The sequence below is a fragment of the Ignavibacteriota bacterium genome (assembly GCA_016218045.1).
Lineage (GTDB): Bacteria > Bacteroidota > Ignavibacteria > SZUA-365 > SZUA-365 > JACRFB01.
In genome coordinates this window covers 1-115,343 of sequence record JACRFB010000056.1, presented here as the reverse complement: position 1 = coordinate 115,343, position 115,343 = coordinate 1, and the positions used below count along the sequence as shown (strand labels likewise).

Genomic DNA, 115,343 nt, shown 5'->3' with positions numbered 1-115,343 from the left:
GTTACACGTGAACACGTAGCAAGGTAGCAAAGTAGAAAGGTCGCGACGCGAACGCTGTCCCGCTCTCCCGCGTCCCGCTCTCCCGCTCTCCCGCTGTCCCGCTCTCCCGCTGTCCCGCTCTCCCGCTGTCCCGCTCTCCCGCTGTCCTGCTAGACCATGCCGGACTGTTTCCGCAGGTACCATTCGGCGGCGAAGAGAAGGACGGCCGCGGCGAGGAGCCATGCGAGATTCCAGAGCTGTATGTCCGATTTAATGTCGCGCAGGCGCGGGACAAAGGCCGGGTCGGCGGAGATGGCCGCCGGGAGGGCGCGCGCATCGGCGGCGGAGAAGTAGCGGCCCCTGCTGCGCGAGGCAATTTGGCGGAGCAGTGTGCTGTTGAGCCGCGTGTCGAGATATTCGAGCGCCGTTTCACCGACGGTGAAACGTCCCTCGTCGGTGCCGAGCTGCGCTCCCTCGCGCCGCGCGCTGCCGGTGAAGCTGTACTCCCCTTCCCGCGCGCCGTCGAAGTCGCCGCTGTAGCGGCCTGAACCAAGCGGTCCGAGCGCAAGCTCGCGCACGCCGCCGGGTCCCCTCACGGTCACCGTCACTTCGGCGTCGTCCACCGGCTCGTTGCTTTCGTTGTACACCTGCGCGGCCAGCGCGATGTTGTCGCCGCTGTCGAAAAACTCCTTCACAGGGCGGATGCGCACACGTTTGTTGTCGTCCCGTGTCGTAAGCCAGCGGACGCTGTTGGCGACGAGCAGCTCGGGCAGTGCGCCGCCCAGCACGTCGTCGGCGAGCTGCCAGCGCCATAAGCCGTAGCCGGTGAACGCGAGCACTTTGCTGCGGTTCAGCGAACGCGAAACGAGCAGCGGCTCGTTGAACGCCACGGTGTTGATGCGCATGGTCGCGAGCGTGCGCGCGCCGGGGCGGGCCTTCAGACTCGATTCCGTGCGGAAGAGCGGCGGCAGTTTCGGCCAGCTCTCGGTGGGAATGCCCGACGAGACCACCGGATCGAGACGCGCATCGCGCGCCAGTTCAAAAAAGACTTGTGTCTCCTCTTTTCGCGTCTGCACCACATCAAAAGGCAGCCACGCGTCGAGCACACTCTTGAGTTTCGCAAAATCCAGATCGCGGCTCGGGACGAGCAGCAGCGGCACGGCGCGTTTCTCGATCGCCTCGCGCACAAATCGCAGTTGCTCGTTGCCGGACTGCGGAAGCGGATACCCCGCAAGCACAATTGCGTCGGCATCGGCGAAGGACTGCTGCGTCGGCGCGTTTCCGTACCACGACGCGCCCTGCTTCTGCACGTACGACACCACCTCGGCGTTTTTATCGCGGCGGAACGCCTGCTCGAGGAAAGACACGTCGGGACTCGGCGCGCCCGCCACCAGCACGATCTTCATCTTGCTCTTTAAAATCTTGATGAACGATGTTGCGCGATTGTTCTTGGTGGTGCTCTCGCCGGGAAGAGTGGTGACCGCAACGGTCAGTTTTTTCACGCCGTCGGATTTCGGCACATACTGGAATTGGATCTGCTGCTCTGTGCCCGCGGCCAGGCGCACTTCCTTGCCCCCGACCGTCGAGGTCCCGTCGGACAGTGTCACACGCACTGTCTCATCGCCGTATCCCGCGCTACGGAGCCACACATCGACCGGTATGCTGCTCTCGACATATCCGATGGCGTTCACGAGCATCCGCGAAACAAGCAGATCCTTCTTCTCCGTCGAGTCGCCCACGCCGATCACGTACACTGGCAGGCCGAGCGCCTCGGCCGCGTGCAGCGGATTGCGCCCGTTTGTCACCACACCATCGGTCACGAGCACCACGGCGCGGAGATTTTTCTCGACAAGGTCGCGCTGCACCTGCTGCAGGGCGAGGGCGATGTCGGTCTCGCCGCCCGCAAAGGTGAGCGAATCGGGATGCAGCGCCTGCAGCGGCGAGGGCCGTCCGGCAAAGAGGTAAGGCGAGACATCGCCGACGCCGGAGAGTCCGCCTATTGCGTCGGAGGCGACAAGCGCGCGCACCACAGCGGCGCGCTCGCTCTCGCCGTCGCGCACGGTGAGCGAACGCGAATTGTCCACAAGCACCGCGATGCGCGGCGCCACCGTCTCCTCGCTGCGGAGGTTCAGCACGGGTTCGAAGATCAGGAACAGCAGCAGCGATAGCGCGGTTGCGCGCAGGGCCACAAGCACCACACGCCTGCGCGGATCTATCTCGGGCACCGTGTGCCGATACACAAAGATGCTGATGCCAACTGCCGCCAGCACCAGGACGACAAGCAGCGCTAGACTTGCCCCGAAGGACAGCGCGAAAGACGACATCGCGAGTGTGTACACGCGGACGGCCTGCCTTCTTCCTCAGCGCGTGATCAAGAGCGACCGCGACAGGAACATGTCGCCGGAACGGAGAGAATAGAAATACAGCCCCGACGACAACGCCGAGGGTGCAAACGGAACGCTGTACATGCCGGGCGCGCGCCATCCGTCGGCCACCGTCGCGAGACGGCGTCCAAGCATGTCGTACACCTCGATGGTGACGGACGCGCCGGGGGCGGGCACGCCGAACCGTATCACCGCCGCGCCGGAGCGCGACACGATCGGATTCGGATACGAGGCATCCAGCGTGAACGATTTCAAAAAGATGTGCTCCGCACCCGCGGCACGCTGTTCGCCCACGCGGAAGCTGTGACGGTTGGCCGGAGCACCGTACGGGCTGCTGCGCCGCTCGCGGCTGTCGTAGGCCGTGATGTCGAACTTCACGATCTGATCCGCCGGCAGCGCGGGAAGGTCGGCCACATAGAGGCCGGAACCGCTGCCGAGTCCGGCGTAAGACGTGTTCAGCGACATGGTAAGCGGGGTGGACGCGCCGTCGTGTACCGAATAATTGAGCGTGACCGACGACACATCGACGGGATTCGGGGAGAGTACATAGGCGGCGATGCGGTGCCGCGCGCCGTCCCAGAAAATCTTCGGGTTGGTGCTGATGACCATGCCGTGATACAGCAGCGCGCGCCAGGCATCGAGACGGCCCCAGCCGCGCGAGTTGTCGGGCGCGGTGGCATTGTCGGCCGTGCTGCGCATCGACTCGCGCACCTGCAGCGGCGTGAGTTCGGGGCGCGCGGAGCGCACAAGCGCCGCAACTCCCGAGGCAAGCGGGGTCGCGAGCGATGTGCCGTTGGCGCGTGTATAGGTGCTGTCGCCGTTCTTGGTGGCGCAATAGACGGCGACACCCGGTGCAACAAAGTCGGGCTTCGTGCGTCCGTCGTTTGTGGGACCGTTGGAACTAAAACTCGCGACGGCGTTCTGGAAGTTGATTGCGCCGATCGAGAGAATGCTGTCGGCGTCCGACGGCGCGATGAGGGTGCCTGTGAAATTTCCCTCGTTGCCCATCGCCGTGCTGATGACGACGCCGAGGCGCGCAGCGCGCGCGGCGGCGCGCGACGTGGTCGCGGTCTTTCCGTCGAAGTCGCCCTGGTCGTAATGGTATCCGGTGCTGTCGTCAAAAGTTGCATACCCGAGCGAGGAACTGACCACGGCGGCGCCTTTCGACTCGAGCCACTCGACACCCGCCACCCAGTTGTCCTCTTCGACGGGAATTTCCATGTCGTGGATTTCTGTCTTCGCAAGATAAAACGAGGCGTTGAATGCGGGGCCGATGGTCGTGCCAGGGAGGAATGCCGCAAGCGTCGAGAAGGTGACGGTGCCATGGCTGTCCTGGCTCCACGTGTCGCCGTCCTGATTCTCGGTCACCGTGTCCTTCTGGATAAAATCGTATTCGCCCAGCACACGCGTGTTGCGCATCGCGACATGTGTGCGCCAGCGATAGCCGTCGTCGACCATGCCCACAAGTATGCCCGTGCCGTCGATCCACACGTCATGCACCGCGGGCACGTTGATGACCTCGAGTTGTGTCAGAGCGTTGCCGTAATCGAAGCCGTAGCTGCGCGGAAGCGGTGAATCCAGGACCCCGGACGATTTTGTCATCGCCGTCTCCGACGCGTCGCGCCTCCAGCGACGCACGTTTTCGACGCGCGCCACAAAGGGCAGACGCGCAATCTCGCGGGCCTGCGTTTCGGTACACGACACACTCGCGGCGTTGAACCAGCGCGAGGTGACCCGCAGCGCTGCGCCCGCGCGCTCGAGAGCGCGCAGATAGGGTTCATGAACGGGCAGGTCCTCGATGTCGAGCAGCGCGGCTACGGTGGCGGGAGCCGCGGCCTTGGTCAGGACCGATCCCGGCGGCACGGCGATACCTCGCGCGCGCGCGCGGCGTTCGAGCGCGTCCTGCGACAGTCCCAGCGCGCCCGGATTGGCAGCGGCCAGGCGGACGGCTGCGCTGGGCCCCTTGTCGGTGAAATACACCCACCGCGCGGAGCGCTGTGCGGAGGCCCCGGCGGCGAGCAGCAACGCCGCGCACGCGGCGTTCAGGATAATGCGCGATGCAGTCATGGCGCCTCTTCCAGCGTTCAGGATGCGGACAACAGTTTATCGACGATTTCGACGGTGGTGACACCCTCGGCCTCGGCGCTGAAATTTGTCACAAGCCGGTGTCGCAGCACGGGACGCGCGACCACGCGCACGTCGTCGATGTCGGGCGTCGGACGTCCGGTCATGATCGCGCGCGCCTTCGCACCGAGGATCAGATACTGCGACGCGCGAGGACCCGCGCCCCATCGTATCCACTCGCGGATGAACTGCGGCGCGGAGGGCGACTTCGGGCGCGTGCGCATGGCAAGCTCCACCGCAAAAGAGATCACGTTGTCCGAAACCGGGACGCGGCGCACGAGGTCCTGGTACGCGCAGATGTCCTCGGCCGACAGCGCCGGCGTGATCGTGGCGGTGGTCGGACTCGTGGTCGTCTTCACGATCGCGATCTCCTCCTCGCGCGACGGATAGTCGAGCCAGAGGTTGAACATGAAGCGGTCGAGCTGGGCTTCGGGCAGCGGATACGTGCCCTCCTGCTCGATGGGATTCTGCGTCGCGAGCACGAAGAAGGGCTCCTGCAGAATGTAGCGCGTCCCGGCGGCCGTGACACTGTGTTCCTGCATGGCTTCAAGAAGCGCGGCCTGCGTCTTGGGCGGCGTGCGGTTGATCTCGTCGGCGAGCACGATGTTCGAGAACACGGGTCCGCGCACAAATCGGAAACTCTTGTGCCCTGTGTTCATGTCCTCCTCGATGATCTCGGTGCCGGTGATGTCGCTGGGCATGAGGTCGGGGGTGAACTGTATGCGGTTGAAGGCGAGTTCGAGCGCCTCGGAGAGTGTGCGGATGAGCAGCGTCTTTGCAAGTCCCGGCACGCCGACAAGCAGGCAGTGGCCGCGCGACAGCAGCGCGATGAAGATCTGTTCGATGATCTCGTGCTGGCCGATGATCACCTTGCCGATTTCGCCGCGCAGGGTGTCGAAGGTCTTGTGCAGGGTAGCGACGGCCTCTACGTCGTTGAGGGCGCGTGTATTCGTGGCCATGGCGTGCCTAGTCTCCTTTGATGTCGTGAGTCGGAAGCGGGTGTCCGTCGGCGTGAAACACATCGACGGTCCCGAATCGTGCCAGGGTGTTTTGCAGCAGCGAGCCGCGTCCGGCGGCAACGATACGCGCGTTGTCCGGATGCAGGTAGGTGCGCGCGACGCGGCGGATGTCGTCGGGTGTGACGGCCATGACGCGGCTGTTGTACGTGTTGTAGTAGGTTTTTCCGAGCTGGAACATCTCGATCGACACGATGCGCTGCGCAACGTGCAGGGGTGTTTCGATCTGCAGCGGGAAACTGCCGGTGATGTAGCGCTGCACATTCGCGAGTTCCTCGGTTGACACGTCCTCGTCGCGCAGGCGCTGCATCTCTTTGAGGATTTCCTCGATGGCCGCGTCGGTCACGTCGTTGCGCACATCGGCGCCGGCCGAGAACGGGCCCGCCGCCATGCGTCCGTCGAAGCGCGAGTGTGCCCCGTACGTGTAGCCCTTCTGTTCGCGCAGGTTCATGTTGAGGCGCGCGCCGAAATACCCGCCGAACAGGGTGTTCATGACAGTCACTGGGATGTAGTCGGGATTGCGCCGGTCGATGCCGACATGCCCGACGACGATGGACGACTGCACCGCGCTGGGTCTGTCGACGACGTGGACGGCGATGCCCTCGTTCATCGCGGGAGCGGGGACGGCATCCGGCACGGGCACATCATTGGACCAGTCGCCGTAGAGCCGCGTGCACATGTCGGTCATCCATGCCGGATCGGTGTCGCCGACGGCGATGAGAAACGTGTTCGCGGGCTGGAAGATTGTGTGATGGAAAGCCGCCATTGCGTCGCTTTCGAGGGCGCGGATCGAGTCCTCGGTGCCTTCCTGCGGCGAGGCATAGGGGTGCTTCCCGTACACGGCCTGATGGAAACGGTTGAGCGCGAGTGTCGACGGATTGGCCTTCCGCTGCATGATGGCGGCGATGCGCTTCTCGCGCGCGGCGTCGAGTTCGTCCGCGGGGAAGGTCGGCCTGCGCACGACGTCCGCGAGGATGTCCATGGCCTCGCCGAAGTGGCGGCTGAGAATGGTGACACCCGCGTTGCTGCTGTCCCACCCCGCGCCCGCCGCGAGTGATCCGCCGAGCGATTCGATGTCCTCCGCGAGGCGCACCGCGTCGCGGCCGCCCGCGCCCTTGGTGAGCAGTTCCGAGGTCATCGAAGCGAGTCCGGGTGTTGCGCCGTCGCAGGCGGTGCCGCCGCGCGCCACGAGACTCACGGTGACGGTGGGAAATTCGTGCCTTTCGTACACGATGAGCTTCATGCCGTTCGGCAGCACGGTTTCAAAGTAGTCGGGAAAGGCGACGTCCTTCGGGGGGCCGGGCTGCGGCGGTCGTGTCCTGTCGATCGTGTCCATATGGTGTTCCGTGCTGATTTTTGTCGTCGGAAAGGCGCCGCTACTCGGCCGCCTCGCGCGTGTCGGGGATGAAGTGGAGCGCGACGTCGCGCCCCGCGTCGTGCAAGGCGCGCGCGGCCTCGCGGATCTTCGCGGCATCCACGTCGAGGTAGCGTTGAAGCTGCGCGTTGACGGCCGCGGGATCGTTGTCGAACAGCGCGTGATGCGCGATGCGGTCGGCGCAGGAATGCAGCGACTGAAGCTGCTGGCTCGTGAGCGCCTCGACGCGGTTGCGCAATTTACGGATTTCAAGATCCGTTACTCCCTTGTCGGCGAGTCGCGCGATTTCGCCGCGCAGGGCGTCCTCCAGCGTCGGGGCGTCGACCCCCTGCGTGGCGCTGGCGTAGGCGACGAGCATGCTGTCGCCGCGGCGCGCGTCGACGAAGGCCGAGGCCTGGTCGGCGATGCGCCGCTCGTGGACGAGCACGTTGTGCAGGCGCGACGTGTCGCCGCTGCCGAGCACGTCCGAGACCAGATCGGCCGCGGGGAAGGCGTCGTCGCGCTCGGGGGGGATGCGCCAGCCGAGAAAGACGCCGGGCAGGGGCACGGCGTCGGGAGTCGTCTCGCGCGCGCGTTCCGCGGGTGCGCCGCCGTTCAGGGGGATGCGCTCGCGCCCCGCGCCGGATGGAATGGGACCGAACCAGCGCTCCACCTGCCGCGCGATGTGATCGGTGTCGAAGTCGCCCGCGAGCACCAGCGCGGCGTTGTCGGGCCGGTAATACGCGCGATGGAAGTCCGCGACATCCTCGATGGTCGCCGCCGCGAGATCCTCCATCGAACCGATGACGGGATGCCCGTACGGGTGTCCGGGGTACAACAGTTCCGACATGCGCGTCTCCCATGCGCCGTAGGGCTGATTGTCGACACGCTGCAGCTTCTCCTCCATCACCACGCTGCGCTGCGTCTCGAAGCCCTCCTCGGTCAAACCGAGCGCGAGCAGCCGGTCCGATTCGAGCCACAAACCGAGTTCGGCCTGATGCGCGGGAAGCATCATGTAGTAGACGGTTTTGTCCTCGTGGGTGTAGGCGTTGTTGTGTCCGCCCGCGGCTTCGCAGAGCCGGTCGAACTGTCCGCGCGGCACATTCGCCGAGCCGTCGAACATGAGATGTTCGAAGAGGTGCGCAAATCCCGTGCGGCCGGGTGTCTCGTCCTTCGAGCCCACGTTGTAGGCGATGGTCAGGCACACGATGGGCAGGTCGCGCCGCGGATGCAGCGCAACGCGCAGGCCGTTCGCGAGCGTGAACGATTCGAGGGCGAGCGGCTTCACGCGGGAACCTCGCCCGGCCAGGGAAGGTAGTGCAGGACGGTCGAATTCTCCTCGACCAGATATGCGTTCGCGACACGCTGCACCTCGTCGGCCGTTACGGCCTGCAGGCGCGGCAGATCGCTGTTGACATGCGAGGCGTCACCGAGAAGTATCCGTGCGGAATTCAGTCCGTCGGCCCGCGACTGCACCGACGCGAGGTCGCTGATGGTCATTGCCTCGAGGCCGTTTTTTGCCTTCTCGAGTTCGGCCTCGGTAACACCCTGTTCACGCACCTTGGCGAGTGTGTCGAAGATCGCGTCCTCGATTTCGTCGAGATCCACACCCTGCTGCGCGCCGGCGCGGATCATGAAAAGGCCGGGCAGTTCGAGGCCGAGCGCGCCGGAATAGACCGTCTGCGCGATACACTCGTCGTGCACGAGCCGCCGGTACAGGCGCGAACTCGCCCCGTGCGTGAGGATGGTGGCGAGCAGGTACAGCGCCGGAAACTCGTCACCCGCCAGGGGCGGGATGTGCATGGCCGCGAGAAAGGCCGGCAACGGCACCGCGTCGTACACAAAATCGCGGACCTGAAAATGCTGGCGCTGTTCATGCACCCAAGGCCGATAGATGTCACCGTCGTTCGAGGGGATGTCCGCAAAATGCCGCTCCACAAGGCGCCGCGCCGTGTCGAAATCGATATCGCCCGCGATGCACAGGCTCGCGTTGCGCGGCTGATAATACATGGCGTGGAACGCGCGCACGTCGTCGAGCGTCGCGTTGCGGATGTCGGTCATGCTGCCGATGGTGGGCCAACGGTACGGCTGCAGTTTGTACGCGCGCGTGAGCAGTTCCTCGAACATCGTGCCGTAGGGCTGATTGTCGTACCTGCTGCGGCGCTCCTCCATCACGACGTTGCGCTGTGTTTCGAGCGTCTGTTCGTCGAGGCGCAGACTGCGCATGCGGTCGGCCTCGAGCCAGAGCCCGAGTTCCAGTTGATGGGCGGGCAGCGTCTCGTAATAATTCGTGCGGTCGAAGGTGGTTGATCCGTTCAGCGTGCCGCCGGCCTGTTGCACGTACTGGAAATGTCCGTTGGGAGGCACGTTGGCGGATCCCTGAAACATCATGTGTTCGAACAGATGCGCAAAACCGGTCTTGCCCTCGCGCTCGTTTTTCGATCCGACATGATACCACACGTTCACCGCGACTATCGGCAGCGACGTGTCGCGATGCAGTATCACATGGAGTCCGTTGTCGAGGTCGTATTCTTCGAAGACGATGTGATACGGCGACCGGATCGGATCGGGGCTCACGCTCATGCGGCGCGCTTCCCTTCCGTCGGACCGGACGTACGAGCCGATCCCTGCGTGCGGCGCACGCGGTTCACAGATTGACTTTCCATGTGACGGATCCCTTGATGCTCTCGATCCAGTCGGTGTACAGTTTGTTCTGTTTGAAGATGCGCGCATAGCCCGCGATGCGCGAATAATCGTCCTTCAGCGTCGGCGCGTGCGGCGGAATGCGCGATTCGAGACGCACGATCAAAAAGGCGTATTCGGTGCCGACGGTGACGCGGGTCGGTTCACACATCTGACCCGGCTCGAGATTCTGCTGAATGACGCGCATCTCGTCGCCGAGCTGGCCCACTTCAAGCAGACCCATGTCGCCCCCGGCGGAGCGCGAGTTCGCGTCCTGAGAATGTTCCTTGGCGACTGCCGCAAAATCCTCGCCCGCGAGAATACGCGCGCGCAGATCCTTCAACACCAGCTTGGCGGCATCGTCGGACTCGCCCGTCTTCTGCACACGCACGAGAATGTGCGCGGGGCGCACCAGCTCTCCGCGGCGTTCGAGCAGCCGTATGATATGGAAACCGAATTCCGTTTCGACAATGCCCGAGGTTTCACCCGGTTTCAGGGCGAAGACCGCCTCCTCGAAATCACGGACAAAAAATCCGCGCCGCGCCTCGCCGAGATCGCCACCCTTGACGGCCGATCCGGGGTCGTCGCTGTTGCGGCGCGCGAGTTCGGCAAAATCGGCTCCGCCCGTCAGACTGTCGAGTATCGACACCGCCTTGGCGCGCGCCGCATCCTTGAACACGTCGAGCACACGGGGAAACACGGTGATCTGTCGCAGTTGCACCTGCTCGGGCACCTGCGGCAGCGAATCCTTGTACACCCGGAAAAACTCCTCGACCTCGCGGTTGGTGACGGATACCGGACCGATGCGTTCGCGCTGCAGATTCTCGATCATGAGATTCTTGCGGATGTCGTCGCGGAACTCGCGTTTCATCTGCGCGACGGTCATGCCCGCCGCCTCCTCGAGTTTTTGCACGGATCCGTAGTTCTGCGTGTACATGCGGATCTGTTCCTCGAGCTGCGCGGTGACCTGCTCCTCCGACACGGTGACACTGTCGAGTTCGGCCTGCGCGAGGATGAGCTTGCGGCTGATCATGTCGTCGAGAACGCGGCGCCGGAGCTCCTTGTCGTTCACATCGATGCGGCTGCGCAGCGCGAGGCGGATCATCTGCATATCGAGTTCGGACAGCGTGATGATTTCGCCTCCGACCCACGCGACGATGCCGTCGATACGCTTGCCGGATTGCGCCTGCGCGGGAGCGGGGGTGAACGCGAGCAGGGCGGCGGCAATCGCTGTGAGCGCCGCACAAACGATGATTCGATTCTGGAGTTTCATGAGTACTGCCTCGTGGATGCGCGGCCGGCGGCGGTCACGATGCCTCGCCGACACGCGCGAACGCGTTCTTGAGATGATCGGGGAACTGGCGCACGCCGTATTTCGCGCGGAGCGACTGCAGCCACTCGCGCATGCGGCGCGACGACTGTTCCTCGCGGAGCTTGGCGGCTGCTTCACTGCGCGCCTCGTCAAACGTTTTTTCGCGCGCGACATCCTTGCCGTCGACCTTGAGAATCGAAGCGCCGGGGGCTTCCGTGATCACCCCGGAGACGGCTCCGACGGGCAGCTTCGCGGCCTCCTTCGACAGATCGTTTTTATCGACGGGCACCATGCCCCAGGAGCCCCTGCTGCCGAACATACCCGTGCGTTTGGTGTGTCGCGCGGCCAGTTCGTTGAAATCGATTCCGGCGCGCACGCTGTCGAGCAGTTGCGCCGCCACCTTCTCGTTGTACGAGTGGATCTCCGAGAACGCGACACGGGCGGGCCAGCGGTACGAGGCGCGTGTCTTTTCCCAGTACGCGCGCAGTTCCTGCTCGTCGAGCGGAGCGCCGGTGCCGAGCACGCGCTGTTCGATGCCCGAGATGTAGGCGCTCTGGCGGTACTCCTCGACCAGGCGGCGGAAGTCGGGATACAGATCCTCGAATGCGCGGGTCTCGGCCACGAGCACATTGCGCGCAGCGAGCAGGCGCGCGATGGTGTCGAGACTGCTCACGGTGAAACGGCGCATCTGCAGGGTCGGATCCGATTTGATCATCGGAATCGCCTCGCGTATCGTCATCTGCCGGCCGAGGACGCGGAAAAGAAATCCCTCGCGCTCCTGCGTCGAAAGGCGTGTTTCCCAACCCGCCGTGGAGGTGGACCACGACGAATCCATCCGTCCGGCGATAAAACGCAGCACGCCCGCGTTGCTTTCAAAGCCGCGCATGGCAAGCAGGTCGTTCACGAACTTTTCGTATTCGGTGCGGAAACGCTCGCGCTGATACACTGCACGGAGTTCGGTGCGGATCTCGTCGATAGGCCGCGGATCCTCCTCGCCCGTCAGTCGGATGATGTGCATGCCGAGTGGCGAGCGCTCGACGCTCGACGTCTGTCCGAGCTGCAGGTTGAACAGCGCCTCCTCGAAATGCGGTTCGAGTCCGACACCACGCTCCATCCATCCGAGATCACCACCGAGCGCGCCCGACACGGGATCGTGCGAATTGCGCCGCGCGAGATCCTCGAAGCCGGCCTTGCCCGAACGGAGCGAATCGAGCACCAGCGACAGGCGCGCGTAGGCGTCGGACGTGTCGCCCGGATTGTTGATGTCGAGCCGGTACAATATCTGACTGGCGCGCACGCGCAGGCGGGCCTTCTGGCGGCCGGTCACCTTCACGATGTGATACCCGAACTGTGTGGCCATCAGCTTCGGATGCACCGCGCCCACGGCTTCGTTGTACACGATATCGTCGACCTGCGGGAGCGTTGTGCCGGCGATGACCCAGCCGATGCTGCCGCGGTTCGACACTTTCATGGGATCCTCGCTGTATCGCATGATCAGCGAATCGAACGGCTCGGCGCCCTTGAGCGCGCGCTCGAGCAGCGCGTTGGCCTCGAGACGTGTCGCGGCGGAATCGATCGTGTTGTCCGGGTATCGTTTCCATCGCACGATGATGTGCGAGAAACGCACCTCCTGCCGCCGGCGGTCGTAGAGCTGCCGCACGCCCGGTTCGATGAGGCGTTTGTCGAGCAGGTAGTTCACCGCGATCTGGTCGCGGTATGTGGAGATCTCCTCGGCGAGAGCGGGATCGGTCTCGATCCCCGACGCGCGCGCCTCGGCGAGTTTCACCCGGTAGTCGACCAGAAGATCGAGGAAATCGGCCTTGGCGCGTTCCGACACCGGAGCCGCCTGCCGCATGCCGTTCCACGACCGCTCGAATTCCGCCACCGTCACGGTGTCGCTCTCGCCGACGATCGCCAATGTTGTTTCAGGAACGCCGGCGCAGCCGGTGATAACCGCTGCCGCGAAGGCGCATAGGAGGAAGGTGAATGTTGTACGCATTCCCGTTCGGTAATTAACGATGCAGGACGCCGGATCGGAGGATCCGGCGCCGTGAAGGAGATGATGTTACGATTTTTTTCTCACATCGCGGAAGGCATTTCGCACTGACTCTTCCGATACTGTGAGGCCGAATTTCCGCGTGAGCAATTCGATCCAATCACGCTCGATGCGTTTGTGCTCGAATTCCTGGAAGCGGCTCGACACTTCCGACTGCGCCTCTTCAAAGGTCTTGTCGCGCGCGGGTTCGCGGCCCTCGAGCTTGACGATGGAGTAGCCGTACTGGTGTTTGAACGGACCTTCGATCCAGCCGACCTGCAGTCCCTGCACCTTGCGCGCAAGCTCTTCCTTTTCCGGAACGAGCAGACCCCAGTCGCCCTTCTTCTCCTTGTACCCCGCGCGCTGCGTGTGCCGCGCCGCGAGTTCGCCGAAGTCGACGCCGTTGTTCAGACTGTCGCGCAGCACGTTGGCGAGCGAGTCGCTCGTCACAAAGATTTCGCGCACCGCATAGCGGTCGGGCCAGCGGTATTCGGAGGCGCGTTCACCCCAGAACAGGCGCAGGGCGCTGTCCTTCACCGCCACCTTGTTCCACACGAACTCCTGCTCGGCGCGGAACAACAGCACGCCCTCGCGGTATTCCTGCATGAGTTCGGCGAATTCAGGATAACGGGTCTCGAGATCCTGCGTCTCGCGCTCAAGCGCCGACTTCTGGCCCAGCGTGCGCGCGAGTTCGCGCAGACTGTTGCGGTTGAGCGGACGCGACTGATAATCGCGGTTCTTCTCGACGATCCGCACCGCCTCGTCGACGGTGAAAGCCGAACCGGTGAACGTGACCAGCGGCAGCGCCTTGGTCGCGTCGGTCATTTTCGAGTACCAGCCCGCGACCGAGGTGGTCGAGGCCGTGTCCACTTCGAGGGCGATGCGCTCGATTGCCGGTTCCGACACGGTCATGCCGTATTTCTTCTCGACGCCGGCGACAAACGCCGCGTTGTCTTCCTCGAAGCCGTATCGCTGATAGATCTGTTTCAATTCCTGCTTCGATTCGTCGAAGGCCTTCGCCGCGCGCTCGTCGGTGACGAGGATGATGTGATAACCGAACGGCGTCTTGACGGGTCCGCTCACCACACCTTTCGGCAGATCGAAGGCGGCGCTCTCAAACTCGGGAACGGTGCGGCGGCGCGCGATCCAGCCGAGGTCTCCGCCCTTTGCTCCCGAAACCGGATCTTCGGAATTGCGCATGGCGAGATCCTGGAAGGAGACGCCGTTGCGAAGCGAGTCCGAGATCAGGCGGATTTTTGCATAGGCCGCCGCCGTGTCCGTCGGATTCTCGACCGGGAAACGGGTCAGGATATGGCTCACCTGCAGTTCGCCGCGGGCGGGACGCTTGTCGAGCACCTTGATGAGGTGATACCCGAACATGGTGCGCACGGGATGGCCGAGCAATTCTCCGACCTTCATGTTGTACACGGCGTCGTCGAACACGGGTACGGTCATTCCTGCCGAGAAGTACATCAGGTCGCCGCCGTTTTTCGACGAACCGGGATCCTCGGAAAAACGCGCCGCCAGCGAGTCGAAACGCTCACCACCGCGGGCCAGCGCGAGTATGCGCTGCGCCTCGTTCCACGCCTTCAACGTGTCGATCACTCCCGTCGAATCGGGCTGCACACGGATCAGGATGTGCGCCGCGCGTACTTCGGTCTTGCGACGCTCGTGGAGCACACGGAGCTGCGGATCGATCACCACACGCTCCGTGAGGAACGGCACGGCCAGACTGTTGCGGTATTCCTGCAACTCGCGCTGAATGTCGGGATCTTTCTCATACCCCTGATCGCGCGCCTCGAGAACCTTGAGGCGGTACTTGATCAGCAACTGGAGGAAATCCATACGGCCGGGGAAAGTGGACGTGTCGGCGGCTGCCTGACCGCCGTTATTCTTCAGATACTGGCGCTCGTATTCCGGAAGCGTAAGCGAATACGAACCGATTTTCGCGACAACATCACCTCCGCTCGACGAGCATCCGCCCGTCAGCAGGGCGGTACACAGTGACAGAGCCGTGAGGGCGAACAGAATCGGGGAACGACGGTTCACATGCGTGATCATAACGGACAACCGGGTCTTTGAATTGGTGAAAATCATTTGATTCAGTCGATAATAATACTCACCGGGGGGTGGAAAAACAAGGAATAGAACGCCCCCCATGCCGCGGCGCATCCGGTGCGGAAAGCCCGGGGCGGACCCTTTGTGTCGAAAGCCGCCAGCCACGATCTTGCTCCCATGCGCATCATACCGTTCCCTCTCGTACACCTTTCCGCGGCCTTATGCCTGCTCATGCCTTTCATCTCCCCCTCCCCGGGAGTGTTGAACGCACAGACGCGCCACCACGACAACAGCCGCGCCCTGGCCGACTTTCTGCGCCATTGTTTCGAAACACATCCCGAAAGTGGTGTGCAGGACATCTATAAGACGCTGTATCAGGAAGAATTTGGTGTCGGCCACCTTATCAGCTCCCGGGAAGCCGCGCTGCAGTACCTGCAGCGAGAACGCGCGTCGCTCGACACGACGGTGCTCGGCGAGACACTGCTCGAGCCGTGCGGACCCGATTCGATGCAGTGGCGTGTGAATCTGCGCCCCTATTTCCGCGCGGGCGGAGCGGACTCGGCCCTCGTCGACGCGATGATCGCATCGGCCCAATCCGCAACAGGCCGGCGCGCGCGATTTCTGAAGACGTGGGAAAAAACCGGCCGGCTGCTTGCGCGCGAGGGATGGCAGGCACTCGCCGCGTCGTACCGCGACTTCACGCGCCGTATGCGTGCCGCGAACTGGCCCGCGGTGCATCACAGCCCCGAGTACGCCCGCTCCTACAAGCCCGCATACCGCGTGCTTGCCAGGTCCATGCTGGGACGTATCGGCGTGGCCACTCCACACAAGGCGATGTAGGCCCCGGCACGCCGGGCAGGACGATTACGTGCCGCAGGGATCCGGCGGCTGCACGATGTCCATCCCGAGCACCTCCATGTGCATCCGTTTGCGCACGAGACTGAAGGGGATACGTCCGCTGAGCATGGTGAAGATCGATTCCGCGCCGTCGCCTACCACCAGGCCGAGCGGACGCGCGAGCCAGAATTCCGCATCGTCGCGGACGATGATGGGATTGAGGATGTCTTGCGGATTCTGCGGATTCGGGAAGCGCATGTTGAGCGAGATGCGGATGCGGGCGCATTCGCGGTAGGTATGCGAATCCGTCTGAATCGTCTCGCGGCCGAGATACGCCGCGGTGACATAATAATAGATCTGCACAAACGGTATGGGCGTAAAGTCGAAGCGGATGATGTCCCAATTTGCCTGCGTGGCCGGATCGGCCGGCATCACGAGGAATTCCTTCGGGAAACCCGGGAAGCCGGGAATGCCCGCAAACACCGAGAGCTGCCTCAATGTCGGACTCGAAAGCCACACGCCCGCGGCGTCCTTGCGGATGTACACCGTGTCGTAGCGCGAATCGACACCCGCCACTATTTCAGTTTCCTGCACCGTGTACACGGTGCTGTCGATCGTGACAGTGCGGCCGATACGCACGGTGCGTCGTTCGACATCACGCACGGTGCGGCCGTCGGCGCCGGTCGTATCGACGCGGTAGCGCCAGAAGGTGCCGGACGTAGTGGGATAGAACTGCGCGTCGTGCAGAAGCGGCTCCGTCGAAGTGACGGGCACGGGATCGTCGCCAGTGCAGGAAAGACCGCCCCAGAGAGCGAGACAGGCGAGAGCAAGAAGGATGTATGGTCTGTTACGCATGATTATTTTCCGTTTACGTCCTCGAGATACCGCGCGAAGGCCGACACGGCGCGCGCGCGATGGCTGATCGCATTTTTTTCCGCGTCGCTCATTTCGGCATAGCTGAGGGTGTCGCCCGCGGGATAAAACACCGGATCGTAGCCGAAGCCGTTTGTGCCGCGGCGCTCGATGCCTATATGGCCGTCGATCGCGCCCTCGAAGGTCCGGGCCTCGCCTTTATACACGAAGGCGACAACACAACGGAAGCGCGCGTCGCGTTTGCGCGCGGGCACCTGCTTCATGGCGTCGAGCAGTTTCCGGTTGTTGTCGTCATAGGTGGCCTGTTCCCCCGCGTAGCGGGCGGAGTACACGCCGGGTGCGCCGAGCAGGTAGAAGACCTCGAGTCCCGTATCATCCGCGAGGGCCGGGAGTCCGGTATGGGCATGGGCCGAACGCGCCTTCTTGAGCGCGTTCGCCTCGAGCGTCTCCCCGTCCTCCTCCACTTCGGGTGCGTCGGGAAATTCGCTGAGGTCGCGCACACGCACGGGCAGATGCGCGAGCAGCGCCGCGATTTCGCGGGTCTTGTGTCGGTTGCGGGTGGCGATGACGAGCGAATCGATGATCATGGTCGCTGGGGCCGGGGTGGTGACGGTGCTGGAAGAGGCGGAAGATACGTATTAGCCCGCACTGTTCCACGGCTCGCAGACCAGCAGTTCGGGAGCGCCGCGCGGATCGGCCATGATTTCGCGCGCGAGTTTCCTGCCCGCGGGCGACGCCATTGAACGCGTCATCGACTCCTCGTCCGCAAACACCACCTCGACGATGCCCGCCGCGGGGATGTTGCCGAAGGGCCGTTCCACGACGGTGGAGACATCCATCGACAGCACGCCGGGAAGATCCTTGAGCAGGGACAGCCAGCCGCCGAACACGGACGCCTGGGAATCGGCTGCGGCGGGTGATGGTTGGAACATGAACAACGCACGACGCATGGCGGCACCTTCCATAGTGGACATGCGTCGATGATACAACATTCGGCTCCGAGTCGGAAGCAGGGGCCGCCCGACCTCGGAGTTTCGCCGGTATCCCTGGTCCTCTAATCCGGACATGGCGGGTTTTTGTTTCGGATGCGGGAAAGCCGTAAAATGCAGGTCTGGCATTTCGGGCAGTTAGCTCAGCCGGTTCAGAGCGTCTGGTTTACACCCAGAAGGTCGGGGGTTCGAATCCCTCACTGCCCACACTCCGTGCCGCGCATGGAGCTGCCCCGCGCCGGCCGTGTCGCGAATGCACCACTCTCTCTACACACTCATGAGGAAATGAATGAAACGCACTGCTCTTCCCCTGTTCGCCGTCGCGCTGGTGGCGTTCGCGTGCCTGGCCGGTTGCGGCAAGGACACGGGCCTGAAGGAAACCGCGCCCGAAGTGAAGCTGTACAGCATCCCGAACGCGCGCATCACCTACACCTACTCCGGCGACGCAAAGGGAACGAAGGTGATCTCCTTCGCAAACTACGGCATGTATGAATCCGACAGCGACGATTTCACGATCGCGATGAACGGACAGAACACGCCGATCAAGACGCTGACCCTGCGCTGCGACACCGTGAACTACTCGGTGGATCTCGCGAAGAAAATCGCGCAGAAGTCGCCCTTCGATTGGAAGGGTCTGAAGGAATTGACCGCCTCGTTCACCGCCGAGCAGAAGGAAAACGTGGGCGGCGAGATGATTCAGCGCATGATGGGCGGCAAGAAGGCCGGCAAGGAAACCATCCTGGGCAAGGAATGTGAAGCGTACGAACTTCCCGGCGGCGGCAAGATCTGTATGTGGAAGGGCATCGTGATGAAGCAGGACATGCCGATGGGCGGGATGAAGTTTGCCCTCGTCGCGACAAAATTTGAAGAGGATGTGGACCTCGCGATTGCGGACTTCACGCCCGCGCAGGACATCAAGATCGAGGAACCGACGGCTGCTCCCGGCATGCCCGCGGGTCATCCCCCGGTCGACGGCGGCAAATAAGCCCCCCCTCTTCCCGACACAGGGCGCTTCGGCGCCCTTTTTTTTTACCCGACGCGGGAACCGCCGCGCAGCGCCGCGCGTACAAGGGACGGGAGACACGTCACAGGGAGGGACAGCGTGGCACACACATACTTTCCGGGAATAGGCGCCGTCGTGTTTTGCGCCGCATTGGCGAGCGCCGCCGCGCAGAGCGACGAGCGCCTCGTGGAAGACGTCATCGAGCGCACGGCCTTCGACGCGGGCGGCGAGCAGCAGGCGCGTGAATACATCGACGCGCTCGAACGCGCCGAGGCCGCGCCGCTGAACTTGAACACCGCGCGCGAAACAGAGATCCTCGCGCTGCCCTGCCTGTCGGAGCAGCAGGCCCGCGCCGTAGTGCGTCTGCGCCGACGATTGGGGGAATTCGCGCGATGGGAGCAGCTCGAGCTACTTGCGGGACTTGACCGCGAAACCCTCGCAGCACTGCGTCGCTGCGTCTGGCTGCGTCCGGGCGACGAGGCCGCGCCCGCCTTCGCGGGCTGGGACGCGCGTCTGCGCACTCGCCTCGAACACGACGAGCAGGAAAAAGCCGGCTTCACACGCGGCGCCTGGACCGGTCCGCCCGGACGCAGTTCGATACGTGTCACCGCACAGTCCCCACATACATTCGGCGGCGGAGCACTTATCGCGCGTGATCCCGGCGAACTGTCGTGGGCCGACCATGCCGCCTGGTACCTCCGCGCGGAACCCGACGGCGACATAGAGGATATCGTGCTCGGATGTTTCCGTATTGGGGCGGGAACGGGACTGGTTCTCGGATCGCCGGGCCGGGGCACATCCGCGCTGGATACGCGTGGCGCGGCCACGTCCGCCGCCCTCGCCCTGTCGCCCTCTCTGCCGGGTGGCGGCGCGCCGCCCGAGACGGGGCTCGCGGCGCGACTGCGGAGTGGCTCCATGCAGATGCTCGTTTTTGCGGCGCGCGCGCCGTTGGACGGGCGCGTCGATTCGCTGGACGGGTCGCTCGCGGGCACGTACGAGACAGGACTGCATCGCAGCGCATCCGAGCAGGCCGCGCGCGCCTCGGCCGAGCGCTGGCGCGCGGGATGCGCTGCGGAGCTGGACTTCGAGAACGAGGCGCTGCGTATGTCCCTGGGCGCGGTCCTCGTGGGTACACGTTTCAGCCGCTTCGTCGCGGCGTCGAGTCCGTGGGACTACCGCGGGAGCTCGGCGGCGGCGGGTTCGGTGTATGCGCGGGCGGAGGGGCGGCGCTGGTGGGCCGCCGCTGAATGCGCGGCGAACGCCGGAGGCGGAGCCGCCTGTGCCGCGGGCGCGGAGTATGCCGTCGATCGCGCGTTGCGCGCGGGGGTCGGCATCCGCGCCTGCAGCCCGCGCTTCCAGTCGCTGTACGGATCGATCGCGGGGACGGGCGCTTCGGCCCGCAACGAATACGGCTGGCGTTTCGGACTCGCGGCTCCGATTTTACCGGAGCTGGAATTCGCGCTCGGCGTCGAAGCCTATCGCCGTCCGGTGCCGACCGCCACAGTGGACCTGCCCGTCAGCGCGTCGGAATTGCGCGTTGAAACACTATGGCGCATTTCGTCGCGCGCACGGCTCGAGCTGCGCTGGACGCGCCGCAGCGGCGACGACACACGCGCCGGTGTTGATGCACAGGGGCGCGAGCTACGCGCCCTCGTGCCTCGGCGCCACGAGAGCGGGCGCGTCGAACTGCGCTTCGAAGACGCCGAGGGATCTGGCCTGCGGCTGCGCTGCGACGCCGTCTCGGCGCGGTGGACGCTGCCGCGCGCCGCCGAAAGCGGCTACCTGCTCGCTGCCGATGCGGCCCTTGCGCCGGCGGACTGGCTGCGCCTGCGTGGACGCGTCTGCCTCCACGAGACGGGGTCGTACGACACGCGCCTGTACATGGCGGAGTCGACGCTGCCCGGAGCCGTGAGTAGTGCCGCGCTGTACGGCCGCGGCGCGCGCTGTGTGCTCTCGGCGCAATTGCGCTGGCCCTGGGGTGCCTGCGCGCTGGCCTGGTCACAATCGCTGCGTCCCGGGGCGGTCGCAATCGGCAGCGGCGACGACGCGATCGCGGGCGACGAGACGGGGCGCCTCTCGATGCAGCTCGATCTGCGTCCGTGACAGGCCGCGCGTATTAATGCTCCTCGCTCTCGAGTATCTGCAGGTAATTGCGGTATCGAAGCGGGTGAATCGCGCCCTCTTCGACCGCGCGGACCACGGCACAGTCGGGCTCGTGCGTGTGTGTACACGAGGGGAAGCGGCAGCCGTCGGCGACACGCACAAATTCGGGATAATAGGATCGCAGTTCGTCGCGGTCGAAGAAAAAGAGTCCGAACTCCCGTATTCCCGGCGTATCGGCGATAAAGCCGCCGTTGGGAAGCTCGCACAGCAGGCTCTTTGTCGTGGTATGCGCGCCGCGCTGGCTCTGCATGCTCAGATGCTGCACCTTCTCCACCGAGCCGGGCACGAGGCGGTTCAGCAGCGAGGTTTTTCCGACGCCCGAGTGGCCGGAAAACGCGGCGATCTTGTCGCGCAGCAAATCGGCGAGCGCCGTGATGCCCTCGCCGGTGACACAACTCGTGTAGATGACCGGATAGCCGAGGTCGCGGTACACATCCGCAATCTCGTCGACGATGGCGCAGTCCTCGTCGTCGGGCAGGTCCATCTTGTTGATACACAGGGCGGCTTCGATGCCGCCCATCGCCGCGGCGATGAGATAGCGGTCGATGAGTCCCGGACGCAGCAGCTCGGTGGACGCCGCGGCGACAACCACGAGCAGATCCACATTGGCGACAATCACCGCCGCGGTTTTGGCATCACCGATCGACGAGCGCGACAGCGCGGTGCGCCGCGCGTAGATATGCGTCACGACGCCGTCGCCCTCCAGCGCGGGCACGTATCGGACGCGGTCGCCGATGACAAGCAGGCTGGCGCGCGGATTTTCGGTGGTGGTCGAGCGCCGCGGCCGCGACCGCACCTCCTCCTCGCCGTCGAGGAGGATGACCGCGGGTCCGCCCGTCTCGATCACGAGCGCATCGCGCTCGTTCTCGGGTCTTGCGAGCTGGTGCATGCGCGGCGACGTGCGTTTGCGCGTCTCGGTGTCGGCGTCGCTCTCCCCGTCGCCCTCGTAACGCCAGCGCGTCTCGCCCTTGCGCCAGAGCTTCTCGACGCTCTTGCGCTTGTCGATTTTTCGGGGCTGCTGTTCCTGATCTTCGTCGCGTGTCATGATTGCGGAGAAACCGGAAATATCGCCCTTCGCCGCCGCATTTGCGAATGGTCCCGCTGGTGCGCCATCACGATTTGTCCTATCTTTTTTTTCCTTCACAGAGGCCGGACCGCATGAACTTCAAGAGAAATCCGCTCAACCACGACGAGACCTTCCGCAGGCGCCGCGGCATCAACTGGCTGACGCTCGGCTTCACCTACGCGGTGATGTACATGGCGCGCTACAATTTGAGTTTCGCCAACAAGGCCCTCTCCGACAACTATGGATGGGACAAAACGGAGATCGGCGCCATCATCACCGCGGCCCTGACCTTGTACGGATTCTCGGCGCTCTTCAACGGCCCCATCGCCGACCGTATCGGCGGCCGGCGCGCGATGCTGATCGGATCCATCGGCGCGGCGGTATTCAATCTGCTTTTCGGCCTCGGCGCTTATCTCAATTTCCTCGGCACGGGTTCCTTCCTGCTCGGGTATTTCACCGTCACCTGGGCGCTGAACAACTACTTCCAGTCGTACAGCGCGCTCTCTCTCATCAAGGTGAACAGCGGCTGGTTCCATGTGCGCGAGCGCGGCGTGTTCTCGGCCATCTTCGGATCGATGATACAGAGCGGCCGCGCGCTGATCTTTTTTCTCGGCGGCATCATCGTGACCGTGCTTCCCTGGCAGTGGGTCTTTTTTATCCCTGCGGTCATCGTGTCGATCATGTCGTTCCTGACCTGGATGTTTGTGCGCGACAAGCCCGAGGATGCGGGGCTCCCGCCGCTCGACACTGCCGACGCCACCAGCGGCTACACCGGCAAGGTCGATTTCCGTTTTGTGTTCCGGAAGGTGTTCACAAATCCCGTCACCATCACGATTGCGGCGGCGGAATTCTGCACCGGCTTCGTTCGGCACGGCTTCGAGCAGTGGTTCCCGCGTTACATGCAGGAGGCGCAGCATCTGCCGCTCGATTCGCCCGTATTCCAAAAGGGCGCGATAGCCGTCGTGCTCGCAGGCATACTCGGCGCCTTTATGGCCGGCACCATTTCGGACTGGTTCTTCAACTCGCGGCGGACCCCCGTGGCATTCATCGGATACGCGCTGCAGATCGCCGCGCTCGCCGTGGTGTGGCAGACAACAAACACCGATTTCATCATCGCCGCCTTCATCGTCAATTCCATGGCGATCAGTATCGTGCACTCGATGCTCTCGGGCACGGCGTCGATGGACTTCGGCGGCCAGAAGGCCGCGGCCACCGCTGCGGGCATGTTCGACGGCATGCAGTACATCGGCGGCGCCGCCGTGGGTCTCGGCATGGGCTGGCTGCTGGAAAACTTCGGGTGGACCGTCTGGGGTCCCAGCATGATCGGCTTCTCGCTCATAGGCGCGGTGCTCATGCTGGTGCTCTGGAACGCGCGACCCAGCTCGAGCGGAGCGCACTGAGGCGCGTTGCCCGTGTTCCGTCCGTCATTCACTGTTCCATACTCATTCATTCGAGTTCCGGCATGATTTCACACAAATTCGATGTCATTATCCTGATAGGCCGCCCCGCCGCGGGCAAATCCGAAGTGATCGATTATCTGAAGAAGACTCCCGTCGAAGACCGGCTGCGCCGATTCGGCATCGGGGAATTCGACGAGATCGACGATTTCCCCATGCTCTGGACCTGGTTCGAAGAAGACGCCATTCTGGAAAAACGCCTCGGGAAACCGCGCATACACACCGACGCCGACGGCTACTTCCTCCACCAGTACCAGTGGGACCTGCTCATCGAGCGCATCGGCCTTGAGTACGACAAACATCTGCGCGACGAAAACTACCACACGACACGCACGGCAGTCATCGAATTCTCGCGCGGCACCGAACACGGCGGATACGCCTCGGCCTTTGCGCATCTCACGGATCGTATCCTCGAGCGCGCCGTCATCGTTTTTATCGACGTCACCTACGAGGAATCGCTGCGGAAAAACCGCAAGCGCTACAATCCCGCGCGCCCCGACAGCATCCTCGAGCACGGCCTTCCCGACGAGAAACTCGAGCGCCTCTATCGCCACATCGATTGGGACGAGGTCTCGGCTGCCTCACCCACCCACATCGAGATCAAGGGACGCGCGGTGCCCTACGTCGTGTTCCACAATGTGCCGAGCAAGACCGACGATCCCGCGCTGCTCGGGCCCGCTCTCGAAGACGTGTTCGAACGCGCCGCGGCGATAGTGCAACACAGCGTCTGAGTTTTGCAGCCGCGGCGGGTCGAGCGGCGTTCCGGTCGCGGCAATCCAGGCCTTGAGACTCAGCGCCCCTGCGCCCATGCGGCGAGAAGTGTGAGAACCTCTTCCGTCACATGCCCCATCGCGGCGGCTTCGGCGGTGTCGTTCAACAGATGCGAGCAATTCTCGCAGAAGTGCAGGCGCACGTTCTTTTTCGCGCCGAGCGTGCGCGCCCAGATGTCGCGGTCGACGGCGCCCACCTGCGTGTCGCGGCCCGCCGTGACAAGGAGCATGGGAATGTCGAGCACCGACGCGCTCACGACCTGATCGCGGCCGCGGAGGTCGTAGAAGTATGAGGCAGGAACACCCATGACAATATCGGTCGCGGACGCGCCGCCTTTGCGCACACGCGCAAGCGCGGCAAGCGACTGTTCGATGCGCGTCCGCTCGTCCTGCGCGGAGGAATCCATCTGCGCGAGGCGCTCGTGCAACTGCGCGTCGAGCACGTCCTCGAGCGGACGCCCCGGCACGGAGAGGAGCGCGATGCCGCGCACGGCGCTGTCGGCCCGCGCAAGATCGGGCAGGGTCATGCCGCCGAGACCGTAGCCCGCGACGAGTATCTTCGACGGGTCCACGTCGCGGCGGGCGGCGAGCAGGCGCACCGCAGCGCGCACATCGTCGGTGATTTCCTGTTTCACCGTCGCGCCGCGCATGTCGAAAGCGCGGCCGAGCACGCGGGTCCGCTTCTCGTAGCGCAGCGTGACGACACCGCGCGAGGCCAATCCCCAGGCGATGTCGCGCAGGGGTTTCAGGCCGCCGGTGGTCATGTCCATGTCGTGTGGTCCCGCGTCATGCACAAGCACCACGGCCGGGAAACGTCCCTTGCCCTTGGGCACGGCGATACGGGCAGGCAGGCGCGCGCTGTCGACGGCCAGTGTGAGTTTCTTTTCCGTGAAGCGCGACCGTGACGCGTGGGGCGGCGCGGGGTAGCTGAAGGTCTGTTCGATGACCTCGGCCGAAAAGGACTCCACCAGATTCAGGGAATCGATTGAGACGAGAAACTCGAGCGAATCACGCGCGAACGTGACGCGGTACACCAGCGTCGTCACATCGTGTTTCCGCGAGGATCGGTGATATCGATGCCCGAGGTATTTGCCTCCCATGTTCAGCACCTGCTGCCGGAACGACTTCCACATGTCGATGGGCCGGAGCTGCAGCAGCCCGGGATGCAGCAGCGCCGCAAGCCGCTCGGGCTGCCACTGCATGAAGGACGTGACACACGCATCTGCCGCGACGCGCTTCGGATCGTTGCCCGCGCGCGACTGCGCGTTGAGCAGCAGCGGTGTGAGAGTAAGAAGCAGGATGATCGCGGAACGGAGTGGTGCCATCTTTTTAGGAATCGCTTGTGGAATGTCGGTGTGAATCGCGCGGCGCGTCCGCGGACGGCGATGCGGAAGCCTCGCGCATATCCGCCTCGTACCGCGTGATGCTCTCGACCGAGCCGAGGTCGCGCCAGCGTCCGCCGTGCGGCCGCGCCACGAGGTACAGGCCGCTATCGAGGCCCAGGCGGTATATGTCGAAAATGTCGGAAAAACCCTCGGCATGGCCGAGAGAAAAAATACGCGGATGGATGGCGTGTACGCCGCAGAATCCGAAACGGCGGGTGGCCGACGCGGGTGCATCCGCAAACCACACCTCCTTGCCGAGGAAGCGCAGGTCCGCGTCGAAGAGCACGCCGCGGGAGGTTTCGCGCGTATTCACCGCGAGAGCGGCGAGGCAGTGATCCGCCTCCGCGGCATGCACGAGCCCGCGCAGGTCGATGTCGGATACGATGTCGGCATTGTGCACGAGGAAGGGTTCGCCGTCGTCGAGCCAGCGCCGCGCCGCAAGAATGCCACCGCCGGTACCGAGTATCACCTCCTCGACTGACACCACAACGGGCGCGCCGTACTCGGTCTCGCGCACATGCCGCACGAGCTGGTCGGCGTGATGGTGCGCGTTCACGACGATGGTGTCGCAACCGGCCATAATGCAATGATCGATTGCGTGCGCGATCATCGGGCGGCCCGCGACGGGAACAAGCGCCTTCGGTGTGCTTTCCGTCAGGGGTGCAAGACGTGTGCCGTATCCGGCCGCGAGTACGAGCGCCTTCACCAGTAGGCACCCTCCTCGGCGTGGTGAAGCGCGACGGTGATGCCGCGCGCTCGCAGATGCGCCGTGAGGCGCTCGGCGCAATACACGGATCGGTGTTGTCCGCCGGTGCAGCCGAAGGCCACCTGAAGATCCTCGTAGCCGCGCTCGAGGTACGAATCGACCGCGGAGTCGATCATGGCCGTGACACGGTCCACAAACTGCAGCGCGGTTTCCTGCTGCGCGAAGTATTCGACCACCGCGTCGTCCTTGCCCGATAGCGGCGCGAGATGCGGCACATACACCGGATTCGGGAGAAAACGGCAGTCGAAGACAAATCCGCCCCCGTTGCCGTGCCTGTCGCGTGGAAGTCCGCTGCGGCTGAATCCGAACGAGAATATGGTGACGTGAAGAGCCATGTATTTGAACTGTTTCGGAGTGTGTATTCTGTTTATACCCGTCCCGCCCGCGGTCCCGGATACAGGGACAATTTTCAAGATGAGGCCCGCGTACTCGGGAAACAACACGTCGCACCCGAACGCACGGGTCCGTGGGTGTCGGACGGGCGGGCCTGCGGTCAGGGTTCAGAAAAATCATGGTCCGACAGCATGTCGGGAAGCGCCTGAAAAAGAGTGCGCAGGGCGGGCAGAGCGCGGAACACCTCGGCGTGTTCAGCCAGGCCGCGCAGATTTTCGAGCGCGGGAGGGATGGATGAGCGGAAGCCGGGTTTGCCGAGATACAGGCCGAGTTTTCCGAAGGCCCCGAGTGCCTGCATCACCCGCGCCACGGCATACGCGTCGAAGAGCGGGTAAAACTCCGCAGTGTCGACGGGCAGGCGCCTGGACACCGCCGCAAGATATTCGTCAAGCAGCGCGCGACGGGTTTCCGTGCCGATCCGCGCCTTGGCATCGTAGAGCAACGAGGCGGCATCGTAGTGCAGGGCGCCCCGCCTGCCGGACTGATAGTCGATGTAGCGCGGCATGCCGCCGCACACCAGCACATTGCGCGACTGGAAGTCGCGGTACAGGAAATGGGTGCGGTCCGCGCGCAGGAGATAGGTTATGAGGCGGCCGCAGTCCTCGTCGTACGCCGCGCGGTCGAAGCGTGCGCCGCTGCGTTCGAGAAACTGCTCGCGGAAATACTGCATGTCGAACGTCAGCGCTTCGAGGCCGAATTCCGGCCATTGGTAACAGAGGCCGTAGTCCACCGCCTCCGCTGCGTCGATCTGGAAGCGTACGAGATCACGCAGCACCTCGGCATACATGTCGAAGGCCTCCGCATTGAGGTCGCCCTCCACGCGGCGCGTCCGCGCCCAGTCGAAGAGCAGATCGTCGCCGAGATCCTCCTCGATGTAGGCGCGCTCGTCGGAGGCAACGGCATGGATACGCGGCACGGGCAGGCCGCAGCGGAGGAAGGACGCGGTGAAGCCCAGGAAGGCGCGGTTCTCGGGAACATTGTCGCCCCAGATGCCGATGACCGAATGTCCGTCGCCGCGCAGCCGGTAGATGCGGCGTTCGGAACCGTCGCCGCGCAGCGCAAGTATGCCGGACGGATCGGACGAGAAGACCTCGCGGTACAGCGCCGCGAGCCGCTCCCGCCGCGCCTCCTCCGGCACCTGATCCGTGTACGCGTCCCGTGTTTCCATGCCCGCAAAGTATCCGACGCGGCGAACATTTGAAACCGGCAGTATTTCGGACTATCAGCTCCTATTTTTTCCCTGTTCCGCCGCGCCGTATTTTTCCCCTGCCGCGACACCCTGCCCGCTCCCACGATGCGCGCATTTCCCTCTTCACCGATCAACACATCACGCACCTCATGCCTGTCCACAATCTCGACCCCATTTTCCAGCCGAAACGCATCGCCGTTGTCGGCGTCACCCCCAACCCGCAGAGCGTCGGGGGAAAGATACTCAGCAATCTCGTCGGCGGCGGTTTCCGCGGCGTTGTGTACCCGGTCAGCGCCACGAGCGAGGCGGTGCTGGGCATCCCCTGTTATCCCGACGTGCGCTCGCTGCCGAAAACGCCCGACCTGGGCATCATCTGCACCGCAGCGGCGCAGGTGCCCGCGGCGGTGATCGAATGCGGCGAGGCCGGTGTCGGCGGACTCATCGTCAACTCGGCCGGCTTCCGTGAAGTCGGACCCGAAGGCCGGCAGCTCGAGGACGAGGTTCGCGCCGCCCTCGCGCGTTTCCCCTCGATGCGCGCGCTCGGGCCGAACTGCCTCGGCGTCATCGCTCCCGGTTTTGGTCTCAACGCCAGCTTCGCGAACGGCATGCCGCGCGACGGCCATGTCGCCTTTATCTCACAGTCCGGCGCGCTCTGTTCCTCGGTGCTCGACTGGGCCATCGACGAGAAACTCGGCTTCTCGTATTTCGTCTCGATCGGCAACGCGATGGATGTGGACGTGGGCGACCTCATCGATTATTTCGGCGAGGACGAAAAAACGAAGGCGATAATTCTGTACGTCGAATCGATCAACCGCGCGCGCGAGTTTATGTCGGCCGCGCGATCGTTCGCGCGCACCAAGCCGATCCTCGCCTACAAGGCGGGCCGCTTCGGCGAATCGGCCGCCGCCGCCGCGTCGCACACGGGCGCGATGGCCTCGGAAGACGCCGTGTACGACGCGGCCTTCCGGCGCGTCGGCGTCACCCGCGTGTACGACATCGGCGAGATCTTCGACTGCGCGGAACTGCTCGGACGGCAGAAGACGCCGCATGGTCCGCGCCTCGCGATCCTGACCAACGCGGGCGGACCCGGCGTCATGGCAAGCGACGCCTTGCTCGAGGCCGGCGGCTCGCTTGCGCCGCTGTCGGACGCGACACTTACGCGGCTCAACGAGTGCCTGCCGCCGATCTGGTCGCACGGAAATCCCGTCGACGTCCTGGGTGACGCGCGCTCGAAACGTTTCGAAAAGGCGCTCGCCATTCTGCTCGACGACACGGGTATCGACGCCGTGCTCGTGATCCTCACGCCGCAGGCGATGACCAATCCCACATCGATCGCCAAGGTCGTCGCCGACATCGCGCAAAAATCCTCGAAGCCCGTGCTCGCGGCCTGGCTCGGCGGAGCCAGCATGCGCGATGGCGTGCGTTTCCTCAACGACGCGGGCGTGCCCACCTACACCACGCCCGAACAGGGTGTGCGCGCGTTCATGACACTGGTCTCGCACGCGCGCAATCTCGAGACGTTGTACGAGACGCCGAAAGACGTGCCCGTGCACATCCCGTACGACCGCGCGCAGGTGAAAACACAGTTCGCGTCGATGATCGGGCAGGAGGGGCCGGTGCTCCCCGAACACGTCTCCAAGATGCTGCTCGAGGCCTACGGCATCCCGTCCACCCGGCCCTGGCCCGCGGCCGACGCCCATGCAGCGGCCGACATCGCCGACCGTATCGGCTACCCTGTCGTGCTGAAAATTCTCTCGCCCGACATCTCGCACAAAACCGAGGTGGGAGGCGTGATACTCAACCTTCTCGACCGCGACAGCGTGATAGAGGCCTTCGACACGCTGCAGTCGCGCGCGCGCGCGGCGATGCCCGAGGCCCGTCTCGAGGGCGCAACGGTGCAGCGCATGGTGCGCACGTCGGGCGCGGTTGAGATGATACTCGGATTCAAGAAGGACCCCGTCTTCGGAACGGTCATCATGGCGGGCATGGGCGGCATCACGGCTGAATTATTCAAGGACCGCGCTCTCGGCTTCCCGCCGCTCAACGAGCGGCTCGCGCGCAACATGCTTTCGTCACTCAAGATCTGGCCGCTGCTCGAAGGGTACCGCGGGCAGCAGCCCATGGATGTCGATCGGCTGATCGAGATCCTGATCCGGCTCTCCTACCTCGCGGCCGACTATCCGGAGATCGAGGAACTCGACATCAATCCGCTGCTCGTCCGTCCCGACGACGCCATCGCGCTCGACGCGCGCATCGTGATGTCGCGCGAGCCCGTGGCCCATGGAACGTACGCGCATCTCGCGCTGCGGCCCTACCCCGAGGAGTACGTGCGGGAGACCGCGCTCGAGGACGGCACACGCATTCTGCTGCGCCCCATCAAACCCGAGGACGAGCCGCTGTGGTTCGATCTGTTGCGCAGTTGTTCTCGCGAATCCATCTACACACGTTTCCGCTCCTTCTTCCATTGGGAATCACATCAGGCCGCGGTGCACTACTGCTACATCGACTATGAACGCGAGATCGCCATCGTGGCGGAACACGAAGAGGACGGCGTCAGACGCCTGCTCGGCGTGGGACGGCTCATCGCGTCGCCCGATTTCACCGACGCCGAGTACGCGGTGCTGGTCGCCGATGCGTGGCAGAACCGCGGTCTTGGCGGACTGCTCACGGACTACTGCCTCGACATCGCGCGCGACCTCGGCGTCCGCGAAGTGGTGGCGCAGACCACGGCCGACAATCCGCGCATGGTCAACGTGTTCCGCAGCCGCGACTTTGCGGTCACCCCCGACGTGGGCAGCTCGCTCGTCGAAGTGACCAAACGTCTGGACTGACACGGACGCGCGGCCTGCAACCTCGGCGGGTCGATAAAAAAAATGACGGAGCACGAAGGAGCGCATTGTCGCTCCCGTGCTCCGTCGCTATTTCAGGCGGAGTATGCCGGTCTAGAAAAACGCGGCCAGTGTTGTGACACGCGAACCGCCCTGGATTTCGATCCTCCAGGTTCCGCCGCTGAACACCGTGCGGTTGCCCTCGCCTTCGGTCATGGTCATGCCCGTCTTGGCCTGCAGCGCCTTTTTCAGCGCCGTGATAAAGGCCTCGCGCTTCCCGGCTCCGTACACAAGGCATTCGACGGAAAGCGAACGCAGCAGCGCGCCCGGATTTTCGTACACCGTGCTCGCGAAGGTGTAACGCATCGATCCGATCGTGAGGCCGGACGTCACATTTCGCCGCCGGTCGATAAGGACTTCGACCTGCTCCGGCTGCGGATCCGCGATGTTTGTGTGTAATGCGCGCACATCCGCGAAGGTGGTGGCGCCGTTCACACCGAGGAAGGCCTCGGCGCTTGTTTTCTTCAACACACCTTCGGCCGCGGCCTTGGCGTCGAAATAGTCGGTGGTGACGACGAAGTATTCGCCGATGTCCATGATGCCTTCATTGAGCGCCTGCAGGTACGACAAGTCGAAACGCTCGTAGCGCGGTTCCACGACATAGGCGCCCTTGCTGTCGATGAGGCCGTATTTCCCGTTCGATCCGGCGATGGCGACGGAACCGATGAAGGGCAGAGCGACCGGGAAACGCGGCGTGATGACCATCTCGCCCTTCTCGTCGATGTACCCTGTGGAGTCGCCGACACGCACCGCCGCGAGTCCGTTGGTGAACGGCGCCGCAACCGTGTACGCGGGCGCGATAACCATGGAGCCGCTCTTGTCGATCGCGCCGAATTTCCCCTCGAGCGACACAAAGGCCAGATCGCCTACGAAGTCCTGCGCGTTTTCATATTTGTGTTCTATGACGAGTTTGCCCGTCTTGTCGATGTAGCCCCAACGATCTTTCGCATCCTGCACCGCTGCAAGTCCGTTGCGGAAATACTGCGTACGGCGGTACGCGGGCGCGACGACAACCTTGCCGTCCTTGTCGATGAAGCCCCAGTTCTGCTTGTCGTCCTTCACCGCGGCGAGTCCGTCCGAGAAGAACCGGACTTCCTCGTACGTTGCCGGGATCTTGACAGTACCGTCGGGCGCCACAAATCCCCACTTGTCGTCCTTCATACGCGCCGGTGCCAGGCCTTCCACGACGAGTCCGGCCGATTCAGCATCCTTCATCGTCGCGATGGTCTCGCCTTTTTCATTGATGAACTCGGGGAAGCCGTTCTCCTTCACCACGCAGGCATATCCTTCCGAGAACCACGTGGCGCGCACGTATTTGGCCTCGATCGCGTAGGCGCCCTTGGTGTCGATAAAGCCCCACTTGCCGTCTTTCATGACGCGGGCGAGGCCGTTGGAAAAGACCGAGGCGGCGTCGAACTGCGGCGCGATCATGACCTGGCCGGTCGGATCGATATAGCCGAATTTTCCGTCGATGACGACGGGAATCAGTTCGCTCGAGTACTCCCCTTCTTTGGAACAGGATGAGAGGAGAAGGCAGAACAAACCGAGGAGGCACAAGGTGCTCGCGCGTTTCATGGTGAAAACTCCGGGGGCTGTGGGAGAGCGATCAGGGGAGCAGTACGCGGGATGCGGACTGACCCGGCAACATACAAAACACCCGGCGCCGCGCAAAACAAGCGGCCACGCGTTCAGTCGGCGGGTTTTTCGTAGACAAGTCCCGGGGCCTCGTCCTCCCACGCAATCGAGAGTATGCGGAAGTCGCGTCCTTCGCGCACGAGCTGGAAGCTGTTCACGCCACGCCAGGTCCGCGCGCCCTGCGGACCGTCGGCATTCACTTCGTAGGCCGACCACACATGGACGAGATCGCCGAAGCGTTCGTATTGCCGATGAATCTCCTTCTCCGCAAAACCGAAACGCCGCGATGAAGCCGTCGCGCGCTCGATAAAGTCCTGCAGGGTCATGGAACGTGTCACGACGGTGTCGATGTGGCGGCGGCGTATCGAGACAAGGCGCGCATCCGGATGAAAGAGCGTCGTGAAGCGCGTCCAGTCGCGTTCCTGTCCGGCCGGACCCGACACGATTTCGTACACGGCCCCGATGCTGCGGTCGAGTGCGGCGCGCAGTGAATCCGCAGAGGCCGCAGCACTTTGCGCTGCGACGTCTGCGCAGGGCAGGATCAACAGACCGAGCGCGAGCGCGCGGATGTATCGTGATGCGTTCATTCGATGCCTCCTCATGTGCCGCGCGACGTCCGTGTCGCGGCGGATTTTCTGTACACGATGTAGTAGTCGTTTCGCAGCACTTCGTCGTAGGCGGATTGGAGCAGTGCGGCGTTGGCCTGCCAGTGTTTCGCGATCACTTCGCCGTCGGGACTGGGTGCGAGTCCGACAACCACCCATTCGTACGACGACGTGACAAAGGCGAGGTCCAGATTCCGCGTGTCGAAATTGAGTCCGGTGACAAGCGATCTCGTCGGGATGCCGCTGGGCTGCAGTATTCGATGCGACTGCCCCGAACCAGTGGCGCAGAACAGGACGCCTCCGCGGTACTGCGCGCGCAGATGTTCGGCCACGGCCGTTGCGTGCGGGGTTTGCATGTAATAGAATCCGCCTGCCGCATCGGCGACGGTCACCACGTTGCCTTTCTGCAAGGACATCTGCAGTCCCGCCGTGAGAGCAAACAGAATCGCCGCCGCCGTTACCAGAGCGCGTGTACCGCCGCCGCGGCCTTTCCACCACGCGCATGCCGTCGCAACGGCGAGCGACACAAACGGCGACGCGAGCAGCACGTATCGCGAGTTCCACCACTCGGTCATTTCCGCGACACCGCGGAACAGCGAAAGCAGCGTGAAGAAGGGCATCACCAGCAACAGCAGCGCGAGAGCGATACTGTGGGCGCGGCCGCGCGCGCGCAGCATCAGCACCGTGCCCGCGGCGGCGACGGCCAGGAAGCCGTACCCGAAAATGGCTGCGGCCGTCACACCGTAAATCGAAAGCACGTTGCGGAACTGCAGGTAATATTGGGCGCGGACGGGCCTGTGCGCGGCCTGCCACGCGGCCGAGTAGTACTCGGCATGATTGAAGTAGAACGCGTCGCCGAACTGCACGTGATTCCAAAGCAGCCAGAAGGCCGCGCCCGTCCACATAAGCAGCGACAGCGCGACCGAAACACCCGCGCGGGCGAGGGGTGCGCGGCGACGGAGGAGGACGACGAGTGTGAAGGCAAACAACACCGCGGTGAACATCCAGGCCTCGTACCGGCAGAGCGTGGCGGCAGCCGCGGAAAGCGACGCCAGAAGGAGTGGCAGCGCACGCCCGGCGCGCGGGCCGCGCAACCAGACCATCCATTGCTGCACCGAGGCGATAAAGAAGAACAGGGTGACCGTCTCGGTCATGGCCGTCATGCTGATGTACAGCATGTTGGGATTCAGCGCGAAAAACAGCGCGCCGATCGCCGCGGCGATCGGCTCGTCCGTGACATCGCGCAACAGACGGTACATGAGCACCGCGCTCCACCCGAGCAGCGGCATACACACAACAAACCCCGCGAGCCCGGTGCGGAACAGCGGATCAATCAGCGAGAACGGGAGGAAGAGCAACTGCGGCAACGGCAGCCACACGGAACCAATCCAGTGCAGGCCGGGGCTGGTGGAGTCGATGATCATGCGCGTCTGCACCAGACGCGAGTTGGCATCGCCGTAAAACTGGAAGAAATACGGCTCCACAAAAAGCGCAAGCAGCGCGATGCACGAGCCGAGTCCGACGGTAACGGCAAATATTATCCGGGGGAGACGGTCTGCGGATTCAGTGTGTGACATGGACGGGTATCAGACTCCGAAGAGGAGGAAATAGGTCAGTGTGCAGGCAAAACCGAATCGCAGCGTGCCGTGCAAGGCGGGATTATCGCGTTCGGCGCGGGCGGTCACGATGCCGACGGTGAAGCTGAAGACGATGGCCGCGGCGGCCATCAGCACTCCCTGCCAGATGTGCAGCGAGCCCGCAAATGCGCGGCCGAATCCCCACACCCATGTGTTTCCGAAGATGAAGAGGATATGCGCGACGTAAATGTGAATCGTCTTTTTGCTCAACAACGAATACGTGGGGGCCCAACGGCGGGTCAGATGGAAAAAGACCGAATACAGCGAGATGAGCATGAACGACAGCCCGATCTTCTCGCCGAAGATAAAAGGACTCGAGATGAAGAAGTCGTGTTTCGGGAGGAGGACGGGCGCGAAGAGTTCCACACCGAGCATGACCATCACAAGCGCAAACCCGAGTTCGACCATGCGGATGGTGAACTTCCAGCGGTTCGGATCACGCAGCAGATGCAGCACATACCCGCCCATGCCCGCACCCACGAGCATGAAGCCGGTATGCGGGAAAATCGAGAAGAAGCTCCCGCCTTTGTACGTCAGATAATGCGCAAAAAACGCGGGGATGTGCGCGAACCAGTCCACATTGTGCACCCAGGGAGTCACACCCGCGATGGTTATACCCGTACCGAGACAGAGGATCGCGAACGATTGGTCCGACCTCGTGATCCGCATGAACAAAACGACGATGAGCAGCGACACGCCGATGATGTTGAGCGTCCCGACATGGAGGAAGCGGCCCCATTCATCGGGTGTCAGGACGGCGAGGCCCCAGACCCTGCCGCTCGGAAACACCAGCATGTAATCGATGAGGATCAACATCAGGGCGCGCCTGATGCGCTTGCGCAGCACGCGCGGCAGCACGCGCCCCGCTTCGTCGCGGCGCAGGCCGACAAAATTGACCATGCCCGAGATGAGCAGGAAGGTGGGTGACGTGAGTCCGCGCAGCCAGGTGTATATCGTGCCCCAGAAGCCCTCGTACGGCGGGATCTCGGAGGGAATCACGAAGGTCCCGATCGCGTGCCCCTGTATCATCATGAACACGGCCGCCAGGCGCGCAAAATCGAGCACCGAATATCGGGCGGAACCGGGGGACGGGAGTGTTGTGGTTGTCGGGGAGGATTCACCCATGGGGCATCATCGTGCGGGCAACGGAAACACAAGATACGAGGAATTGTTGCCCTCCGCACCCTCCGCCGCCTAGAGCGATGCCTCGAGCACGAGCATCCCCTGATGGGTGTGGTAGTCGTGATACTCGTCCCGCGACTGGTTCCGCAGGTAGCGGTACGCGAGTCCCGCCGCGAAGCGCGTGCTGCCGTCCGCCGCGCGCGCGATAGGCAGCATCACCCGCGCCTCCAGGGTCCCGCGCGCATCGATGCGCTGCGGAAAGGCCTCGAGCGCTTCGCCTGCGAGTGTGGTGGCAGGACGCGGATAGATGCGCCTCTCGAAGCCCGCCTCGACAGTCACGGTGGTGGACCACGGTCCGCTGCTTTCGAGCAGACACAGCGCTTCGTCACCCTGATAGCCGTACACATCCTCGAACACGTCGTCTTCCGAGGCGCCGATGATGCCGCGCGGATCGAGATACCGCGCGGTATTCGAGGGATTGATGCGCCGCAGGTACGAAAGTGTCAGGCGTGTACCGGCGCCCGCGCTCCAGACGGTGCCGAGCCCGAGTGTGATCTGTGATGCGGAAGGCGTCGAGTATTGCGATATGATGGTCTTCTTCGGCTTCACTCCCCCCTTGCCCTTGCCGCTGTTCCCGTTGCTCAAAAAGACGGTGTCGCTCACCTTTTCGGTGTAAATCTTGTATCCGAGCGAGACCGATCCGAACAGCTCGAAGGCAGGTGCGAGCCGTGTGTTCAAGGTCACCACGCCCGCCTGTTCGACATGGGTGAATTGCGTGAAGGAAGGATAGGATTTGAATCCGGCCTCGTACTGAAGACGGCCCATGAGCGGACCCACGATATGACGACGCAGCGTGGCCGAAAGTGCAACCTTTCCAAAATCGTAGAACGCATACTCGGCTTTGTCGAATCGTCCGCTGACGGCGGGTTTGAGTATGAGGTACGTGACAAGACTGTCATTGAACGCGGGTTCGTCCGCCGGTGCAAACGCCATCCACTGTGGCGCGGGCCGGCCGCTGCGGACGTTCCTCGTCACAGTCCCGCTCGAGTCCGTGCCGGTTTCTTCGTCTCCTCCATCTTCCTCGTCGCCGGTATCGAGAGAGTCCTCGTCCTCGCCGGTCTCTTCATCCGAAGCGCCTTCATCGAGGGAATCGGCGGCGGCTTCATCGGAACTCTCCTCCTCCTCGTCGTCGCCGCGGTAATCGAGCTGCCACGACGAGTAGAGGCCGGCCATGTGCTGATGGTAGGTCCGCCCCGAGTACGTGCGGAAGGCCACGAGCGCGCCGTAGTAAAAGGCCTGATGGAACGAGTAGTCGGTGGAAAAATCGCGGGAGAGCGAGAGGAATACCTGATGATACACATCGGCGCGTTTGTCGCGGAACGAGAACGAATTGTCGTCGTAGGTGCTCATCGTCTGTATCGACGCGCCGTACTGCGCATACAGCGCGCCCGGAAGCAGCGCGCAGAATACCACCGCGGTGAGACACAGACGCCGAGTCATTTGCCACCTCCGCGCGGTGCCGGGGTGAAGCGGACCGTTTTCGCCCACGTGTGTTTCCGCCTTTTGATTTTGTCGAGATAGAACGCGCGCATCACCACGATGATCCAAAGCTGACAGTACGTCAGATACATCAGCCCGATGACGAACGTGGCACTGAAGGAATCCTCGCCATCGTAAGACAGGGCCAGCAGTATCTCCGCAAAAAAGAGCACCACGGCCACGCCCCAGACCAGCGAGTAGGGTCCGGGCAGGGTGATTGCCACGGTGTTGGTTGCGGCGAGAATGAACAGCGCGTCCGACACGAGTATGGCGATGAAGAAGACGTAGTAGAGCGCGAGCGAGTAGGCGATTTCGAGTCGCAGCTTCCGGCTGCGGATCGAGGAGCGCTGTTTGAAGAACTTCCGCGCGACGTAGTTGTTGCCCTGCACCCAGCGTGTACGCTGCCGCATCCATACTGCCCAGCTCTCCGGTTCCTGCTCCCAGGTCACGCTGTACGGGATGAACTTGATCTTCCACCCCTCGAGGTACATACGGATACTGAGTTCCGAATCCTCGGTGATGGCGTCCTCGTCCCACCCTTTCAGGCGCTCGATCACGGCGCGCCGAACCACAAAATTTGTTCCGGGCAGAGTCGCAATCTCGAGCATCTGCCAGCGCCCCGCCTGCAGTATCGACTGGAAGCTCAGCGTCTCGATGTTGATGAATCGTGTCAGCAGATTCCGCCGTTTGTTCACGGTGCGGAATTTGCCGAGCACCGCGCCGAGTTCCGGATGCAGAAGGAGCTGCGCGACGAGATAACGGAGCGCGTCGGGTTCCGGCGTGTTGTCGGCATCGTAGATTGCGATGACGTCGTGTTTCGCCACGCGCAGCGCCAGATTCAGCGCGCGCGATTTGCCCTTGCCGCCCTGCCCCGCGGGCACGGTGAAGGGAACGACGCGCGCGTCTCGCGCGGCGTACTCGGCCACAATCTCGCCGGTCCGGTCGGTCGAGCCGTCGTTGATGACGATGATTTCGAGCTTGTCGGCGGGATAGGCCAGCGCCAGCATCGCATCGAGCGTGTCGGCGATCACCACGTCCTCGTTGTGCGCAGGGATGAGAATGGAGACGGCGGGATAGTCGAACGACTGCGCGTCGACGTCGCGTTGCTCCTTGCGCGAGCGGATGTAATGGAAAAATCCGGCGAGTGTCAACACGAGCTGATACCCGATCATGAACCAGATCAGGATCACCGCCACAAGGAAGAGAATGCTCAGATCGAGGTCGAGAACGGATTCGAACATGATCACACCCCTCGTGGCACGGCGGATGCGCCGCGGCGCCGCGTGTATCGAACGATGAAGTAAAAGACGGCCATCACACAGACGGCCAGTGCGCCGAACACGACGATGAGTGACGACGACCAGATGCTGGTCAGGTCCACACCCCATGCGACGGTGCTCTGCGTCACGATGCGGACGGTATGGTCACCCGGAGGCAACACGATGGTGAACCGTCCGCTGCCCTTGCGCACCTCGAACGGCGTGGAACGACCGTCGACGAACAGATCCACCGGCGACTTGTTCAGCGAGGCATAACACCGTCCGCGCGCGCTGTAGAGGAACTCGACGCTGCGCTCGCCCTCGTCGATCGAGAGCAGCGTGCCCGTGAACGACAGGAGCGACGCGTGAAGCAGGTCGGAGGAAAAGAGGGTATTTCCCTCTTCTTCTGTGACAATTTCGTGTCTGCCTGCAGGCACAAGCAGCCGGCCGTCGTGCGCGGCGGTGCGCACCTTGCCGTCCATCAGCACGATGCGGCGGTTCCGCCCCAGCAGAAGCGTGGTTTCGACAGGCGACTCGATTCTGTATCCGGAGGGCAGGCGCGTCAGGCGGGCCGGACTCGCGGCGGCATTCGCGAGATAGGGCACGTCCTGCGGATTCACGCTGGATTCCGAGTAGAGTATGACCCGGTCGGCGCTGCGGCTTGCGATGGAGATGAGATGAAACGCCTCGGTGCCCGTCTGCAGCAGCGTGGGGAACATCGTGGGTGTCTCTGGCGACCGGAACGACAGGATGTTGAGATCGAGCGCGACATCCCTGCCGAGCAATGCGCGATAGCGGCGTCCGATCTCTTCGTAGCGGGAAGGATCCTCCGACCAGCGCGAGAGCGGGTCCTGCACATTCAACGTGAACGGATATTTCGCATGCAACGCCAGGATGCGTTCGATGTCCACACCCTGCGTACTCCGCAGCTCCGGCGAACCGAGATTGTCGTGCACCGTCAGCACAACATCGAAACCGCTGCGCGAGACGCGCAGTTTCGCGGCCAGCTCGAGCAGGCGTTCATGTACACGCACCATGACATCGACGCGGTAGTCCTCGAACTTCTTGAGGGCGCCCGGATTTTTTTTCCAGAAATACGGGCTCGCCGGATTCAGAAGAAGCGCCGGATCAAAACCGTGCAACGTGCGGAATTCGAGCCGCGCGGAGGGATGCATGGGTGTAAACGACTCGGGATCCGCGACGCCGCGCGGACCCGATTCGAAATACAACTCGGCAAAATTCACGCCGTCGAAATCCACCCGGTGCAGCAGCGTTTCGTACGAGCGCAGCATCGCGTCGAGGCAGCGTGGATCGGTGAGTGCAATCGGATAGCGCCACGAGGGCCGCGCGTCCTTGCCCGCCGCGTTTTTTTCGCGCCATTCCGGATGCTCGAGCCAGAATTTGTGGCTGATCTGCGGCGGCTCGAGCCAGGCGTACACGAGAATGCCGTTGTCGTGGCACAGGTCCACGAGTTTTGCGTAGTCGTACGTGTATTTCGGATACTCGTGCCAGCCGGCCGCGTGTACCGCGCGCACGCCCGCCGCCACCCATTGCTTCACGAGGTCCTCCGCGCTTATCGTGTTCCGGTACCCCGGATCGAAGAACACCTCGAGCGCGTCCCGGCGCAGCACGGGCATGAGTTCCAACGACCTGTGCATGTACTGCGCGAGGAAGGGGAAGCGGCTGTACCCCATGCCGCTGTTGGGATCGAAGCGGCATCCGAAATACAGGATGCGCCCGTCGCCGAAGGGCCTGCTGATGACAAGCGGCGCTTCCGACACCTCGTCTTGCGCCAGCACGTCGTCGTCGTCTCCCAGTTCGAACTTCGCGAAGGTCTCGGGCGTCTGCCAGTCGATCTGCTCTTCGGGGAAGAGGCGATCGCGCACTTTTTCCACGCGCAACACGGCGCCGGTAAACACGATGCCGAGTTCCTTGCTGAATTCCGTGCGCCCGTCGGTGATGCACCGGCCCCCTGCACGCACCCATTCGACGATGCGGCTGAATTCGCGATCCCGCATTGCATCGACGCAGCCATAGGGCACGACGACAAGATTGTGCCGCGCGAGGGAAAACTCCGCGCGCGCATGTAATGTGTCGAAGGGCACGCCAATCGCACCGAGAGCGTTCGCAAAACTCTGTTGATCGCGCAACGCTCCCCCGGTGGCCGCGGTGTCCCACACGATGGCGGCGCGCGCCTCGTCCCGCGTCGTGCGCGGGGGGAAGACGTACTCGACCAGGTCGCGCGCGGCGCGCTCGATGGACTCGAAAAAGCCCTGCTCACGCGCGCGGATCTCCGTCGGTGTGGCGACATAGGTTTCGCCGTCGCGCGTCTGAATGCGGCGCGACACGGCGCCGCTGCTCCGCTTCGGCTGCACTATCGTGCGCGCGATTTTCCCGTCGCGGGCGATGTAATACTCGCGCAGAAATTGATCGTGCAATTGCACGGTGGCCGTGCCCCTGCCGGTGAGGATGGCCTTGTCGCCCATCGAGACGAGGGCGTTCATGTCCTTGACGTCCACATAGGTGTAGCCGCGCTGTTTGACGCCGCGGACAAGCCGCTGCAGATTTTCGAGCGGCACGAAGGAATGATAGAAACACGAGGCCCAGCCGTCGCGCACCGCGAGATGGGCGTCGGCACCACGCAACACCCTGTCGACATTGGCCGACGAGACGCCCGCCGAATCGGGATCAAAGGGGATGAAGCCCAGGTTCTCGGGCAGAATGCGCTGGCCGAAGAGATCCCGCTGTATGAGATACGGGAAGAATTGGCTGTAGTCCTCGTTGTCGATCGCGAGCCGCTGCTCCATCGCCGTGCTGAAGATCGACGCCACGGCCTCGTAGGTTTTCAGCGATCCGGTGTAATGCGGGGTTTCCCATAAGACGGGATAGAACCCGTTCCGCACGAACTCCTCGAGTCCCAGCAGAATTTTCTTGCGATGACCGTCCACCGTCTCGCCCCGTATGGGGGCGTTTTTTGCGTCGTCCCAGAATTCATAATCGGCGGCCGTCACTCCCTTGTATTGATGCGTGCTGCCGTGCATCGCGATGGTGCCGCCGTTGCGCACCATGTACCGTAGCGCATCGGCAAAGTCGGGCTTGTCGGAAATGGACACACGCAAACCCTGGCCGGGGTCCACGAAGAATGGAACCACCGACACGATAAACGGCACGTGTTCGGCCGCCAGGATGTCGGCCACTGCGCGGAGGCGGTCCGGATCCTCGAGGGGATGCACGTCCTCAATGCGCAGCAGCGCGCGGTGTGATGTCGCGTGCGGCTGCCCGAGAATGTCGTGAAGGATGTCCGCGAAGAGGAGATAGCGGTCGGTCTCCGTCGCCGATGCAAAGGGCGAATCGGCGACATACCAGAAAGCGCCGCTGCGCAGTATGTACGGAATCGTGCTTCCACGTCCCGAGGCCGTCGCAAGCACGCTGCAGCGCGATGGATCGGTGACACGGCACACGGTGATGTTAGGTTCCTCCTTGGTGAAGGTCTGATTCCCCCGCCGCACCACCGAGTAGCCGGTGGACGTATCGACTGCGACCGGCATGAAGCCGTAACGCGACGGACTGGGCACAACACGATTGTACGCGATCATCCCCGTGTGCAGCCAGACGAGGGTGCGTGTGCGCGCGGCCGCGTCGCGCAGAAACGCCTCGGGCGCTTCGCAGCGGAGTGTAAAGCCGAGCCAAAACACGGCATCGTAGGCTTGCATCGCGCCAGGCTTGTAATCGGCTCCCGCCGTGATCGTGATGCGTGTGTCGAAATGCCCGAGCAGCGCGCCGAGCTGACGCGCGTCACCCTTGGCATAGTTGCTCGTCTGGTCGGCCCCCTCGTACACGATCAATACTGTACGGGCCGGCGCGGCGTGCAGCAGCGCCGGGATAAAAAGGCAGAGCAGAAGCAGCGCCAATTTGTGTGTCATGGCTTCAGGACGATGATGCGGCGGTAGGCGGTATTGCCGTTGTCGTGCATCGAGAGAAAATACAGCCCCGATCCGGGAAAGTCCGCATGAAAAATCGTGAGCACGGCTTCACCGTCCCCGTCGATCACCCGGGCCGATATGTCGGCCACCAGTCGCCCGGATGCATCCAGCACCCGCACGGACGGCGGCGAAGCGCCGCCTGCTCTCCGCGTGTACCTCATCGTCACACGTGCCATATCACGTACCGGATGCGGCACGGGTGCACCCAATACAATATCCGTCGCTCCGGCGGCTCCATCAGCAAGTGTCACCACCGGCGAGTATTCCCAGCGTCCGTCGGTGTCGATCATACGAAGGCGGTAGTTTCGCGTCGTTCCCGGTGTGTAGAGGGCGTTGTCGATCCATGTGTATGCGGTCCCCGCGCCCGCGCCGCGTGCAGGCACGTACCCTGCCACGTTCCACTGCCCGTCCGTGCGTCGCTGTACCTCGAAGCCGTCGGTGCCGCTTTCGCCGGACGTCCGCCAGTCGAGCCGCGCAAGACCATCGATCAACCGCGCGTCCAAATGTGTGAGGGTGACGGGCGTCGGGTAGGAGGAGTTGAACAGCACCTGTCCGTAGTCCCCCGCGATTCGCAGCACACCGCCGGCCATCGTTGCGCCGTACAGCGCATACATTGCGTGGCTGATGTCGGGCGTCCAGGTGAGTCCGGCGTCGCTCGAGTGCAATACGATGCCGCTGTCGCCCACCGCGGCCAGATCCGACGATGATGTCTGCACGACGCGGTACAGCGCCGCTGTCACGTTCGATGGCGCGTCGTCCCATGTCTGTCCGTCGTCGGTGGTGTAGAGGATGGTGCCCATGTCCCCGACCACCCAGCCGTTGCTTCCCGAGAGTGTGACGCTGAACAGTGCGTCCTGCGTGAAACTCGTCTGCCTCTGCCAGGTCGCGCCGCCGTTGCTGGTGTGAAGGATCAGTCCGCCTGCGCCCACGACGCTGCCCGTCGAGGCATCGAGCATATCGATGGCGTAGAGCGCATCGAGTGTGCCGCTCGCGACGCCGCTCCACGACGCGCCGCCGTTGGTGGTGCGCAGGATGCGGCCCGACAGGCCCACGGCGAAACCGTTTTGCGCGTCGATGAAGTCGAGGCCATTGAGTGTCACCGAGGTCCCGCTTGTCTGCGCCGTCCACGACGCGCCGCCGTTGCTGCTGTGCAGCATCGTTCCCGCATTGCCGCAGGCCCACACATGCTGCGCGTCGGACGCGCTGACGGCGTACAGTGCCGACGAGGTGCCGCTGTTCACGCCGTTCCACGTGCTACCGCCGTCGGTCGTGCGCAACACCGCGCCGCCGTCACCCACCGCCCACGCGGCGCTTCCGTCGGCGGCTGTAATGGCGTTGATGGTGCTGCGTGTGCCCGCGAGCAGATTCGAAAAGTTCTGGCCGTTGGTCGAACGCAGCAGATCACCAAAGACACCCGCGGTAATCACGGCGGTGCCCGAAAGACCGAGCCCTTCGAGACCCCACTGCGTTCCCGAGGTCAGGGCGCTCCACGCCAGTCCGCCATTGGTGCTGCGCAGCAGCGTGCCCGCTTCGCCGCAGGCATATCCGATATTCTGATCCGCAAACACAACTTTATTGACATCTTGCGATGTCGGGACACCCGCAATACGCGTCCATGTGGTTCCCCCGTTTGTTGTTCGCAGTATGGTGCCGCCTGTGCCGGCCGCCCATCCGCGGCTCGCATCGAGGAAGAAGACGCCGATGAGATCGAATCCGGTGCCCATCACCGACTGCGTGGTCCAGGTCGTGCCGCCATTGGTTGTCTTCCGGATGGTCTTGGACGCCCCCACGGTCCAGCCGGTGCTGGTATCGATGAACATGACGTCGTTGAGATTCGCAGTCGCGGCGCTGTTCTGGCTGCTCCACGTCGCTCCGCCGTTGCGTGTGACGTACACCATGCCCGCATCACCCACCGCCCAGGCATGATCCGCGTCCGGCGCGGAGACCTGGTTAAAACCCGCGCCGGTGGACGCGCTTTGCGGCGACCAGCTCGCTCCGCCGTCGGCGCTGTGCAGTATCGTGCCGTAGTCACCCACTGCCCACGCGTGCTGCGACGACGTAAGCGCGACGCCGCGAAGAAAGTGATTCGTACCGCTTTCAACAAAACTCCATGTCGCGCCGTTGTCCCCGCTGCGCAGTATGCTCCCCGCCGCGCCGACGGCCAGACCTTCCGCGGCGCCCGGAGCGAAGGACAGATTCCAGAGGTCGTTGCCTTGCGGCAGCGGATGCTGCCAGGCCCACTGAGCATGTGCCGTTGCGTACAAGGCACACAGCATCGATACACCGGCGGCCAGCATCAGCAGGCGGCGGCCGCTGTATCGCGTTTCAACGAGTGGTTCTCTCTGAGCTTCTGACGGCCAATGAAGTTTCGTGTATGTCACAAGTGTCTCCGTGCCGTGTCGTTGTGGTCGTGAGGGGTATTCAAAGTAGGATGCGAGCGCCGGACCGAGGATTCGTGCCGGTGTGTCACCGAAGAGCCATGATGGTTCTGGAGACAACGCGTCTGCCGATTCGTACAACAAGGACATACGTGCCTGCGGCGGGGAGCAGAGAGCGGTGCAAAAGAAGCTCGCCGCGTCCCGTGTCGTCGGCTATGGCGCGTGCAAGCTCGGCATCGGCATTGGCCACCTCGCGCCCAAGCAGGTCGTACACACGCAGCGTGCCACCAGAGCCGGGAGTAATGCCGTGAAGCGGAACGCGGGTCTCGCCCGTAAAGGGATTCGGGTAATTCGCACCGATCGACAGGGCGGTCGGTTGCGCTGCGCCGTGCATGGCGCTGGTCCCATTCCCGAGGCGCAGCATGGTGCCGAAGTCGCCGGAAATCATGCCTGTTTCCGCGTCGGGAAAATGGACGCAGTAGAGACTTGCCGCCGCGGGGGAATAGACACGATTCCATGTCACGCCTGCATCGGGACTCGTGAGGATGATGCCGCTGTCGCCAACAGCCCAGAGCGCCGCGCGCGACGGTGCGGCGACCACGTACAACGAGGCGCCAACACCCGAGGTCTGCCGGCTCCATGTCGCTCCGCCGTCGCTGGTGTGCACGATTGTACCTTCGTCACCACACGCCCATCCTTCGTCGGGATCGACGAAGCGCGTCCAGTACAGCGTCTGTTGTGTGCCCGTGTTTCCGCGCGTCCAGGTGGCTCCCCCGTCGGAGCTGCGGAGTGTTATGCCCGCTTCACCCACGGCCACGACCCGCTCGCGCGAGATGGCGTGCAGGCCGTACAGGTATTCCTGCCTCCCGGTGTTCTGGCGCGACCAACTTCGTCCGCCGTCGTCGCTGCGCAACACGAGTCCGAGTTCTCCCACGGCCCAGCCGCGCGCGCTGTCGGCAAAGTCGACTGCGAGCAGGATGTTGGTGAACGCGTTCGGTTGTTGTATCCAATGTGCTCCGCCGTCGGACGTCCGCAGTATCACACCGCTTTCGCCCACTGTCACCGCCTGATCGGCGCCGAGGGCAAAACCGCCGAAGAGTGAATTGCCCACGGGAGGCGCCTGCACTGTCCAGTGCGCCCCGCCGTCCGCCGTGTGTACCACCACGCCGTCCTCACCGAAGCCCCAACCGCGCTGCGCATCGATGAAGCTCGTCCAGTTCAGACTTTTTCTCGTGCCTGTGCTTGTATCCACCCACAGCGCGCCGCCGTCGCTGCTGCGAAGCAGATGCCCCAGATCTCCCACCGCGAAGTACAGCGTTCCGAGACCACACACGGCCTCGAGAACCTCGTCGCCGAGTCCGGATGCAACCGTCGTCCACTGCGCTCCCGCGTTTGTGGTGTGCAGCAGTATGCCGCCGTCGCAGACCGCCCAGAGTTCGGCGTCCGTTGCCGCGTGAAGGTCGTTCACGTTTCGGGCGGTGGGGACGGATTGCTGATCCCAGCGCGCGCCGCCTGTGTTTGTCGTGTACACCGTTCCGCCGCTGCCGCATACCCACGCGGCGCCTGAACCAGTCACCGACACCGCGAAAAGATCCGGACTCCTTGGTATTTTTTTCAGCACCCAGCTCGCGCCGCCGTCGCTGCTGCGCAGCACGGTGCCCGCGGCCCCGACGATGTATCCGTCGCCGGCATTCACAAACTGCACCGCGTTCAGGGAGACCGACACACCGGACGTCTGCCGCGTCCAGTTCGCGCCGCCGTCGGAGGTGTGCAGCACGATCCCGTTGTCGCCGCAGATCCAGCCGCGCTGCGCGTCGATGAAACAGACGGCGTTATACCCGTCCGTCGCACCTGTCGACAATTCTCTCCATTCCGTTCCGCCGTTTGTCGTGCGCAGACACGCGCCGTTATCACCCACCGCAAAGGCGGTGACGGCGTCCACCGCGCTGAGACCCAGCAGATTGTCGGTCAGGCCGTCCATCTCATGGAGCCAGTTCGAACCGCCGTCAAAACTGTGGAGGATCGTGCCGTTGTGACCCACGATCCAGATCGACTGTGGATCCGGCATCGCCACGGCTGTCAGGGTGTTGCCCGTGGGGGACGGCGAGGACCAGCGCCAGCGGGTCGGTGCCTGTGTCGTGCCTTGAACATGGATCTGTGCGTGCATGTGTCCGGCACACACGAGCACAGCGAGGATGGTGATACGGACTTTATTCATGGAGGATCGACTTCGGCGTTTTTGGGAAAGTTACACGTTCCCGCCGAACTTTCGATCCGTTTGGGCCGGATTCTTGAAAAATGTGCAGGCGCCCTGAATCGGCCACAGACCTCAGGCGGTCTTCACCACTACCAATGTCATGTCGTCGTGCTGCACCGCCTCGCCTTTGAAGCGCATCGCCTCGGCCACAATCGAATCCTGCAGGGATGCCGCGTCGATCTCCGACGCCGACCGTACGTGTGCGCGGAGGCGGTCCTCGCCGAATTCCTGCCTCGACGCGTCCATCATTTCGGTCAGGCCGTCGCTGTACAACACGAACACGGTGCCCGGTTCGTAGCGCAGCTCCAGTTCCTGCAATTGGCTGTCGAACAGCTCGCCCTTCTCGAGACCCATGCCGATGCCGTCGGCATCGACGTAGCGCGCCTCGCCGTTGTGCGCGAGCAGAGGCAGCGTATGTCCCGCGCGGCAAATCCGCACCGTGCGTGTGGCGGGATCGAACAGGGCGAGGATCATGGTGATGAAGGAATTTTTCTCCATGCCCTCGACCATGCGCCTGTTCACCTGCGTGAGGATTTCGCGAGGCGAACCGTGCATCTGCGCGGCGAGCTGTATCATGCCCTGCACCTTCGACATGTACAGGGCCGCGGGCATCCCCTTGCCCGAGACGTCGCCGATCGCGACAAGCATCTGTGTGCCGTTCACCGGGATGAAGTCGAAATAGTCGCCGCCGACCGACTGCGCGGGGAGCGAGATTCCGCTGATGTCGAGTCCGTCGATACGCGGACGCGACTTGGGCAGCAGCCCTTCCTGTATGCGGCGCGCGAGCAGGAGCTGATGCTCCATCTTCTGCTTCTCGATCTCGCTCAGGTGCAGGCGCGCGTTCTCGATTGCGATGGCGGCCTGGCTCGCGACAGTGGCGAGCAGATCCGCGTCCTCCTGCGAATAGAGCTTGCCGGATTTTTTTGCGCCGACATGTATCACGCCTATCAGTCGCTGCTGTATCAGCAGAGGCACGCTGAGCATGACGCCGGCGTCCACCAGCGCCCGTTTCTCGGCCGCGGGCAGCGCCAGCGCCTCGAGTTCCTCGGCGCGCAGCGCAAACGACTGCGCGGCGCGTGTGGCAAGGAAATGTGCGGGCAGACCGCTGTCCTTTTTTTCGGCGGGCAGGGCGTCCTCGGCAAATCCGCGCGTCACAATTCCGCACCCCGTGCTGTCTTCGCAGATCACCACGGCGACCTTCTCGATGTGCATGGTCGACGAGATGCGCGAGACGATCAGTTCAAGTATCTGCTCGAGATTTATCATGCTCGGCAGTTCGCTACTGAATTCGAGCAGTGCGCGCTGGTAGTTGTAGCGCTCTTGATAGAAAATCCTGTCCACCCATTCCTGCACACGCCGTTTCACGGGATCGAACAGAAAGGCGATCACCAGAAACGCGACGACGGCGAGAATCTGATTTTCCTCGCGTCCGATGATAAAACCGACGATGCTGCCGAAGCCGAATACCACCAGCACGTACACACCCGCGATGGCCGCCGTGATGATGCCGTAGATGATGCTGCGTTTCACGACAAAACCGACGTCCATCAATCGTGATCGGATGATGGCGTACCCGAACGCGGGAGGCACACCGGCCATCAGCACGACCGGGATCAACAGCTCGGGATTAAAGTACGCGGCAAAAGGGTGCAGCGTCGAAAGGATGAGCAGGTACATCACGGCCGCGACACCGATAAGCACGGCCTGCACGATGGGCCTCAACGGCGGCCGCTCCTCTTTCGGGATGTGCCGGAAGTAGCTGTGCGCGAATATCACGAGTCCCGCGATGTAGAATCCGTTCAGGGCCGTCAATCCGTACCCGACAAGCCGGTACGGAACCATGCTGCCGGAAAACACCTGGTACAGCAGCGGCGCGCTGCACAGCAGGGCGCCTGCGTAGAGAAGCGGGAGCAGCCACTTCCTGTCGGCGATGCGTCGGCGAATGGGGAAACGCAGGAAAAAATGCACAAAGACCGGCGGCGCCAGCACGCGCGAGAGCATAAAGCCATAGCCGAGCAGGAAAATTTTCCAGCGCGGATCCACGGCAGGATCGGGACTCACGTTCACGAGTCCGAAATAGAGCATCGACAGAATGCCGTAGCGGCCGAACTGCCGCTGCAACCGTCCTTCGGGTTTGAGATAGACCACGAACAGGCCGACGACCAGAAAGCCGAGACCGAGCAGGAAAAAACCAATGTAGGGAAACTCGATGAGTTTGATGATCTCGATCTTCGTCTCGAAAGTGCGGCCGTCGCGCTCCACCCTGTACGTCGCGTACTCACCCGGCGCGTGACGATTGATCAGCATGTTCGGATCGCGCACCGACATCACGGGCACGCCGTCGATGGCGAGCAGCCAGTCGCCGTTGCGCAGCCCCGCGCGGTCGGCCACTCCGTCGGGCACGATGTCGGTGATCAGAAGACGGCCCGGCCGGTCCTCGATCGGCAGCCACGCGCACTGGTCGTTGGTCCGCACCTTCAACACCATGACGTCGGCAAAATTGATGGAACACGTCGCCAGCACTCCGAGTGCAAAAACCGTGTACAGAATTCGTATCTGCCGCGGAGACAGTCTGTCGAACGGATTTTTCATATGCGCGTCTGAAAGCTACACGGGCGAGGAAAGGAAACGGATGTGTGACACGGTCCGCCTGGAAGGAGAAACATTGTTGTGCGAGGGAAAATACAAAAAGTTTCACCCGTCCTGTCAGGGGAGAATCCCGTCGCTGTTCGCGATTCTCTGCATGGACTGCTACCTTTGTCACGAACCGTCCTTCGCGCGCAGCCGCGCGCAATCACCGTGGAGCGTTCAGAATCGTATGAAAACCGCGCGTTCCCTGCTGTTGCCGCTCTGTATTCTCGCTGCGGCCCTGGCGATTATCGTCTGGCTGTATCCCGTTGCACATCCGTTCGGAGGTCTCGTCGCACCCGTTCCGCGTGGCCGGATCGAGTCCGAGGCGCTCGCTCTGCTGCGCGAGGCGGCGGGCAACGAGCGGACGCCGGGAGTTGTGATCGCTCAACTGTCGCGTGATGCGGACGCGCTGCGCGCGGCGCACGCCAAGACCGGCATCGAGGAGGCCAATCGCGCGGCGCGCACAGGATTCCCGATGTACCGATGGACGGTGCGATTCACCGCGCTGAGCGACGTCCGCATCAGCACGCGCGGCATGAACGACGACGAGCGCGCGTTTCGGCGCGCGTCGCGCATCGTGACCGGCGATGCGCAGGTGCGATTTGATGTGTGGGGACGGCTGCTTCATCTCGCCACGCCTCTCAGTGACAGCACCTCCTTTCATCCGACCGCGCGCCGTGTAGCGGCGGAACAGGCGCGGTCTTTTCTCGAGAAGCGCTGCATCCTCGAAGGCATGGATGCCTCGGTACCGCCCATAACCACTCGCGAGCTGCTGCGCGACGCCTTCGAGCGGTCGCTCCAGCCCGTGGGCGACACCGCCCTCGCGGCGCTGCACGTGTTTCAATGCGTCGTGTGGTCGGATATTCTGGCCGACAGCGCGCGGTTCTCCGTCACGGTGCAGGACAATGCCGTGACGCGCTACGAGATGAGTCACGGCGTGCCGCCCGATTCGGAAGAAATCCCGTGGATGCGTCTCGTCTCGAACGTATTGCTTTTCGGACTCGTGATCGTCGCGATGATCGTGGTGTTCCTGCGCCGCATCCGCGCCTACGAAATCGGCTGGCGGAGGGCATTGGTGCTCGGTATTCTCGGCGCCGTCTGCTTCATCACCACACTGGTGTTGCAGATGGAAGGACAGCAGACCTGGGAGCTGTTGGTGGCGCTGCTCGTAGCCCCGACCTTTTTCGGCGCGGCGGTGGTGTTTGTCTGGGCCGTCGGTGAAACGGTGTCGCGGGAAGGCGGCTCCAACAGATTCTTCGCCTTCGATCTGCTTGGGAAAGGCCATGTATTACACTCCGAAATCGGGCGCGCCATACTGGCCGGCATTGCGGGGGGCGCATCGGCCTTCGCCGCGTGGCTGCTGGTCGCACGTATCATCGCCGCGGTGTCGGATCTGTCACTCATGCCCGGCGATGGATCTCTCGAGACCGCCTTCTCCTCGTCGCTGCCCGGCGTTCTGATCTTCGCCCGCGAGGTGCAGGGCGCGCTGTTCCTCACCGCGGCCATTTTCCTCTTCCTGCTTCCGATCATCGAGAAGCGCATTCACTCCCGCGCGCTTCTTGTTGCTATCGGCGCCCTCGCGTACGCAGTGGCGGTGCAGAAGAACACCGAACCGTTTGCCGCGGGACTGCTGATCGATGCGGCCGCCGGCGCCGTGTTTTCGTACATCGCCCTTCGACGCGGCGTACTTGCGGTGCTGCTCGCGCTCGTGTGCAGCGGCGTGCTCGAGTCGGGAACCGCGCTGTTCGGCATGCACAGCGCGGGACATCTCGGGTGGGCATGGGGACTGGCCGCCGCCGGAGTCGCCGCCTGCGTACTCGCCGCCACGGCGCTGCTGCTGCGCGACAGCGATGTGAGGCCCGACGACATCGCCCCATCCTTCGCCGCGCGTATCACGGAACGGCAGCGGCTGAAACGCGAACTCGACGTGGCCCGCGACGTGCAGATGAGTTTTCTGCCGAAGGAAGGTCCGGCACTGCCCGGGTATGTCATCGCCGCTCGCTGCCTCCCGGCCTACGAAGTGGGCGGCGATTATTACGACTTTGTCGATCTTGGGCGCGGCCGCCTCGGTGTCGCCATCGGCGACGTGTCGGGCAAGGGCACGCAGGCCGCCTTTTACATGACGCTCACAAAGGGTTTCCTCCGCGCTCTCGCACACAGATGTTCCTCGCCCGCCGATGTGCTGCGCGAAATGAACGGCCTGTTCCAGCACAATGTCGAACGCGGCCATTTTGTGAGCATGGTCTATGCGGTGTTCGACCGTGAACATGGCACCGTGACACTCGCGCGCGCGGGCCACAATCCGGTGGTGCATATACGCGCCGACGAAACGGTGCTGCTGCGCCCGCGCGGATCCGCACTGGGCCTGCACGGCAGCGACATGGAGATCGAGGACCTGGTGCTCCCCTTCACGCCGGGCGACACGTTTGTCTTTTACACGGACGGTTTTACGGAGGCCATGACTCGCGCGCGCGAGGAATTCGGCGACGATCGCTTCCTCGAGGCCATCGGCAGGCATCCGCACGACGATCCGCACACACTGCTCACCGCGCTCGTTTCCGAGGTGCGGGAATTTGTGGGTCGCGCGGCGCAACACGACGACATGACCATGGTGGTGGTGCATCTCGACGCCGTAGAACGTGTGGAAGATGTGCGGACTTCCCCGGGCTCCATCCCCTGAACGGACAACGCGCCCTCGTGAGGCGCGTCGTCCGGAAACAGAGATCTATGTGAACGTTTACCGTGTGATGTGTATCATCTGCGAACCGAGGATGATATCACGCGAGGTCAGGACCACGAGGTAACTTCCCGCGGCGGAGGCCCCGGCCCCGAACCACTGTATGATGTGTGCGCCCGCGCCGAGCTGTCCGCGCTCGATACGGCTCACAAGTTCCCCTGCCTGTGTGTACACGGAGATAAACACGGGTGCGGGATCCTCGAGCTGAAAGCGGATGTCGATGGGACCGGTCCCGCGCATGTAGGGATTCGGCGACACGACCACCGGGCTCGCCGGCGCGGAGGATTCGTTGCGCACTTCCACGATGGTGGAGATGGTGGCGCGGCCATCTCGATCTATTTCTTTGAGACGATAGTAGAACGGACCGGCCGCCTCGCGCGAGTCGACGTCGGTGAACTCGTACGAGCCGGGTGTGTTGCTGCTTCCGCGGCCGGACACGAAGCCGATGCGGATCCACTCGCGGCGGTCGCCCGATCGTTCGATGTCAAAGCCGAGGCAGTTCGATTCCGATACCGTGGTCCATGCAAGTTCGGTGCCCTCGCGGCTGCGGCGTGCCGAAAATGCGGTGAGTTGGACGGGAAGGGATCCGTTCTGAATATTCGAGAACGTTGCGGTGGAGAGTGTCGCAAAATCCACCGTACAATTGCTGCCGGCACATGCTGCAAAGTCCTTGTTGATGCTCTGCGAGCTGGTGGATGTGCCGTAGCTGAGTTTGATGGGTGTGTTGTCCGTGATCGGCGGCTGCTGCGGATTCAGTGACGCACCGTAGATACACGTGACGTAGGTGAGGACGCAGATCGGAACCTGGAAGTCCACATAATAGTGTGTCGTACCGGCCACCGCGCCGTAGCGCATGCCGGTGGGATGCGGCGCATACACGTTGATATGTTGCGCACCGTCGGGAGAGTTGACAAAGACGTAGTCGTCGGCACCGCCCGAGGGCATACCGTTGATACCCACGCTGCACATGTGCACGTTGGAGGCGTTGTACACTTCCACTATCCACATGTACTGTGCAAATCCGCGCTGCCCTGAGGGATCACCCTCCACCTGCATGCGGAAATACGCGTTGGTTCCATCGCTGGCGACAAGCACGGAGGGTGGTGCGTTGGTGGCGTCGAAGATAAGGTCGGTCGATGTTGGATTTTCGTCCGACCCGTCCTGGATGTAGGTCCCCGCGGAATAGCGGTACCCCACCCAGCTCGCGTTGATCCAGTTGCCCGCCGTCCATCCCGTACACATCGTCCCGCATTGGGCGTGCATACGGGCGGTCGGAACACAACCGGTAAGTATGTATGTGAACACAAAAATGGTAGCCAATTTTATCTTCATCGAAAACTCCTGCATTGGAATGTTTCTGCAAGAGTCTTCGGTAGCAATCCACGTGCCGACATTTCAGGGCACTGTGAATGCAAGACTTAGACCACAGGAATATTCGGCACGAGCGGCTATGCGGCAAAAACTGCATACCGCGGCACTCCCTTCTTCAAAGTGTGCAGAACGGAAATATCCATCCGACGGCGGACCCGGCAGTGCCCGTGCCGCGCGTTGCGGAATGCGCTGGCCGAGCGTTCCGAGTGGAACGACGGCGATGGGACGGAAGAGCGCAAAGCAAAGCGACCCCCTAGCCGCCGTCGGGACTGGATACGTTCAAATGTGTACGAGTGGGTGATTGGGCGCTGATGCCCGGCGTCGGGCGCACTTCCCACAGGCGAAAGTCGAGGCACCGACTCGCGAGTGTATCACGGGGAAAGCACCAATACGGAAAGACGCAATCAGGCGCTGAAATGTACAGCAATTATTCCCGAAAAGCGAATCGTTATTCTTTTTCATAACTTTTTGCAGGGTCGATGCGGAAGGCGGGTCTGGATTCTGAATCCGTTCTTGTCCATTTTAGAACCCATCCATTCATCAACGGGAAACACAATGCCCGCACGATCATCCGAACCATCCGCGCATGAATTTCGGCGCGAACTCGGCCTGACCGCCTCGACGATGCTTGTTATCGGGTCGATGGTGGGATCGGGCATCTTTATTGTCAGCGCGGATATTGCCCGCACAGTCGGCAGTCCGGGGTTGCTGCTGCTTGTCTGGATCATCACCGGCGTGGTCACGCTTATTGCCGCGCTGAGCTATGGCGAGCTGGCGGGCATGATGCCGCGCGCGGGCGGACAGTACGTGTACCTGCGCGAGGCCTACAATCCGTTTGTGGGTTTCCTGTACGGGTGGACGCTGTTTATGGTGATCCAATCCGGCACCATCGCCGCGGTGGCTGTGGCCTTTGCGAAGTTCACGGCGGTCTTTTTCCCGGGTCTCGGCGAGAAGGTTGTTGTCCTCACTCTTTGGGGCCGCGGCATTACGGCGGCGCAGCTTGTCGCCGTGGCGAGTGTGCTCGTTCTCACATGGATCAACATGCGCGGTGTACACGAGGGCAAGCTTGTGCAGGTGGTCTTTACCGTTGCGAAAGTTGCGGCGCTTTTTGTGCTCATCGTGCTCGGTTTGACCGTGGCCGTGAATGCCGACGCCCTGGCCGCAAACCTCTCCGGATTCTGGGACGGCGTGCAGGTGACGGTGGGCGCGGACGGCCTGACCCACGTGCCTCTCAGCGGTGCCGCGGTCATTGCCGCGATGGGTGTGGCGATGGTGGGATCGTTGTTTTCGTCGGATGCGTGGAACAACATCACCTTCACCGCGGGCGAGGTCATCAATCCCAAACGCACGATCCCCCTGAGTTTGGCTATGGGCACGGCCGTTGTGACGCTGCTGTATCTGCTCGCCAACGTCGCCTATCTCGCCCTGCTCCCGCTTGCGGGCAGTCCCGACGCCGCGGATGCGGCGGGGCGCGGCATACAGTTTGCGCTGTCGGACCGTGTAGGCACCGCCGCCGCAAGCATCATCTTCGGCGCGCCCGCCGAATATCTCATGGCCGCACTCATCATGGTCTCGACGTTCGGCTGCAATAACGGACTCATACTCGCCGGAGCGCGCGTGTCGTACGCCATGGCGCGCGACGGACTCTTTTTCCGCGGCGCGAGCCGGCTCAACGACAGGGGTGTCCCCTCGGCAGCGCTGTTGGTGCAGGCGGTGTGGACCAGTCTGCTCTGCCTCTCCGGCTCGTACGGTGAACTGCTCGATTACGTCGTTTTTGCCGTGCTGCTGTTCTACATGCTCACCATCGGGGGCATCTTCATCCTTCGGCGCACGCGGCCTGATGCCGAGCGTCCCTATCGCGCCTTCGGCTATCCCGTGCTCCCCATCCTGTATATCGTCATCGCCGGCGCCATTTCCATCGATCTGCTCGTGTATAAGCCCGATTATACCTGGCCCGGACTGCTGATCGTCCTCCTCGGCGTCCCCGTCTATTTTCTCTGGACCCGTTTCAACCGGCCCGCCCCCGAAAACCACTGAGTCCGGCTCCTCCCGGGAATTTTCCTCGCCCGTGTGTGGTTCTTGATGATACAATCTTGACTCTTTTGTACAGATTGTTTTACGTTGCATGTATCATAGAGCGACCACATCCCCGAACGGCCTTTGATGAGCACCGACGAACAGACTTTGGAAGAACTAACCGGATCCGAATACAAGTACGGATTCGTGACGGACATCGATTCGGATGTCATCCCGAAAGGGCTCAACGAGGATGTCGTCCGTCTGATATCCCGGAAGAAACAGGAACCGGAATGGCTGCTCGAATGGCGTCTGAAGGCCTTCTGCCGTTGGCAGGAGATGGTGGAGCCGACCTGGCCCAACGTCACCTATCCTCCGATCGACTATCAGGACATCAGCTACTACTCGGCGCCGAAGGAGAAGGATCGCCCGAAAAGTCTCGACGAAGTCGACTCCGAAATCCTGAAGACCTACGAGAAACTGGGCATCCCTTTGCGCGAGCAGGAAATGCTTGCGGGTGTGGCGGTGGACGCGGTGTTCGACAGCGTGTCCGTGGGCACAACGTTCAAGGAAAAGCTCGGCGAGCTGGGCATCGTGTTCTGTTCGTTTTCGGAAGCCGTGCGTGAACATCCCGAATTGATACGCCGTTTTCTCGGCTCCGTCGTGCCCGCGTCGGACAATTACTTCGCGGCCCTGAACTCGGCGGTGTTCAGCGACGGTTCCTTTGTGTACATCCCGAAGGGTGTGCGCTGTCCGATGGAACTCTCCACATACTTCCGCATCAACAGCGCCGAGACCGGCCAGTTCGAGCGCACGCTCATCGTGGCCGACGAAGGCGCGTATGTGAGTTATCTCGAGGGCTGCACCGCGCCGATCCGCGACGAGAACCAGTTGCACGCGGCGGTGGTGGAACTCGTGGCACTCGACGACGCCGAGATCAAATACTCGACCGTGCAGAACTGGTATCCCGGCGACAAGGACGGCAAGGGCGGCATCTACAACTTCGTGACCAAACGCGGCAAGTGCGCGGGCATCAACTCGAAGATCTCGTGGACGCAGGTCGAAACCGGCTCGTCGATCACGTGGAAATATCCGAGCTGCATCCTGCAGGGCGATAATTCCGTGGGCGAATTCTATTCGGTGGCCGTGACAAACAACCGTCAGCAGGCCGATACCGGATCGAAGATGATACACATCGGAAAAAACACACGCTCGACCATCGTCTCGAAAGGCATCTCGGCCGGACGGAGCCAGAACACGTACCGCGGACAGGTGAAGATCATGAAAAGCGCCGAGGGCGCGCGCAACTTCTCGCAGTGCGACTCGATGCTCATGGGCGACGCCTGCGGCGCGCACACCTTCCCCTATATCGAAGTGATGAACCACACCGCGCAGATGGAGCACGAGGCCACAACCTCAAAAATCGGCGAGGATCAGATCTTTTACTGCAACCAGCGCGGCATCTCGACCGAAGACGCCGTGAACATGATCGTCAACGGCTTCTGCAAGGAAGTGTTCCGTGAACTGCCCATGGAATTTGCCGTCGAAGCGCAGAAGCTGCTCGGCATCAGTCTGGAAGGCAGCGTCGGATAGCGGGACGAGGAGATAGGAGATAGGAATTAGGAACTAGGAGCTAGGAACGCAGAACGTAGAATGTAGAATGTAGAAAGTAGAAACTCAGATACACCGATACACCGATAGACCGACAAACCGACACCTTGAACAAAAAAGACATCATGCTTCTCGAAATCAGAAATCTCCACGCCTCGGTTGAGGGCAAGAACATTCTCAAGGGCATCAATCTCTCCGTGAACGCGGGCGAGGTACACGCCATCATGGGACCGAACGGATCCGGCAAAAGCACACTGGCGAATGTTCTCGCGGGCCGCGAAAACTACGAGGTGACGGAGGGCGAGATTCTCTTCCGCGGCCAGAATCTGCTGGACATGGCTCCCGAGGACCGCGCGCGCGCGGGCGTGTTTCTCGCCTTTCAGTATCCGGTCGAAATTCCCGGCGTCAGCAACACGTATTTCCTGAAGGCCGCGCTGAACGCGGTGCGCAAGGCGCGCGGACTCGAGGAATACGACGCGGTGGATTTCCTGAAGCTGATCCGCGAGAAGATGAAGCTTGTGGAAATGGATCAGTCGCTGCTGAACCGTCCGGTGAACGAGGGCTTTTCGGGCGGCGAGAAGAAGCGCAACGAGATCCTGCAGATGGCGGTGCTCGATCCCCTGCTGAGCATACTCGACGAAACCGATTCGGGCCTCGACATCGACGCGCTGCGCATCGTGTCGGAAGGTGTGAACAAGCTGCGTTCGAGCGAAAACGCCTCGATCGTGGTCACCCATTACCAGCGCCTGCTCAACTACATCGTGCCCGATTACGTGCACGTGCTGTTCGACGGGCGCATCGTGCAGTCCGGCGACAAGACCCTCGCGTACAAGCTCGAGGAACTCGGCTACGACTGGGTGCGTGAGCCCGCCGACGCCGCGCAGGGCGCGTGAGGCAGGGGATGAAGACCATGACAGCAGGCACTCTGGAACATTACATCGCGTCTTTCCGCGACATCGAGGAGACGCGCAACGGCGGATCCGATCCCGCGCAGCGCGCCGCGCGGCGTGAGGCGATGGACCGCGCGGCGGCGCTCGGCTTCCCGACGCAGCGGCACGAGGAATGGCGTTACACCAACCTGTCGGCCGTACTCGACACCGCCTTTGCTCCCGCGGCCGCGCGTGAAACGCCGGATCTTGAGGCGCGCGCCGCGGCGGCGCTCGCGACATTCACCTTTATCGGAGAATCGGATCCGTTGCTCGTTTTTATTGACGGTCGCCACGCTCCCGCGCTCTCGCGCGCCGTGCGCGCGGAGAGCGCGCGGGCGGAGTCGGCGGCGGGGATACCCGCGAGGTCCGGCGGCGCCGGCGCGCGCGGCGTGTTCGCCGAACTCAACGAGGCCTTTGTGTGCGACGCGGCCGTGCTGCGCGCGCGCGCCGGCGCCGCGTTCGAGACGCCCGTCACGACCGTGTTTTTCTCGTCGGCCGACGACACCCCGCGCATGAGCGCGCCGCGTGTCTCCATCATTGCCGAGCGCGGCAGCGCCATCGACGTGATCGAGGTGTACGCGTCACTCGGCGACGGTCCCGCCTTCACCAACGCGGTCACCGACATCGAGGCCGCCGAGGACGCCTCCGTGCGCCACACGCGCCTGCAGATCGAGAACAGCGCCGCGCGCCACATCGGCGGCACCTTCGTCGTGCAGCGCAACGGCAGCTCCGTCGCCACACGTGTCGTCACGCTCGGCGGCGCGCTGACGCGCAACGACGTCTCGACCGTGCTCGACGGCGAACACTGCGAGGCCGTGCTCGAGGGACTCACGGTCGCGCGCGGCACGATGCATGTGGACAATCACACGCGGCTCGACCATGCGCGCCCGTCGTCGCACAGTCTCGAGCGCTACAAACACGTGCTCGACGACACCGCGCGCGCCGTGTTCAGCGGACGCATCCTCGTGCGCGAACACGCCCAGAAAACCGACGCAAAACAATCCAACAACACGCTCCTTCTCAGCCCGGGCGCCGTTGTCGACGCGAAACCCCAGCTCGAAATCTTCGCCGACGACGTCAAATGCACACACGGCGCCACCGTCGGACGCCTCGACGGCGACGCGCTCTTTTATCTGCGCTCCCGCGGCATCGGCGAGGAGCATGCGCGCGCCATCCTCACACTCGCCTTTGCCGATGAGCTTCTCGCGGGAATCCCCGGCGAACCGCTGCGCGGCTGGCTGCACGAGGCCATTCACGAACGCCTGCGTCCCCAGGCCTGATTCCCTCCCGCCATGACCCCCTCCCGCTTTTCCTCCGACCTGCTCGCCGAGAGCCCCGTGCTCGCCTTCGATCCCCACGCGGCGCGCCGCGACTTTCCCATACTCGGCGAACTGGTGCACGGCCGTCCCCTCGTCTATCTCGACAACGCGGCATCGACGCAGAAGCCGCGCTCGGTGATCGACGCGATCAGCGACTACTACGAGCACCGCAATTCGAACGTGCACCGCGGCGTGCATCACCTGAGCCAGGTCGCCACCGCGCACTACGAGGCCGCGCGCGAGCGCGTCCGCTCCTTCCTCAACGCCCGCAGCGCGCACGAAATCGTCTTCACGCGCGGGACCACCGAGAGCATCAACCTCGTCGCGCACAGCTTCGGCCGGACCATGGTGGGCGAGGGCGACGAGATCATCCTCTCGACGATGGAGCATCACTCGAACATCGTGCCGTGGCAGATGCTCTGCGAGGAAAAAGGCGCCCGGCTCCGCGTGATTCCCATTACGGACGAGGGCACGCTGCGTGTCGAGGAATACGAGAAGCTCTTTACACCGCGCACAAAACTCGTCACCATCGTGCACGTCTCCAACGCGCTCGGCACCGTCAATCCGGTGCGCGAGATGATACGCGTCGCGCACGACCGCGGCGTGCCCGTGCTCGTGGACGGCGCGCAGTCGGTGCAGCATTTCCCCATCGACGTGCAGGACCTCGACTGCGACTTCTTCGTGTTCAGCGGGCACAAGATCTACGGACCCACGGGCATCGGTGTCCTGTACGGAAAGGAGGAGTGGCTCGACCGTCTTCCACCCTATCAGGGCGGCGGCGACATGATCCTCTCGGTCTCCTTCGAGAAGACGGTCTACAACCATCTGCCCTACAAATTCGAGGCGGGCACGCCCGACATCGCGGGCGCCATCGGGCTCGGCGCCGCCATCGACTACCTGCGCGCCTTCGATCTCGAAGCGCTCGTCACGTACGAACGCGACCTGCTCGCCTACGCCACCGCGCGCCTGTCGTCGGTGCCCGGACTCCGCATCATCGGGACGGCCCCCGAAAAAGCGAGCGTGATCTCGTTCATGCTCTGCGCGATTCACCCGCACGACATCGGCACGATTCTCGACCAGCACGGCATCGCGGTACGTGCGGGCCACCACTGCGCGCAGCCCACGATGCAGCGTCTCGGCATTCCCGCCACCGCGCGCGCATCCTTTTCCTTCTACAACACCAAGGACGATGTCGAGGCGCTCATGCGCGCCATCGACCGTGTTCTCGAGGTATTTGCATGAACGACGACGTGCGCGACCTCTATCAGGAGGTCATTCTCGATCACAACAAGAATCCGCGCAACTTCGGCACGATGGACGATGCGGAGGTGCGCCGTGAAGGATACAATCCCCTCTGCGGCGACCACTACACGTTTTTTCTGAAGACCGATCACGGCACCGTCACCGACCTCCGTTTCGAGGGCACCGGCTGCGCGATATCGAAGGCCTCGGCCTCGATGATGAGCGCCGAGGTGAAGGGCAAGTCCAAGGCCGAGGTCGAGCGGCTCTTCCAGCTCTTCCACGACATCGTCACGGGAAAGATCGACGCGCTTGATCACCTCGACGAACTCGGCAAACTCGCGGCCTTCGGCGGCGTATCGGAATTCCCGGCGCGTGTCAAATGCGCGACTCTCGCGTGGCACACGCTGCGTGAAGCGCTGGCCGACGCGGCTGCGCGGAATGACGCCGCGACTTCGACGGAGACTCAGGGATGATACACGCCACCCAATCCTCTTCCCACTTCGCTCTTCCCTCTTCCCCCGACCGCTTGCGGACGGAGAAGGGCGACCCACGCTCAGGAGCGGACCACCTATGAACGACACAACGCAATCATCGCTCGACGAACTCGACGACCGTGTCGTCGATGCGATCAAGACCTGCTTCGATCCGGAGATCCCGGTGAACATCTACGACCTGGGTCTGATCTATCAGATCCGCGTCAAGGCCCACGGCCAGGTTGCGATCCGCATGACACTCACATCGCCCAGTTGCCCCGCGGCGCAGTCGCTCCCGAACGATGTGCGCGAGAAAGTAATGCTCGTTCCGGGTGTGACCGACGCCACGGTCGACGTGGTCTGGGATCCGCCCTGGACACCCGCGCGCATGTCGGAATCCGCGCGCCTCGAACTCGGATTTTTTTAAACTCACGCACTGAAGAAAGGAAACATACATGTTCGACAATCCCATCCGCACGCCCCGCGGGCCGCTCTACGACTCGGCCTCCGTACAGCCGATGCGCGACGAACTCACCTACGTCGGCTTCGAGGAGCTGTTGACGCCGGCCGACGTCGACGCGGCCGTGCGCGACACACAGGGCACGCTGCTCGTCATGCTCAATTCCGTCTGCGGCTGCGCCGCGGGAAGCGCGCGTCCGGGCATCACGGCGTCGCTGCAGAACAGCATCATTCCCGACCGCTTCGTCACCGTGTTTGCAGGCATGGAACGCGACGCCGTGGACGCGATGCGCGCGCATTTCACGGGCTACGCGCCCTCGTCGCCCAACATCGCGCTGCTGAAGGACGGCAAGGTCCTGTTCATGATGCAGCGCTACGATATCGAGGGCCGCACGGCCGAGGAGATCGACGCCTACCTGCGCGCCATGTACGCGCGCCATTGTACACGCACGGGTCCCTCCATCTCGAAGGAAAAGTACGACGAACTCGAACACGCGCGCATCTGTGGTTCGAGCATTCCCCGCATGAATTGACCGGCGCCACGTGATCAACAGTGTGAGCGGACAGCCGCGCGGCGCACACGCGCCCGCGGCAGCGCCGCGATCGACAGCATACCAGCACACACACCCATGAAATTCTCGTCACAGGAAGAGTACGGACTGCGCTGCCTCCTGCAGCTTGCTCGGCGCGGCGGCACCGGCGCAGGCCTCACCATCGGCGAAATATCGCGCGAGGAAGGCCTCTCCGCCGCCTATGTCGCAAAACTCATGCGGCTGCTGCGCCTGGGTGGATTCGTGGACAGCGTCCGCGGACAGGAGGGCGGCTATTCGCTCTCTCGTCCGGCGGACTCCATACTCGTCAGTGACGTGCTCATCGCTCTCGGCGGCAAGGTGTACGAGCACGACTTCTGCGAGCATTATTCCGGCACCGAGGACTCGTGCCTGCACACGGTCTCCTGTTCGATACGCCCTCTCTGGCGGCGCGTGCAGGAGGCCATCGACACGGCCCTGCGTGGCCTTACGATCGCCGATCTCCTTCCGTCACGTGATGTTGTGTCCATCACGCTCGAGCGAATCGAGCAGGCGTGAGGACTTTGACGGATGGATGATGAGACGATTGGACGATTGGACGATTAGACGATTAGACGATGGATTTGATGCGAAGAGATTGTGTGAAGAGTCTCCGTTTCCTCCGTTCCTCCTGTGAAATCACTCGATAAGGAAGCGCACAGTCATGACTGCACTGATGAAGGCCGTGAAGGCGAATGAAACGGATACAGTACGCAAGCTTATCGCAGGCGGCGCCGATGTAAACGCGCTCGAAACAAACGGCGACGCGCCGCTCGTGATGGCGGCCTACCTCGGTCACACCGGCATCATGTCGCTGCTCCTCGAGGCGGGCGCCGACGTGGGCGCGCTCGATCCGGGCATGAAAGCCACCGCCCTGCATGCGGCGGCCTATGCCGGACACGCGGCGGCCGCGCAATTGCTCGTTGAACACGGCATCGAGATCGACAGGCAGGGACCGTACAACGGCTACACCGCCTTGCACGATGCCGTGTGGCAGAACAACGTCGATGTGGTGCGTGTGCTTGTGGCCGCGGGCGCCGCGCTCGACATACGATCACACGAGGGCCAGACACCTCTCGATTTTGCGCGCGCAAAAAAACATCGCGAAATCGTGTCGATGCTCGAAGACGCAGCGAAGGATTAAACGACGCGGCCCGCGCCAGACAATGGGCGCGGGCCGTGACACACACACCGGAAGCGGGCCGACCCGCGCGTCCCGGCTTACGCCTTTTTTATCAGACGCGCGCCGAAGGCACCGTCCATGCGGTGACGATGCGGCAGGGTCTCCATGAATCCCTCGGCGCTGACAATCTGCGGCGAGAGATACTTGCGCGCGTCGTCGACCTCGAACTCGGGATGCCGCTCGAGGAACGACTTTATCTGCCACGCGTTTTCCTCGGGCTCGATCGTGCAGGTGCTGTAGAGCAGCACGCCGCCCGGACGTACAAGACGCGCCGCGTTCTCGAGCACCGCCCGCTGTATGGCCACAAGACGCGGGATGTCGTCGGACTCGCGCTTCCATTTGATGTCGGGCTTTTTGCTCAACACACCCAGGCCGCTGCACGGGGCGTCCACCAGCACCTTGTCGGCGGGCGGAAGATCGATGTCGGTTGCGTCGCCCTCGACGTACTCGAGGATGTCGGCGCCGAGGCGTTCGGCCGACTGGCGTACCAGATTCAGGCGCGTCTCGTACTTGTCGATCGCAACGATGCGGCCTTCGGTCTTCATGAGTTCCGACGCGTGCAGCGCCTTGCCGCCGGGGGCGGAGCAGAGATCGTACAGCGTGTCGCCCGGCTTGGGATCGAGCAGGCGGCCCACTAGTCCGGCGCTTTCATCCTGCACGGTGAAATGTCCCTCGATGAACATCTTCGTCTGCCGGATGTTCGGCAGATTCCGCACCGTCACATAGTTCTCCATGTGAAAGCAGCGGCGGTAGTCGATGCCCAGCTCGGCAAGTTCGTTGATGAAGGCCGTAAAATCGATGCGCCGCGGATTGTGGCGCAGCGTGAGGAAAGGCCGGATGTTGTTGGACTTCAGCAATGATTCGGTTCCCTCGAAACCGAAACGCGCGAGCCAGCGGCGCACCACCCACGCGGGATGGGAATGCACCACCGAGAGATACTGCAGCTCGTCGTTTGTCGCGAGCGGGTAGCGGATGTTTTCGATATTGCGGGCGATGTTGCGCAGCAGGCCGTTGATGGTGTCGGCCAGCTTCTGTCCGCGGTATTTCTTCACGAACTCCACGGCCTCGTTGACGGCCGCGTGATGCGGGATGCGCGTGAGGAAGAGGATCTGGTACAGGCCGACGCGCAGGGCGTTGCGCACGTTCGGCACAACCTTCGAATACTGGCCGTGATAGAAGCCGGTCAGCACCCAGTCGAGTTTCGACATGTTGCGCAGCACGCCGTGCACGAGTTCGTTCAAGAGGCGCTTGTCGAGCGGATTGAAGTCGTTCGCGTTCATCTCCGCGTCGAGCAGCTTGTCCAGGTACGCGTCGGTGCGCTCGACACGTGTGAGGATCTTGACCGCCGTTCCCCTGACGCCCTTGTAGAGATCCTGGATTTCTTCGAAGTCGGATTCCATTGCGTTGCCCGCCATGTGTGGTGTGTGTGTCTTCAGTGTGATGTGTCAGCGCTGCTGCGCGGTCCGTACGAATGCGCGGTGCAGCAAGTCCCGCTCCGTGTCGGTGAACGTGATGCCGCGCCGCGCCATGACGGTCGCCGCCACGGCGGCGCAGCGGTCGAAGGCGTATTCGGTCAAACCGTCCGAACCGCCCCAGGAAAAATTCGGTATGTACTTCGGGGGATAGCCGCCGCCGAACACGTTCGCCGCGACGCCGACGCTGGTCCCCGTATTGAACATGGTGTTGATGCCGCACTTCGCGTGGTCGGCCATCACGGTGCCGAGGAACATGGTGCCCGTGTCGTGCTCGTGTCCTTCGAGAGTCATGCGCACGGGTCCGTACGTGTTCTTCAGATCGCTGGTGTTTGTGTCGGCGCCGAGATTTGTCCACGCCGCGAAGTACGAATGCCCGACAAACCCCTCGTGCTGCTTGTTCGCGAACGAGTGGAAGATGCTGCCCTCGATCTCGCCGCCCAGCTTGCACTGCTCGCCCGCGGAGGTGCCGCCGTAAATTTTTGCGCCGATCTTTACACGCGTGCGCGGACCGATGTACGCGGGTCCGAGCAGCACCGCCTGATGCATGATCTCGGCGTCGGTATCGATCAGCACCGGACCCTCGCCCGCGTCGATCACCACTCCTTCGCCGATGCGCGCGCCCGGAGCGATGTACACATTGCCCGGCGCAAGCAGGCGCGCCGATTCCGCAATCCGCGCCATGCCGTTCATGGTGCCGACGGGAAAGTACTCCGCATCCGCGCGCAGCATGTCGGCATTCCGCGCGATCAGGTCCCAGGGCCTGCGCGCCATGGACACGCCTGCCAGTGTCAACGCTTGAGTGTCGCCGGCGGACACAGCCGCGCCTTCGCGCAGGGCGGCGCAGAGCACACGCGCGCGCGCGCCTGTCGAAGCCGCATACCCCGCGACACTGCCGTCGGACGCGAAAAACACCGCGTCGCCTCCGATCACGCCGCGTATCGTGTCGAAATCGTCACGCTGGAACAGCGCGGATCCGCTGAGAAACAGCGCGGGCTCATCCGCGTCTTCGTTGACACGAAGCTGTGTCCGCTCGCGCAGCGCATCGGCCACGTCGTCCCTCGCGACAAGCAGCCACCGTGCGTCGGGGAAGGCCCGCCGTGCGCGCTCGCGCGCTGTGAAGATGCCGCAACGCACATCGAAGGCCGCCTGCAAGTGCGTCAGAGGCAGCATCGTGTTGTTCGGAACATCTTCGTACAGGACAACCAACATGTCGTCAGTCCATGAAAAGGTGCAGATATCTGTCGGGATGAGATAAAGATGAAAAATACATGCATTATCCGGTCTGGTGCAAGACGTGCGACGATTCTCTCGCGATCAATCATCCACGCCGCGCGCGCGCAGATACGTGCCCGAAGAGCGGCGACGCGGAGTGACGCGGCGCACTCCGCCTCCGTTCCGGCCCATGAAACAAGGCGCGCGCGCCGTTGCGTGGGGACAAATAAAAAAGGTGTTTCTACGCGAAACACCTTTTGTACTATCGATTCGCCGTCGATTATTTCTTCGGCGCCGCTCCGAGCACTGCGTCCTTCGCCGCTTTCGCGATGCGGAACTTCAGCGTCTTCTTGGCCGGAATCTTGATCGATTCGCCGGTGGCCGGGTTGCGGCCCGTGCGCGCCTTGCGATTCACGACGACGAGCTTGCCGAGGCCCGGGAACGTGAAGGATTTTTTGGCCTCCTTGTACGAGAGCGCCGTCAGTTCCGCGAGGAACATGTCCGCCGTCTTCTTCGGCAGGTCGAGCTTCGCAGCGAGGTGGTCCACAATCTGCTTCTTGGTCATGGGCTTTGCTTCTTTTGCCATGAGCTCCTCCTTGATGGAATGTGGTAGGGGGGATGTGACTTACAAAAGGCGTGAGCAACATACTACTTTTTTCAGGGGAAGGCAATCACAAACACAGCCCGCGAATTCTTTTTTAGTCAATGTTTATAGGGATACTGTGTCAGTCCGTGGCTCTTGACTCCCGTCTGCTTGGTCCTCATGGCCGTGTGAGGATACAGGAGGAAGGAGACAGGAGACAGCACTGTGTCGATTCGTGGCTCTTGACTCCCGTCTGCGTGGTCCTCATGTCCGTGTGAGGATACAGGAGGAAGGAGACAGGAGCCGGCACTGTCGCGATTCGTGTCTCGAGACTCCCGTCTACTTGGTCCTCATGTCCGTGTGAGGATGCAGGAGGAAGGAGACAGGAGACAGGCACTGTCGCGATTCGTGTCTCCTGACTCCCGTCTGCTTGGTCCTCATGTCCGTGTGAGGATACAGGAGACAGGCCCTGTCGCGATTCGTGTCTCCTGACTCCTGTATCCTGGGTCCTCACACGAGCCACATCAGTTCCCACTCCCATTGCCCCCTTCAAGTAATTGCACAATCCCGCGTGAACCGTTCTCCCTTCCGCAGTGTTATATCGATAACGGTGGAAGCGCTTCACCCCGTGAGCTTGAATTCCGGCGGGATGTGTCGTACCTTAATTAGTTATGCGCGTATCCGGTTTAGTTTCCATATAGAAAGCAATTGATTCCATGTCACATAACAATACAACCTCCGTGCAACAAGAACCCCAAGTCGATGCGAACCTTTTCCGGGATGTGACCACCCTGGACGTACATCCCACCACGCTCCGCCACTGGTATCAGCTCATGCATCTCGGACGCCTGCTCGACGAGAAGGCGGCCCGGTACCTCAAAATGTCGAAGGGCTGGTCGTACCACGCGCCCTGCGCCGGCCACGAGGGCATTCAGCTCGCCATGGGCATCACATTCCGGCCGGGGGTGGATTTCCTCTTCCCGTATTACCGCGATCTCATGACCTCGCTGGCCGCGGGCCTGACACCGGAGGAGATCATCCTCAACGGTCTCTCGAAGGACACCGACGTCGCCGGCGGCGGGCGCCACATGAGCAACCACTTCGCGAAACCGTCCATCGGCATTCAGAACGTCTCGTCGTGCACGGGCAACCACAGTCTGCACGCCACGGGCGTCGCGCGCGCCATCAAAAAGTACGAGGGCGACGCAATCGCGATATACAGCAGCGGCGAGAGCGCCACATCGGAGGGATATTTCTACGAGGCCGTGAGCGGCGCGTGCCGCGAGCAGCTCCCCGTGCTCTTCGTGATTCAGAACAACGGCTACGGCATCTCCGTGCCGGTGCACGAACAGAGTCCGAGCACAAACATCGCGGACAATTTCCGCGGCTTCAAGAATCTGCTCGTGCTCAACTGCGACGGCACAAACATCTTCGATTCGTGGCGGACCATGCAGGACGCGGCCATGCACGCGCGCAGCGGCGGCGGACCCGTCATGATCCATGCCGAGTGTGTGCGCATCGGCGCGCACAGCAACTCCGACCGCCAGGAACTGTACCGCTCGCCCGAGGAACTCGAGGAGGCGCGCCAGCGCGATCCATTGCAGCGCTTCCGCGCCTACATTCTGCAGCATGAACTCTTCACCGAGGACGAGATCGCGGCCATCGAAAGCGAGAACCAGGCGACACTCGAACTCGCGGCCGAAAAGGCCGAAGCAGCGCCGGAACCGTCGCAGGAATCCGCGCACATGTTTGTCTTCCCCGACGACACACACGTGTGTCCACTGAGCGACGAACAACTGACAAAGATCGCCGACAGCGCCGCTGCCGGCGGCTCGGTCTCCACCTTCCGCGAAGCGATCAACGAAACGCTGCACGAGGAATTCCGCCGCAATCCCAACACCTTCCTGTGGGGACAGGACGTGGCCTCGCGCGACAAGGGCGGCATCTTCAACGTCACCAAAGGCATGCTGCACGAGTTCGGCAAGGAGCGCATCTTTAACGCGCCCATCGCGGAAGACTTCATCCTCGGCACGGCCAACGGTTTTGCGCGGTATCGCGACGACATCTGGGTCGTGGTCGAAGGAGCGGAGTTTGCGGACTACTTCTGGCCCGCGATGGAACAGCTTGTCGAAACCACGCACGAATACTGGCGCACAAAAGGACAATTCGCTCCGAATATCGTCGTGCGCCTCGCGTCAGGCGGATACATCCAGGGCGGACTCTACCATTCGCAGAGCATCGAAGGATCGCTAGCCGCCATCCCCGGCCTTCGCATCGTGATCCCCTCCTTCGCCGACGACGCCACGGGTCTGCTCCGCTGCGCCATGCGCACGCGCGGCATCACCATGTATCTCGAGCCGAAACATCTGTACAATCACGCCATGGCTAAGGCCGCGCGTCCCGCCCCGTCGTACTGCGTGCCCATCGGACGCGCGCGTGTGCGCCGCGAGGGCGCCGATCTCAGCATCGTGACCTACGGCACACCGGTGCACTTCGCCCTGCAGGCGGCGGAACGCCTGGCGAAGGAAGAGAATATTTCGGTGGAGGTACTCGATCTGCGCTCGCTCATTCCCTACGACAAGGATGCGATCGCCAAGACCGTGCAGAAGACGGGCAAGGTGATGGTCCTGCAGGAAGCCAACCGTACGGGCGGCTTCGGCGGCGAGATCGCTGCATGGATCGCCGAGGAACAATTCGCCTTCCTCGACGCGCCCGTCATGCGCCTGGGTTCCAAGGACATCCCGGTCGGTTTTGCGAAGAATCTCGAGAAGGAAGTTCTCGTAAATGCCGACGACGTGTATGCCACGGCATTAAAACTCGCGAAGTACTGATCCCGCGGCGTCCGCGTCCGGATCACGCAGGCCGTGTCTCCGGCGCGAACACTTCACTCTTGCACAATACCACGAAACGGGCCTGGCGGCAGTGCTGTCCGGCCCGTCATCGTTTTCCCGCCGCAGGTCGTCGGCCGATCTATCCCCGCGCGTGCGTTTAGGGCGAAGCCAATCTGTGCCGGAGCGGAACGCGGCGTATGCTTCAGGGTTGTGCGCCGATTTTTGTATCATTGGTGAATCTGTCCATCATTTCACGGAAGGCATCATGTTCGATCTCTCGTTTTTTGGGGCGGCGCGTACGGTCACGGGTTCCTGTCACCTTGTGCAGGTCAACGGGAAACGTATCCTGCTGGATTGCGGGCTCTTTCAGGGCCGCCGCGAAGAATCGGCGGAGAAGAACCGGACCTTTCCCTTCGATCCCGCGGAGATCGATGTGCTGGTGCTGTCGCACGCACATATCGACCACAGCGGAAAAATTCCGATGCTGGTGCGGCATGGATTCAACGGGACCATCGTCTCGACACACGCGACGCGCGATCTTGCCAACATCATGCTGCTCGACAGCGCGCACATACAGGAGAAGGACGCCGAGTTCGTCACGAAGAAACACGCGCGGAAAGGCCTGCCTCCCGTCGAGCCGCTGTACACGTCCGACGACGTGATCACGGCGATGGAGCAGTTCCAGACCGTCGGATACAGGCGCCGTATACCGCTGACCGGGAATGTGGACGTGACGTTCTACGATGCCGGACACATCCTCGGATCCGCGCAGGTGGTGCTCGACATCGCCGTGAACGGATCCTCCACGCGGCTGTGTTTTACGGGCGATCTGGGCCGGCCCGACCGCCCCATCCTCCGCGATCCCGACTTTACAGGGGATGTGGACACACTCATCACCGAGAGCACCTACGGCGGCCGCTTCCATCACGACGACACCACCGCGCTCGATACGCTCGAGGACGTCATCAAACGGACCGTGGCGCGCGGCGGCAAGATCATCGTGCCCGCCTTCTCCGTGGGCCGCACGCAGGAGCTGGTGTACGATCTGAATCAGTTGCGTCTGCAGGGCCGTCTTCCCGAGATCCCGATATATGTGGACAGTCCGCTCAGCAGCAACGCGACCGAAGTGTTCCGCATTCATCCGGAATGTATGGATCCCGACGTGCGCGAGGCGCTGCTCACGCGGCAGGATCCGTTCGGCTTCAACCGTCTCAGTTACATCACACACGTCGAGGATTCGAAGGCGTTAAACGCCTCGCGTGATCCGATGATGATCATCTCCTCGTCCGGCATGTGTGAAGCGGGACGCATTCTGCATCATCTCGCGAACTCCGTCGAGAACGAGCGCAACACCGTGCTCATCACGGGCTACAACGCCGAGCACACGCTGGGCCGGCGCATTGTCGAGCGCCACCCCTCCGTGAAAATTTTCGGCGACGAATTCTCGCTGCGCGCCGAAGTGGTGGTGATGAACTCCCTCAGCGCCCACGCCGACCGCACCGAGCTTCTCGCGCATCACGCACGCTACGACCGCTCACGCCTCACAAACATCTTCCTCGTCCACGGCGACCTCGACCAGCAGGAAAAATACCGCGACGGCCTCGTGGGCGAACTCGGCTTCCCGTCGGTCACCATACCCGAAGCGGGGGATCGGTTTAGTGTGTAACACGTACACACGTGGAAGGTGGAAGGTGGAAGGTGGAAAGTTGAAAGTGGACAAGTAGCAAAGTAGCAAGGTCTTGATCTTTTCAACTTTGCTACCTTGCTACATTCCACAAAAAAATGGCAGCCGCTGACGCTTCTGCCATTCCTGATCGACGGTGAGATAATGTGAGGGGGTGTTCCTCCCTAGGTGCTGAAGTCTTGGGTTAGACGGGGCACGGGTGGGAAATGTTTCATCGCAAGAGGGCAAGAATCGGTCGCCATTCCGGAACAACGGTCATCGTGACAGCGCATCGCCGCGCGAGATTCTCTGTCTCGAAATTCGGATCAAAAATCGCAGCTTTGGTGTTAGATTATGGACGATCACCTACGCGGTCCATCCCAGACAGCCCCTTACTCCCGGTTCCCATATCCTAACTCCTAACTCCCAGATCCCAGTTCCTCCCTCCTCATGTCTTCATCTTACGACATCCTCGTCATCGGCGGCGGCCATGCCGGCATCGAAGCCGGGCTGGCTGCGGCGCGCATGGGCTGCAGGACGGCGCTGATTTCGATGGAGGCCGCGGCGATAGGCCGCATGTCGTGTAATCCGGCGATTGGCGGGACGGCAAAGGGACATCTCGTGCGCGAGATCGACGCGCTGGGCGGAGAGATGGCGAAGATCGCCGACGCGACGGCGATACAGTTTAAAATGCTCAACCGCTCGAAGGGCCCGGCCGTCTGGTCGCCGCGCACGCAGAACGATCGAGAACTCTACGCGCTCGAGGCGCAGCGCCGCGTATCCGCGCAGCCCGGACTCGACGTCATCGAGGATTCCGTGCGCCTGCTGCACCTCGAGAACAACACCGTATCCGGCGTCACAACCGCCTCCGGACGCGAGCTGCCCTGCCGCGCCATCGTGCTCTGCGCGGGCACCTTCCTCAATGCGGCCATGTACACCGGACTCGCGCGCACGGAGGGCGGCCGCTTCGGCGAGCGCCCCGCAACGGGCATCACCGAAACCCTGCTCGCGTTGGGCTTCGAGACGGGACGGCTCAAAACCGGCACACCGCCGCGTGTCGCGCTGCACAGTCTCGACCTCGACGAAACGACCCTCGCCCCGGGCGACGAGCCGCCGCTGCCGCTCAGTTTCCAGTCGCCCCCTCCCGTGCTGGAACAGGTCCCGTGCTGGATCACACGCACGAACGAATCCACACATGCCGTGATGCGCGAAGGGTTCGATGAAAGCCCGATGTTCACCGGGCGTATTCAGGGAGTGGGTCCGCGCTACTGCCCCAGCATAGAGGACAAGATCGTCCGATTTTCCGAGCGCGACAGCCATCATCTTTTTCTCGAGCCCGAGGGGCGCGAGTCCGACGTGGTGTACGTGAACGGTTTCTCGTCGAGTCTGCCGGCGGACGTGCAGGTCCGCGCATTACGCACCGTGCCGGGCATGCGGACCGTGGAAATGCTGCGGCCCGGATACGCCGTCGAATACGACTATTTCCCGCCGCATCAGCTTCATCTCACACTCGAGACCAAGGCCGTGTCGGGCTTGTTTCACGCGGGGCAGATCAACGGCACGTCGGGCTACGAGGAGGCCGCGGCGCAGGGCCTGATCGCGGGCATCAATGCGGCGCGCCGTGTGCGTGGCGAAGCGCCCTTCGTGCTCACACGCGCCGAGGCCTACATCGGCGTGTTGATCGACGACCTCGTCAACAAGGGCACCGAGGAGCCGTACCGCATGTTCACCTCCCGCGCGGAGTACCGCCTCCTGCTGCGGCAGGACAATGCCGACAGGCGGCTCATGGGCTACGGCCACGCGTTGGGACTGATCCCCGACGCGGTGTATGAGGCGATGCGCGAGCGCGACGCGGCCGTGCGGCGCATTCTGCCGATACTGGAAAAACGAACCGTCTCCCCCGCGCGTATCAATCCCTACCTCGAATCCATCGGCTCGACGCCGCTGCCGCAGAGCGATTTCGCCGCAAAAATTCTGCGGCGCGACGAGGTGCGCGCCCACGATTTTTTCCGCATCGATGGTTTTTCGTCCGACCCCGATTTTGCGCCCGCCGTGGCGGATCCCGCCATAGCCGCGCAGATAGAGATCGAAACCAAATACGCCGGTTACATCGAGCGGCAGCGCATCGATGTCGAGAAATTCCTCAATGCAGAACAGCAGCGCATACCGGCGGACTTCGACTACCGGCGCGTACACTCGCTCTCGACGGAAGGCAGGGCGAAGCTGATGCGCGTCCGCCCCGCATCCATCGGACAGGCGTCGCGCATCTCGGGTGTCAGCGCCGCCGACGTGTCGATACTGATGGTGCTGCTGCGCGGATAAAACACCGCGCGCGCCGACTACTTCGCGTTCGAGTCGTTCTGCATCATGCCGAAGATGTTACCCTCGGTGTCCTTGCAGTAGGCCAGCCAGCCCACACCAAAAATGGGCATTTTCGGAACCGCGAGTGTTGCGCCCGCCTGCAGGGCCGTTTCAAGACTGGCGTCGAGCGACTCCACGTCCATCGTGCACACAAACGCGTTGACGGCCTGGCCCTCGACCGGCGCGGCGCCGCGGCGTATCACCATGCCGCCGTGAATACCCGGCACGCCGTCGGCCCCGGTGTTCAGTATCCAGTAGCGGTTTTCCTCCGGCATTTCCACGCCGGGCACCACCCACTCGTGAATATCCCAGCCGAACACCGCGCTGTAAAATGCGGCGGCGCGCCCGGGGTCGGCCGCGTGAATTTCGAAGTGAACAACTCTGTTCATGCCATGTCTCCGATTATGGTGTGCATCGTGTTGGTCAATGGTCGCGCGGAGGAAGGGTCCGACGACAGGATTTATTTTCCCGGAGCGACGTCGGGAAGCGCCTTGATGGAGCGGAGTATCGCGCGGCCGATGGATTCACGTTTCGGCGTGTCGTCGCCGCCGCGCGGCATGTCGATGTTCAACGCAAAAAACACGGGGCCTTCGGGCCACTCCACCCATCCGACCCACCAGCCGACGTGTGTATCGAGACGCGACTGCCAGCCGGTTTTGGCGCGCAGGCGCCAGTCGCGGCCCGCCTCGATGAGCATCACATCCTTCACCAGACGCTGATGCTCGACGCGGAACGGGAGCGCGTTTGTATATAACCGGCGCAGAAAATCCACCTGCTCGAGCGCGGAAATGCGCAGCGTGCCGTTCAGCCAGAACAGATCCACCGCGCCCTGGGCCGACATGTTTCCGTACTTGATGGCACGGAGGTACCGGGTCTCGGCCTGTGCGCCTATGGCCCGCGCCCACTGCTGATACAGCCACACGACGGAGTGCCGCATCGAGGAACGAAGATCCTGATCGGCGTTCCATGCCTCGATGGCGCGTCGTTGTCCGTCCCAGCGGAAGCGCTGGAATTCATTCTTCACCACACCCGCGTCGAGCGCAAACAGCGCGTGCGGCACCTTGAAGGTGGACGCCGGCGAGAATCGTTCGCGCGCGCGGTCGGTATTGTACACCCATTGTGAATCCACCCGCATGTCGACGACGACCACGGTGCCTTCCACGCCCTCGTCCGCGAAAAACCGTTTCCACTCGTCCCGTGTCGCGACACGCTGCGACATGGCCGGAGCCGCGGCGAGACACAGCATAAAAATATATAACACCCGAGATTTCATTGTATACAATGGATGCGGCGGCCGCGTGTCACGAGCCGGACTGTTCACAGAGGGATTTGAGAATTTCCAACGCGCGCGGGTAGGTGTCCTGCATGTAATCGACAAAATCCGGCGTGACCTGCACGTCGATACGCAGTTCGGTCGATGCGCCCCGCGGAGTGAATGTATAGTTTTCGTAGGCGGGCGCCCAGGCGCGGATGGCCTCGCTTTCCGTATCCTCCACCCCGTTTTCGATATATCCGAGCATTTTGATCGAGATGTATTCATATGGCCGGTTCTCGGCGATGACGGCCGTCATGCCACCGCCCTTCGGATCCAGAAATTGAATCCGGGCCCCCTGTTCCCACGAACCGACATAGTGCGATCCTTCAGTAAATGCGGCTGTCCACAGGCGGTACGTCTTGTCCTGCAGCATCGTATTCCACACGGTGGACGGGGACGCGTCGATGAGCACCGTAAATTCTAATGTGTGCATAGTGCAGCTTTCATCAGGTGACGAGAGAGGGATTGTCGATTAACATACGGCGCAACCCGTCACACGTCAAATACCCGCGCCGCCATGCTCACCCGGTCACGTATCCACACCCACCGTCAGACCGATGGACGTGTCGTAGAGATTCATGCCCGCCTTGTCGGCGCGTATCGCCACTGCGCGATGAAATCCGATGGTCTGCCCCGCGTCCGCTTCCAGTGCTTCGGCATCGGAAGGGAACACACTTTTACCACTGCGTTCGAGGGCGCGTTCAAAATCGCTCCAGTGCCTCCATCCGTCCGGGAGTGTGTCGACACGCACAGAATGTACGCCTGCGCTGCGTTCCCAGATCGCGCGCCACTGAGCGGCCGTGCGGAAACTCCAGAGATCGTCCTCCCAAAACACCTTCCCGTTCGACTGGGGAGTCGCGAGATGTGCGGGCACTTCCGTAATCTCCCGCATGAAACCCGGGACAACCACGCCAATGCTCCCGCCCGCGCGCACGAAACGGCTGAGGTATTGCAGGTACAACAGATCGGTTCCGAAATATTGGTAGGCGTCGATCGAGACGACGGCGTTGAAGAAGTCCGGAGGAAACGGCAGCGCGTGCGCCTCGGCGCGGAGGGGATAGACGGAGTCGGTAAGGCCGGCTTCCGTGGCTCTCCGCCAGTTGTGATCGGGGGCGATCCAGAGGTCCGCCGCCCACACACGCACGCCGAATTCCTTTGCGAGGAAGATGCTGCTCAGCGCCTTGCCACAGCCCAGATCGAGCAGGCGCATGCCCGGCTCGAGGTGCATGGCTTCCGTGAGCCATTCGCAGAGCCACACGGCATTCGGCCCCATCTGATTCTCGAGCATCCATTGCGGATCGTAGGTGTTCGATCGCGGGAACTCGGGCTTCCGCAGCAGCGACAGTGTATCGTTCATGGGAGTTCTCTGTGAAATGGTGACGGTGTTCAGTGTGTGTGCAGCAGCGGGACAAGGGCGCCCGCGGCGCTGCGGCCGGAGAATGCCGCGCCCTCGACGTGTGGTCCGCCGAAGGCGTCGCCCGCGATCAGCAGAGGCGGCGACGTGTGCAGCACACGGAAAGCGCCGTCGGAGAAATGTGTCGGTTTGCTGTAGAGCCAGCCGTGCACCTGGAACTCCTCACTCTCGGATCCGATCCAGGGCGCGCAATGCTCGAGCAGTGCGCGGCCGATTTCGCGGCGGTCCTCCCCCCAACAGTCGCGGCTGAACTCGGGGGTTGCGTGCACAGTGATGCCGGGCACGTCTGAAATACCCTTCTGCTGATTGTCGGCGATCCACGAGACGGGACACCTGTCCGGCACGAGAAAGCCCGGCGCGGGAATGCGCGACACGTCGCGCAACACCGCCATGACGGCGATACAACACTCGTAGCGCACCGCGTCGAGCGCGGCGCGGTCGGCCGCGGATACGTCGCACGTGCCTGCCGCAAGAAGTTCGAGGGCCTGCGGCACGGGGGTGGTGAGCAGCACCGCCTTCGCGTGCAGAGACCGGCCGTCCGCCGTTTCCGCGGACCAGCCGCCGGCTGCGTTGTGCAGCGCGACCACTTTTGTTTCGAGCAGCAGGTCGAGATGTTCCGCGAGATGTTTCGGCACGGCCGTCATTGCCGGCACTCCGCGCCAGCATGTGACATCCTCGCGTGTGTCGGTGAACCATTCGTCCAGCAACCCCAGGCGCGACCAGGCGCGCAGGGCGGTGGAAAATTCGCTTCCCGTGGCGGAGAGCACCTGGGCCCCGTGGTCGAATATCGCGCCGCCGAGACGCCGGGTGGACATACGCCCGCCCACGCCCCTTGCCTTGTCCGCTATGAGCACCGCAAGTCCACGCTCGTGCAGGAGTGTTGCGGCCGTCAGTCCGGCGATGCCTGCGCCCACGACAAGGACGTCCGTAGTGATCTTTTCTTCGAGCATATCGTGCCGCCGGATTCCTGAGGATGTGACGTTGTTGAAGCGGATGAAGCGGCCGTCCTCGCGCGCGGATCCGCCCAGAATTCCAGTTCGCGCGGTGTATGGCCGATCAGTTTGTCGCGTTGATATCCCATCATGGTACAGTACGCGGAGTTCACCTCCACAACGCGTCATTCAGGAAAGGAGGTGACTATCCGCGCGAGAGGATTTGTACGAAAGGTGCGCGAACCACCACACCCGCGGGCAGGTACTGCAATAGAAGGGATACCGTGGTATCGCCGGTATGTGCGTACATCGTCTCTCCAGGGCTGACACCGCTTCGTGTGCGACATCCGTATGCCGCGCTGAAAGCGGAGTGGGGGTGCAGGTTGGGCATTCCCGGAGAAAGCAGGCGGGGTTCCTGCTTCCAAATACCACGCCCGCAGCACCGTCAGGGTTCGATATCGGATTTTTCTATCCGAACCATTCAATAAACGTTACACAGGAAACTATCGAAGAACGGTCGAAATGTCAAGTGCCACCCGCCGCATCGTCTCCCGGGACAATACAGCGTACGCTATGTGATGCATCCGCCGTGAAACGCGGACGCACGCGGCATGCCACCGGGTGAGAGGTACTACTTTCCCGATTCAGCCACCGGGAACCACAGCTCAACCAGGCCGCTGCCGCTTTCCACGTCGAATCGTTCATCATAGAGTTCAAAATCCGGCACCTGCACCGGGGTAATCCCGGAATGCGGCAGCCAGTCGCGGAAGATCAGTTCCCATGTATGCCGCAGCGCGGACATATGACCAAAATGCTCGAACACCGCGTACCGCTGTTCATGAATGCGCATACGTCCGAGTTCAGGTGCGAGTGTATCGAAACTCTCAACTTCGGAGGCACACATGTATTCGAAACCCTCCGCCCTGCTGCCGCACACCACCCCGTAGCGGATGGCGGGATTAATCGATGGAATATCGTCGCGGCATGCAAAGTCCTGCCATTGACGAGGTATTGTCCTGTACGAATCTGCGTACAGATGCTGCCTGCGTATTCCTGCAAGCAGCATCGCTCGGCCGCGTGTGAAACGGCTGGGGGCGATGAGCATGGAATCGTCCTTCGAAAAACCGGATGTGGTGGAGGCTCTGCCGAAAAGCATGGTAATGTGCCCACTCCGGCCCCCGGAGACAATCACATTTTCCATCGATCGTGCAAACTTTGCATTCCGTTGCCATACGATCAGGCGTGGTCGCCTCCCTGCTTTGGCGAAAATCTGTCATTCCAACTCCGTGTCAAGCGATGGAACAGCGCTGTGGGTGCGTCGGTACTCGGAGAACACACATCCCGTGAAGTCTCACACTCTGGTGCATTGGAGAACACGTACACGCGATCCCTGCGGGAACACGTGACAATGGCGCGTCGTGATACTGGAGGAGATACTGTCGTCCGAAGCTACGTAATTCCACACGCTGACGCAATGGCGGCACGCCACAGCGTCACATCAAGGACTCCGGCCGATTCGGAGCGTCGTACCGTGACGACGTGCAGAAGCGCGGTCAGCCGGCCGGCCGTGGGGTTGGAGCCGGCTCCGCTTCAGGACCCATGGTCAACCCGCCTGTCCGTTCGAGCCAGTCCGCAACTGCGTCCGCGACGCGCGGGATGTCTCCATCGGATACATCAATGGTGAACGACGGAAGCGCGGAAGCCGCGATGAGTTCACGAAGCTGTTCCTGCTCTTCGATAAATTGATTCACGTCGTCGTACTGCGAGGGTTTGCCCGACACCTTCAGGCGCTCGACGCGCGCGGCTTCGAAAGATTCGGGCGACCGCACGCAGAACACAAGCCGGAATCCCAGCGGCTTGAGTCGCTCCTCGAGCCAGGCAAAGTTGTAACGTCGTCCGTACTGGCGCCACTGCACGAGTTGCGTGGAGATGTGGAAGCGGTCCACAATCCACGAGTAGTATTTCTGCAGTTCGAAGAGGCGCACCCACGTCTCGTACGTCTCCATCGCCTGCGCCTCCTCCTCCGGCGCAAAGTTGATCAGTCCCCTGCCCCAGGGCACATTTGTGAATGCGCACCACTCGGCGGATATCAACGGCGAATGGTAGCGGTAGCGGCGTGGTCCGACACATCGCGGATGTTCGTTGAGTGCAAACGCCAGGTCGGTCTTGTGCGTGAGTCGTGTGCCTTCAAGAATGATTTTGGGACAGAGTTTCATGGCTCCCATGCGTGCGAGAGGTGATCGGAAGGATACCGGAACCGGTACATGAAAGGTGACATCGGCATCAAAAAAGGCACGTGCAAACTACATCCGCCCGGGTCGAAGTATCAACGTGCCGGGTCTCGGCATGCAGCAGGACGACTGACTGAAGTGGAACATGACGCATTGGATTTTTCTTGTCGCGGGGTATTTTTCCGATTCATCTCACAGGAAGGACTCCCCATGTTTCTCGGACACTACGCAGTGGCGCTGGCCGCGAAGGGTGCGGCTCCCAGGATTTCGCTGGCGCGGTTGATCCTCGCCGCGCAGCTCGTGGATTTGATATGGCCCATGCTTCTGCTGCTCGGTCTGGAACATGTGCGCATCGCTCCGGGCGACACGGCGTTTACTCCGCTGGACTTCTACGACTATCCCTACACGCACAGCTTTCTCGCGGCGTTGATGTGGTCGCTGCTTGCAGGTGCGGGCGTGTGGACCGCCTACCGCCGCGTGCGCGACGCCGTTGTGCTGGGGCTCGTCGTGTTCAGCCACTGGCTGCTCGACGTCTTGTCACACAGGCCCGACCTGCCGCTTGCGCCCGGCTCCGACATTCACATCGGCCTCGGCTTGTGGAACAACGTCGCGGCGACCATCGTTGTCGAGTGCCTGCTCTTTGTCGTGGGAGCCGCCCTGTACCAGCGTTCCACAAAGGCGAAGGACGGTACCGGTACCGCGGCGCTGTACGGCATGCTGGCTTTTCTGGCCGTGATCTATGTCGTAAACGTGTTCGGTCCACCGCCGCCCAATGTCGACGCCATCGGCTGGGCGGGCTTGCTCCTCTGGCTTTTTATTCCCTGGGCCTGGTGGATCGAGAAACACCGCAGCGTGGTCTGAACCGCCGGATCAGTGTGAACGACCGGTCTCGCGCTTCGCCTTTCCGTCTTCGGGTATTCGCGCGACGAGTTCCGCCTGCACCACGGCCGCCATATTCCCCACCATCAGGATGCCGAGAAGGATCACGATCCACAGGCCGCTCGCGGGATCCACAATGTTACCCAGAGCGAGCGCCGCACCGACGGCAAAGACGAGAATACCCGCCCACACGCGTCCACGAGTCCATGCCGCGCTTCGTGCCGCCATGAGAAGGTGGCTGCGTTCGGCACGGCTCAGACGCGACCAGCCGGGGATATCAGACGCGCGCCAGTAGTAGCTCATTTCTTTCCTGTTTTTGCGCGCGCTTCCTTCACGCGATGTTTCACGATGCGCCGGATCAACGTGGTGGGTATCGGCGCGTCGATCGGGAATTGAATCGCACCCTTAGAGGTTTTATACGCCGCGAGATCTTGTGCAAACACGGTTGTGGCTTCGGCGCCGGGGTACAGACCGATGTGTTTCTTGAAACCACCGAAGTGTACAAGATTCCCGTTCAGCACATAGGTCGGGATCTGGTATTTGATCGTCTCGACGGCATCGGGTGCGGCCGCGCGAATAATTGCGCGCACCTTCTCGAGCAGCGGCCGCACCTCCGGGGGAAAGCCGGCGATGTATTCGTCGATCGTTGTGGGAGTATCCGCGGGAGCTTTCATCTCACGTACTTTCGTTTGTGTGCGGGTGAGCCGCGAGTTGTGTGATGTCGGGATTCTCGAGCACGCGCTTCTCCGAGCCGTACAGTGTCACGTTGATCATCGAGCGGCCGAGATCGGCGAGTCTGCAGACGGACTTCGGAAATATTGCATGCAAAAGAGGGTATGGCGATGCAACGATGCGGAACAGGAGTTTTACGTTGTGCTGTCCCGGTACGGGCTTCATAAGTCCGGGCCGGAAATGATGAACGGCGCGGAAGGGCAATGCAGAGAGATGATTCTCGGTACGCCCTTTCACGCGCGCCCACATGAGACGGCCCTGTTCGGTTCCATCGGTCGCCTGGCCCGACACGTAACAGAAAGTCATGCCGGGATTCACGCGCGCGAGCAGCGTGGCGACAGACATCGTCAGATCGTAGGTGACGCGCGTGTATGCGTCCTCCTTCATGCCCACCGACGACACACCCAAGCAGAAATAACATGCGTCGTATCCACGCAGTTGTTCCTCAAGTGGACGAAGGTCGGAGATATCCGCGTGTAATATCTCCCGCAGCTTGGGGTGGGCCACGCCGCAGGTCCGCCGCCCTACAACCAGCACCGATTGCACACGTTCGGCTGCAAGGGCCGTGAGCAGCACCCCTTCCCCCACCATGCCCGATGCGCCGAAGATGATAACACGAATGTTCATGCGCCGCCTTCCGTGTCAGTTTCCATGATGCAGATCGAAGAGGAGGAGGATTGTGCCGCGGGCGTCGGTGGCAAGGCGGGCGGCAAGCAGGTAGCCCGCGCGCGGCGTCCATATCCACTCGACGTGTGCTGAGGATACTCGGCGGCGGTTCATGATTCGTTTTTCGAGGACCGACTCGATGCGATGCAGCAGCGCGCCGAATGCAGCGGACGTGTCGGCCGCATCGATACGTTTAACGCCGCGGATGCGCGAGAGCTTCAGCGAGCCGAAGCGGTCGGCATCATAGTCGAGAGCGACGCTCCACCCGTCCGCGGCGGTATCACGCGTCACATGTGTGAAACCCACCACACGCTCGTAGTTGTAGAGCGAGTCGCGGAAAAAATGAAGCGTCCCGTCCGGTGCCGCCACGGTCCCAGGCGCCCAGTCCTGTTGTATCTTCATCATGGCGGTAAACACGATGGGATCAAAATCCTGGGAGTCTGCGCGGCTCGGAAGCCCGGTGAGCATCACCAGGCACAGGGATACGGCAAAGCGCGCTGCATGCAACGGCGCGTGATGGAAGGAGTGCGGCATCATACTCGGTGCGGAATTCCGGATACGGAGGTCTTATTCTGTGGCGGCGGACCGCCGGTGTTGTATTTCCTCGATCGCGGCAGCGCGCGGGTCACACCAGCGCTTGCGCCACGATTCCCCCAATGAGCAGCGCGAGCACCAGACTTCCAATCCAAATGATCATCCCCTCGCGCACGCCGCGCTCCTTGAGCATCACCATAAGCGACGCGATACAGGGCACAAACAGCGTGATGGTGACGAGCGCGGCGACGGTTTGATAGGGTGATAGATGCATGTCGTACAGTCCGGCCGCGCCGAAATCGCGCCGCACCAGCCCCATGACGAAGGCCATGGCGGCCTCCTTCGGAAGTTTGAGCCAGGTGACGACCAGCGGCTGCAGCGCGTCCTGCACGGCGACGAGGGCTCCGGTCACCTGCAGGATGCTCACGGCAAGTGATCCGATGAAGAACCACAGACTCGCCTCCTTCAGGAAGAAGTAGGTCTTGTAGCCGGTCTTCTGTATCACGTTGCCGATGCGCGGAAGGCGCAGCGGCGGCAGGTCGAGCAGCAGGGCCGAGGTTTCGCCGGGGATTCCGCGGCTGAGCAGCGTGCCCACGGCGACGAGGAAACTGAATATGACTGCGGAATACACTGCCGTGGCCGCGGGACCCGCGGTGGCGAGGAGGGCGGCGATGACACCGAGCTGCGCTGAACACGGGATGGCGAGCTGAAGGATGGTGGTGGCGATGGTTTTTTCGCGCTGCGTCCCGAGCAGGCGCGTTGTGATGGTGGCCATGGTCACACAGCCGAAACCGAGGATTAACGGAATGACCGCGCGTCCGTTCAGGCCGATGAAGCGCAGGAGGCGGTCCACCAGCGTCGCAAGCCGGGGCAGGTAGCCGCTGTCCTCGAGCACGGACAGGGCGAGGTAGAATCCGATGACGAGCGGTGTGAGAAGAAAGATGAGATACGTAAACGTCATCGTGACCGCGCCGAACTCGCCGAAGAACACGGCAACCCAGGGATTGCGGAAGGTGAAATTCCAGTTCGCGTCATGTCCGCCGGCGAAGTCGCGTGCCTCCTCCCACACAGAGTGCCGCGCGTTGCTGCCCTCAGGAAAGTCGAAGGAGCGTGTGGCGATCACGTCGTCGTTGTCGTTGACACGTTCGATGGTGAGGAGCGTGGAGGAGTTGCGCGCGACGAGTGATTTGATCGCCACATCGACGATACGGTTGCCGATGGTGACCTCGGTGAAACCCACCACGTCCTGCGCGACAAATACACCCACAAACTGATAGACGAGAAACAGGATCACGGCCAGGGCGGGAATGCCGTAGACAGGGCTCACGGTCAGCCGGCCCAGGGCGGACGATAGCTGTCTTCCCGCGCCGGCGTCGGCGACACAGCGGGCGACGATCTGATTCACGCGGTTGCGACGCGCGATGTACACTTCCTCGCGTCGCGCGGCCTCGGCGGGAGCGATGCCGTGACGCGCTGCAACGGCCGCATCACCTTCCAGAACCATGAGTGCTTCGGCCTGCGACCCCACGGCGGAAAGCATGTGGTGCAGATCCGTGTGCAGTCCGCGATCCACATTTCCTTCACAGGCGCGGGTGATGAGGTCGTGGAGTCCGTCGAGTCCCTCTCTGCGTGTGGCGACGGCGCCAATGACGGGCACCCCCAAATCACGCGAGAGTGCCTCGAGGTCGATGTGCAGCCGGCGGTGGCGCGCCTCGTCCATCATGTTCACCACGAGACCGACACGTTTGCCCATGTCGATGAGCTGCTGTGTCAGAAACAGATCGCGTTCGAGATGGACGGCATCCACGACATTGATCACAACATCTGCGTAGAGCACGATGTCGCGCGCCACGGTTTCCTCGTCGTTGAAGGAGGAGACGCCATAGATACCGGGCGTGTCGAAGATGTCGTAATCGAGGTAGCTGCCCTTCGACACTTCGACGGTGGTGCCAGGGAAGTTCGACACGTCGACGTAGAGGCCGCTGAGATAGTTGAAGACCACCGACTTGCCGACGTTGGGATTGCCCGCGAGCACGAGGCGCGGGCGGGGCGAGCCGTCGAGCAGCACACGTTCTTCACGTCGATGGCGGTGGTCGCGATGTTCCGCGCGCGGAGGCGCGTTATGTGTATCGTGTATGGGAGAGCTCATGGAAATGTTCGAACGTCACTCGACGGGAGAGACGGTGATGGAGGCCGCGAGTTCCGCGCTGAGCGCCACTTCCTGGCGGCTGTGTGCAAGCACGAGCGTGCCGCCGGGCAGACGCTCCAGGCATTCGAGTTCCGCGCCTTCCATGATGCCGATGCGTATGAGCTGCGCGCGGAAACTTCCGTCGGGCAGCCGGAGAACACGCACGCGTCCGCCGCGGCGCACTGCACCGAGTGTCATGCGGCGCCTCCGAGACTGCGTTTGCGGAGGCAGGCGGGACAGATGCCGTAGATGTGCAGCACGGCGTCCTGCAACTCGTGTCCGAGAAACGCCGCGGCATCGCGGGCCATACGATCGACACGCTTGTCGATGAATTCCTCGATGTTCCCGCAACTGCGGCAGATGAGATGGTGATGCGGCTGCACGTTGTGCGCAATCTCGTAGCGCGCCGACCTCTCGCCGAAGCGGTACTGCGCCAGCACGCCCGCTTCGCGCAGCTTGTCGACAGTGTTGTACACAGTGGCGCGCGACACGGTGCTGCCCTGGGTTTTCATCCGGTAAAACAACTGGTCCACATCAAAATGTCCGGGCGTCTGCATCACGGCTTCGAGCACTTCTAGACGCTCTGGTGTCACACGGAGGCCACGCTCGTGAAGGTAATCGGTGAATAAAGTCTTGATATCGCGCTTGGGCATGTGCGTTTAGAATTAATCTAAATAAACATACCGCACAGGCCGCTGCGAAACAAATGACATTTCCACGTTACACGTTACAGGTTTCCACGTTACACGTTACACGTTACAAGTAGCAAGGTGGCAAAGTGGCAAAGTGGCAAAGTAAAAAACGGGGCACCCGTTGCGGCGTGCCCCTGAATTCAGCGTGTCTCTACATCCAACGGCCTGTTCCCTCCACTCTCCCGTCGACCAACGTCTTTCCCCTTGTCACGTGTCACTTTCTACTTGTCACATGTCACTTGTCACATTCTACTTGTCACGTGTCACGTGTCACTTTCTACTTTCCACTTTTCACTTTCTACGTCCCACGTGTCACCTTCCACGTTCCCGCCGTACCCGTCTACGGGAGACGTTTTTTAAACGCGGCGTACTGTTTGACGTAGAGCTGCGACTCCGACGGTGAGGAGATATTCCATTCGCGCATGCGGGCATTCACGTTGTTGCCGCGCTCGTCCGAGGGGGGATGAGTGAGGAACAGTTTTTCGAGCGACGAGGCGCCGCCCTTGCCGGAGCTGCCGATCTTGTCGAAGAAGTACTTGATGCCACCGGGGTAATAGTCCGTGGAGCGCAAGTAGAGCATGCTGAAGTTGTCGGATTCCATCTCGTCGTCGCGGCTGTTCTGAAGGAAGCCGAGATTGGTGAAGAGGTTCGCCGCGATCTGGGCGGTGGTGCTGGGATTTTTGCCCAGGACTATGCCGAGCATGGCCTGCACCCCGTACGCGGCCGTGATACGTTTGCTCGCATGACGCCGTTCGGCGTGCGCGATCTCGTGCCCGAGCACGCCGGCAAGGGAGGCCTCGTTCTCGAGAAATTTCAGCAGTCCCGTGTACACGTAAATGTAGCCGCCCGGTGTGCAGAAGGCGTTGATGGTTTTATCGTCGTGGATGATTTCGAGCTTGTACGGATACACCGCCTTTTTTGTCACGTCGGGGGATGCGAGCACCTTCTGGATCACACCCGACACGTAGGCCTTCACTTCGGGATGGCCCTGCAGGATGGGATATTCCTTCGGATTCGCGCGGATCTCGGTGTCGAGCTGCGCGCCGAGTTCGACATCGTCCTTGTCGGAAAAAATGTTCACACCGCAGGCACCGATGACACCGGCGTACACGACGAGGACGAGCATTGCGATGCGGCTGCGCAGGATTGTGCGAAGCTCGCGTTTCAGGGTTGTGATCATGGGCCTGCCTCTCTGAAAACGACGAAGTATTTCTTTATTCGGATACAGATAATAGGAAATTACTGTGTCATCCAAAACAGCACGCGCCGCCGGAACGTTTCCTCGATGGCGAGGAAAACCGGATCGTTCTCGCCAAGGGGTTCCGGATTCGAGGAGAAGAAGCGGTCGGCGGTTTCGCGCAGGTAGCCGCAGTCCTCACGGAGAAACACCTCGTGTCGCAGCGTCTCGAATCCGGCAAAACGCCGCGCATACCAGAGCAGGTGTTTGCGCGCGCGCGGCAGGGCGAGCACGGGTCCGTACAGTTTCTCGATTGCCGCGAGATGCCGCAGGACACCCGGGCGCATCGCGTCGGCGGATGGCGCCGCGTCGAGTATCCCCCTCTCGCTGCCTTCGGCGATGTCGCGGAATATCCACGGCGTGCCCAGCGCGCCGCGCGCAACCATCACGGCATCACAGCCGGTATGCTGCATCATCGCGTGCGCGTCACGGGCCGAAAACACGTCGCCGTTCCCCAGGACGGGTACCCGCGCCTCGTCCTTGGCCACGGCAATGCTCTCCCAATGCGCCGCCTCGGAGTACGAGGCCGAGCGTGCGCGCCCGTGCACCGCGATCAGGGCCGCGCCGTTGTCCTCGGCGGTACGCACGATTCTGCGTATGGTGTTCTCCTTGCGGTGCGCGCTCATGCGCACCTTCACCGACACGGGCACGTCGGAGGCGCGCACCGCGGCGTCGATGACACGGCCGAGCCGCGCGAGATCCTCGAGCAGGTCCGCTCCTGCCCCCGCTTCGCAGATGCGGTCGTCCGGACAGCCGCAGTTGATGTCGAAGAACGCGGGATGTAACGGCGCAAGCCGCTGCACCGCAAGCGACACGCCATCGGGCGTCGCGGCGACAAGCTGTATGGAGACCGGACCCTCGTCCGCGTCAAACACCGCGTAGCGGTAGGCCTCGGATGATCCCTCGGCGATGCCTTTTGCGCTCGCCATTTCCGTGTATCCGTGTCCGAGCCCGTACTCCCTGCACACGACGCGGAATGGCGCATCGGTTGTGCCCAGCATCGGCGCCAGTGTCGCCTTTGTATCGAGTATGAATTTTACGTTCGGGTGCATCGGAGAAGATACATCGGCGGGCGGCGGAACGGAAAATTGATTCTGTCAGTTCCTGATTCCTGTCTCCTGTCTCCTCTATCCTCAAATGGGTGTGAGGAGACAGGAGAATGGAGACAGGACACACGCATCCAACGAATCAGCCGGTGCCTCCTACATTCCAGATCCCAGCTCCTAACTCCCAGCTCCTAGCTCAAAACTCCGCGCTGACGCCGATGGTCGGAAGTATACCGATGGTGCCGCTGCCGAGTTCGGTCCGGCGGTTCCGGAAGTCGAAGCGCGCACTCTGCACATTCTTGCGATTGTACACGTTCTGAATGTCGATGTAGGTGACGAGGTTCCATGTCGCAAAATTCCAGCGGCGGTCGAGGCGCAGATCGAGCGCATGAAACACCGGCAGGCGCTCGCCGTTGTAGCGTGCCGCGTCGATGGTGCCGTCGGGCAGGAACGGCGTGTACGGCGCGCCGGTCCCGAATCGGAATTTGAGACTGGTCTCCCAACGTTCGTTGAATTTGTATCCACCGCTCAGATTCACAATGATGCGCTGATCGAAGGATCCCGGCCGCTCCACGCCGTCGAGCGCCGTAAAGTTCGACTCGCCGTAGGTCAGACTCAGAATTCCGTAACAGGGGATTTCGGAGAGGCGCTTCTGCAACAGAAGTTCCACACCACGGGCGAGTCCGCTGCCCTCACTGACCAGCGGATCGAAGCCGAACGCGGCAAAGCCCTCATCGGATCCGCCAAAACCCGCGCCGGTGTTGGCCTGCACAAAATATTTCCGCAAGGTGTTCGCGGGATAATTCGTGTACTGCTTCACGTAACCTTCGAGACGGATCTTGGTATCGGCGCGCAGCAGATGTTCGATACCCGCCACAAACTGCCGCACCTGCAGATGCTCGAGCGCGCGGTTGGCGGAGTTGGACACGAGCCAGATCAGCGACGGCGCCTGGTGAAAGATACCGGCGCTTGCACTCACCGATGTCAGCGGTGTAACGGCGTAGGAGAGGGAGAGGCGCGGACTGAACACGGCCGGCTTGTCGATCATGCTGAAGTAATCCACACGCGCTCCCGCGATGGCTTGAAGCCGGTCGAAAAACAGATGGGAGATCTGTGCGTAGGCGGAGGCCTTTGTGCCGGTCGTGTCCCACAGCGTGTTCGGCGTCATGGCAAGCGGGAAATACGGATTGGGCGACACGTTCAGGCGGCCGTCCACACGCAGGAGTTTTCCCTGCGCACCAAAGCTCAGCTCGGTGCCGCGGTCCAGCAGGAACACCGCGTCCGCGCGAAGACCGGTCTCCGCCTCCTTCGAGATGCTCGTGAAGACGGGATTGAGCAGCGAATCCGTCTGCAGATAATCGTAGGAGACGAAGGTGCGATTCAACGACAGTGTCACAAAACCGTGTTCCATCAGGTGCCGCCAGGAGAAGGACGAAATGTACTGATCCTGCGAACTGCCGAGTATGCGCGAGTTGCTGTAGCGCTGGTCCTCGGTGTCGTTGAAGAATCGTATGTCGTCGAGCGCGGAGATGGTGAAAAACGAGAGTTCGTTTTTTGAGTCGATGGAATACCGCGCCTTGGCGAGGAAGTCCCAGTACTCCGGCACAAAACCGAAACCAGCGGCTTTGAAGATAAAATCGAGGTAGCTGCGCCGGGCCGAGAAAAGGAAGTTTCCGTTTCCGCCCAGCGGCCCTTCCGCGTTGAGGCCGAACTGCGAGGCCGACACGGTGGCCTTCCCGCCGATGCGGTCGTCGCGTCCGTCTTTCAACTGTATCGAAAGCACCGACGACAGTTTGTCGCCATAGCGCGATCCGAAACCACCGCTCGAGAAGGTCACGTCGCGCACAAAATCGAGATTGACAAAACTCAGCGGTCCGCCCGTCGCGCCCTGCGTGCCGAAATGATTGATGTTCGGGACTTCGATATTGTCGATCACATAAAGGTTCTCGGAAGCCGCGCCGCCGCGGACGATGAGATCGTTGCGCCCGGCCGACACCTGCACGACGCCCGGGAGTACGGAAATCGCGCGGATGACGTCCTCCTGCCCTCCGGGTGCCCGTCGTATTTCCTCGTAGGATAGGGTCTGTGCGCTGACAGGTTCGTCGGCGTCCTTGCGGAAATAATCGGCCTCCACGACCACCGCATCAAGATCGATGGGCATGGCCTGAAGTTGAAACACGAGCTGCGTCTGCCGTCCGGATGCCACCACCACATCGGTGAGCAGTGCCGGCTTGTATCCGACAACCGAGGCCTGCACGCGGTATGTGCCCGGCGGCACGTTCCGGATCTCGAAACGGCCTTCGACGTCTGCCGCAGCGCCGTAGCTCGTCCAGAGAACAATCACCGACGCGCCGACCAGCGCTTCGCCCGTCGCCTCGTCACTGACACTACCTTTGATGGATCCCGCCGCCTCCTGCGCCCACGACACGACGGGGGTGATAAGGGTTCCCGCGAACAGAAGGAGTAGTGCGCAGGTGTGCAGGATCGAGGTGCGTCGTGGTGTCATTGTATTGGTGTCGGTCGTGGTGTAGAGTCTCGGTGTCGTAGCCATATAACGAAGCGTGTGGCGTGCGGAGTTCCGCAATCACACAGTATCGGAGCCACACTGATACGGAGGGACAAAAAAAAACGCTGCGAGTGCTTCGCAGCGTTTCCATTTTACGTACCGCTTCCCTTGCCCGATGCTCCGATACTCCCGGGCACGGAAACTCCGTTACCGTGTTACTCCGGTATCGGTCAGACCCGTCCCCGCGCCGGTCTGCGACCGATGAAGAAACAGTCGAATCCTTCGGCGATCATCTCGTCGGCGTTGTAAATGTTGCGTCCGTCGAAAATCACCGGCTCGGCGAGTTTGGATTTCACCCGCTTCCAGTCGGGCTTGCGGAATTCATTCCACTCGGTGACCATGAGCAGCGCGTGCGCGCCCTCGATGGCGTCGTACATGGACGCGGCATAATTGATGCGGTCACCGTACCGCTCGCGTGTGTTTTCCACCGCCTCGGGATCAAAGGCGTTAACGCGCGCGCCGGCCGCGAGTAGCGAGTCGATGATGATGTATGCGGGCGCCTCGCGTACGTCGTCGGTGTTCGGTTTAAAGGCGAGTCCCCACAGCGCAAAGGTTTTGCCGGCAAGATTCCCTTTGAAATACGTGTGCACTTTTTCGAAGAATCGTTTCGGCTGATCGGCGTTGACGTCTTCCACCGCCTGCACGATGCGCAGCGGATGTCCGGCATTGTTGGAGGATTTCAGGAGCGCTTTCACATCCTTCGGGAAACACGAGCCGCCGTACCCGACGCCCGAGAAGAGGAATTTTTTTCCGATGCGTGTGTCGGTGCCGATGCCCTTGCGGATGTTGTCGACGTCGGCGTCGAGGATCTCGCAGAGATTCGCGAGGTCGTTCATGAACGAAATGCGCATCGCGAGAAAACTGTTGGCGGCGTACTTGGTGATCTCGGCGCTGCGCTCGTCCATCACGATGATGGGATTGCCCGAGAGGACAAAGGGCTCGTATAGCGCTGTCAGAGTCTGCCGCGCGCGTTCGTCGGAGGTGCCGATCACGACACGGTCGGGGCGGAGGCTGTCCTCCACCGCAAATCCTTCGCGCAGGAATTCCGGATTGGATGCGACGGTGAAATCGCCCGCGTACTTCGCGCGAATTGTCTCGGTGACACGTTCGGATGTGCCTATGGGCACGGTGCTTTTATCGACGATGATCTTGAAGGGCTGCGGTGCGTGCCGCTGCAGTATCGCGCCGATTTCGTCGGCCACGCGCAGCACGTACTGAAGGTCGGCCGAGCCATCCTCGTTCGGCGGAGTCGGCAGGCAGAGGAAGATGACATCCGACGCGAGAACCGCGCTCTCGAGATCGTCGGTGAAGGTGAGCCGTCCCTCTTTGGCGTTGCGCTCGTAGAGGGGATGCAGGCCCGGTTCGTAAATCGGAATCTTCCCGTTGCGCAGCTTCTCAAGCTTTTTCGGATCGTTGTCGACGCAGATGACGGTGTTCCCATTTTCGGCGAAACACGTTCCTGAAACCAGACCGACATATCCGGTTCCTATCACGGCAATTGTGTGCGGCATAATGTCCCGAGGATGAATGTGTATGGAGGTGCGGTGGTGATCGGTGCTGTGTGGAAACGTGTCGTTAATGCTCGCGCGACGCGGAACGCGACGGCTTGGACGCCTGGCTCCCGTTCATCGGTTTCACGTGTACGCCGTTCGTTTTCACAAGCGGCGCTTCGAGCAGCAGATCATCGGGCTCGCTCTGGAATACCAGGCGCACATAACCGAGCAGATGGAAGAAACAGCCCTGCGCGATCACAAGCACGCCGAGCAGCAGCCAACCGTACAACTCGGGCAGCAGCGCGAGACAGAGCCCCGCGCCCGCGTAGATCAGCGCGATGCCGTACAGAATGAGGACGGTGGCCTGCGACGAGAGACCGAAACGCGCCTTCATCATGTGATGAATGTGGAAACGGTCGCCGGTGAATGGATTCTGTTTCTTGATGATGCGACGGAAGAAGGCGAGCAGTGTATCGGAGATGGGAAGGCCCAGCATGATGATGGGCACAAAAAAGACGGTCAGCTTCATCGGACCACGATCAACCAGCAGCCATCCGAGGACGCCGAGAGTGAATCCGAGGAACATGCTGCCCGTGTCGCCCATAAAGACGCGCGCGGGATGGAAGTTGAACAGGAGGAAGCCGATAAGCGCACCGCCCAGTATAAAACACAGCGACGCGAGCACGGGATCACCCCACAGCAAGGCCAGAATGCCGAAGGCGGAGACACTGATCAGCGACGTGCCGGCGGCGAGGCCGTCCATGCCGTCGATCATGTTGACGGCGTTTGTGAGCCCGACAATCCACAGCACCGTGACGACGGTGCCGATGGAGTTGTAGATGACCGAGGACTCGGTGACACCGAACACATGCGGATACACGTCACCGCGGATCGCGCCGAGGATCACAAAGAACGCGGCGAGAAACTGGAAGATGAATTTGCGCTGGAAGGTGACGTCGGTCAGATCATCGACGATGCCGAGCACGAGGATGATAGCGCCGGCTTCGAGCGCATAGACAAATATGGGCGAATCGGCCGGATGCAGCGTCCGCCAGATCTCCTCAACCGGAAACAGGAAGGAAATAATCGCGGTCGTGAGAAAGGCGAATATCAGACTGAGTCCCCCGGTGAAGGGAACCTGGCGCCCGTGCAGCTTCCGATCCTGATCGGGCATATCGAACAGGCCCCATCGATGCGCCAGCTTGATGCACAGAGGCATCGTCAACACAGCGAGGAACAGCGAGATCGGAGGGAAGTAGTACAAAAGGCGGGGTATCCAGAGTGCGGGAAACGGCGAATCAAAGCAAAAATATAGTGACGGTGACTCAAAAACCATAGCAATTTCAGTGTGCCGGTATCAGGCGGTTTCACCTCCCCGGCGAGAGGGCCCGGAGAAGTTCGGCGTACCGTGCAGTGCCCGATTCCCTGGTATAGAGCGTGGTGTAGGCATCACGCGCGCGACCGCCCATCGAGGCCCAGAGGTCGGGCGTATCGGCGGCTGCACGAATCGCCTCGGTCAACGCGTCGGGGTCGTCGGGATCGACACGCTGTCCGCATCCCGCCTCATCGATGACACGCGCAATTTCATTGTTCGGCGATCCGACGAACAAAACGGGCCGGCCCACCGCAAGAGCGCCGTAGAATTTGCTCGGAACGATGAGTCCGTCCAGTCGCGGGTCAAGGGACACGAGATGCAGGTCCCCGGCGGAGAGTGATTCCGACAGCACGTCGAGCGGCTGATAGGGCAGCAGCAGCGCGGTGTCGAGTGCCGCGTCGCGGATTGTATCCTCGATATACTGCCTGCGCTGCCCGCCGCCGATAAAGAGGAAACGGATGTCGCGCCTGTCCCGAAGCCGGCGCGCGGCCTCCATGATGCTTTCGAAGGGGTGGCCCCAACCCATGTTGCCGGAGTAGAGGACGACAAACGCGCCGTTGAGCCCGTGCGCCTTGCGGAATTGATTCAGTTCAGGAGCGACGGGACGGAGGTCGCGCGAATCGCTCCAGTTCGGATGATACACGACCGCGCGCTCGTCGAGTCCGGCATGCTGCACGAGATAGGTCTGCATGCAGCGTCCTATGGCCGCGACACGGTCCGCGCGCCGCATTGCCGCGCGTGCAACGACACGGAACAGGCGTCCGGAATAGGATTTTGTGCGGAACAGATTCAGCGCGAAGGCGATGTCGGGCCAGACGTCCTGGCACCACACCACGAGCCGCGCGCGGCGCAGCGTGGCGAGCAGCGCGGCGGGCACGCCGATGAGCAGCGGGGCGGTCTGTGTGATGATCACGTCCGGGCGCGCAAGACGCATAGCGCGTAGAAAGGCCATGATGTGAAAGGACAGCGCGTCGGCGAGCCGCGTCCACGGCCGGCGTTTCCCGAAATTTGTGACGGGCACGCGGTGGATGAACACCCCGTTGCGTACCTCCTCCGCGGGCAGCGGTTCCGTGCGCTCTCCGAGATAGTCGCCGCGGCTGGCTATGGCATGCACCTCCATGCCCGCAGCCGCGAGATCCTCCGCGAGCTGCGTGCCGTACTGGGCGTTGCCGCTGATGTCGGGCCAGTAGTACTGGTTGAGGAGAAGAATGCGCATGGAGGAAAAGAATCAGGCAGGGCGAACGAGCAGCCAGTCGTTGAGGACGAGGACATCCATCTTTGTGCGCAGAAACGTCTCGAGCGCTTCGGCGGGTGTGCAGACGATCGGCTCGTTTTCATTGAAGCTGGTGTTCAGCACCACGGGTACACCTGTGAGCGCGCGGAAGGAGTCGATCAGTTCCCAATATCGCGGATTTACATCGCGATGTACAGTCTGCAACCGCCCGCTGCCGTCGACGTGTGTCACGGCCGGAATCACGCCGCGTTTCTCCTCGCGTACGGGATAGACTTTGATCATAAACGGATCGGGATAGTCCTTCTCGAAATACTCGCCGGTGTATTCCGCGAGTATCGACGGCGCGAAGGGCCGGAACGATTCGCGCCGCTTGATGCGCGCATTCAGGATGTCCTTCATCTCGGCACGTCGCGGATCGACGACGATGGATCTGTTGCCCAGCGCGCGCGGACCCCATTCCACGCGGCCCTGGAACCAACCCACCACGGACCCGTCCGCGATATGTGCCGCCGTTTTTTCACAGAGGTCGCGAAGCTCGTCCACACGGGTGACGGCAACACCGGCGGCATCGAGTTCGGCCCGCCGGGCTTCTATCGCGTTCGATACAGTGGTGTCGTCGTAGCCGGGTCCCCAATACGCCGCGTTCATCACAAAGCCGCGCTCGCGCCCCAGCACGTCGTTCCACACGTGATATGCCGCGCCCAGCGCGCCGCCGGCGTCTCCCGCCGCCGCCTGTATGTACACGTCGGTGAAGGCGGATTTGTCGAAGATCTTGCCGTTGGCAACCGAGTTCATAGCCGTCCCGCCGGCGAGGCACAGCGTTTTCGTTCCGCTGCGCTCCTGCACGTGATTGATGAGGTGGAAGAAGGCCTCCTCGTACATGGCCTGCATCGAGGCGGCCATGTCCATGTGATACTGCTCGACGGGTTCCCCTTTTGTCCGCGCCGGACCGAGCATGTCCTCGAGCGCGGGTGTGAACGCGCGGCCGATTTCCGGTGATCCGTTCTCCCACGTCATCGCGATGCCCGAAGTGGCGTGGTTGAACAGCGGCAGCTCGAGTTCGAAACGACCGTTGTCGTGAAGATGGACGATTCGGCGCATCTGATCGAGGAAGCGTGGTGTGCCGTACGATGCGAGTCCCATGACTTTGTATTCGTCGCCGTAATACGGGAAACCGAGATACTGCGTCATGGTGAGATAAAAGAGCCCGAGCGAATGCGGGAAATAGATGCGGTCCTGTATCGATATCGATCTGTCGTGTCCGATGCCCCACATGGCGCCGACGAAATCGCCGAAACCATCGGTCGAAACGACGGCGGCGTCGGCGTAGGGCGAGACAAAAAACGCGCTGGCCATATGCGCCACGTGGTGTTCCACGGTATGGATGCGCGGGCGCAGATCCTCCTCGCGCAGTCCGAAGTGCGCCGCGATATCCGCGCGTATGTTCCCCACCTTCGACGCGTTGCGCAAGCGGTCGCGTATCACCTCGAAACTCGGACGCCGTCTGAAAGTATATAACGCCTTTTCGAGGAGGTTTGCCTTCGGATCGCGATTGATCGCGATGTGATCGACATCCTGTATGGTCACGCCTGCTTCGTGCAGACAATACTCAATCGCGAGTCGCGGATATCCCGCCCAATGTTTGACGCGGGAGAAACGCTCCTCTTCGACGCCCGCAAGCATCTGACCGTCGCGAATGATACAGGCGGATGAGTCGCCGTGATATGCGTTGATACCGAGAATGTACATACTGCGTATTCTGCTTTGTGAACGGGAAAAGGGGAACGGGACAGCGGGACAGCGGGACAGCGGGAGAGCGGGACAGCGGGAGAACGAAATAGTGTCTCGCTGAGCGGAGTCGAAGCGCGACGGGACAGCGGGACAGCGGAACAACGAAATAGTGTCTCGCTGAGCGGAGTCGAAGCGCGACGGGACAGCGGGAGAGCGGGAGAGCGGGAGAGCGGGACAGCGGAACAACGAAATAGTGTCTCGCTGAGCGGAGTCGAAGCGCGACGGGACAGCGGGAGAGCGAAACTGTGTCACCGCGAGCTTGTCGAGGGGCGACGGAGCGGGACCAACTCCTGTATCCTGTATCCTATCTCCTCACACCGCCCTCAGTACATCTCACCCCTACCATCTACCATTTACCATCTACCATCTACCATCTACCAACTACCATCTACCCAACACACGGAAAAAGTAGACAAGCAGCTTCGGTAGCTCGGCAAGAACGTTTGCTGCCGCGATATGATTCGACCACCATTTTTCCGCGCGCCACCAGGATGGGTGTGTGGCGATGACACGGACGCCGATGCCGCTGCCGTCAAAGATGTGTGTATAGGTTGTTCTGCAGCGGAACACATGTGTCGGATCGGTGACAACAAGCACGTTCCGCGCGTGTATCGTCTCAGCCATTTCGAGCGCCGCCTCGGCTTCATCCCACGTTCCAAGCGCAGTGGTATCATAGCGGAGCGCGCTGATAGGTATGTGGCGCTCGCTGAGCCAGTCGGTCTGCCACTCCGCCCGGTATGTTCCGGCTCCGAGCAGACCGTGATCATACCCCATGAGGAGTATCATGGCAGAGGGAGAGGTGTGGTACAACTCCGCCGCCTTCAAGGTGCGCTCGCCGTTGTCGCCTCCTGGAACGACGATCAGATCCGCGGCACAGGGTGTATCGCCATACTGCACAAACAATTCGGGGAAGGAGACGATCCCGTACCCGCTGATGGAGGCGAGCAGCAGGACAAGCAGGTGGATTCGCGGCGACGGCTTTTTCATCGCGCGGCGGCGCGCGCGGCAATGGCGCGCAGATCCTCGGCGACCATGGCGACCACCGCGGGCGCATCACGGCGAGTCACCGCCTGCTGCTGCCTGCTCAATGCCTCGGCGACACATGCGGCGAGGTCGTCGGTTTCCCAGGCGACCACGACTCCGCCGAGCGCTTCGAGATTGCGCGCATTCTCGATTTGATGATCATCCACCACTTCACCGAGTGCCGCCCTGCGCGGCAGCAGCACGGGGATCTTGCCGGATTGTTTCGCCGTGAGCACCGATCCTCCGCCCGCCTGCAAAATCACAAGATCCGCGTGCGTTATATACTCGTCGAATTCCTGCATGTCCAGAAAATCGCGCGCGGCGCAGTGGACGGGACGAAACGGCGTGTGACCATGCTGTACAACAACGGGTTGCGGCAGGACTCCGCGCGATGCGAGTTCCTCGACGGCCTGCAGCAGGCGGGGAAACGGATTCTTCGAATTGCCGACGGCGACAAACGTGCTCATACCAAGGGTCCGCAGAATGTTCCCTTGGGGAAGAACTTCCCCAGCGCCTCCCACTGGTAGTAAAACCTGTGGGCGAGTCGATACATGATTTTCCCGGTCATCGACGGGGCTGTGGCGCGTGTAAACGTCTCGATGAAAATCACGCGCATGCCGAACAGAAAACGTCCGACGAGTGCAAAGGGCACGGCCGGACCAGCGCCGGTGCTCAGTATCGCCTGTGGTTTTTCGCGCCGGAGAATGGTGAAGGCCTCCCACAAGTTCACAAAAAAGAGGAGGTCGCGTTCCGAGTGTTTGATAAAATACGTGCAGTTCCGCATGTCGGGCGGCAGTATCGCGGCGTCGTTCAACACATAGAAGTGTTCGTATTCCCGATAGGCCTGCAGCAATTGCCGCACCTCGGTGAGATGTCCCCCGCAGGACGATACAACACACACTTTCATCGCGATACGGCGTCCAGCGTGTTGCAGTCGGCGAGATGTGTTGTATATACTTTCGCCATTTTTTCCGCAACCGATTTCCAGGTGAATTCGTCGAGCATCCACGCCCTCCCGCGCGCGCCAATCGCCGTGAGATCCGCGTGACACAGATCGAGTACCGCCGCAGCGAGAGATGCCGCCGTGTTCTCGACCCAGCGCCCGCAGCCATGCTCTTCCAGACCCTGCCACGGAGTGCCCGTCGAGGCCACGACAGGGACTCCATGCGCGAGCGCCTCCGCCACGACAAGACCAAAATTCTCGGAGTGCGACGGCACGACGCAGATGCCGGCGTCTGCAAACACCGCGCCCTTCTCTTCCCCGGGCAGCACGCCATGGAAAATCCATCGTCCGTCCACACCCGCCTCCCTCGCCCTTTCCTTCAGTGCCGTCACATACCCGGGTTCACCATCGCCGTACACGTGCACGGTGTGATCCGGCAGCAACACGAGCGCGTCGATCAGGCGCTCGAGGGCCTTGGACGGATGCAGCCGCCCCACAAAAAGCAGACGGCGGGGATCCGGCAGGATCGTTCTCTGGGTCGGTTGGGCGGGGATATCGATGCCGTTCGGCACAATGGCACAGCGCAACCGCGGAAACGCGGCGAGCGAATCGTTGCGCTCGGCCTCGCTTGTCACATGCAACAGAATACGTCGCGTATCCCCTGTCAGTGCAGCGAGGTGATTATATACTTTTTTTATTCCGGATCGTCTCCTGCCATCCCAAAGCTGCAGGGAACCGCGTGGCGACCAGACAACGGGTTTGTGATAATACCGCGCCCAGGCCAGCACCGGCAGGGTCGGAAAAGAATACACACCGGTGAGATGGATACAATCCGCCTCCGACGCAAGACGGGGTAAACGCCTGAGCAGCTCGGTCGATACATCGGCACCGGCGTCCTTTCTGCAATAGTATACCGGATATCCGTACTCCTCGTGTACAACCCCGGAAAGTGCTGTCAGACGATCGCCCGTGGCCGGTCCCGCCGTGTCGGTCGTCAACACCGTGACGGCGGCGAGGCCCTCGACTGTCAACGCAGCACAGAGCCCGAACAGCGAACGCACCGGCCCGCCGAACCGTTCCGCCGGGTAAAACGATGGAGTGATGTGGAGTATGCGGGTGATGGGAGGTTACCCGGAATGGATTGGCGCGCGCCGCCGGTACGGGACCATACACATCACGAACGTGTATCCGTGCCGCTGTTCCCTGCTTTTCGCAACACGCAGCCAATCGCAATGTGCGACTCGTTGGTCATGCCGCGCCCGTAGGTATTGAATATTTTTTGCATCCCGCGTGACCACATCCTGTGAAATTTTCGCCCCTCAGCAGGAAGGGGCAGGCGTTCGTGTCCGTCGCCGTCCAGGAATGAACCAACAGGACCGTATTGCACGTAGTGGAAGAGATCGGCGTCGAGTTCCAGTCCGCGTGTTGACGCGTAGCGTCGATACCAATCCGGCAGCAGGCGATGGCAATCGATGGGATAGTGGTGAATGGGCCACACCACGGGAGTGATCGCGACAAGTGTTCCGCCCTCGCGGAGCAGTGAGACGGCGTTGTCCGCCACGGAGATGGGATCGAACGTGTGTTCGAGCACGTTCAGGACGAGCACCGTGCCGTAGCGCTGCGCGCTGCGGATAGTTTCGACTCCTTCACCGCTTTCAAAGTTCGCGACATGGGCCACACCCGACGATGGCGTCAGATCGGTCGCTTCGTAGTGCAGGCCCGCTTCCAGTATCAGTGACGCACTTGTCACACCGCCATACCCGGCGCCGAGTTCGAGGACTGGTCCTGAAATGACTTGCCCCCGCGCCAGCAGGAAGCGGAGGTAGGAGAGATCCTGTTCCGTCATGGTGTTGTGTGTATCAATGTCGGACGATAGAGCGGAATTTCGACATCACCCACAGCATGAGTGTGCTCAGGACCAGGGTATAAACGATGCTCGCGATGAATCCCGTCAATGTACTTTCGATGGAAAGAAAGTTCGGGATGAGCGCCACGTATATACATTTTGTCGCCTGTGTCGCGTCGGGGGCGAACGCGGGCACCGAAATGCGTCCAAGGACCAAGCCGACTATGAGGAACACCGGCACGATGCCCGCGATGCCGAAATTGACATACACCTCGCCGAGGTGCGAGATGCCCACCTTCGTGGTTTTCGCCAGTTCCTCATCGAGAATTCCATACGACTGCGCGAACCAAATGTTCGCCTCCTGCGCCGTCGGTTTATCCTTGTATATAAAGCGTGGAACGGGAATATAGAAGAGATACGCGAACGTCGAACCATACTGGTACGGTATCCTCGACGGTGTTTCGTCGATGAGAACCGACGCCAGCGGCAGCAGCGAGAATCTGTTCGACAGCTTCGCCGATTCATGTCCCTCGTACACGAGCGGCAGGGGCGCGCCGGAGGCGTGATACATGGCGAGTGTGAAATACAACTGCGCCTTTTCCGTGATGGTGAAGGTCTTTCCCGTCTTCTCGAACTGATTCAGCACGTCGCGGTATTGGAGTTTCACGGGCTGGAGAAAGGCGGCGATGGCAAACATCACGACGAGTCCCGTCATTGTGACGATTTTGTTCCGACGGACGCTCAGCACGCCGATGACAAAAAACGGCAGTATCATTTCGCCCAGCATGGTGCTGCTCACCGACACGGCCACCTGCAGCACAATGATCGCGACGATGCCCAGGACGTTCCAGACGGTTACACCGCGCCGTTCAATGGAGTAGTAAAATATCCCAAGCGCCAGATACAGGTTTGCAACGCCGTTGATGATCTGTGAGTAGTTTCCGAGCGTGGGCGCGGCGGACGTCTGCGACAGCGCGAACATGCCCATCTGGAACACGACAATGCCCAGGGCAAGGATCAGCAGCGCCGTATCCGACACGTGTATCGCCCAACGGAACGGCTTCATTCTTTTCCGGCCTATCTCCCAGCCGATCCAGATGAACACCTCCGCGAGCAGCGCCATCAGCAGCACCTGCTGCGAGTGGGCGTCGGTGACGTAAAAATACGAGTACAGGAGCTTAATATGCTCGACAGTAAAAATCGGGAGCGCGAAGTACAGCACATACAGCGAAAGCGTCACGGGCAGCACCGGCACGTCGTCGTGTCCGTACCAGCTCAACCACGAGAGCACCACAACCTCCAGCATCAGCCACCCGAGGAGCGATGTGACGGTCGCATAGTGCGGCATTTTAAAGAGGAGGAAAACAGGCAGGGTTATCGTCATCTGCGCGATGAAGAAGAACATGCGCCGCGGCGACAGAAAGAGCCGGCTGAACCGCCCGAGCGGCCTGGCCGGTGCCGGTGTTCCCGGTGATGATCCGAACGATCCTGGCATGCTGATCTGCCTTTGTCCGATGCTCAGAGAACGAGCCGTGCGTTGTCGGGAATCACAGGGAGAATCCGGCGGCTTCGGCATCGCCGTGGAACATACGCACGGTCTCCAGACTGAACAGGTCGAGGTCCTTTCCGATAAGCGGCAGTTTTTTCATGATGTCGTCGGTGACGGTGATGATGTGGCAACCGGCCTGCTCCGCGTGAAAGATGTTGAGGAGTTCACGCGGACTCGCCCAGATCAGTTCCGCATGCGGAAGCGGGCGGAGTATTTCGACGGCCTCGCGCATGATCGGAAGCGGATCACGTCCGGTGTCGGCGATGCGGCCGGCAAAGATGGACACGATCGACGGCACATCGTGCGACAGGCACGCGGCGATCTCGCGCGTCTGCTCGAGTGTCATGACCGCCGTCACGTTCAGCTTCACACGATCCGCCGCCAGCGTGCGAATCACTTCTCCCATAAACACGCCGTGTGTGTTTGTCACCGGAATCTTCACGTACACATTCTCGCCCCACGAGGCGATCTCCCTGCCCTGCTGTATCATTTCCTCGGCGGTGTCGGTGAACACCTCGAACGAGATAGGCCTGTCGGTGATCACCGCGAGCACCTCCCGCGCGAATTCACGGTAATCCACCACGCCCGCCTTGCGCATGAGGGTGGGATTTGTGGTGAAACCGCGTATGTACGAACGCCGGTGAAGATCGAGCATCGACGCCTTGTCGGCACCGTCGGCGAAGATTTTTACTTTCAGATCGAGGAGGGATTTTTCATGCATGGGGCTTCGGAGGGCTGGGATGTGTGGATGGAGTGTGTACTGCGGATTCCGCGCCCGCAACCGATTCCCACTTGGTTGCCGCGCGCTTGACGAGGGGATGTGTAATGAGGAGATGCAGCAGGAGGGATTGGAATGCTTCGGTGTGTGGTGTCACCGCCTCGGGATTCACCGTGGGGACGAGTATACACACATCGGCGACCTGCGCTGTATAGCCGCCGTCGCGCCCGACAATCCCCGCGATCGACGCCCCCGCCTCACGCGCGAATTGCAACGCGGAGACGATGTTCGGACTGACGTTTTTCTCAGCATTGCCGCCGCCCACCGATAGGACAAACACAAGATCGCGGGGCGTGAGACGGCTGCAGCGCAACCATTCGACAAACACCGTCGCCCATCCTTCATCATTCGTGCGCGCGGTCAACTCCGACACATTGTCGGTCGGTGTGTAGGTCTCGATGCCTGCCAGCTTGCGGAAATCGTTCACCGCATGGGAAGCGTTTCCGGCACTGCCGCCGACGCCGAGAAAAAAGAGGCGCCCGCCGCGCTCACGTGTGTCGGCCAGCAGCGACGCGGTTCTGTCGATGGCCTCGATGTCGACGAGTTGCAGAATACGAATCGATTCTGCGATATGCTGTTCGGTAAATGTCATGGTGTGAAGTACATCTGCGGTGAGTCCGGTGTTGACACGCGCGCATGCGGCGCAACCGGATGAAGAAGTGGAATATGGGACAATACGCCGCGAGGTGAAAACGGGACGCACCCGCCGGTGACGGATGCTGCTCAGGGACGCGACAGCAGGGTCCGAAGCTCGGCGAGTCCGGCGGGTGAGCCGATCTCGTAGAAACGCTCAGCGACTTCATAGGCCGCGAGTGAATCCCGGCGCAGGCAGGCGTGATAGACTTCCGCCAGATCAAACGCCGCGTCTTCGGGATAGGGTGTGAAGACCGACGACCGGAATACGCCGAGACCATAATCGATGTGCCGCATGTCGGGTGTGCGCTCGGTCTTGTCGTACCGCACGATACGGCCGTCCGCGTACACGACGTTGCTTGTATCGTACGCCCCCTCGTTGCGGTACACGGTCATCAGGGCATCACAGCCGCTTGTGTGAAAGGCGTTCTCGACTGCCGCGTAGTCGCAGCGCAGGTAGGAATCGCCGTACAGCACCAGGAACGAGTCGCCGAGCATGGGCAGGGCGCGACGCAGAGCGCCTCCCGTGCCGAGGCGGACGTCGCCCTCATCGCTGTATCGCACACACATTCCCAGATGTTCGCCGTTGCCGAGCGTGTCGCGCAGCATCGATCCGAGATGCCCGATGCAGAAGACCACATCGTGGAAGCCGGCCGCGGCGAGCAGTGCGAGTTGATGCACAACAAAGGGTTTGCCCGCGACATCCACGAGAGATTTTGGGAGGCGGGACGCGGCATCGCCGAGCCGGGTCGCGAGTCCGCCCGCAAGTATGGCGACCGGCCGGCTCACGAAAGGACGAGTTTTGTTCCTTCAAAATCGAAGCGGAAGCGCACTTCCGAAAGTCCCGCGTGCGCCATGGTTTTACGCAGCCGGTTGCGGTCTTCGGCGTAAAACATCAGGAAGCCGCCACCGCCCGCGCCGACGAGTTTGCCGCCCACGGCGCCATTCGCGCGCGCGAGTTCGTACCACGTGTCGATCTCGGGATTGCTCATGCCGCCCGAGCGTTTCTTTTTGTGCTCCCAGTGCTCGTGCATCAGCATGCCGAACGCGTGTGCGTTGCCTGATTCGAGCGCGAGGCGCGACCGCTGTCCCAGGTCCTTCACGTAGTGAAGGTTTTCGAGCATGGCGGCATCGAGTTTTTCGCTGCGTTCCTTCTGGTCCTTCAGTATGCTGCCCGCGCTGCGGGAGAATCCCGTAAAGAAAAGGAGAAGATTGTCCTCGAGATCGAACAGAGTGTCGGCGGGGAGAGCCAGCGGTTCGGCTTCGACCGTGCCGTCGTTGTGAAAGGTGAAACAGGTCAGGCCGCCGTATGCCGCGATGTACTGGTCCTGCTTGCCGATGGGCTCGCCGAGGCGGTCGATCTCGATGTGGCATGCGAGTTCGGCGAGTTCGCCCGGATGCAGCAGCCGGTGATGAAACGCATGCAGTGCCTTGAGCAGAGCGGTGGTGAAACTGCCCGACGAGCCGAGTCCGGTACCCGCGGGAATGTCGGCGAGGGCTGTCACCTCGATCTGCGGCACGCCCTGTTCGGTGAGGCGCAGCGCTTCTCGGATGATGGGGTGCTGCACATCCTCGATGGCATCGACGTGCTCGAGACTGGAGTACTTGAGGTAGATACCCGGCGTGAAGGGACGCATCGCCGTCACATACACGTACTTGTCGATGGCGGCCGCGACCAGGAAACCGCCATGGTCGCGATAATACGACGCGAGGTCGGTGCCGCCGCCGCCGAGTGTGATACGCAGCGGACTACGCGCGATGATCATAGTGTGATTCCCGGTAAATGGATGCAACAATGCTCAGTGCGGCACGCGCGTCCGCGAGTCCGGCCGAGGGCTCCCTGTTCTTCTCGATGTCCTCGAGAAATTCGGTGAACTCGATGGACCACGAGGAGTCGCCGCGCGGGTATTCCCAGATGGTGGTTTCGGGCGGACCCATCTCGGGAAGCATGCGGTAATACGCGAGTCGTTCGACGCCGTAACTGCCGCCGAGACCTTCGATATGGAGTTTTGCGTCGCGCCCGTATATCTCGAGCGAGAACAGGTTTTTCCATTCCGTGCAGCTCACGTGCAGAAAGGCTGTCTGTTGCTCCGCCGTGCGTAAAAGGAGAAACGCATTGTCGTCGACGGGCATGTCCCAGAAATACGTGTGCGCGCGCCCCTGCGTCTCAGTGAATTCCCCCAGGAAACACCGCGCGAGATCGATGAGATGCACTCCCTGGTCGATCAATTCGCCGCCTCCCGACAGCGCCGGATCGGCGCGCCATTCGCGGTCGTAGCCGATGCGTCCGCCGTGTCCGTAGCGTCCGCGGACGAACATCATGGGACCGAGCGCCCCAGCCGCGTGCAGCGCGCGGGCTTGAAGTATGGCGGGATGATACCGATGATTAAAACCGACGCGGACACGCGCCCCCGATGCCGCGGCCGCATCCGCGATTCTCTCGAGTTCTTCGAGATTACGCGCCGCGGGTTTCTCCACAAGCACATGCCGGCCGAGCCGCGCGGCGTGTGCGGAGATTTCGGCGAGAGCGTCGTTGGTTGTCGCAACAACAACGATGTCGACATCGTCGCGCTCCACCGCGGCGCGCCAGTTGTCGGTCGCGTCGGCTCCGTGCTGCGCTGCCAGCGCCTGCGCGCGCCCGGCGTTGATATCGGCGCACACGCGCAGTGGTGCTCCCGCCAGGGCCTGCGCCCGTTTGCGGCCGATGAGACCGCAGCCGACTATCGCGACGCCGTGTGTGCTGTTCCCGCTCATCGTTCCCCCCAGTCGAGGCCTCGATCACGCGCAAGGATGCGTCGAAGTGTGTATATGTCGCTGCCCGCGAGCGCTTCGCGGCGTGAGGCGAGATCCTCCCACGGATCCCACACCGCGCTGAGCAGGCGCCCCGTGATGCCGTCGCTCTCGGCTGATGCGAGGAACAGCGCCAGGGCGGCCGCCCGTTCGAATGACGCGCCACCGTTCTGCTGCTGCTCGAGCGCGCGACGGTACGCGTCCGCACCGATGGTCTCGGGACCTGCGCCGATCAGTTCGTCCAGCATGCGTGTGTTGAGCGCGCCGGGCGCGAGTGCGTTTACGTCGATGCCGTCGCCGGCCACGTCCAGCGCGAGTGATTCCGCGAAGCGCACCACCGCGGCCTTCGACGCGGCATAGGCGCTGATACGCGGCATCGGACTTGTAGCGCCCCCGCCCGAGAGCTGCACGATCTTTCCGTATTTCTGTGCGCGCATGTGGGGAAGAAACGCGCGGGCGGTGAACACCGAGCCGAAAAGGTTGGTGCGCACCGCGGCGATCCACTGCTCCGGATCGATGCTGTCGATGCTGCCCATCGGCCCGTAGATACCGGCATTGTTGACAAGTATCTGCACGGATCCGAACGACGCGAGTGCCGCTGCTGCGAGCACCTCCGCCTGCCGCGCGTCACCGACATCACCCTGAAAAGTGGCGATGCAACTTGGATCGTCTGTATGGCGGGCGAGGTCCGACGCGGTCCGTTGCAGCGCGTCGGTTTCGCGACCCGTGATCATGACCCGCGCGCCGTTTTCGAGAAAGACACGCGCGATCGCGGCGCCGAGGCCTTGCGATCCGCCCGTGATGACGGCATTCCTGCCGTGAAGTGTGGCTTTCATGTGTGTGCTGCTGTGAGCGTGAAAAGTGTTGTCTCACCGCGGCGCCCGTGCGCGCCGCCTTTGTTTGTTGTTGGTCCGTCCCGATCCAGTGTTTCGGACGGAGTGTATCCGCCATACGCGTATCACGCGCGTGCTGTGAACAGCCAGGGATTGTCGCGGATATAGCGCACTGTGCGGATGACGCCGTCGCGTATCGAGAGCGATGCCTCCCAGCCGAGCGCGCGGATTTTTGCGCAGTCGAGAAAGATGAAGGGACTGTCGCCGATCCATCCGCGCTCGCCGCCCGCGTACTCGAGGCGCGGGGCGACGCCGAGTTCCCCGCTGATCCATCCGATGGAATCGTTGACCTCGCAGTATTCGGCGGTGCCCAGATTGAAGATGTTTACGGATGCGTCCGCGCGTTCGACAGCAAGCAGTATCGCATCGATGCAGTCGTGCACGTAGAGATACGATTTCCGTTGCCGCCCGTTGCCGAGAACGTACAGGCGCGACGGATCCTCGCCGAGGCGGCGGACAAAGTCGAAGACGTGCCCGTGTGTGTATCGTTCACCCAGGATCGACACAAAACGAAATATCCACGAGCGGAAACCGAAACCCTCGCAGTAGGCCTGTATCAGGCCCTCACACGCGAGTTTGGATGCGCCGTACAGCGACGTCTGCACGGGAAACGGCGCGTGTTCGGGAGTGGGAAACACCGCGGGTTCGCCATAGATGGAGCCGGTGGAGGAAAAGGCGATACGGCTGATGTTGTTCGCGCGCATGGCCTCGAGCACGTTGAAGGTGGCGATGGTGTTCTGTTCGAGATCCAGCGAGGGGTGCTCTGTGCCGAATCGCACGTCGGCATTTGCGGCGAGATGGAACACGATGTCGCAGCCCGCCATCGCCCGCGTGAGCGCCGCGGTGTCGAGGGTATCGCCGCGCACACAGCGGTAGGACGGATGCTGCAGGGCCTGCTCGATAAAACGCTCCTGCCCTGTGGAGAAGTTGTCGTAGACAACAACGGAATGTCCCGCCGCGAGCAAACGATCCGCGAGTGCGCTGCCGATAAAGCCGGCGCCGCCGGTGATAAATGTGTTCACGTGTCTGTCGGTGTATGTGCGGTGAAAAGAAGCCGGTACGCCCAGGACCGCGGGAGCACGGGGCCGATGATGTCGTCGGCAACGGTGGACAACAGTCCCCACAGCGGACCCATGTGGCGGATCTGAGAGATCCGGTATGCCATGCGGCCGAAGCGCCTCAGGCGGCGTGGGAAAGACGCGCTCGCATCGAGCTGACACCACGGACAGTGGTCGAGCACGGGAAAGCGGCTGCGCAGTTGCCACGATTGGATGGTGAAGCCCGCCTCGGTGAGCAGTGCGCGCCACGCGTCTTCGCGCCGAAGTCCGTGATGTCCCGGCACCTCGACAAACGCCTGGCGATACCCGTCAGGCGACACGGATCGAGCATGAGACAGCATGGGGTGGTCGGATTCGAGATCACACAGCGAGATGAATATTCCGCCGGGCTTGAGTACACGACGCAGTTCCGCAAACGCGGCACGTGCGAGGTCTTCATCAAAGTGCTCGAGTACAAAACTCGACACCGCCGCATCCACCGACGCGTCACGGAGAGGGATCGCGCGCGCGTCGGCGTTGATGGCGCGTCCATACGTCTGTTTGCTTGCGCGGGCCGAGCCCAAGGCGAGTTCCAGACCGACCACAGTGTACGTCCGGGCAAGCCAGGCATCGCCACCGCCCGAGCCGAACTCGAGCATGACCGCGTCGCGCGGAACGGCGCGTTCAATGGTCGAAAAATAGTGCCAGCGCGCGTAGTGCCGCGCGAGCGCGGCGCGCAGGCCTGTGCCGCTTATGGTCCGCCCGGTGGATCCTTCGAACGGCAGACCGATTCCCATGGGATTCGGATCGGAATATGGGGACCGTCGCTCTGTCACAATGCTGCGCCGCTTCCCGGTTCGGACGTTGTCCCGATCTGCTCCCACGCTTTTCCATCGCGGAAGCCGTGCCAGAAGGGTGCATCATCATCCGGTGAACGTGGCACACCCGAGAGGAGATTCCGGACCAAAGGCCATTCCCGCTGCATGTGATCCTGCCACGAAAGTCCGCGCGAGCACAGGAGTCTGTTCCCTTCACTTGCTATTGTTCTACGACGGTTCGCGTCCCGCAGCATCTCCTGCGTTTTCATCAGCAGTTCGTCAACACCGTGAAATAGTACGGCACCGACTCCGTCGCCGTACAGAAATTCATGTTCCGGAGTCCGCTCGGCCAGGAGGCACACGCCCAATGCGGGGATCTCGAAGGAGCGCCCGGTGGATTCGTTCCTGTTCCCTTTCGACAGGGAACAGAGAGCGAGTTTTGCTGAGGCGAGGGTTGTGTTGTACTTCTCCGCCGGGAGTGGTACTACACCTCGCAGCTTGTTGCTTCTCGCGTGTCGCCAACCGTGTCCCCACACTCCGACGTGGTGCTGTGCCCGCATCAGCGCCGACACGTACTCCTCCGTGTGTGGTTCCCAATGTCCGATAAAGACCACATCCCAGACGGGCTCCAATTCACCGGCGGGGCGCACATGGCGCAGCACGTCATACCCCATGCCTGCGCGCAGTACACGTGCACCATACCGCGCGCGCAGCTCGTGTACGTTGTGCCGGTTGGTTGTGAGAAGGCAGTCGTACAACTGAACACCGCGCCGGTGCAGCCAGAACCACGTCCTGCGTCCATACACATCATCGGTGTTGTAGTGGACGAGATGTCCGGCATGCGCCTTTAATCGTCGCAGCGTTGACGGATACACCCAATCCCCTTTTTCGATCCACACAACATCGGGATGTGTGTCGGCAACTGATTCCAGGAGCAGGCGGTTCATGCTCCGCACGCCCTCGGTGCAGTAGACGCGGTGTGCGACCGACGTGGCGATGCGTGACGGGGCATCAAAGACGCGCTGCGCGTCGAAAGGCGACACCTCGTTTCCCGCCGCACGCAGGCCCTCGAGCCGCGGCACGCAGGTGCTTCCATCCCACATGTAGCCGACAAAGTGCAGTCGGGTCATGCCGGCTCTTCCCCGACGTCGGCTCCCGTCCCGCGTCGCACGACGGTGCGGACGAGGCGCAGTAGCATCGACAGTCCGCCCGCGCCCAGTGACAGCCACGCGAGCGGCACGAGCGCAACCAGCACCGCGGCAACTTCGACAACGAGGCACATCGAGGCGGATGTGATGCCCGCGCAAAGCCAGCGGAGCAATGCTGCGAAGGCGGCAACAACAACAATCGGTGTGGCCATCGCGCTGAAAAAGCGCCAGGGGGACGGACCCAGTTCGCGCGCGGCGATCACCGGAAATGTCGCGGCCGCAAAAAGCAGATCCGCAAGAAGCACGGCCGCTGCGACTCCCACCAGACCATGCTCCCGCACCGCCGCGAGTGAAAACACAATCGCCGCCCCTGCATTGATCAGCGACCAGAGGGCCACCGCGCGGTGGCGGTTCGACGAAAGCAGCGGCCAGGAGGCCGTGTTCCACGCAGCGCCGATGGTTGCCTGCACGAGCAGCACCACGAAGAGCGTCGGCGACAATTCGAGCGAACGACCCGTCCACAAGGGGTAGATCAGCGGCAGCAACAGCCACAGCAGCATCGCGGCGATGGAACTGACGTAGGTGACGAATCGAATGGTGAAGAGACTCAGCCGCACCAGCCGTTCGCGTTCGGCCCGCGCGTGCATGAAGGTGAATTCCGGCCACAGCGGCGTCTGAAAGATATTGCCGATGTATCCCATCAGCCCCACGGCGGTGCGATGTGTCGCATACAACGCCACCACTGCTGCGGGCGACGCCCAGCCGATCACCAGGATGACACCCTGTTGTTTGAGCGATTGCGCCACGGAGAGCAGCCAGAAGTACAGCGATCCCGACAGGTGTTTCCGTCCAGCCCTGGCAGCGGAGAGCGTCAGTTGCAGCCCTGCGATCCAGGGAAGGCGCCGATGTGCGTACCACAAAACCGCGGCGATCAGAATCACCGCCGTGGCGGCCTGGAATGCCGCGTAGACCGCGGGTGTTGCATGACGCATGAGCAGCAGCACCGACACGAGCAGGAATACGAGCCGCAGGAGATTGCCCAGCATGGAACCCTGCGCAAGAAGTCCGGTTGCGCGAAACACCGTCGCCAGCACACCCAGCGGAATCGAGATCAGCAGTGACGCGCCCATAAAAAACAGGACCGATCGATCCGATATCGACAGGGTGAATCCGGTCACTCCCGCGCCGGGCAGCAACAACAGCGCACCGAGCAGCAGCAGCCCGGTGATGGAGATGCCGGTGAAGAGCGACAGCCCCTCCTGCAGGATGCGCCTGAAGCCCTCCCTGTCCCCCACCGCGAAGGCGCTGGACAGCAGATTGCCGATAAAATTCTGTCCGCCGAGATCGAGCAGCGCGAAGTATGTGACAAAGGCCGTCAGCGCGATCCAGTGTCCATAACCGTCCGGTCCCCACGCAAGAAGGAACAGCGGCACAAGCAGTATCGTGTTTGCGACTGCAATGGCCTGGTACACCAGTGTCGAGGCGAGTCCGCCGACGAGGCGGCCCGTGAGGCCCCTGGTCAGTGCCAGATGTTCCGTCACCGCCGACACGTCTCCCGCATCAGGCCTGCGGCCTCGCGGCCGTGCGTCCTGACCTGATGCGCCGGTACACCGCCGAAGGGACGCAGCCCGCGAGTGCAAGAGCGGCGCGCGACGGCAGCCGGAGGTAGCCGCGCGACTGTGTCCGGTCGTAGGCCGTCCAGGGCTCGTCGCGCAGTATTCTGCCCGCGCGCATGCCGAGCACCGATGTCAGCTTCGACACTTCATACCGGAATTCATCAACACAGGCCGTCATGCCGCTCCGCGTGTGTAACAGCCGGACATCGTCGCGATGTATCGCGTCGAGGCAGAGGACGCTCTGCCAGTAATCATCCGCCAGGGTGTGGCCCGCCTCGCGCTCGCGGAAACGCAGCAGCGGTTTCGCAACGTAGCCGAAGTCGGTGATGGCGAGCAGGCGCATCCACAGATGCACGTCGGCGTACCACCAGTACCGCGCATCGAACCACGGAGAGACACGATCGAGCACGTCGCGGCGGATCATGGTGGTGAGGGAAAACGGACAGTCGGTGCGGCGGAGCAGATAACGCAGCATGTCCCGGCCGCGCATCACACGGGGCAGATCCGAGAGATATGTCTTCAACGGCATGCCGTCGGTCTCGGCAATGGTCTGTATCCCGGTGGCAACAAATCCGACGTCTGGAAATGTGTCGAGAATGGCGGTTGTCTCTTCAATGTAGCCGGGCTCGAGGATGTCGTGATCTTCCACGAGTCCGACATACCGGCCCCGCGCAAGCGAAAACACGTGATTGTAATTTTCGGGCACACCCTTGTTGACAGTGTTTCTGTGGAACGTCACACGCGGATCGGTGAAGCGCGCAACAACGTCGGCGGTGCCGTCGGGCGAGGCATCGTCCACCACGATCACTTCGAAATCGCCGCGTGTCTGCGCGAGCACACTGTCGAGTGTCGCCGCAATGTGACGCGCGCGTCCGTACGTGGGGATGCAGATGCTGACCGTGGGGTGCATGTCAGGAGAGGGACGCGGCAGCGGGTGTTCCGAGCAGAAGGGTGCGCAGGTGCAGTTCGAAATGTTTCTGTTGAAAGACGGACACGGTGCGCGGATCGGAGACCGCCCGTCCGTCGAGCGCGGCGCGCAATGCACGGACAAGCGCGTCGTTGTCGTTGGGATCCACCATCGATCCGAGTCGGCCATCACGCAGCGCGTCGCGGCTGCCGTCGTTTCCCCCTCCCACGACGGGTGTTCCGCAGGCGGCGGCCTCGAGAAAGACAAAACCGAAACCTTCACCCGTGCTGGGCATGACAAACACGTCCGCGAGCCGGTAATGATCGGCCAATTCCCGCTCGTCGATGCGTCCGATAAACGTCACGTGATCCGTGATGCCCGCGGCGGCGGCACACGCTTCGAGGCGCGGCCTGTCGTCGCCGTCGCCGCCGATGAGGTACTGCAGCGTGGGATTCACAGCGAGCAAGGTTGGCAGCGCCGCCAGCACGCGGTCGTGACCCTTGTACCGCTCCGACGACGAAAGACGCCCAACGGTGAGCAGGATGGGACCCGGACCCAGCGTGTACCGGGCGCGCAGCGCTGCAGGGGCCTCTCCCGGCGTGTATCGCAAAAGGTCGATGGTGTTCGGCAGAACCGACACGCGCAGCGGATCGACCGGCGCCCAGGCAAGAAAACGTTCGCGTGTGTATCGGCTGATGGCGATGGTCCGTGTCACCGCGCCGAAGTGCCGAAGTGAAATACGCGGATGCGGCTCCCACGCCTCGATGCCGTACAGCTCGAGGTAGAGCGGGAGCGATCGGAGGCGGGCCACACGTGCCGCGACGGGCAGAAGGTTCAGGTGTCCGCACAACACCGCGTCGGGCCGCACCGAGGCGTGCAGGCGCAGCGCCTGTGTGATGAAGCGCAGCGGACTTCCCTCCGCCACATATTCCGAGTATCGGACCGGATACTCCGCTGCTGCCGCGCCCGCATGGCGGACCACTGCCGTCACGCGTTCCACCCTCTCGTCGGCGCACAGTGCGTCCAGCAGATCGCGATTGTACTGCGCGATGCCGCCGAAACCCGCGTACGAGTCGGGCATCAGTGCGAGAAGCTTCATTCTTTGAGTCGGTGTATCAGTATGCCGTTATATCTGTTTGTCGTTCCACGTTCCGTCACCCCTCGACAAGCTCGGGGTGACACAGTTTCGTTGTTCCCCGCTTCGCGTTGTGGAACTACTCAGGGACACAGAAACGACGGTACACCGCGTACGCCCAGCGGCGCGCCCAGGGACAGCCCTCGCGCGCAAGTGAAGGAACCGCGCGCCAGGCATCAACCGCCTCGTATTGTTCAAGCCAGGCGTGTACAGGCACCTGGAAGCCCGTTTTGGGTCTGTTGCGCACGTGCGCCGGAAGCGGTGTGGACGGACTCTGCGCGAGCAGATCCTTGCGCAGGGCGGGTCCGTGCTGCAGCAGCAGCGTAGCAAGTTCACGCAGCAGCACGGCGTCCACCAGCGGCACACGCAACTCGATCGAGTGTGCCATGCCCGCCCAGTCGGTGTCGCGCAGAAGTTGATTCCGCATGTACAGGGCCGCTTCGAGCGCCGCCACTCTGCCGAACGCCGTGCCCGGATCAGGTTCCAGCGCGCTTTGCAGCACCGGCAGCAGGCGCAGCCGCTGCAGGCCCGTCTCGATAAAATCGTGCGGGAGAAATTCCGCGAGTTCCCACGGCATGAAGACACCGCGGCGCAGATAATACGCGCCCGGATACGTCCCGCCGTACAGCAGCGCTCCCGCAGCCTTCGGCGAACGCCGCGCGCGTCCCGGCGCCATATGTGTGTACAACGACCGCGCGAGATTGCCGAGCAGTGGAATATGAGACGGCACGCGGAAGGTGCGCACCCAGCGCGGGATGTCGTCGAACGAGTTGTAGCCGCCGAACAGTTCGTCTCCGCCGAGTCCGGAGAGCGCAACCTTGAGTCCGCATTCGGCCGCGACTTTGCTGACAAAGTACGTGTTGATGCCGTCGATGCTCGGCTGGTCCATCTGGTCGAGAATATCGTCGAGGGCGTCGCGGAATTCACCAACACCGAGCACCCTCGTCCGTTGCCGCGTGCCGTACAAGGCGGCCATTTCCTCGGCGAGGGGCGCTTCGTCGTCGATCCGCCCGCGATATTCCTCGAAGGCGAGTGTCATGGTCTGCACGTCTTTGATGCCCGCGTCGCGGACGAGTCCCACAAGCGCACTCGAATCGATGCCCGCGGATAAAAAGGCGCCGACGGGCACATCCGCGACCATGTGATGCGCAACCGAGTCCTTCAGCGCCGCGCGTGCGTGTGTGTACGCTTCCTCGCGTGTGATGCTGTGTGTATTCCGCGCCGCATCGGCCCAGGTGCCCGCGATCGAGTGATAACGGACCGGTTCCTGGGGTCCGACGGCGTTTACACGCATCCAGCATCCGGCGGGCAGCGCGCGGATTGCCGTGTGTATCGTGAGTGGTTCGGGTACGCTGCCGAGCAGGAAGAAGCCGAGCACGGCGGCGGGATCCACCTCGCGCGGCACGCTGCCCCCTGCGATCAAGGCCTTCACCTGTGATGCCGCGCGGAAGGTCCATCCGTCGTTCGCGAAATACAGGGGTTTGATGCCGTAGGGATCGCGTGCGCAGAAAAGCTCGTGTTTTTCCTCGTCCCAAATCAGAAAGGCGAACATGCCGCGCAGATCCGCCAGCATACTCGCGCCTTTGCGCGCATACAGTTCGAGCAGCACTTCCGTGTCGGATTCAGTGCGGAATGTGACACCCTGCCGTTCGAGCTGATCTCGCAGCGCGCGGTAATTGTAGATCTCGCCGTTGAAGGTGATTGTGCGCAGACCGTCGTTCGACCGCATCGGCTGCGCGGCACGCTCGTTGAGATCGATGATCGCAAGACGCCGGTGCGCGAGTCCCACCCGGCCGTTTTCGTTACACCACTCGCCGGCGCCATCCGGACCCCGCCGCTCCATGCGGTCGCGTATCCGACGTAATTCGTCACGATCTACTTCGGGAGCAGCGTAATGGTAGGCGAAGATTCCTGCAATACCGCACATGTGGAGTAAGGAGTAGAGAGTGGGGAGTGAGGGGCATATGCGCTAACTTAAGCGGTTGACATTCGTCCGTGCATTCCATAGATTTCCAGTATGAATGCACCCGAAGCGATAGAGTACAACTGGCCGTATCTCCTGACGTTTCTTCCATCCGAACCGGAACTGGAGCGCACAG

Annotated in this window: 93 protein-coding genes and 1 tRNA gene; 22 read left to right on the top strand and 72 right to left on the bottom strand. The window is 62.4% G+C overall.

Features of this window, described 5'->3' with window-relative positions; genetic code table 11:
• Positions 1-149: 149 nt before the first annotated feature.
• The 9 genes from HY962_14735 to HY962_14695 form a co-directional block, all read right to left on the bottom strand.
• Positions 150-2,318 carry a hypothetical protein gene (locus HY962_14735; protein ID MBI5648185.1) on the bottom strand — a complete coding sequence of 723 codons (2,169 nt, stop codon included), beginning with the start codon at positions 2,316-2,318 and terminating at the stop codon, positions 150-152.
• Between the two features lie 21 nt (positions 2,319-2,339).
• Complete coding sequence (locus HY962_14730; protein ID MBI5648184.1) at positions 2,340-4,430, bottom strand: S8 family peptidase; 2,091 nt, start codon at positions 4,428-4,430, stop codon at positions 2,340-2,342.
• Between the two features lie 17 nt (positions 4,431-4,447).
• Positions 4,448-5,446, bottom strand: a complete 999-nt coding sequence (locus HY962_14725) for a MoxR family ATPase (protein ID MBI5648183.1) — start codon at positions 5,444-5,446, stop codon at positions 4,448-4,450.
• 7 nt (positions 5,447-5,453) lie between these two features.
• Positions 5,454-6,839 (bottom strand): insulinase family protein, encoded by a 1,386-nt coding sequence (locus HY962_14720; protein MBI5648182.1) that lies wholly within the window; start codon positions 6,837-6,839, stop codon positions 5,454-5,456.
• 40 nt (positions 6,840-6,879) lie between these two features.
• Positions 6,880-8,145, bottom strand: coding sequence for an insulinase family protein (locus HY962_14715; protein ID MBI5648181.1), 1,266 nt, complete (start codon positions 8,143-8,145; stop codon positions 6,880-6,882).
• On the bottom strand, positions 8,142-9,440 hold the full coding sequence (locus tag HY962_14710) for an insulinase family protein (protein ID MBI5648180.1): 1,299 nt from the start codon (positions 9,438-9,440) through the stop codon (positions 8,142-8,144). The genes HY962_14715 and HY962_14710 overlap by 4 nt, the downstream gene beginning before the upstream one ends.
• 64 nt (positions 9,441-9,504) lie before the next feature.
• Positions 9,505-10,812, bottom strand: a complete 1,308-nt coding sequence (locus tag HY962_14705; GenBank protein ID MBI5648179.1) for a peptidylprolyl isomerase — start codon at positions 10,810-10,812, stop codon at positions 9,505-9,507.
• Between the two features lie 34 nt (positions 10,813-10,846).
• Positions 10,847-12,850 (bottom strand): peptidylprolyl isomerase, encoded by a 2,004-nt coding sequence (locus HY962_14700; protein ID MBI5648178.1) that lies wholly within the window; start codon positions 12,848-12,850, stop codon positions 10,847-10,849.
• Between the two features lie 66 nt (positions 12,851-12,916).
• On the bottom strand, positions 12,917-14,935 hold the full coding sequence (locus HY962_14695) for a peptidylprolyl isomerase (GenBank protein MBI5648177.1): 2,019 nt from the start codon (positions 14,933-14,935) through the stop codon (positions 12,917-12,919).
• Between the two features lie 153 nt (positions 14,936-15,088).
• On the opposite strand from HY962_14695, the gene HY962_14690 reads away from it, so the two are divergent.
• Positions 15,089-15,784 (top strand): hypothetical protein, encoded by a 696-nt coding sequence (locus tag HY962_14690; GenBank protein ID MBI5648176.1) that lies wholly within the window; start codon positions 15,089-15,091, stop codon positions 15,782-15,784.
• 24 nt (positions 15,785-15,808) lie between these two features.
• On the opposite strand, the gene HY962_14685 is transcribed toward HY962_14690, so the two are convergent.
• The 3 genes from HY962_14685 to HY962_14675 are packed head-to-tail and all read right to left on the bottom strand — an operon-like array spanning position 15,809 to position 17,604.
• On the bottom strand, positions 15,809-16,636 hold the full coding sequence (locus HY962_14685; protein ID MBI5648175.1) for a hypothetical protein: 828 nt from the start codon (positions 16,634-16,636) through the stop codon (positions 15,809-15,811).
• Between the two features lie 2 nt (positions 16,637-16,638).
• The gene (gene rdgB, locus HY962_14680; GenBank protein ID MBI5648174.1) at positions 16,639-17,235 is read right to left on the bottom strand and encodes an RdgB/HAM1 family non-canonical purine NTP pyrophosphatase; all 597 of its coding nucleotides are present in this window, start codon (positions 17,233-17,235) and stop codon (positions 16,639-16,641) included.
• 57 nt (positions 17,236-17,292) lie between these two features.
• Positions 17,293-17,604, bottom strand: a complete 312-nt coding sequence (locus HY962_14675; GenBank protein MBI5648173.1) for a hypothetical protein — start codon at positions 17,602-17,604, stop codon at positions 17,293-17,295.
• A gap of 171 nt (positions 17,605-17,775) precedes the next feature.
• Here HY962_14675 and HY962_14670 point away from each other — a divergent pair.
• The 3 genes from HY962_14670 to HY962_14660 all read left to right on the top strand — a co-directional run bounded on the left by HY962_14670 (position 17,776) and on the right by HY962_14660 (position 20,749).
• Positions 17,776-17,850: transfer RNA gene (locus tag HY962_14670), tRNA-Val, on the top strand.
• An 82-nt stretch (positions 17,851-17,932) separates the two neighbouring features.
• A complete protein-coding gene (locus HY962_14665) occupies positions 17,933-18,628 on the top strand; it encodes a hypothetical protein (GenBank protein ID MBI5648172.1) in 696 nt (231 codons plus the stop codon).
• A gap of 117 nt (positions 18,629-18,745) precedes the next feature.
• Positions 18,746-20,749, top strand: coding sequence for a helix-hairpin-helix domain-containing protein (locus HY962_14660; GenBank protein MBI5648171.1), 2,004 nt, complete (start codon positions 18,746-18,748; stop codon positions 20,747-20,749).
• 13 nt (positions 20,750-20,762) lie between these two features.
• Here HY962_14660 and rsgA read toward each other — a convergent pair whose 3' ends face one another.
• A complete protein-coding gene (gene rsgA / locus HY962_14655) occupies positions 20,763-21,854 on the bottom strand; it encodes a ribosome small subunit-dependent GTPase A (protein MBI5648170.1) in 1,092 nt (363 codons plus the stop codon).
• 113 nt (positions 21,855-21,967) lie between these two features.
• Between rsgA and HY962_14650 the strand changes: the two genes are divergently transcribed.
• A complete protein-coding gene (locus HY962_14650) occupies positions 21,968-23,275 on the top strand; it encodes an MFS transporter (protein ID MBI5648169.1) in 1,308 nt (435 codons plus the stop codon).
• Positions 23,276-23,337: 62 nt separating this feature from the next.
• Positions 23,338-24,063: a hypothetical protein gene (locus tag HY962_14645; protein MBI5648168.1), complete on the top strand. Its 726-nt coding sequence runs from the start codon at positions 23,338-23,340 to the stop codon at positions 24,061-24,063.
• 59 nt (positions 24,064-24,122) lie between these two features.
• On the opposite strand, the gene HY962_14640 is transcribed toward HY962_14645, so the two are convergent.
• The 4 genes from HY962_14640 to HY962_14625 all read right to left on the bottom strand — a co-directional run bounded on the left by HY962_14640 (position 24,123) and on the right by HY962_14625 (position 27,814).
• Positions 24,123-25,427, bottom strand: a complete 1,305-nt coding sequence (locus HY962_14640; protein ID MBI5648167.1) for an alpha/beta hydrolase — start codon at positions 25,425-25,427, stop codon at positions 24,123-24,125.
• Positions 25,428-25,431: 4 nt separating this feature from the next.
• Positions 25,432-26,193 carry a nucleotidyltransferase family protein gene (locus HY962_14635; protein MBI5648166.1) on the bottom strand — a complete coding sequence of 254 codons (762 nt, stop codon included), beginning with the start codon at positions 26,191-26,193 and terminating at the stop codon, positions 25,432-25,434.
• Positions 26,190-26,588, bottom strand: a complete 399-nt coding sequence (locus tag HY962_14630; GenBank protein ID MBI5648165.1) for an ATP-binding protein — start codon at positions 26,586-26,588, stop codon at positions 26,190-26,192. Before HY962_14630 ends, HY962_14635 begins: the two co-directional genes overlap by 4 nt.
• Positions 26,589-26,746: 158 nt before the next feature.
• On the bottom strand, positions 26,747-27,814 hold the full coding sequence (locus HY962_14625; GenBank protein ID MBI5648164.1) for a phosphotransferase: 1,068 nt from the start codon (positions 27,812-27,814) through the stop codon (positions 26,747-26,749).
• Between the two features lie 170 nt (positions 27,815-27,984).
• Between HY962_14625 and HY962_14620 the strand changes: the two genes are divergently transcribed.
• Positions 27,985-30,666, top strand: coding sequence for a bifunctional acetate--CoA ligase family protein/GNAT family N-acetyltransferase (locus HY962_14620; protein ID MBI5648163.1), 2,682 nt, complete (start codon positions 27,985-27,987; stop codon positions 30,664-30,666).
• A 111-nt stretch (positions 30,667-30,777) separates the two neighbouring features.
• On the opposite strand, the gene HY962_14615 is transcribed toward HY962_14620, so the two are convergent.
• The 10 genes from HY962_14615 to HY962_14570 all read right to left on the bottom strand — a co-directional run bounded on the left by HY962_14615 (position 30,778) and on the right by HY962_14570 (position 49,730).
• Positions 30,778-32,298: a WG repeat-containing protein gene (locus tag HY962_14615; GenBank protein MBI5648162.1), complete on the bottom strand. Its 1,521-nt coding sequence runs from the start codon at positions 32,296-32,298 to the stop codon at positions 30,778-30,780.
• Between the two features lie 113 nt (positions 32,299-32,411).
• A complete protein-coding gene (locus HY962_14610; protein MBI5648161.1) occupies positions 32,412-32,945 on the bottom strand; it encodes a nuclear transport factor 2 family protein in 534 nt (177 codons plus the stop codon).
• 11 nt (positions 32,946-32,956) lie between these two features.
• Positions 32,957-34,540: a hypothetical protein gene (locus HY962_14605; GenBank protein MBI5648160.1), complete on the bottom strand. Its 1,584-nt coding sequence runs from the start codon at positions 34,538-34,540 to the stop codon at positions 32,957-32,959.
• Between the two features lie 9 nt (positions 34,541-34,549).
• Entirely contained in the window at positions 34,550-35,725 is a 1,176-nt protein-coding gene (locus tag HY962_14600) for a hypothetical protein (GenBank protein ID MBI5648159.1), read from the bottom strand.
• A 69-nt stretch (positions 35,726-35,794) separates the two neighbouring features.
• Entirely contained in the window at positions 35,795-37,222 is a 1,428-nt protein-coding gene (locus HY962_14595; GenBank protein ID MBI5648158.1) for a hypothetical protein, read from the bottom strand.
• Positions 37,219-38,502, bottom strand: a complete 1,284-nt coding sequence (locus HY962_14590; protein ID MBI5648157.1) for a glycosyltransferase family 2 protein — start codon at positions 38,500-38,502, stop codon at positions 37,219-37,221. Before HY962_14590 ends, HY962_14595 begins: the two co-directional genes overlap by 4 nt.
• Before the next feature lie 2 nt (positions 38,503-38,504).
• Positions 38,505-42,443, bottom strand: a complete 3,939-nt coding sequence (locus tag HY962_14585; protein ID MBI5648156.1) for a DUF2334 domain-containing protein — start codon at positions 42,441-42,443, stop codon at positions 38,505-38,507.
• Positions 42,440-44,884 (bottom strand): hypothetical protein, encoded by a 2,445-nt coding sequence (locus HY962_14580; protein ID MBI5648155.1) that lies wholly within the window; start codon positions 44,882-44,884, stop codon positions 42,440-42,442. The genes HY962_14585 and HY962_14580 overlap by 4 nt, the downstream gene beginning before the upstream one ends.
• 85 nt (positions 44,885-44,969) lie before the next feature.
• Positions 44,970-47,099, bottom strand: a complete 2,130-nt coding sequence (locus HY962_14575) for a hypothetical protein (protein MBI5648154.1) — start codon at positions 47,097-47,099, stop codon at positions 44,970-44,972.
• A gap of 111 nt (positions 47,100-47,210) precedes the next feature.
• Positions 47,211-49,730, bottom strand: coding sequence for a SpoIIE family protein phosphatase (locus tag HY962_14570; GenBank protein ID MBI5648153.1), 2,520 nt, complete (start codon positions 49,728-49,730; stop codon positions 47,211-47,213).
• Positions 49,731-49,956: 226 nt separating this feature from the next.
• Between HY962_14570 and HY962_14565 the strand changes: the two genes are divergently transcribed.
• Positions 49,957-52,449 (top strand): PP2C family protein-serine/threonine phosphatase, encoded by a 2,493-nt coding sequence (locus HY962_14565; protein MBI5648152.1) that lies wholly within the window; start codon positions 49,957-49,959, stop codon positions 52,447-52,449.
• Positions 52,450-52,506: 57 nt separating this feature from the next.
• On the opposite strand, the gene HY962_14560 is transcribed toward HY962_14565, so the two are convergent.
• The gene (locus HY962_14560; GenBank protein ID MBI5648151.1) at positions 52,507-53,838 is read right to left on the bottom strand and encodes a hypothetical protein; all 1,332 of its coding nucleotides are present in this window, start codon (positions 53,836-53,838) and stop codon (positions 52,507-52,509) included.
• Positions 53,839-54,432: 594 nt separating this feature from the next.
• Here HY962_14560 and HY962_14555 point away from each other — a divergent pair.
• The 10 genes from HY962_14555 to HY962_14510 all read left to right on the top strand — a co-directional run bounded on the left by HY962_14555 (position 54,433) and on the right by HY962_14510 (position 63,639).
• Positions 54,433-55,914, top strand: a complete 1,482-nt coding sequence (locus HY962_14555) for an amino acid permease (protein ID MBI5648150.1) — start codon at positions 54,433-54,435, stop codon at positions 55,912-55,914.
• A gap of 126 nt (positions 55,915-56,040) precedes the next feature.
• Complete coding sequence (gene sufB / locus HY962_14550) at positions 56,041-57,486, top strand: Fe-S cluster assembly protein SufB (GenBank protein ID MBI5648149.1); 1,446 nt, start codon at positions 56,041-56,043, stop codon at positions 57,484-57,486.
• Positions 57,487-57,629: 143 nt separating this feature from the next.
• Positions 57,630-58,397, top strand: a complete 768-nt coding sequence (gene sufC / locus HY962_14545; protein MBI5648148.1) for a Fe-S cluster assembly ATPase SufC — start codon at positions 57,630-57,632, stop codon at positions 58,395-58,397.
• Positions 58,398-58,414: 17 nt separating this feature from the next.
• Positions 58,415-59,713: a Fe-S cluster assembly protein SufD gene (gene sufD, locus HY962_14540; protein ID MBI5648147.1), complete on the top strand. Its 1,299-nt coding sequence runs from the start codon at positions 58,415-58,417 to the stop codon at positions 59,711-59,713.
• Between the two features lie 12 nt (positions 59,714-59,725).
• A complete protein-coding gene (locus HY962_14535; protein MBI5648146.1) occupies positions 59,726-60,994 on the top strand; it encodes a cysteine desulfurase in 1,269 nt (422 codons plus the stop codon).
• Positions 60,991-61,467 (top strand): SUF system NifU family Fe-S cluster assembly protein, encoded by a 477-nt coding sequence (locus HY962_14530; protein MBI5648145.1) that lies wholly within the window; start codon positions 60,991-60,993, stop codon positions 61,465-61,467. The genes HY962_14535 and HY962_14530 overlap by 4 nt, the downstream gene beginning before the upstream one ends.
• Before the next feature lie 97 nt (positions 61,468-61,564).
• Positions 61,565-61,894 (top strand): SUF system Fe-S cluster assembly protein, encoded by a 330-nt coding sequence (locus HY962_14525; protein ID MBI5648144.1) that lies wholly within the window; start codon positions 61,565-61,567, stop codon positions 61,892-61,894.
• Between the two features lie 28 nt (positions 61,895-61,922).
• Positions 61,923-62,459 carry a BrxA/BrxB family bacilliredoxin gene (locus tag HY962_14520; protein MBI5648143.1) on the top strand — a complete coding sequence of 179 codons (537 nt, stop codon included), beginning with the start codon at positions 61,923-61,925 and terminating at the stop codon, positions 62,457-62,459.
• Between the two features lie 96 nt (positions 62,460-62,555).
• Entirely contained in the window at positions 62,556-63,014 is a 459-nt protein-coding gene (locus HY962_14515; GenBank protein MBI5648142.1) for an Rrf2 family transcriptional regulator, read from the top strand.
• A gap of 145 nt (positions 63,015-63,159) precedes the next feature.
• Positions 63,160-63,639 carry an ankyrin repeat domain-containing protein gene (locus HY962_14510; protein MBI5648141.1) on the top strand — a complete coding sequence of 160 codons (480 nt, stop codon included), beginning with the start codon at positions 63,160-63,162 and terminating at the stop codon, positions 63,637-63,639.
• Positions 63,640-63,716: 77 nt separating this feature from the next.
• Here the strand turns inward: HY962_14510 and rsmB are convergent, their stop codons facing one another.
• From rsmB to HY962_14495, 3 genes are all read right to left on the bottom strand, one after another.
• Positions 63,717-65,078, bottom strand: a complete 1,362-nt coding sequence (gene rsmB, locus HY962_14505) for a 16S rRNA (cytosine(967)-C(5))-methyltransferase RsmB (GenBank protein MBI5648140.1) — start codon at positions 65,076-65,078, stop codon at positions 63,717-63,719.
• A gap of 45 nt (positions 65,079-65,123) precedes the next feature.
• A complete protein-coding gene (locus HY962_14500) occupies positions 65,124-66,362 on the bottom strand; it encodes a hypothetical protein (protein MBI5648139.1) in 1,239 nt (412 codons plus the stop codon).
• A gap of 283 nt (positions 66,363-66,645) precedes the next feature.
• The gene (locus HY962_14495; protein ID MBI5648138.1) at positions 66,646-66,951 is read right to left on the bottom strand and encodes an HU family DNA-binding protein; all 306 of its coding nucleotides are present in this window, start codon (positions 66,949-66,951) and stop codon (positions 66,646-66,648) included.
• 713 nt (positions 66,952-67,664) lie between these two features.
• Here HY962_14495 and HY962_14490 point away from each other — a divergent pair.
• The 3 genes from HY962_14490 (at position 67,665) to mnmG (ending at position 73,764) form a co-directional block, all read left to right on the top strand.
• Positions 67,665-69,779 (top strand): 2-oxoisovalerate dehydrogenase, encoded by a 2,115-nt coding sequence (locus HY962_14490; protein MBI5648137.1) that lies wholly within the window; start codon positions 67,665-67,667, stop codon positions 69,777-69,779.
• A gap of 265 nt (positions 69,780-70,044) precedes the next feature.
• Positions 70,045-71,445, top strand: a complete 1,401-nt coding sequence (locus HY962_14485; GenBank protein ID MBI5648136.1) for an MBL fold metallo-hydrolase — start codon at positions 70,045-70,047, stop codon at positions 71,443-71,445.
• A gap of 447 nt (positions 71,446-71,892) precedes the next feature.
• A complete protein-coding gene (mnmG, locus tag HY962_14480; protein MBI5648135.1) occupies positions 71,893-73,764 on the top strand; it encodes a tRNA uridine-5-carboxymethylaminomethyl(34) synthesis enzyme MnmG in 1,872 nt (623 codons plus the stop codon).
• A gap of 17 nt (positions 73,765-73,781) precedes the next feature.
• Here the strand turns inward: mnmG and HY962_14475 are convergent, their stop codons facing one another.
• From HY962_14475 to HY962_14440, 8 genes are all read right to left on the bottom strand, one after another.
• A complete protein-coding gene (locus HY962_14475) occupies positions 73,782-74,192 on the bottom strand; it encodes a VOC family protein (GenBank protein ID MBI5648134.1) in 411 nt (136 codons plus the stop codon).
• Positions 74,193-74,263: 71 nt separating this feature from the next.
• Entirely contained in the window at positions 74,264-75,049 is a 786-nt protein-coding gene (blaOXA, locus tag HY962_14470) for a class D beta-lactamase (protein MBI5648133.1), read from the bottom strand.
• Between the two features lie 55 nt (positions 75,050-75,104).
• Positions 75,105-75,551 carry an SRPBCC domain-containing protein gene (locus HY962_14465; GenBank protein ID MBI5648132.1) on the bottom strand — a complete coding sequence of 149 codons (447 nt, stop codon included), beginning with the start codon at positions 75,549-75,551 and terminating at the stop codon, positions 75,105-75,107.
• Positions 75,552-75,647: 96 nt separating this feature from the next.
• Positions 75,648-76,475 (bottom strand): methyltransferase domain-containing protein, encoded by an 828-nt coding sequence (locus HY962_14460; protein MBI5648131.1) that lies wholly within the window; start codon positions 76,473-76,475, stop codon positions 75,648-75,650.
• 29 nt (positions 76,476-76,504) lie between these two features.
• Complete coding sequence (locus tag HY962_14455) at positions 76,505-77,482, bottom strand: FAD-dependent oxidoreductase (protein MBI5648130.1); 978 nt, start codon at positions 77,480-77,482, stop codon at positions 76,505-76,507.
• The gene (locus tag HY962_14450) at positions 77,422-77,616 is read right to left on the bottom strand and encodes a hypothetical protein (GenBank protein MBI5648129.1); all 195 of its coding nucleotides are present in this window, start codon (positions 77,614-77,616) and stop codon (positions 77,422-77,424) included. The genes HY962_14455 and HY962_14450 overlap by 61 nt, the downstream gene beginning before the upstream one ends.
• Positions 77,617-78,095: 479 nt before the next feature.
• Positions 78,096-78,620, bottom strand: a complete 525-nt coding sequence (locus tag HY962_14445; GenBank protein MBI5648128.1) for an AraC family transcriptional regulator — start codon at positions 78,618-78,620, stop codon at positions 78,096-78,098.
• 397 nt (positions 78,621-79,017) lie between these two features.
• Entirely contained in the window at positions 79,018-79,689 is a 672-nt protein-coding gene (locus HY962_14440; protein MBI5648127.1) for a hypothetical protein, read from the bottom strand.
• 216 nt (positions 79,690-79,905) lie between these two features.
• On the opposite strand from HY962_14440, the gene HY962_14435 reads away from it, so the two are divergent.
• The gene (locus HY962_14435; GenBank protein MBI5648126.1) at positions 79,906-80,556 is read left to right on the top strand and encodes a hypothetical protein; all 651 of its coding nucleotides are present in this window, start codon (positions 79,906-79,908) and stop codon (positions 80,554-80,556) included.
• Between the two features lie 9 nt (positions 80,557-80,565).
• Here the strand turns inward: HY962_14435 and HY962_14430 are convergent, their stop codons facing one another.
• The 33 genes from HY962_14430 to asnB form a co-directional block, all read right to left on the bottom strand.
• Complete coding sequence (locus HY962_14430) at positions 80,566-80,877, bottom strand: hypothetical protein (protein ID MBI5648125.1); 312 nt, start codon at positions 80,875-80,877, stop codon at positions 80,566-80,568.
• Positions 80,874-81,248, bottom strand: a complete 375-nt coding sequence (locus HY962_14425) for a DUF1801 domain-containing protein (GenBank protein MBI5648124.1) — start codon at positions 81,246-81,248, stop codon at positions 80,874-80,876. The genes HY962_14430 and HY962_14425 overlap by 4 nt, the downstream gene beginning before the upstream one ends.
• Position 81,249: 1 nt before the next feature.
• Positions 81,250-81,933, bottom strand: a complete 684-nt coding sequence (locus tag HY962_14420) for an epimerase (GenBank protein MBI5648123.1) — start codon at positions 81,931-81,933, stop codon at positions 81,250-81,252.
• Positions 81,934-81,948: 15 nt separating this feature from the next.
• Positions 81,949-82,509: a hypothetical protein gene (locus tag HY962_14415; protein MBI5648122.1), complete on the bottom strand. Its 561-nt coding sequence runs from the start codon at positions 82,507-82,509 to the stop codon at positions 81,949-81,951.
• 88 nt (positions 82,510-82,597) lie between these two features.
• Positions 82,598-84,226 (bottom strand): ferrous iron transporter B, encoded by a 1,629-nt coding sequence (locus tag HY962_14410; GenBank protein MBI5648121.1) that lies wholly within the window; start codon positions 84,224-84,226, stop codon positions 82,598-82,600.
• Between the two features lie 444 nt (positions 84,227-84,670).
• Positions 84,671-84,892 (bottom strand): ferrous iron transport protein A, encoded by a 222-nt coding sequence (locus tag HY962_14405; GenBank protein ID MBI5648120.1) that lies wholly within the window; start codon positions 84,890-84,892, stop codon positions 84,671-84,673.
• The gene (locus tag HY962_14400) at positions 84,889-85,347 is read right to left on the bottom strand and encodes a transcriptional repressor (protein ID MBI5648119.1); all 459 of its coding nucleotides are present in this window, start codon (positions 85,345-85,347) and stop codon (positions 84,889-84,891) included. The genes HY962_14405 and HY962_14400 overlap by 4 nt, the downstream gene beginning before the upstream one ends.
• Before the next feature lie 379 nt (positions 85,348-85,726).
• Entirely contained in the window at positions 85,727-86,566 is an 840-nt protein-coding gene (locus HY962_14395; GenBank protein MBI5648118.1) for a M48 family metalloprotease, read from the bottom strand.
• 59 nt (positions 86,567-86,625) lie between these two features.
• Positions 86,626-87,675: a tRNA-dihydrouridine synthase gene (locus HY962_14390; GenBank protein ID MBI5648117.1), complete on the bottom strand. Its 1,050-nt coding sequence runs from the start codon at positions 87,673-87,675 to the stop codon at positions 86,626-86,628.
• Positions 87,676-87,865: 190 nt separating this feature from the next.
• On the bottom strand, positions 87,866-90,175 hold the full coding sequence (locus HY962_14385; protein ID MBI5648116.1) for a TonB-dependent receptor: 2,310 nt from the start codon (positions 90,173-90,175) through the stop codon (positions 87,866-87,868).
• 230 nt (positions 90,176-90,405) lie between these two features.
• Positions 90,406-91,746: a UDP-glucose/GDP-mannose dehydrogenase family protein gene (locus tag HY962_14380; protein MBI5648115.1), complete on the bottom strand. Its 1,341-nt coding sequence runs from the start codon at positions 91,744-91,746 to the stop codon at positions 90,406-90,408.
• Between the two features lie 64 nt (positions 91,747-91,810).
• Complete coding sequence (locus HY962_14375; protein ID MBI5648114.1) at positions 91,811-92,947, bottom strand: undecaprenyl/decaprenyl-phosphate alpha-N-acetylglucosaminyl 1-phosphate transferase; 1,137 nt, start codon at positions 92,945-92,947, stop codon at positions 91,811-91,813.
• 148 nt (positions 92,948-93,095) lie between these two features.
• Positions 93,096-94,319, bottom strand: coding sequence for a glycosyltransferase family 4 protein (locus HY962_14370; protein ID MBI5648113.1), 1,224 nt, complete (start codon positions 94,317-94,319; stop codon positions 93,096-93,098).
• A 12-nt stretch (positions 94,320-94,331) separates the two neighbouring features.
• Entirely contained in the window at positions 94,332-96,086 is a 1,755-nt protein-coding gene (locus tag HY962_14365) for a carbamoyltransferase (protein MBI5648112.1), read from the bottom strand.
• A 423-nt stretch (positions 96,087-96,509) separates the two neighbouring features.
• On the bottom strand, positions 96,510-97,115 hold the full coding sequence (locus HY962_14360) for a YdcF family protein (protein MBI5648111.1): 606 nt from the start codon (positions 97,113-97,115) through the stop codon (positions 96,510-96,512).
• Positions 97,112-97,618: a hypothetical protein gene (locus tag HY962_14355; GenBank protein MBI5648110.1), complete on the bottom strand. Its 507-nt coding sequence runs from the start codon at positions 97,616-97,618 to the stop codon at positions 97,112-97,114. Before HY962_14355 ends, HY962_14360 begins: the two co-directional genes overlap by 4 nt.
• Positions 97,615-98,058, bottom strand: a complete 444-nt coding sequence (locus HY962_14350) for a hypothetical protein (GenBank protein ID MBI5648109.1) — start codon at positions 98,056-98,058, stop codon at positions 97,615-97,617. The genes HY962_14355 and HY962_14350 overlap by 4 nt, the downstream gene beginning before the upstream one ends.
• The gene (locus tag HY962_14345) at positions 98,055-99,155 is read right to left on the bottom strand and encodes a glycosyltransferase (protein ID MBI5648108.1); all 1,101 of its coding nucleotides are present in this window, start codon (positions 99,153-99,155) and stop codon (positions 98,055-98,057) included. Before HY962_14345 ends, HY962_14350 begins: the two co-directional genes overlap by 4 nt.
• A gap of 113 nt (positions 99,156-99,268) precedes the next feature.
• Positions 99,269-99,940: a class I SAM-dependent methyltransferase gene (locus HY962_14340; GenBank protein ID MBI5648107.1), complete on the bottom strand. Its 672-nt coding sequence runs from the start codon at positions 99,938-99,940 to the stop codon at positions 99,269-99,271.
• Positions 99,941-99,953: 13 nt separating this feature from the next.
• A complete protein-coding gene (locus HY962_14335) occupies positions 99,954-101,435 on the bottom strand; it encodes a hypothetical protein (protein MBI5648106.1) in 1,482 nt (493 codons plus the stop codon).
• A gap of 52 nt (positions 101,436-101,487) precedes the next feature.
• Positions 101,488-102,210 (bottom strand): transaldolase, encoded by a 723-nt coding sequence (locus HY962_14330; GenBank protein MBI5648105.1) that lies wholly within the window; start codon positions 102,208-102,210, stop codon positions 101,488-101,490.
• Positions 102,203-102,859, bottom strand: a complete 657-nt coding sequence (locus tag HY962_14325) for an SIS domain-containing protein (protein MBI5648104.1) — start codon at positions 102,857-102,859, stop codon at positions 102,203-102,205. The genes HY962_14330 and HY962_14325 overlap by 8 nt, the downstream gene beginning before the upstream one ends.
• 131 nt (positions 102,860-102,990) lie before the next feature.
• On the bottom strand, positions 102,991-103,689 hold the full coding sequence (locus HY962_14320; GenBank protein MBI5648103.1) for a nucleotidyltransferase family protein: 699 nt from the start codon (positions 103,687-103,689) through the stop codon (positions 102,991-102,993).
• A complete protein-coding gene (locus tag HY962_14315; protein ID MBI5648102.1) occupies positions 103,686-104,666 on the bottom strand; it encodes a galactokinase in 981 nt (326 codons plus the stop codon). Before HY962_14315 ends, HY962_14320 begins: the two co-directional genes overlap by 4 nt.
• The gene (locus tag HY962_14310) at positions 104,650-105,654 is read right to left on the bottom strand and encodes a Gfo/Idh/MocA family oxidoreductase (protein ID MBI5648101.1); all 1,005 of its coding nucleotides are present in this window, start codon (positions 105,652-105,654) and stop codon (positions 104,650-104,652) included. Before HY962_14310 ends, HY962_14315 begins: the two co-directional genes overlap by 17 nt.
• A complete protein-coding gene (locus tag HY962_14305) occupies positions 105,651-106,526 on the bottom strand; it encodes an SDR family oxidoreductase (GenBank protein ID MBI5648100.1) in 876 nt (291 codons plus the stop codon). The genes HY962_14310 and HY962_14305 overlap by 4 nt, the downstream gene beginning before the upstream one ends.
• A 122-nt stretch (positions 106,527-106,648) precedes the next feature.
• Positions 106,649-107,605, bottom strand: a complete 957-nt coding sequence (locus HY962_14300; protein ID MBI5648099.1) for an NAD-dependent epimerase/dehydratase family protein — start codon at positions 107,603-107,605, stop codon at positions 106,649-106,651.
• A complete protein-coding gene (locus tag HY962_14295; GenBank protein MBI5648098.1) occupies positions 107,602-108,417 on the bottom strand; it encodes a methyltransferase domain-containing protein in 816 nt (271 codons plus the stop codon). Before HY962_14295 ends, HY962_14300 begins: the two co-directional genes overlap by 4 nt.
• A 35-nt stretch (positions 108,418-108,452) precedes the next feature.
• A complete protein-coding gene (locus HY962_14290) occupies positions 108,453-109,568 on the bottom strand; it encodes a glycosyltransferase family 1 protein (protein MBI5648097.1) in 1,116 nt (371 codons plus the stop codon).
• Positions 109,565-111,127 carry a hypothetical protein gene (locus HY962_14285; protein ID MBI5648096.1) on the bottom strand — a complete coding sequence of 521 codons (1,563 nt, stop codon included), beginning with the start codon at positions 111,125-111,127 and terminating at the stop codon, positions 109,565-109,567. Before HY962_14285 ends, HY962_14290 begins: the two co-directional genes overlap by 4 nt.
• A 19-nt stretch (positions 111,128-111,146) precedes the next feature.
• A complete protein-coding gene (locus tag HY962_14280; GenBank protein ID MBI5648095.1) occupies positions 111,147-112,112 on the bottom strand; it encodes a glycosyltransferase family 2 protein in 966 nt (321 codons plus the stop codon).
• A 1-nt stretch (position 112,113) separates the two neighbouring features.
• On the bottom strand, positions 112,114-113,208 hold the full coding sequence (locus HY962_14275; protein MBI5648094.1) for a glycosyltransferase family 4 protein: 1,095 nt from the start codon (positions 113,206-113,208) through the stop codon (positions 112,114-112,116).
• A 115-nt stretch (positions 113,209-113,323) separates the two neighbouring features.
• Complete coding sequence (gene asnB / locus HY962_14270) at positions 113,324-115,171, bottom strand: asparagine synthase (glutamine-hydrolyzing) (protein MBI5648093.1); 1,848 nt, start codon at positions 115,169-115,171, stop codon at positions 113,324-113,326.
• Between the last annotated feature and the right edge of the window lie 172 nt (positions 115,172-115,343).

Coding starts and splice junctions, on each gene's coding strand:
- HY962_14730 (MBI5648184.1), bottom strand. CDS start 4,430: ATGACTGCATCGCGCATTATCCTGAACGCCGCGTGCGCGGCGTTGCTG.
- HY962_14725 (MBI5648183.1), bottom strand. CDS start 5,446: ATGGCCACGAATACACGCGCCCTCAACGACGTAGAGGCCGTCGCTACC.
- HY962_14720 (MBI5648182.1), bottom strand. CDS start 6,839: ATGGACACGATCGACAGGACACGACCGCCGCAGCCCGGCCCCCCGAAG.
- HY962_14710 (MBI5648180.1), bottom strand. CDS start 9,440: ATGAGCGTGAGCCCCGATCCGATCCGGTCGCCGTATCACATCGTCTTC.
- HY962_14705 (MBI5648179.1), bottom strand. CDS start 10,812: ATGAAACTCCAGAATCGAATCATCGTTTGTGCGGCGCTCACAGCGATT.
- HY962_14700 (MBI5648178.1), bottom strand. CDS start 12,850: ATGCGTACAACATTCACCTTCCTCCTATGCGCCTTCGCGGCAGCGGTT.
- HY962_14685 (MBI5648175.1), bottom strand. CDS start 16,636: ATGCGTAACAGACCATACATCCTTCTTGCTCTCGCCTGTCTCGCTCTC.
- HY962_14675 (MBI5648173.1), bottom strand. CDS start 17,604: ATGCGTCGTGCGTTGTTCATGTTCCAACCATCACCCGCCGCAGCCGAT.
- HY962_14665 (MBI5648172.1), top strand. CDS start 17,933: ATGAAACGCACTGCTCTTCCCCTGTTCGCCGTCGCGCTGGTGGCGTTC.
- rsgA (MBI5648170.1), bottom strand. CDS start 21,854: ATGACACGCGACGAAGATCAGGAACAGCAGCCCCGAAAAATCGACAAG.
- HY962_14650 (MBI5648169.1), top strand. CDS start 21,968: ATGAACTTCAAGAGAAATCCGCTCAACCACGACGAGACCTTCCGCAGG.
- HY962_14645 (MBI5648168.1), top strand. CDS start 23,338: ATGATTTCACACAAATTCGATGTCATTATCCTGATAGGCCGCCCCGCC.
- HY962_14640 (MBI5648167.1), bottom strand. CDS start 25,427: ATGGCACCACTCCGTTCCGCGATCATCCTGCTTCTTACTCTCACACCG.
- HY962_14630 (MBI5648165.1), bottom strand. CDS start 26,588: ATGGCTCTTCACGTCACCATATTCTCGTTCGGATTCAGCCGCAGCGGA.
- HY962_14625 (MBI5648164.1), bottom strand. CDS start 27,814: ATGGAAACACGGGACGCGTACACGGATCAGGTGCCGGAGGAGGCGCGG.
- HY962_14620 (MBI5648163.1), top strand. CDS start 27,985: ATGCCTGTCCACAATCTCGACCCCATTTTCCAGCCGAAACGCATCGCC.
- HY962_14615 (MBI5648162.1), bottom strand. CDS start 32,298: ATGAAACGCGCGAGCACCTTGTGCCTCCTCGGTTTGTTCTGCCTTCTC.
- HY962_14610 (MBI5648161.1), bottom strand. CDS start 32,945: ATGAACGCATCACGATACATCCGCGCGCTCGCGCTCGGTCTGTTGATC.
- HY962_14605 (MBI5648160.1), bottom strand. CDS start 34,540: ATGTCACACACTGAATCCGCAGACCGTCTCCCCCGGATAATATTTGCC.
- HY962_14600 (MBI5648159.1), bottom strand. CDS start 35,725: ATGGGTGAATCCTCCCCGACAACCACAACACTCCCGTCCCCCGGTTCC.
- HY962_14595 (MBI5648158.1), bottom strand. CDS start 37,222: ATGACTCGGCGTCTGTGTCTCACCGCGGTGGTATTCTGCGCGCTGCTT.
- HY962_14590 (MBI5648157.1), bottom strand. CDS start 38,502: ATGTTCGAATCCGTTCTCGACCTCGATCTGAGCATTCTCTTCCTTGTG.
- HY962_14585 (MBI5648156.1), bottom strand. CDS start 42,443: ATGACACACAAATTGGCGCTGCTTCTGCTCTGCCTTTTTATCCCGGCG.
- HY962_14575 (MBI5648154.1), bottom strand. CDS start 47,099: ATGAATAAAGTCCGTATCACCATCCTCGCTGTGCTCGTGTGTGCCGGA.
- HY962_14570 (MBI5648153.1), bottom strand. CDS start 49,730: ATGAAAAATCCGTTCGACAGACTGTCTCCGCGGCAGATACGAATTCTG.
- HY962_14565 (MBI5648152.1), top strand. CDS start 49,957: ATGAAAACCGCGCGTTCCCTGCTGTTGCCGCTCTGTATTCTCGCTGCG.
- HY962_14560 (MBI5648151.1), bottom strand. CDS start 53,838: ATGAAGATAAAATTGGCTACCATTTTTGTGTTCACATACATACTTACC.
- HY962_14555 (MBI5648150.1), top strand. CDS start 54,433: ATGCCCGCACGATCATCCGAACCATCCGCGCATGAATTTCGGCGCGAA.
- sufB (MBI5648149.1), top strand. CDS start 56,041: ATGAGCACCGACGAACAGACTTTGGAAGAACTAACCGGATCCGAATAC.
- sufC (MBI5648148.1), top strand. CDS start 57,630: ATGCTTCTCGAAATCAGAAATCTCCACGCCTCGGTTGAGGGCAAGAAC.
- sufD (MBI5648147.1), top strand. CDS start 58,415: ATGACAGCAGGCACTCTGGAACATTACATCGCGTCTTTCCGCGACATC.
- HY962_14535 (MBI5648146.1), top strand. CDS start 59,726: ATGACCCCCTCCCGCTTTTCCTCCGACCTGCTCGCCGAGAGCCCCGTG.
- HY962_14530 (MBI5648145.1), top strand. CDS start 60,991: ATGAACGACGACGTGCGCGACCTCTATCAGGAGGTCATTCTCGATCAC.
- HY962_14525 (MBI5648144.1), top strand. CDS start 61,565: ATGAACGACACAACGCAATCATCGCTCGACGAACTCGACGACCGTGTC.
- HY962_14520 (MBI5648143.1), top strand. CDS start 61,923: ATGTTCGACAATCCCATCCGCACGCCCCGCGGGCCGCTCTACGACTCG.
- HY962_14515 (MBI5648142.1), top strand. CDS start 62,556: ATGAAATTCTCGTCACAGGAAGAGTACGGACTGCGCTGCCTCCTGCAG.
- HY962_14510 (MBI5648141.1), top strand. CDS start 63,160: ATGACTGCACTGATGAAGGCCGTGAAGGCGAATGAAACGGATACAGTA.
- rsmB (MBI5648140.1), bottom strand. CDS start 65,078: ATGGAATCCGACTTCGAAGAAATCCAGGATCTCTACAAGGGCGTCAGG.
- HY962_14500 (MBI5648139.1), bottom strand. CDS start 66,362: ATGTTGGTTGTCCTGTACGAAGATGTTCCGAACAACACGATGCTGCCT.
- HY962_14495 (MBI5648138.1), bottom strand. CDS start 66,951: ATGGCAAAAGAAGCAAAGCCCATGACCAAGAAGCAGATTGTGGACCAC.
- HY962_14490 (MBI5648137.1), top strand. CDS start 67,665: ATGTCACATAACAATACAACCTCCGTGCAACAAGAACCCCAAGTCGAT.
- HY962_14485 (MBI5648136.1), top strand. CDS start 70,045: ATGTTCGATCTCTCGTTTTTTGGGGCGGCGCGTACGGTCACGGGTTCC.
- mnmG (MBI5648135.1), top strand. CDS start 71,893: ATGTCTTCATCTTACGACATCCTCGTCATCGGCGGCGGCCATGCCGGC.
- HY962_14475 (MBI5648134.1), bottom strand. CDS start 74,192: ATGAACAGAGTTGTTCACTTCGAAATTCACGCGGCCGACCCCGGGCGC.
- blaOXA (MBI5648133.1), bottom strand. CDS start 75,049: ATGCTGTGTCTCGCCGCGGCTCCGGCCATGTCGCAGCGTGTCGCGACA.
- HY962_14465 (MBI5648132.1), bottom strand. CDS start 75,551: ATGCACACATTAGAATTTACGGTGCTCATCGACGCGTCCCCGTCCACC.
- HY962_14460 (MBI5648131.1), bottom strand. CDS start 76,475: ATGAACGATACACTGTCGCTGCTGCGGAAGCCCGAGTTCCCGCGATCG.
- HY962_14455 (MBI5648130.1), bottom strand. CDS start 77,482: ATGCTCGAAGAAAAGATCACTACGGACGTCCTTGTCGTGGGCGCAGGC.
- HY962_14450 (MBI5648129.1), bottom strand. CDS start 77,616: ATGATGGGATATCAACGCGACAAACTGATCGGCCATACACCGCGCGAA.
- HY962_14445 (MBI5648128.1), bottom strand. CDS start 78,620: ATGCTTTTCGGCAGAGCCTCCACCACATCCGGTTTTTCGAAGGACGAT.
- HY962_14440 (MBI5648127.1), bottom strand. CDS start 79,689: ATGGGAGCCATGAAACTCTGTCCCAAAATCATTCTTGAAGGCACACGA.
- HY962_14435 (MBI5648126.1), top strand. CDS start 79,906: ATGTTTCTCGGACACTACGCAGTGGCGCTGGCCGCGAAGGGTGCGGCT.
- HY962_14430 (MBI5648125.1), bottom strand. CDS start 80,877: ATGAGCTACTACTGGCGCGCGTCTGATATCCCCGGCTGGTCGCGTCTG.
- HY962_14425 (MBI5648124.1), bottom strand. CDS start 81,248: ATGAAAGCTCCCGCGGATACTCCCACAACGATCGACGAATACATCGCC.
- HY962_14420 (MBI5648123.1), bottom strand. CDS start 81,933: ATGAACATTCGTGTTATCATCTTCGGCGCATCGGGCATGGTGGGGGAA.
- HY962_14415 (MBI5648122.1), bottom strand. CDS start 82,509: ATGATGCCGCACTCCTTCCATCACGCGCCGTTGCATGCAGCGCGCTTT.
- HY962_14410 (MBI5648121.1), bottom strand. CDS start 84,226: ATGGACGAGGCGCGCCACCGCCGGCTGCACATCGACCTCGAGGCACTC.
- HY962_14405 (MBI5648120.1), bottom strand. CDS start 84,892: ATGACACTCGGTGCAGTGCGCCGCGGCGGACGCGTGCGTGTTCTCCGG.
- HY962_14400 (MBI5648119.1), bottom strand. CDS start 85,347: ATGCCCAAGCGCGATATCAAGACTTTATTCACCGATTACCTTCACGAG.
- HY962_14395 (MBI5648118.1), bottom strand. CDS start 86,566: ATGATCACAACCCTGAAACGCGAGCTTCGCACAATCCTGCGCAGCCGC.
- HY962_14390 (MBI5648117.1), bottom strand. CDS start 87,675: ATGCACCCGAACGTAAAATTCATACTCGATACAAAGGCGACACTGGCG.
- HY962_14385 (MBI5648116.1), bottom strand. CDS start 90,175: ATGACACCACGACGCACCTCGATCCTGCACACCTGCGCACTACTCCTT.
- HY962_14380 (MBI5648115.1), bottom strand. CDS start 91,746: ATGCCGCACACAATTGCCGTGATAGGAACCGGATATGTCGGTCTGGTT.
- HY962_14375 (MBI5648114.1), bottom strand. CDS start 92,947: ATGCCTCTGTGCATCAAGCTGGCGCATCGATGGGGCCTGTTCGATATG.
- HY962_14370 (MBI5648113.1), bottom strand. CDS start 94,319: ATGCGCATTCTTCTCCTCAACCAGTACTACTGGCCCGACATCAGCGGC.
- HY962_14365 (MBI5648112.1), bottom strand. CDS start 96,086: ATGTACATTCTCGGTATCAACGCATATCACGGCGACTCATCCGCCTGT.
- HY962_14360 (MBI5648111.1), bottom strand. CDS start 97,115: ATGAAAAAGCCGTCGCCGCGAATCCACCTGCTTGTCCTGCTGCTCGCC.
- HY962_14355 (MBI5648110.1), bottom strand. CDS start 97,618: ATGAGCACGTTTGTCGCCGTCGGCAATTCGAAGAATCCGTTTCCCCGC.
- HY962_14350 (MBI5648109.1), bottom strand. CDS start 98,058: ATGAAAGTGTGTGTTGTATCGTCCTGCGGGGGACATCTCACCGAGGTG.
- HY962_14340 (MBI5648107.1), bottom strand. CDS start 99,940: ATGACGGAACAGGATCTCTCCTACCTCCGCTTCCTGCTGGCGCGGGGG.
- HY962_14335 (MBI5648106.1), bottom strand. CDS start 101,435: ATGCCAGGATCGTTCGGATCATCACCGGGAACACCGGCACCGGCCAGG.
- HY962_14330 (MBI5648105.1), bottom strand. CDS start 102,210: ATGCATGAAAAATCCCTCCTCGATCTGAAAGTAAAAATCTTCGCCGAC.
- HY962_14325 (MBI5648104.1), bottom strand. CDS start 102,859: ATGACATTTACCGAACAGCATATCGCAGAATCGATTCGTATTCTGCAA.
- HY962_14315 (MBI5648102.1), bottom strand. CDS start 104,666: ATGATCATCGCGCGTAGTCCGCTGCGTATCACACTCGGCGGCGGCGGC.
- HY962_14310 (MBI5648101.1), bottom strand. CDS start 105,654: ATGAGCGGGAACAGCACACACGGCGTCGCGATAGTCGGCTGCGGTCTC.
- HY962_14305 (MBI5648100.1), bottom strand. CDS start 106,526: ATGAAAGCCACACTTCACGGCAGGAATGCCGTCATCACGGGCGGATCG.
- HY962_14295 (MBI5648098.1), bottom strand. CDS start 108,417: ATGGGAATCGGTCTGCCGTTCGAAGGATCCACCGGGCGGACCATAAGC.
- HY962_14290 (MBI5648097.1), bottom strand. CDS start 109,568: ATGACCCGACTGCACTTTGTCGGCTACATGTGGGATGGAAGCACCTGC.
- HY962_14280 (MBI5648095.1), bottom strand. CDS start 112,112: ATGCACCCCACGGTCAGCATCTGCATCCCCACGTACGGACGCGCGCGT.
- HY962_14275 (MBI5648094.1), bottom strand. CDS start 113,208: ATGAAGCTTCTCGCACTGATGCCCGACTCGTACGCGGGTTTCGGCGGC.
- asnB (MBI5648093.1), bottom strand. CDS start 115,171: ATGTGCGGTATTGCAGGAATCTTCGCCTACCATTACGCTGCTCCCGAA.